110 protein-coding genes and 1 tRNA gene (1 of these 111 running past the window's edge) are annotated in these 115,343 nt (G+C 45.2%); 44 read left to right on the top strand and 67 right to left on the bottom strand.

Annotated features, from left to right (window positions below; translation table 11 throughout):
• Positions 1 to 567 precede the first annotated feature (567 nt).
• Entirely contained in the window at positions 568 to 1,149 is a 582-nt protein-coding gene (locus BUQ89_RS12380; protein ID WP_177183637.1) for a tetratricopeptide repeat protein, read from the top strand.
• Positions 1,150 to 1,263: 114 nt separating this feature from the next.
• Here BUQ89_RS12380 and tnpA read toward each other — a convergent pair whose 3' ends face one another.
• Positions 1,264 to 1,680, bottom strand: a complete 417-nt coding sequence (gene tnpA / locus BUQ89_RS12375; protein ID WP_074202473.1) for an IS200/IS605 family transposase — start codon at positions 1,678 to 1,680, stop codon at positions 1,264 to 1,266.
• A 30-nt stretch (positions 1,681 to 1,710) separates the two neighbouring features.
• Between tnpA and BUQ89_RS12370 the strand changes: the two genes are divergently transcribed.
• The gene (locus BUQ89_RS12370) at positions 1,711 to 2,943 is read left to right on the top strand and encodes an RNA-guided endonuclease InsQ/TnpB family protein (protein WP_074202620.1); all 1,233 of its coding nucleotides are present in this window, start codon (positions 1,711 to 1,713) and stop codon (positions 2,941 to 2,943) included.
• Positions 2,944 to 3,317: 374 nt separating this feature from the next.
• Here BUQ89_RS12370 and BUQ89_RS12365 read toward each other — a convergent pair whose 3' ends face one another.
• From BUQ89_RS12365 to BUQ89_RS12340, 6 genes are all read right to left on the bottom strand, one after another.
• Positions 3,318 to 4,244 (bottom strand): septal ring lytic transglycosylase RlpA family protein, encoded by a 927-nt coding sequence (locus BUQ89_RS12365; RefSeq protein WP_028461397.1) that lies wholly within the window; start codon positions 4,242 to 4,244, stop codon positions 3,318 to 3,320.
• Positions 4,241 to 5,341, bottom strand: a complete 1,101-nt coding sequence (rodA, locus tag BUQ89_RS12360; RefSeq protein WP_028461396.1) for a rod shape-determining protein RodA — start codon at positions 5,339 to 5,341, stop codon at positions 4,241 to 4,243. Before rodA ends, BUQ89_RS12365 begins: the two co-directional genes overlap by 4 nt.
• A gap of 34 nt (positions 5,342 to 5,375) precedes the next feature.
• Complete coding sequence (gene mrdA, locus BUQ89_RS12355) at positions 5,376 to 7,289, bottom strand: penicillin-binding protein 2 (RefSeq protein ID WP_028461395.1); 1,914 nt, start codon at positions 7,287 to 7,289, stop codon at positions 5,376 to 5,378.
• The gene (mreD, locus tag BUQ89_RS12350; RefSeq protein WP_245813016.1) at positions 7,286 to 7,855 is read right to left on the bottom strand and encodes a rod shape-determining protein MreD; all 570 of its coding nucleotides are present in this window, start codon (positions 7,853 to 7,855) and stop codon (positions 7,286 to 7,288) included. Before mreD ends, mrdA begins: the two co-directional genes overlap by 4 nt.
• Positions 7,821 to 8,711 carry a rod shape-determining protein MreC gene (gene mreC, locus BUQ89_RS12345; protein ID WP_036572950.1) on the bottom strand — a complete coding sequence of 297 codons (891 nt, stop codon included), beginning with the start codon at positions 8,709 to 8,711 and terminating at the stop codon, positions 7,821 to 7,823. The genes mreD and mreC overlap by 35 nt, the downstream gene beginning before the upstream one ends.
• A 79-nt stretch (positions 8,712 to 8,790) precedes the next feature.
• On the bottom strand, positions 8,791 to 9,849 hold the full coding sequence (locus tag BUQ89_RS12340; RefSeq protein WP_028461393.1) for a rod shape-determining protein: 1,059 nt from the start codon (positions 9,847 to 9,849) through the stop codon (positions 8,791 to 8,793).
• 137 nt (positions 9,850 to 9,986) lie between these two features.
• On the opposite strand from BUQ89_RS12340, the gene gatC reads away from it, so the two are divergent.
• Genes gatC through gatB form a run of 3 tightly spaced genes read left to right on the top strand, consistent with a single transcriptional unit; the run spans position 9,987 to position 13,258 of the window.
• Positions 9,987 to 10,274 carry an Asp-tRNA(Asn)/Glu-tRNA(Gln) amidotransferase subunit GatC gene (gatC, locus tag BUQ89_RS12335; RefSeq protein ID WP_028461392.1) on the top strand — a complete coding sequence of 96 codons (288 nt, stop codon included), beginning with the start codon at positions 9,987 to 9,989 and terminating at the stop codon, positions 10,272 to 10,274.
• A gap of 54 nt (positions 10,275 to 10,328) precedes the next feature.
• The gene (gene gatA, locus BUQ89_RS12330; RefSeq protein ID WP_028461391.1) at positions 10,329 to 11,777 is read left to right on the top strand and encodes an Asp-tRNA(Asn)/Glu-tRNA(Gln) amidotransferase subunit GatA; all 1,449 of its coding nucleotides are present in this window, start codon (positions 10,329 to 10,331) and stop codon (positions 11,775 to 11,777) included.
• A 41-nt stretch (positions 11,778 to 11,818) separates the two neighbouring features.
• Positions 11,819 to 13,258, top strand: coding sequence for an Asp-tRNA(Asn)/Glu-tRNA(Gln) amidotransferase subunit GatB (gene gatB / locus BUQ89_RS12325; RefSeq protein WP_028461390.1), 1,440 nt, complete (start codon positions 11,819 to 11,821; stop codon positions 13,256 to 13,258).
• A gap of 73 nt (positions 13,259 to 13,331) precedes the next feature.
• Here the strand turns inward: gatB and BUQ89_RS12320 are convergent, their stop codons facing one another.
• From BUQ89_RS12320 to BUQ89_RS12240, 17 genes are all read right to left on the bottom strand, one after another.
• Positions 13,332 to 13,610 (bottom strand): metal-sensitive transcriptional regulator, encoded by a 279-nt coding sequence (locus tag BUQ89_RS12320; RefSeq protein WP_028461389.1) that lies wholly within the window; start codon positions 13,608 to 13,610, stop codon positions 13,332 to 13,334.
• 13 nt (positions 13,611 to 13,623) lie between these two features.
• Positions 13,624 to 13,839, bottom strand: a complete 216-nt coding sequence (locus BUQ89_RS12315) for a heavy-metal-associated domain-containing protein (RefSeq protein WP_028461388.1) — start codon at positions 13,837 to 13,839, stop codon at positions 13,624 to 13,626.
• A 45-nt stretch (positions 13,840 to 13,884) separates the two neighbouring features.
• Positions 13,885 to 16,287: a heavy metal translocating P-type ATPase gene (locus BUQ89_RS12310; protein ID WP_028461387.1), complete on the bottom strand. Its 2,403-nt coding sequence runs from the start codon at positions 16,285 to 16,287 to the stop codon at positions 13,885 to 13,887.
• Positions 16,288 to 16,466: 179 nt separating this feature from the next.
• A complete protein-coding gene (locus BUQ89_RS12305; RefSeq protein ID WP_051537573.1) occupies positions 16,467 to 17,090 on the bottom strand; it encodes a hypothetical protein in 624 nt (207 codons plus the stop codon).
• Positions 17,091 to 17,576: 486 nt separating this feature from the next.
• On the bottom strand, positions 17,577 to 18,392 hold the full coding sequence (gene tatC / locus BUQ89_RS12300; protein WP_036572948.1) for a twin-arginine translocase subunit TatC: 816 nt from the start codon (positions 18,390 to 18,392) through the stop codon (positions 17,577 to 17,579).
• Between the two features lie 68 nt (positions 18,393 to 18,460).
• Positions 18,461 to 18,862 (bottom strand): Sec-independent protein translocase protein TatB, encoded by a 402-nt coding sequence (gene tatB, locus BUQ89_RS12295; RefSeq protein ID WP_051537572.1) that lies wholly within the window; start codon positions 18,860 to 18,862, stop codon positions 18,461 to 18,463.
• 84 nt (positions 18,863 to 18,946) lie between these two features.
• Complete coding sequence (gene tatA, locus BUQ89_RS12290) at positions 18,947 to 19,174, bottom strand: Sec-independent protein translocase subunit TatA (RefSeq protein WP_028461386.1); 228 nt, start codon at positions 19,172 to 19,174, stop codon at positions 18,947 to 18,949.
• A 30-nt stretch (positions 19,175 to 19,204) separates the two neighbouring features.
• On the bottom strand, positions 19,205 to 19,555 hold the full coding sequence (locus BUQ89_RS12285) for a histidine triad nucleotide-binding protein (protein WP_028461385.1): 351 nt from the start codon (positions 19,553 to 19,555) through the stop codon (positions 19,205 to 19,207).
• Positions 19,556 to 19,559: 4 nt separating this feature from the next.
• A complete protein-coding gene (locus BUQ89_RS12280; RefSeq protein ID WP_028461384.1) occupies positions 19,560 to 19,886 on the bottom strand; it encodes a phosphoribosyl-ATP diphosphatase in 327 nt (108 codons plus the stop codon).
• Positions 19,883 to 20,272 carry a phosphoribosyl-AMP cyclohydrolase gene (gene hisI, locus BUQ89_RS12275; protein ID WP_028461383.1) on the bottom strand — a complete coding sequence of 130 codons (390 nt, stop codon included), beginning with the start codon at positions 20,270 to 20,272 and terminating at the stop codon, positions 19,883 to 19,885. Before hisI ends, BUQ89_RS12280 begins: the two co-directional genes overlap by 4 nt.
• A 49-nt stretch (positions 20,273 to 20,321) precedes the next feature.
• On the bottom strand, positions 20,322 to 21,095 hold the full coding sequence (hisF, locus tag BUQ89_RS12270) for an imidazole glycerol phosphate synthase subunit HisF (RefSeq protein WP_028461382.1): 774 nt from the start codon (positions 21,093 to 21,095) through the stop codon (positions 20,322 to 20,324).
• 88 nt (positions 21,096 to 21,183) lie between these two features.
• The gene (gene hisA / locus BUQ89_RS12265) at positions 21,184 to 21,924 is read right to left on the bottom strand and encodes a 1-(5-phosphoribosyl)-5-[(5-phosphoribosylamino)methylideneamino]imidazole-4-carboxamide isomerase (RefSeq protein ID WP_028461381.1); all 741 of its coding nucleotides are present in this window, start codon (positions 21,922 to 21,924) and stop codon (positions 21,184 to 21,186) included.
• Between the two features lie 75 nt (positions 21,925 to 21,999).
• Positions 22,000 to 22,650, bottom strand: coding sequence for an imidazole glycerol phosphate synthase subunit HisH (hisH, locus tag BUQ89_RS12260; protein ID WP_028461380.1), 651 nt, complete (start codon positions 22,648 to 22,650; stop codon positions 22,000 to 22,002).
• Positions 22,651 to 22,675: 25 nt separating this feature from the next.
• A complete protein-coding gene (hisB, locus tag BUQ89_RS12255) occupies positions 22,676 to 23,263 on the bottom strand; it encodes an imidazoleglycerol-phosphate dehydratase HisB (RefSeq protein ID WP_028461379.1) in 588 nt (195 codons plus the stop codon).
• A 45-nt stretch (positions 23,264 to 23,308) separates the two neighbouring features.
• Positions 23,309 to 24,394, bottom strand: a complete 1,086-nt coding sequence (gene hisC / locus BUQ89_RS12250) for a histidinol-phosphate transaminase (RefSeq protein ID WP_245813015.1) — start codon at positions 24,392 to 24,394, stop codon at positions 23,309 to 23,311.
• Between the two features lie 263 nt (positions 24,395 to 24,657).
• On the bottom strand, positions 24,658 to 25,104 hold the full coding sequence (locus BUQ89_RS12245; RefSeq protein WP_028461377.1) for a universal stress protein: 447 nt from the start codon (positions 25,102 to 25,104) through the stop codon (positions 24,658 to 24,660).
• Between the two features lie 315 nt (positions 25,105 to 25,419).
• On the bottom strand, positions 25,420 to 26,607 hold the full coding sequence (locus BUQ89_RS12240; RefSeq protein WP_028461376.1) for a class I SAM-dependent methyltransferase: 1,188 nt from the start codon (positions 26,605 to 26,607) through the stop codon (positions 25,420 to 25,422).
• A gap of 154 nt (positions 26,608 to 26,761) precedes the next feature.
• Between BUQ89_RS12240 and BUQ89_RS12235 the strand changes: the two genes are divergently transcribed.
• Complete coding sequence (locus BUQ89_RS12235; protein WP_028461375.1) at positions 26,762 to 27,502, top strand: pteridine reductase; 741 nt, start codon at positions 26,762 to 26,764, stop codon at positions 27,500 to 27,502.
• A 34-nt stretch (positions 27,503 to 27,536) separates the two neighbouring features.
• Here BUQ89_RS12235 and BUQ89_RS12230 read toward each other — a convergent pair whose 3' ends face one another.
• On the bottom strand, positions 27,537 to 27,875 hold the full coding sequence (locus tag BUQ89_RS12230) for a YraN family protein (protein WP_028461374.1): 339 nt from the start codon (positions 27,873 to 27,875) through the stop codon (positions 27,537 to 27,539).
• Positions 27,876 to 27,888: 13 nt separating this feature from the next.
• On the bottom strand, positions 27,889 to 29,055 hold the full coding sequence (locus BUQ89_RS12225) for a penicillin-binding protein activator (protein WP_245813014.1): 1,167 nt from the start codon (positions 29,053 to 29,055) through the stop codon (positions 27,889 to 27,891).
• A 291-nt stretch (positions 29,056 to 29,346) separates the two neighbouring features.
• Between BUQ89_RS12225 and BUQ89_RS13615 the strand changes: the two genes are divergently transcribed.
• Positions 29,347 to 30,129, top strand: coding sequence for a hypothetical protein (locus BUQ89_RS13615; protein WP_143071233.1), 783 nt, complete (start codon positions 29,347 to 29,349; stop codon positions 30,127 to 30,129).
• A gap of 90 nt (positions 30,130 to 30,219) precedes the next feature.
• On the opposite strand, the gene rfbC is transcribed toward BUQ89_RS13615, so the two are convergent.
• Genes rfbC through rfbB form a run of 4 tightly spaced genes read right to left on the bottom strand, consistent with a single transcriptional unit; the run spans position 30,220 to position 33,627 of the window.
• A complete protein-coding gene (gene rfbC, locus BUQ89_RS12210; protein WP_028461371.1) occupies positions 30,220 to 30,768 on the bottom strand; it encodes a dTDP-4-dehydrorhamnose 3,5-epimerase in 549 nt (182 codons plus the stop codon).
• Positions 30,768 to 31,652 carry a glucose-1-phosphate thymidylyltransferase RfbA gene (rfbA, locus tag BUQ89_RS12205; RefSeq protein ID WP_218146742.1) on the bottom strand — a complete coding sequence of 295 codons (885 nt, stop codon included), beginning with the start codon at positions 31,650 to 31,652 and terminating at the stop codon, positions 30,768 to 30,770. Before rfbA ends, rfbC begins: the two co-directional genes overlap by 1 nt.
• Positions 31,649 to 32,563 carry a dTDP-4-dehydrorhamnose reductase gene (gene rfbD, locus BUQ89_RS12200; RefSeq protein ID WP_028461369.1) on the bottom strand — a complete coding sequence of 305 codons (915 nt, stop codon included), beginning with the start codon at positions 32,561 to 32,563 and terminating at the stop codon, positions 31,649 to 31,651. The genes rfbA and rfbD overlap by 4 nt, the downstream gene beginning before the upstream one ends.
• Entirely contained in the window at positions 32,560 to 33,627 is a 1,068-nt protein-coding gene (gene rfbB, locus BUQ89_RS12195; RefSeq protein WP_028461368.1) for a dTDP-glucose 4,6-dehydratase, read from the bottom strand. The genes rfbD and rfbB overlap by 4 nt, the downstream gene beginning before the upstream one ends.
• 358 nt (positions 33,628 to 33,985) lie before the next feature.
• Here rfbB and BUQ89_RS14420 point away from each other — a divergent pair, with 358 nt between their 5' ends.
• Complete coding sequence (locus BUQ89_RS14420; protein ID WP_256205433.1) at positions 33,986 to 34,120, top strand: hypothetical protein; 135 nt, start codon at positions 33,986 to 33,988, stop codon at positions 34,118 to 34,120.
• Positions 34,121 to 34,532: 412 nt separating this feature from the next.
• Positions 34,533 to 34,703, top strand: coding sequence for a glycosyltransferase family 2 protein (locus tag BUQ89_RS14675; protein WP_177183582.1), 171 nt, complete (start codon positions 34,533 to 34,535; stop codon positions 34,701 to 34,703).
• Between the two features lie 13 nt (positions 34,704 to 34,716).
• On the opposite strand, the gene BUQ89_RS12185 is transcribed toward BUQ89_RS14675, so the two are convergent.
• The 10 genes from BUQ89_RS12185 to BUQ89_RS12140 all read right to left on the bottom strand — a co-directional run bounded on the left by BUQ89_RS12185 (position 34,717) and on the right by BUQ89_RS12140 (position 51,070).
• On the bottom strand, positions 34,717 to 35,532 hold the full coding sequence (locus BUQ89_RS12185) for a hypothetical protein (RefSeq protein WP_028461367.1): 816 nt from the start codon (positions 35,530 to 35,532) through the stop codon (positions 34,717 to 34,719).
• 658 nt (positions 35,533 to 36,190) lie between these two features.
• A complete protein-coding gene (locus BUQ89_RS12180; RefSeq protein WP_028461366.1) occupies positions 36,191 to 37,813 on the bottom strand; it encodes a methyltransferase domain-containing protein in 1,623 nt (540 codons plus the stop codon).
• 83 nt (positions 37,814 to 37,896) lie between these two features.
• Positions 37,897 to 40,425: a glycosyltransferase family 2 protein gene (locus BUQ89_RS12175; RefSeq protein ID WP_218146741.1), complete on the bottom strand. Its 2,529-nt coding sequence runs from the start codon at positions 40,423 to 40,425 to the stop codon at positions 37,897 to 37,899.
• Positions 40,426 to 40,687: 262 nt separating this feature from the next.
• The gene (locus BUQ89_RS12170) at positions 40,688 to 43,048 is read right to left on the bottom strand and encodes a coiled-coil domain-containing protein (RefSeq protein WP_028461365.1); all 2,361 of its coding nucleotides are present in this window, start codon (positions 43,046 to 43,048) and stop codon (positions 40,688 to 40,690) included.
• A gap of 262 nt (positions 43,049 to 43,310) precedes the next feature.
• Positions 43,311 to 44,744 (bottom strand): mannose-1-phosphate guanylyltransferase/mannose-6-phosphate isomerase, encoded by a 1,434-nt coding sequence (locus BUQ89_RS12165; protein WP_028461364.1) that lies wholly within the window; start codon positions 44,742 to 44,744, stop codon positions 43,311 to 43,313.
• A 314-nt stretch (positions 44,745 to 45,058) separates the two neighbouring features.
• Entirely contained in the window at positions 45,059 to 46,126 is a 1,068-nt protein-coding gene (locus tag BUQ89_RS12160) for a tetratricopeptide repeat protein (RefSeq protein ID WP_028461363.1), read from the bottom strand.
• Positions 46,127 to 46,136: 10 nt separating this feature from the next.
• Entirely contained in the window at positions 46,137 to 47,366 is a 1,230-nt protein-coding gene (locus BUQ89_RS12155; protein WP_028461362.1) for a glycosyltransferase family 4 protein, read from the bottom strand.
• Positions 47,341 to 49,974: a glycosyltransferase family 2 protein gene (locus BUQ89_RS12150; protein ID WP_028461361.1), complete on the bottom strand. Its 2,634-nt coding sequence runs from the start codon at positions 49,972 to 49,974 to the stop codon at positions 47,341 to 47,343. Before BUQ89_RS12150 ends, BUQ89_RS12155 begins: the two co-directional genes overlap by 26 nt.
• Positions 49,975 to 50,024: 50 nt before the next feature.
• Positions 50,025 to 50,411 (bottom strand): calcium-binding protein, encoded by a 387-nt coding sequence (locus tag BUQ89_RS12145; RefSeq protein WP_036572943.1) that lies wholly within the window; start codon positions 50,409 to 50,411, stop codon positions 50,025 to 50,027.
• A 167-nt stretch (positions 50,412 to 50,578) separates the two neighbouring features.
• Complete coding sequence (locus BUQ89_RS12140) at positions 50,579 to 51,070, bottom strand: hypothetical protein (RefSeq protein ID WP_028461360.1); 492 nt, start codon at positions 51,068 to 51,070, stop codon at positions 50,579 to 50,581.
• A gap of 500 nt (positions 51,071 to 51,570) precedes the next feature.
• Between BUQ89_RS12140 and cysQ the strand changes: the two genes are divergently transcribed.
• The 4 genes from cysQ to pyrC all read left to right on the top strand — a co-directional run bounded on the left by cysQ (position 51,571) and on the right by pyrC (position 55,289).
• On the top strand, positions 51,571 to 52,356 hold the full coding sequence (gene cysQ / locus BUQ89_RS12135; RefSeq protein ID WP_028461359.1) for a 3'(2'),5'-bisphosphate nucleotidase CysQ: 786 nt from the start codon (positions 51,571 to 51,573) through the stop codon (positions 52,354 to 52,356).
• A gap of 49 nt (positions 52,357 to 52,405) precedes the next feature.
• Positions 52,406 to 53,002: an adenylyl-sulfate kinase gene (cysC, locus tag BUQ89_RS12130; protein WP_036572953.1), complete on the top strand. Its 597-nt coding sequence runs from the start codon at positions 52,406 to 52,408 to the stop codon at positions 53,000 to 53,002.
• Between the two features lie 290 nt (positions 53,003 to 53,292).
• The gene (rsmI, locus tag BUQ89_RS12125) at positions 53,293 to 54,147 is read left to right on the top strand and encodes a 16S rRNA (cytidine(1402)-2'-O)-methyltransferase (protein ID WP_028461357.1); all 855 of its coding nucleotides are present in this window, start codon (positions 53,293 to 53,295) and stop codon (positions 54,145 to 54,147) included.
• Between the two features lie 101 nt (positions 54,148 to 54,248).
• Complete coding sequence (gene pyrC / locus BUQ89_RS12120) at positions 54,249 to 55,289, top strand: dihydroorotase (RefSeq protein ID WP_028461356.1); 1,041 nt, start codon at positions 54,249 to 54,251, stop codon at positions 55,287 to 55,289.
• A gap of 260 nt (positions 55,290 to 55,549) precedes the next feature.
• Here the strand turns inward: pyrC and ispB are convergent, their stop codons facing one another.
• Positions 55,550 to 56,518 carry an octaprenyl diphosphate synthase gene (gene ispB, locus BUQ89_RS12115; protein WP_028461355.1) on the bottom strand — a complete coding sequence of 323 codons (969 nt, stop codon included), beginning with the start codon at positions 56,516 to 56,518 and terminating at the stop codon, positions 55,550 to 55,552.
• A gap of 147 nt (positions 56,519 to 56,665) precedes the next feature.
• Here ispB and rplU point away from each other — a divergent pair, with 147 nt between their 5' ends.
• The 5 genes from rplU (at position 56,666) to BUQ89_RS12090 (ending at position 60,292) form a co-directional block, all read left to right on the top strand.
• Positions 56,666 to 56,977 carry a 50S ribosomal protein L21 gene (rplU, locus tag BUQ89_RS12110; RefSeq protein ID WP_028461354.1) on the top strand — a complete coding sequence of 104 codons (312 nt, stop codon included), beginning with the start codon at positions 56,666 to 56,668 and terminating at the stop codon, positions 56,975 to 56,977.
• Between the two features lie 12 nt (positions 56,978 to 56,989).
• Positions 56,990 to 57,247: a 50S ribosomal protein L27 gene (gene rpmA, locus BUQ89_RS12105; protein ID WP_028461353.1), complete on the top strand. Its 258-nt coding sequence runs from the start codon at positions 56,990 to 56,992 to the stop codon at positions 57,245 to 57,247.
• Positions 57,248 to 57,359: 112 nt separating this feature from the next.
• A complete protein-coding gene (gene cgtA / locus BUQ89_RS12100; RefSeq protein WP_028461352.1) occupies positions 57,360 to 58,403 on the top strand; it encodes an Obg family GTPase CgtA in 1,044 nt (347 codons plus the stop codon).
• A 3-nt stretch (positions 58,404 to 58,406) separates the two neighbouring features.
• A complete protein-coding gene (proB, locus tag BUQ89_RS12095) occupies positions 58,407 to 59,525 on the top strand; it encodes a glutamate 5-kinase (RefSeq protein ID WP_028461351.1) in 1,119 nt (372 codons plus the stop codon).
• Between the two features lie 401 nt (positions 59,526 to 59,926).
• Positions 59,927 to 60,292, top strand: coding sequence for a hypothetical protein (locus BUQ89_RS12090; RefSeq protein ID WP_218612811.1), 366 nt, complete (start codon positions 59,927 to 59,929; stop codon positions 60,290 to 60,292).
• A 65-nt stretch (positions 60,293 to 60,357) separates the two neighbouring features.
• Here BUQ89_RS12090 and BUQ89_RS12085 read toward each other — a convergent pair whose 3' ends face one another.
• A complete protein-coding gene (locus BUQ89_RS12085; RefSeq protein WP_281250626.1) occupies positions 60,358 to 61,251 on the bottom strand; it encodes an IS3 family transposase in 894 nt (297 codons plus the stop codon).
• Between the two features lie 120 nt (positions 61,252 to 61,371).
• Between BUQ89_RS12085 and BUQ89_RS12080 the strand changes: the two genes are divergently transcribed.
• Entirely contained in the window at positions 61,372 to 62,445 is a 1,074-nt protein-coding gene (locus tag BUQ89_RS12080; protein ID WP_083399491.1) for an IS5 family transposase, read from the top strand.
• A gap of 68 nt (positions 62,446 to 62,513) precedes the next feature.
• Here the strand turns inward: BUQ89_RS12080 and BUQ89_RS12075 are convergent, their stop codons facing one another.
• Positions 62,514 to 62,768 (bottom strand): helix-turn-helix domain-containing protein, encoded by a 255-nt coding sequence (locus BUQ89_RS12075; protein ID WP_028460791.1) that lies wholly within the window; start codon positions 62,766 to 62,768, stop codon positions 62,514 to 62,516.
• A 155-nt stretch (positions 62,769 to 62,923) separates the two neighbouring features.
• Complete coding sequence (locus tag BUQ89_RS13755) at positions 62,924 to 63,115, bottom strand: hypothetical protein (protein ID WP_178377646.1); 192 nt, start codon at positions 63,113 to 63,115, stop codon at positions 62,924 to 62,926.
• A 196-nt stretch (positions 63,116 to 63,311) separates the two neighbouring features.
• Between BUQ89_RS13755 and tnpB the strand changes: the two genes are divergently transcribed.
• From tnpB to BUQ89_RS12050, 4 genes are all read left to right on the top strand, one after another.
• On the top strand, positions 63,312 to 64,445 hold the full coding sequence (gene tnpB, locus BUQ89_RS12070) for an IS200/IS605 family element RNA-guided endonuclease TnpB (protein WP_074202452.1): 1,134 nt from the start codon (positions 63,312 to 63,314) through the stop codon (positions 64,443 to 64,445).
• Positions 64,446 to 64,831: 386 nt separating this feature from the next.
• Positions 64,832 to 65,650 (top strand): alpha/beta hydrolase family protein, encoded by an 819-nt coding sequence (locus BUQ89_RS13315; protein WP_177183570.1) that lies wholly within the window; start codon positions 64,832 to 64,834, stop codon positions 65,648 to 65,650.
• Positions 65,651 to 65,717: 67 nt separating this feature from the next.
• Positions 65,718 to 66,254 carry a CapA family protein gene (locus tag BUQ89_RS12055; RefSeq protein ID WP_051537497.1) on the top strand — a complete coding sequence of 179 codons (537 nt, stop codon included), beginning with the start codon at positions 65,718 to 65,720 and terminating at the stop codon, positions 66,252 to 66,254.
• Positions 66,226 to 66,627: a hypothetical protein gene (locus tag BUQ89_RS12050; protein ID WP_028460795.1), complete on the top strand. Its 402-nt coding sequence runs from the start codon at positions 66,226 to 66,228 to the stop codon at positions 66,625 to 66,627. The genes BUQ89_RS12055 and BUQ89_RS12050 overlap by 29 nt, the downstream gene beginning before the upstream one ends.
• Positions 66,628 to 66,651: 24 nt before the next feature.
• Here the strand turns inward: BUQ89_RS12050 and BUQ89_RS12045 are convergent, their stop codons facing one another.
• The 9 genes from BUQ89_RS12045 to BUQ89_RS12005 all read right to left on the bottom strand — a co-directional run bounded on the left by BUQ89_RS12045 (position 66,652) and on the right by BUQ89_RS12005 (position 76,976).
• A complete protein-coding gene (locus BUQ89_RS12045) occupies positions 66,652 to 67,263 on the bottom strand; it encodes an exopolysaccharide biosynthesis protein (protein WP_028460796.1) in 612 nt (203 codons plus the stop codon).
• A 507-nt stretch (positions 67,264 to 67,770) separates the two neighbouring features.
• On the bottom strand, positions 67,771 to 68,994 hold the full coding sequence (locus tag BUQ89_RS12040) for an ABC transporter permease (RefSeq protein ID WP_028460797.1): 1,224 nt from the start codon (positions 68,992 to 68,994) through the stop codon (positions 67,771 to 67,773).
• A gap of 96 nt (positions 68,995 to 69,090) precedes the next feature.
• Positions 69,091 to 69,843, bottom strand: a complete 753-nt coding sequence (locus BUQ89_RS12035; protein WP_028460798.1) for an ABC transporter ATP-binding protein — start codon at positions 69,841 to 69,843, stop codon at positions 69,091 to 69,093.
• Positions 69,843 to 70,979 (bottom strand): efflux RND transporter periplasmic adaptor subunit, encoded by a 1,137-nt coding sequence (locus BUQ89_RS12030; RefSeq protein ID WP_028460799.1) that lies wholly within the window; start codon positions 70,977 to 70,979, stop codon positions 69,843 to 69,845. The genes BUQ89_RS12035 and BUQ89_RS12030 overlap by 1 nt, the downstream gene beginning before the upstream one ends.
• 108 nt (positions 70,980 to 71,087) lie before the next feature.
• Positions 71,088 to 72,593, bottom strand: a complete 1,506-nt coding sequence (locus BUQ89_RS12025; RefSeq protein ID WP_028460800.1) for a M48 family metalloprotease — start codon at positions 72,591 to 72,593, stop codon at positions 71,088 to 71,090.
• 87 nt (positions 72,594 to 72,680) lie between these two features.
• Entirely contained in the window at positions 72,681 to 74,291 is a 1,611-nt protein-coding gene (locus BUQ89_RS12020; protein ID WP_028460801.1) for an NAD+ synthase, read from the bottom strand.
• 36 nt (positions 74,292 to 74,327) lie between these two features.
• A complete protein-coding gene (locus BUQ89_RS12015; RefSeq protein WP_028460802.1) occupies positions 74,328 to 75,704 on the bottom strand; it encodes a phosphomannomutase/phosphoglucomutase in 1,377 nt (458 codons plus the stop codon).
• A gap of 122 nt (positions 75,705 to 75,826) precedes the next feature.
• On the bottom strand, positions 75,827 to 76,030 hold the full coding sequence (locus BUQ89_RS12010) for a zinc-finger domain-containing protein (RefSeq protein ID WP_074202617.1): 204 nt from the start codon (positions 76,028 to 76,030) through the stop codon (positions 75,827 to 75,829).
• Positions 76,031 to 76,055: 25 nt separating this feature from the next.
• On the bottom strand, positions 76,056 to 76,976 hold the full coding sequence (locus tag BUQ89_RS12005) for a branched-chain amino acid transaminase (RefSeq protein ID WP_028460803.1): 921 nt from the start codon (positions 76,974 to 76,976) through the stop codon (positions 76,056 to 76,058).
• Positions 76,977 to 77,354: 378 nt separating this feature from the next.
• On the opposite strand from BUQ89_RS12005, the gene BUQ89_RS12000 reads away from it, so the two are divergent.
• The 5 genes from BUQ89_RS12000 to BUQ89_RS11980 all read left to right on the top strand — a co-directional run bounded on the left by BUQ89_RS12000 (position 77,355) and on the right by BUQ89_RS11980 (position 81,126).
• Positions 77,355 to 78,590: a bifunctional alpha/beta hydrolase/OsmC family protein gene (locus tag BUQ89_RS12000; protein WP_028460804.1), complete on the top strand. Its 1,236-nt coding sequence runs from the start codon at positions 77,355 to 77,357 to the stop codon at positions 78,588 to 78,590.
• Positions 78,591 to 78,649: 59 nt separating this feature from the next.
• Positions 78,650 to 79,045, top strand: a complete 396-nt coding sequence (locus BUQ89_RS11995) for an RNA-binding S4 domain-containing protein (RefSeq protein ID WP_028460805.1) — start codon at positions 78,650 to 78,652, stop codon at positions 79,043 to 79,045.
• Between the two features lie 67 nt (positions 79,046 to 79,112).
• A complete protein-coding gene (locus BUQ89_RS11990; RefSeq protein ID WP_028460806.1) occupies positions 79,113 to 79,898 on the top strand; it encodes an aldolase in 786 nt (261 codons plus the stop codon).
• Between the two features lie 47 nt (positions 79,899 to 79,945).
• On the top strand, positions 79,946 to 80,935 hold the full coding sequence (locus BUQ89_RS11985) for an alpha/beta hydrolase (protein ID WP_051537498.1): 990 nt from the start codon (positions 79,946 to 79,948) through the stop codon (positions 80,933 to 80,935).
• Between the two features lie 114 nt (positions 80,936 to 81,049).
• A tRNA-Val gene (locus BUQ89_RS11980) sits at positions 81,050 to 81,126 on the top strand.
• Between the two features lie 354 nt (positions 81,127 to 81,480).
• Here BUQ89_RS11980 and spt read toward each other — a convergent pair.
• Genes spt through BUQ89_RS11960 form a run of 4 tightly spaced genes read right to left on the bottom strand, consistent with a single transcriptional unit; the run spans position 81,481 to position 85,694 of the window.
• Positions 81,481 to 82,668, bottom strand: coding sequence for a serine palmitoyltransferase (gene spt / locus BUQ89_RS11975; RefSeq protein WP_028460808.1), 1,188 nt, complete (start codon positions 82,666 to 82,668; stop codon positions 81,481 to 81,483).
• Entirely contained in the window at positions 82,668 to 82,922 is a 255-nt protein-coding gene (locus BUQ89_RS11970; protein WP_028460809.1) for an acyl carrier protein, read from the bottom strand. Before BUQ89_RS11970 ends, spt begins: the two co-directional genes overlap by 1 nt.
• Positions 82,923 to 82,952: 30 nt before the next feature.
• Complete coding sequence (locus tag BUQ89_RS11965; protein ID WP_028460810.1) at positions 82,953 to 83,864, bottom strand: NAD-dependent epimerase/dehydratase family protein; 912 nt, start codon at positions 83,862 to 83,864, stop codon at positions 82,953 to 82,955.
• Positions 83,865 to 83,870: 6 nt separating this feature from the next.
• Positions 83,871 to 85,694, bottom strand: a complete 1,824-nt coding sequence (locus tag BUQ89_RS11960) for a fatty acyl-AMP ligase (RefSeq protein ID WP_028460811.1) — start codon at positions 85,692 to 85,694, stop codon at positions 83,871 to 83,873.
• A gap of 500 nt (positions 85,695 to 86,194) precedes the next feature.
• Here BUQ89_RS11960 and mnmH point away from each other — a divergent pair, with 500 nt between their 5' ends.
• Complete coding sequence (mnmH, locus tag BUQ89_RS11955) at positions 86,195 to 87,310, top strand: tRNA 2-selenouridine(34) synthase MnmH (protein WP_051537499.1); 1,116 nt, start codon at positions 86,195 to 86,197, stop codon at positions 87,308 to 87,310.
• A 65-nt stretch (positions 87,311 to 87,375) separates the two neighbouring features.
• Here mnmH and selD read toward each other — a convergent pair whose 3' ends face one another.
• Positions 87,376 to 89,562: a selenide, water dikinase SelD gene (selD, locus tag BUQ89_RS11950; RefSeq protein ID WP_028460813.1), complete on the bottom strand. Its 2,187-nt coding sequence runs from the start codon at positions 89,560 to 89,562 to the stop codon at positions 87,376 to 87,378.
• Positions 89,563 to 89,748: 186 nt separating this feature from the next.
• Here selD and BUQ89_RS14020 point away from each other — a divergent pair, with 186 nt between their 5' ends.
• The 5 genes from BUQ89_RS14020 (at position 89,749) to BUQ89_RS11925 (ending at position 96,890) form a co-directional block, all read left to right on the top strand.
• Positions 89,749 to 90,369, top strand: coding sequence for a peptidoglycan-binding domain-containing protein (locus BUQ89_RS14020; protein WP_051537500.1), 621 nt, complete (start codon positions 89,749 to 89,751; stop codon positions 90,367 to 90,369).
• 896 nt (positions 90,370 to 91,265) lie between these two features.
• Entirely contained in the window at positions 91,266 to 92,375 is a 1,110-nt protein-coding gene (gene hpnH, locus BUQ89_RS11940; protein WP_028460814.1) for an adenosyl-hopene transferase HpnH, read from the top strand.
• 59 nt (positions 92,376 to 92,434) lie between these two features.
• Positions 92,435 to 93,556 (top strand): glycosyltransferase, encoded by a 1,122-nt coding sequence (locus tag BUQ89_RS11935; RefSeq protein WP_036572580.1) that lies wholly within the window; start codon positions 92,435 to 92,437, stop codon positions 93,554 to 93,556.
• Positions 93,534 to 94,169 (top strand): ABC transporter substrate-binding protein, encoded by a 636-nt coding sequence (locus tag BUQ89_RS11930; protein WP_074202616.1) that lies wholly within the window; start codon positions 93,534 to 93,536, stop codon positions 94,167 to 94,169. The genes BUQ89_RS11935 and BUQ89_RS11930 overlap by 23 nt, the downstream gene beginning before the upstream one ends.
• 66 nt (positions 94,170 to 94,235) lie before the next feature.
• Entirely contained in the window at positions 94,236 to 96,890 is a 2,655-nt protein-coding gene (locus BUQ89_RS11925; protein WP_028460816.1) for an MMPL family transporter, read from the top strand.
• Between the two features lie 42 nt (positions 96,891 to 96,932).
• On the opposite strand, the gene BUQ89_RS11920 is transcribed toward BUQ89_RS11925, so the two are convergent.
• The 4 genes from BUQ89_RS11920 to purM are packed head-to-tail and all read right to left on the bottom strand — an operon-like array spanning position 96,933 to position 100,657.
• On the bottom strand, positions 96,933 to 98,186 hold the full coding sequence (locus BUQ89_RS11920) for an RsmB/NOP family class I SAM-dependent RNA methyltransferase (RefSeq protein WP_028460817.1): 1,254 nt from the start codon (positions 98,184 to 98,186) through the stop codon (positions 96,933 to 96,935).
• Between the two features lie 40 nt (positions 98,187 to 98,226).
• Entirely contained in the window at positions 98,227 to 98,937 is a 711-nt protein-coding gene (locus tag BUQ89_RS11915) for a DUF3108 domain-containing protein (protein WP_028460818.1), read from the bottom strand.
• Positions 98,934 to 99,572: a phosphoribosylglycinamide formyltransferase gene (gene purN, locus BUQ89_RS11910; protein ID WP_028460819.1), complete on the bottom strand. Its 639-nt coding sequence runs from the start codon at positions 99,570 to 99,572 to the stop codon at positions 98,934 to 98,936. The genes BUQ89_RS11915 and purN overlap by 4 nt, the downstream gene beginning before the upstream one ends.
• A gap of 17 nt (positions 99,573 to 99,589) precedes the next feature.
• Entirely contained in the window at positions 99,590 to 100,657 is a 1,068-nt protein-coding gene (gene purM / locus BUQ89_RS11905) for a phosphoribosylformylglycinamidine cyclo-ligase (RefSeq protein WP_028460820.1), read from the bottom strand.
• A gap of 59 nt (positions 100,658 to 100,716) precedes the next feature.
• Here purM and BUQ89_RS11900 point away from each other — a divergent pair, with 59 nt between their 5' ends.
• The 3 genes from BUQ89_RS11900 to BUQ89_RS11890 are packed head-to-tail and all read left to right on the top strand — an operon-like array spanning position 100,717 to position 103,127.
• Complete coding sequence (locus BUQ89_RS11900; RefSeq protein ID WP_028460821.1) at positions 100,717 to 101,778, top strand: AI-2E family transporter; 1,062 nt, start codon at positions 100,717 to 100,719, stop codon at positions 101,776 to 101,778.
• Between the two features lie 3 nt (positions 101,779 to 101,781).
• Positions 101,782 to 102,468, top strand: coding sequence for a DnaA regulatory inactivator Hda (hda, locus tag BUQ89_RS11895; protein ID WP_028460822.1), 687 nt, complete (start codon positions 101,782 to 101,784; stop codon positions 102,466 to 102,468).
• Entirely contained in the window at positions 102,465 to 103,127 is a 663-nt protein-coding gene (locus BUQ89_RS11890) for a histidinol-phosphatase (protein ID WP_028460823.1), read from the top strand. Before hda ends, BUQ89_RS11890 begins: the two co-directional genes overlap by 4 nt.
• A gap of 190 nt (positions 103,128 to 103,317) precedes the next feature.
• On the opposite strand, the gene lysS is transcribed toward BUQ89_RS11890, so the two are convergent.
• Positions 103,318 to 104,826, bottom strand: coding sequence for a lysine--tRNA ligase (gene lysS / locus BUQ89_RS11885; RefSeq protein ID WP_028460824.1), 1,509 nt, complete (start codon positions 104,824 to 104,826; stop codon positions 103,318 to 103,320).
• A gap of 363 nt (positions 104,827 to 105,189) precedes the next feature.
• The gene (locus BUQ89_RS11880) at positions 105,190 to 106,413 is read right to left on the bottom strand and encodes a diguanylate cyclase (protein WP_036572583.1); all 1,224 of its coding nucleotides are present in this window, start codon (positions 106,411 to 106,413) and stop codon (positions 105,190 to 105,192) included.
• Positions 106,414 to 106,693: 280 nt separating this feature from the next.
• Here BUQ89_RS11880 and BUQ89_RS11875 point away from each other — a divergent pair, with 280 nt between their 5' ends.
• The 5 genes from BUQ89_RS11875 (at position 106,694) to metW (ending at position 111,035) form a co-directional block, all read left to right on the top strand.
• Entirely contained in the window at positions 106,694 to 107,107 is a 414-nt protein-coding gene (locus BUQ89_RS11875) for a PTS sugar transporter subunit IIA (RefSeq protein WP_028460825.1), read from the top strand.
• Complete coding sequence (locus BUQ89_RS11870) at positions 107,089 to 107,358, top strand: HPr family phosphocarrier protein (RefSeq protein ID WP_028460826.1); 270 nt, start codon at positions 107,089 to 107,091, stop codon at positions 107,356 to 107,358. Before BUQ89_RS11875 ends, BUQ89_RS11870 begins: the two co-directional genes overlap by 19 nt.
• Positions 107,355 to 109,085, top strand: a complete 1,731-nt coding sequence (gene ptsP, locus BUQ89_RS11865) for a phosphoenolpyruvate--protein phosphotransferase (protein WP_028460827.1) — start codon at positions 107,355 to 107,357, stop codon at positions 109,083 to 109,085. Before BUQ89_RS11870 ends, ptsP begins: the two co-directional genes overlap by 4 nt.
• Positions 109,086 to 109,274: 189 nt before the next feature.
• A complete protein-coding gene (gene metX / locus BUQ89_RS11860) occupies positions 109,275 to 110,402 on the top strand; it encodes a homoserine O-succinyltransferase MetX (RefSeq protein ID WP_028460828.1) in 1,128 nt (375 codons plus the stop codon).
• A 12-nt stretch (positions 110,403 to 110,414) separates the two neighbouring features.
• A complete protein-coding gene (gene metW / locus BUQ89_RS11855; protein ID WP_028460829.1) occupies positions 110,415 to 111,035 on the top strand; it encodes a methionine biosynthesis protein MetW in 621 nt (206 codons plus the stop codon).
• A gap of 14 nt (positions 111,036 to 111,049) precedes the next feature.
• Here the strand turns inward: metW and BUQ89_RS11850 are convergent, their stop codons facing one another.
• Positions 111,050 to 112,453, bottom strand: coding sequence for an AmpG family muropeptide MFS transporter (locus tag BUQ89_RS11850; RefSeq protein WP_028460830.1), 1,404 nt, complete (start codon positions 112,451 to 112,453; stop codon positions 111,050 to 111,052).
• Entirely contained in the window at positions 112,450 to 113,223 is a 774-nt protein-coding gene (locus BUQ89_RS11845) for an exodeoxyribonuclease III (RefSeq protein ID WP_028460831.1), read from the bottom strand. The genes BUQ89_RS11850 and BUQ89_RS11845 overlap by 4 nt, the downstream gene beginning before the upstream one ends.
• A 22-nt stretch (positions 113,224 to 113,245) precedes the next feature.
• Between BUQ89_RS11845 and pyrE the strand changes: the two genes are divergently transcribed.
• Positions 113,246 to 113,893 (top strand): orotate phosphoribosyltransferase, encoded by a 648-nt coding sequence (gene pyrE, locus BUQ89_RS11840; protein WP_143071207.1) that lies wholly within the window; start codon positions 113,246 to 113,248, stop codon positions 113,891 to 113,893.
• Here the strand turns inward: pyrE and BUQ89_RS14670 are convergent.
• Entirely contained in the window at positions 113,843 to 114,124 is a 282-nt protein-coding gene (locus tag BUQ89_RS14670; protein ID WP_177183569.1) for an IS3 family transposase, read from the bottom strand. The two genes, pyrE and BUQ89_RS14670, sit on opposite strands and share 51 nt — an antisense overlap.
• A 725-nt stretch (positions 114,125 to 114,849) precedes the next feature.
• Between BUQ89_RS14670 and BUQ89_RS11830 the strand changes: the two genes are divergently transcribed.
• A protein-coding gene (locus BUQ89_RS11830) for a transglycosylase SLT domain-containing protein (protein ID WP_028460834.1) crosses the window boundary here: on the top strand, positions 114,850 to 115,343 show its 5' portion. Its footprint extends 403 nt past the window's final position; the window shows 494 of its 897 coding nt (coding positions 1-494); it begins with the start codon at positions 114,850 to 114,852; its stop codon lies off the right edge, out of view.

Raw genomic sequence — 115,343 nt, 5'->3', positions numbered from 1 at the left:
GCAATGTTTTTTAGGTTAATTGTTGATGGTCAGATGAGTCTGGTTAATGCGAACATAGTATTAAGGTGGTGGCAATAGGCTTCATGAAACATGATTAATCAAATGATAGGCGTGCATTGCTCATTCTGCTTATTAGGTTTTACAATGGATGTTTTAGATAAAGATCCTGCTGTAAATAAATGATGTCAGGCTGATAATGCCTGACTTTACAAAAGCTATTCTGGTTATTCAAATATTGGCTATGATAATTAACGATTAATCTATTAATAGATTAGTTTTATGTTGCAGAAAATCGTCAATAGCAATAAATAATCTTGCAGACCGTAATGCTTGTTTATATTAGTGAGTTAAGTAATGCGTAGAGAATGTATTAAATGTGGGAGTGAAAGAGTACACAGATCTCGAGTACGTAAGGGAGAACGGACACTATCAAAAGTCTTTCTCAGACCACTGCATTGCCATGCGTGTAAGGCACGTTATTGGGTGCCATATAAAAAGGCATATTTTATAGTGGGTATGGTATTTTTTTGTGGTTTCCTTTTGGCATACTTTGCCTGGATGAATGTTTTGACACCTGACCAAAGCGTTGTGCGGTCACAACAACTTGAGGCGGGCGAAATCACATTAGATCAGATCACGGAATGGCAGGGTAGTCCTGAAACCGGTCCGATATCGAAGAATCCAACGCATATGACAGCCCCAGAGAAAACAGAAGTAATCGCCGAGGTCAGTACAGATCCTGCGCTTACAGAGTTACGGACGAATAACCGTTTCTTTATGGTGCAGCTGTATTATGAGAGGGCCCGAAAAGGGGATGCTGATGCGCAATATCAGCTGGGATTGTTGTATTTAACCGGAAATGGCGCTATTCAGGATTTCGAAGAAGCGGCCAGATGGTTTGAATTGGCGGCGGAAAAAAATCATGCGTTAGCCCAGTATGAGCTGGGAATGATCTACAAGGTTGGCTATGGTGTTGCTGCTGATCTGGAGAAAAGCTATATGTGGTTAAATTTGGCTGCGGCTGCAGGTATTGATGAAGCGGCATTGATGCGTAATAAGATTATGTTGTCGCTCAATTCTGAACAACTCACTCAGGCTCAGAGAGCCTCTCGCGAGCGATTAGGAAATATGAGCGTCGCTGATAGATAATGCTCATATGCAGCAAGTGACTTGCCCGGACTACTGGCTTGAATCAGTATTATCAAATAGCGCGTAAAACTTCGTCCTTCAGGGCGGAGATATAAGCGCACAAGCGAAGCCTGTTTAATGCGGTCTTTGCTGTTGTTCAATATATTGCTTAATAATCGAGAGTGGTGCTCCACCACAACTACCCGCAAAATAGCTTGGACTCCAAAGCATATTACCCCAAAGCTTATTTTTAATTTCGGGATAATTCTTTTTGCGAATAAGTCGGCTTGAAACGCCTTTCAAACTATTTACCAAGTTAGAAATAGCAATTTTTGGTGGATAGTTAACTAAAAGGTGAATATGATCATGCTCACCGTTAAATTCCACCAATTCTGCTTCAAAATCCAAACACACGTTTTTAAATATTTCTTCCAAATCAATTAATACCCTTCCGGAGAAAACATCTCTACGGTATTTTGTTACAAAGACCAAATGAACATGAAGATTAAAAACGCAATGTCTTCCTGTTCTTACATCGTTATTAACTTGCATAGACAAATTCCTTTTTGTATAATTATAACCATGAAGCAGATTATACGCAAAGCCTTTAAATCTCGACTCAATCCAAATTCTGACCAAGTACAGAAGATGGTTGAGTTTGCGGGTGCTAATCGGTTTGTTTGGAATAAAGCCTTAGCAATGAATCTGTTCAGATTAGAGCAGAAACAGCCATTGCTTTGGTACAACGAGTTGTCATTTTGGCTAAAGCTATGGAAATCCTCAGAAGATTATGGATTTCTAAAAACCGTTCATTCTCAACCATTGCAACAAGCCTTAAAAAACTTAGAAAAAGCGTTCAAAGACGGTTTTGATAAGAAACAGCCTTTAAAACGGATTCCAAAATTCAAGAAAAAAGGTTTGAGTGACAGCTTTCGTTATCCACAAGGATTTAAGCTGGAGCAAGAGTCTAGCAAAGTGTTCTTGCCTAAAATCGGTTGGGTGAAATATCGTAATTCACGCCAAGTCATTGGTGACGTTAAAAATATGACGATTTCCCGTAAAGGCGGTTATTGGTACGTGTCGATTCAGACTGAGTACGAGACCGAGCTAAAGCGTCATAGCTCAACCAGTATGATTGGTGTTGATATGGGCGTTACCCGCTTTGCAACCTTGTCAGACGGCTCATACGTAGAACCTTTAAACAGTTTCAGAAAGTTATCAAAGAAACTGGCTTTTGAACAGCGTAAGCTGTCTAAAAAAGTCGGTTTCTCTGCTAACTGGAAAAAGCAGAAACAAATCATTACCCGACTGCATGAGCGTATTGCCAATGCTCGTTTAGACTTCTTACACAAAACCTCAACCGAAATCAGCAAAAATCACGCAATGGTCGTAGTTGAGAATTTAAAGATAGAAAACATGTCTAAGAGTGCCAAGGGCAGTGTTGAAAAGCATGGTAAAAACGTCAAAGCGAAATCGGGTCTAAACAAATCCATTCTTGACCAAGGATGGGGAATGTTCGTTTCGTTCTTGGAGTATAAACAGGCTTGTTCAGGCGGGGATGTATTGAAGGTAAACCCTCAATACACCTCTCAAACCTGCCCTGGATGTCAACATGTTAGTCGTGACAATCGCAAAAGCCAAAGTGCTTTTGAATGTACAGAATGTGGATTTAAAGCCAATGCCGACTTGGTAGGTGCCTTGAATGTACTTGAGCGAGGACATCGCTTGTTAGCCTGTGGAGTTGAAACGTTAGTTTCGTCTAAGAAGCAGGAACCAGTAGGCAGTAGCAATACAAACCTACTCTTAACGGCTTAATAAGTCGCTAGGAATCCCCTTCGTTTAGGAAGGGGAGGATGTCAAATATGTGCCTGTCACTACGCTATGTATGAGAAGCAACGAATATATCCATATACCTCTTCATCAAAGTTTCCAGGAGATCTCGGCCTGCAAACCGAAAATAACTGATGCTGTGGGCATAGATCCCGAATTATTCCGCTTTGTTATTCTTTCAACAAGATCGCTGCATTCAACGCGTTCTGTAAGAACGAAGTCGAAACCCCAGGTTGCAATGGAGAATAACAAGGAAACAGCGTAGCGACGTAAAATAAAATTGAAAATAACGGGGCATGTTTTGATCGTTTGGCTAGCCGACCTGGAAATGATGTGAGTTTTGTTTGTGTTTAGGCACGCTAGTCAATGATCAGTATGGGTTTGATAGCCAGTTGTCGTGTGATTGAATCAGCAGCTTGTTGTGCCAGCATTTGATTAGAATAGGGACCAATCTTGACTTTAAACAGGCCATTTTTTCTAATGATGCCAAGCGTATTGGCCAGCCATGGGAGCTTTGTTTGTATTTGTGAAGAGAGGTCGTTTGCATTACTTGCAGAGCCAAATGCGCCCAACTGCAGATAAATCGGATTTGCATGAGGCATGGATGAAGGTGATGTATTTGATCGTAATCTGGTTCGTGAGGTTGAATAAGTTCCGGGAATAATACTTTCTACTTCTACCGGAGCACTGCCATAGGCCAGTACATCTAACTTGTAGGCAGCAGTATAAGAAAGATCAATCAGTCGATCGGAGAGAAAGGGGCCGCGATCATTAATGCGTACGATAATGGACTTTCCATTTTTTATGTTTGTCACATGAGCATAGCTGGGGATAGGTAAAGTAGGATGAGCAGCAGTCATCGCATACATATCGTAGACCTCACCTGACGCGGTTTGATTGCCATGATAACGACGGCCATACCATGAAGCCATTCCGCGCTCTTTGTAAGTGCTTAGTGTGGTCATGGGTTTATAATTATTCCCGAGCGCTGTATAAGGTTTCATATTGGCTTTGCGCAAGGGTTCGACCTTGGGAATGGCATTTGGAATTGCTTCCAAATTATGCGGGGGATGATCATCTGGGCCATCATCCAGATAATAGCCACCACCTTTCTTCTTGTTGAGAAAAATGGATGGCGAAGCGGTCGTGGAGAATTTTTTCTGTGACCCAGTATATTGAGAGGTGCTGCTGCATCCAATAAGCGTAATCAGAACCAGTGCACTGATGAATGATGTATAGAATGGAAGCATAACAGTCGAGAAATTGTGTAATTTTTTGGTTGTCATGTTTTCACCAGCTTGGGATGAGTTTTTATGCTCATCAAAATACCAAAACCCAATAGCATTGTCACTATCGATGTGCCACCATAACTGATTAATGGCAGGGGTACGCCTACTACTGGCAGAATACCGCTGACCATCCCCATATTTACAAAGATATAGGTAAAGAAAGTAAGTGTAATCGAGCCTGCAATCAGGCGTGTGAATTGGGTTGAGGCATTTGCGGTAATAACGAGACAGCGCCCGATAATAGCCAGATACAATAATAACAATAGCACATTTCCGACTAATCCGAATTCTTCAGAGAAGACTGCAAAAATAAAATCGGTACTTTGTTCAGGTAAGAAATCAAGCTGGGTCTGTGTGCCATTTTGCCAGCCTTTACCGACAATGCCGCCAGAACCGATGGCGATGGTCGATTGAATAGTGTGATAACCAGCACCCAGCGCGTCTTGTGATGGATCAAGTAGCGTTGTAATGCGTCGTCGTTGATAGTCATGCATGAATGACCAGAGTAATGGCATGCTACATAGGCCAGTAATCAATGATCCGAGAATAACACGCGAGGATAATCCGGCTAGAAATAATACGTAAAAGCCACTGACCGCAATCAATAGTGCGGTACCCAAGTCGGGTTGTCGCAGAATCAATGCGACAGGCAGCAATAATAATAATGTTGCGCCTACATAATCCCTGAAGCGTAAGGTTATTTCGTGTTTATCGAAATACCATGCCATCATAAGAGGGACAGCGATTTTCATTAATTCAGAGGGCTGAATACGTGTCACACCGATATCAAGCCAGCGTCGCGCACCATTGTTAATCTCACCAAATAATGCGACACCAATGAGTAAGACCATGCCCAGAAAATATATGGGTAATGCAAGGCGCATGATCTGTTGTAATGGAATATTAGCAATTAGCCACATAATAACGAGGGCTATCAGCATGTTGATGGCCTGATTGCACACCTTGCCCAGATTTGCACCGGTTGCACTATACAGTGTCGTTAAGCCTACGAACATTAACAGGAGGATGCCTGCGATAAGAAAACCATCAATATAACGGGTGAGATAATACCAGAATTGCTTAAACTCAATCATGGGGCTATGTTTTATCGTTTACGAATTGTTTGTGCTAAGGGTGTTCATGCAAGTGAGCCTTGATAGGCTTAACATTGCTTGCAACAGCGGACTCAGGTAATTTTCCTAATAAGAAATAATCCATAACCTGTCGTGCAATAGGGGCAGCGGTTGCGCCGCCATGTCCCCCATTTTCTACTAAAACGGACAGTACGATTCTGGGATTCTCTGCAGGTGCATAGGCAATAAACAGCGCATGGTCACGATGGCGTTCCTGTACCAGTTTTTCATTGTAGCGTTCTCCCTGTTTGGTGCCGATAACTTGTGAGGTGCCTGTTTTGCCTGCAAAAGAATAGCTGGCATTGGTGCCCACGCCAGCTGCAGTGCCTCCCGGACGAGTAACATCCACTAATGCATTGTGCACGAGGTCTATGTTTTCCGGTTTTAGATCAAGTGAATATAATAGTCGCTTGGGTATGGTTTCTGTGGCTCCGGTTTGGCTGTTTTGTATCTGCTTGACCATATGTGGAAGAAAAGCTTTCCCCTTGTTAGCGATAATCATGGTAGCGAAAGCAAGCTGTAGTGGTGTCGATAGATTATATCCCTGACCGATTCCGACAGAAATAGTATCGCCCGTATACCATTTTTTATTATGACGATTCATTTTCCATTCAGGTGAGGGAAGCAGCCCGGCAGCTTCACCCTGGATATCAATCCCAGTTTTTTTCCCCAGCCCAAATTGGCTAACAAAATTGTATATATTGTTTATTCCCAGATCATTGGCAAGACTGTAATAATATGTATCGCATGAAACAACCAATGACTTGCGGAGGTCAACCCGGCCATGTCCACCGACTTTCCAGTCACGATAGCGTCTATCTACGCCAGGGAGGGTAAAATAGCCGATATCATTGATCATGTATTCGGGCGTTCTTTTATTGAGCTCCAGCGCCGCTAGCGCCATGAAGGGTTTAAAGGTGGATCCGGGTGGATACACGCCCCGTAAGGCGCGATTATTCAGTGGTCGATCAATGGAATTATTAAGTAAGTCCCAGTTTTCCTGATCAATACCACCAATAAAGAGATTGGCATCAAAACCGGGCTTACTTACAAAAGCAAGAATTTCTCCGTTAGTCGGATCCATTGCGACCAAGGCACCACGCCGATTTCCGAAGGCCTTATCGGCTACTTCCTGCAACCCAATATCCAATGATAGTATGAGATTACTACCGGGTATCGGCGAAGTTCGTGATAACACGCGTACTGAACGACCTGCTGCATCGGTTTCAATCCCTTCAAAACCGGTAACGCCATGCAGTGCTTTTTCATAGCTCTGTTCAATCCCAATTTTCCCAATATGATGAGAACCACGGTAATTATCTAATTCCTTACTGGCCTCCAGCTTCTCCAGGTCTTTATCATTAATGCGGCTGATATAACCAACTACATGAGAAATAATGTCTTTGTGTGGATATTGGCGCAGTACGCGGGCTCTGATTTCAATGCCAGGAAAGCGATAGTGATTAGCAGCAAAACGAGCCACTTCTACATCTGTTAAACGATTACGAATAGGTAAGCTTTTAAATCGTTTACTTTCCCGCATTAATTTCTTGAATCGTTGGCGATCTTTGGGTGTGATGTCGACGACTGTAGCCAATTCATCCAATGTGGATTCTAGATTGGGAACCTTGCTTGGAATAATTTCCAGCGTATAGGCCGAATAATTTTGTGCTAATACTTCGCCGTTACGATCAAAAATTAAACCACGATTAGGAATGAGCGGAGAGATGGAAATGCGGTTAGCTTCTGCGAGTGTATGATAATGCTCTCGCTGTGCAACCTGTAAATAAAAGAATCGGGTAAAGAGTAATAAAAATAATAGCAATACAAAACTGGCAGCGATTGCAAGGCGTACGCGGAAATGATGTAGTTCGAGTGGGTGATTACGAATCTCTACCTTATGTTTCATAATGCATTAGGATCAGATTTTAGTCTCAGTGGCCTTGTTAATAAAAAAGAAATGGGTGCCCATAATAATGCTCCGGTACCGCTGGCCAAGAAAAAGTACCAGCCCGGGAAAAAGCTACCACTTAATAATCCGATTAGGAAAATGATCATCTGCATGACAAATAGTATGAATCCAACTTGAGGTGCCTGTTGTAGCAAATTGAAAATACGCAGGCGCCGATGGAAGACTGCGGCGAAATAAACGATGATGCAGTATGCGAGTGCATGTTGACCTAATAGAGTTGTATTGCCGACATCCATTAATAGACCGATACAAAATGCCTGACTCATACTCATGCGTTGTGGTTGATTAATACCCCAATAGAGTAAGGTGATTGCTACAAAATCAGGACGAAGTAGCAGTACAATATCTTGTAGAGGTAATAAATTGAGTATCAAAGCAGCAATCAGACTCAGGAAGACATATCCGCCTTTGGCAGGTAACAGGATTTCTTGTTCAAGATATTTCGGTGAATTTATCTTCTTCCTGCCATCAATTGTTCTTGGATCCGATTCTGGGTGTTTCAATTTGGTTCTCCGGCATAGGTGACAATAAGGATAGTATCAATACCTGTCGATTTCGATCGACACCCGCAACCGGTGAACAGACAATGCGTGCAAAGGCATAGGCAGGATCGCGTTCAATACTGGATACGATCGCTACAGGTAAGCCAGAGGGATAAACGCCACCAATTCCAGAAGTGACCAGTAAGTCATCTTGCTGAATATCAGTATTAATCGATAAGTAACGCAGCTCTAATTCATCATTTTTGCCTGCGCCAGAGATGACTGAACGCAAACCATTACGTATCGCCTGTACAGGGACAGAATGATCCTTGTCGGTAATCAATGTGACTTCAGATGTCCATAAATAAACTTGTGTAATTTGTCCGACGACGCCTCGATTATCGACAACGACCTGGCCGGGTTGAACATTGTGCTGACTACCCTTGTTAAGTGTAATTCTACGATTAAAAGGATCGCGTGGCGCATACAGGATTTCTGCCATAACGGCTTCGGTCTCGGTTTTTGTTTTAATCCGTTCGACTGCACCGAGCAGTTTGCGTAATTGCATATTTTCAGCTTCCAATGCTCTCAATTGGAGCAGTTGCTTCTGATCGGCCAGATAGCGTTGCCTGAGATAAATATTTTCATCAATTAAGTGAAAATTGGAAAGAAATTCACTTACCTGGTCATAAATCGTTATCGGTGTATGCGCTAATTTTTGTAATGGATAGATGATCACGGCGATAGTCTGACGTAGCTTAGGAAAATATTGAAAACGAATATCCTCAGCCATGAGTAAGAATGACAGTAATACAAAAAATAGTAGCCGCGCAAGTGGGCCTGGACCATGCCTGAAAAACGGTGGCGTTGTTTCCATTACATCCAGTATTTTAAAATTCCGGTTGGGTTGCGCATATGGTATGAGAAGACAAATAATTGTATATTTACGAGCTAACCTAGTCGTTGGCAAATATACCAATTGAACGATCCATGTTTTCTAGCGCAATACCCGCGCCGCGTGCCACGCATGAAAGTGGATCTTCTGCAATAATGACGGAAAGGCCGGTTTCTTCCATTAGGAGACGGTCAATGTCGCGTAACAGGGCGCCACCACCCGTCATGACCATGCCTGTTTCGGCGATGTCTGAGCCCAGCTCCGGCGGTGTGTGTTCCAGCGCGGATTTGACCGCACTCACAATGCTGTTCAGTGGTTCGGTTAGCGCTTCCAGGATTTCATTGCTGGAAATTGTGAAACTACGTGGAATGCCTTCGGCCAGGTTACGTCCCTTTACTTCAATTTCACGTACTTCGGATCCTGGAAAGGCAGAGCCAATCTCTTCCTTAATAAATTCAGCAGTGACTTCGCCAATCAGCATGCCATAGTTACGACGAATATAATTAATGATCGCTTCATCAAATTTGTCACCGCCGACCCGTACCGAATTTGAGTAAACAATGCCTCCCAGGGAAATGACCCCGACTTCTGTTGTGCCGCCACCAATATCCACAACCATCGAACCAGTGGGTGATTCAACTGGCAGATCAGCACCGAGCGCGGCAGCCATAGGCTCCTCAATCAGTTCCACTTTACGAGCACCAGCACCATAGGCGGCTTCACGGATAGCCCGGCGCTCTACTTGAGTGGAACCATAAGGCACACAAATGACAATCCGTGGATTGGCGGAAAACAGGCGTGGCGGATTTACTTTTCTAATGAACATCTTGAGCATCTGTTCAGTGACAGTGAAATCAGCAATAACCCCGTCCTTCATTGGGCGAATCGCGGTGATATTGCCAGGCGTTCGGCCCAGCATCTGTTTGGCAGCTAATCCAACCTGCTGAATCATTTTCTTTCCACTGGATCCATTTTCCTGGCGAATTGCTACCACTGAGGGTTCGTCGAGTACAACGCCCTGGCCACGGACATAAATTAATGTATTCGCTGTCCCTAGATCAATAGCCATGTCTGTTGAGAAATAACCCCCCAGAATATTACTGTTCATAAAGTTAAACATAGTGATGGTGGCAAGATTTGTTAGTAATCATCATGACGTGAACGCATAATTTAGTAAAAACACATCAAAAAATAATGCGCCAGTGAAACATGTCATGATACCCTAATACTTCTTTGAATATAAGGTTCTTGGCTGCGATGACTTTATCTATTAACGATGTAAAACGTATTGCTGATCTTGCTCATATTGAAGTTAATGAAGATGAGACAAAGGCTGCTTTGGTTCAGCTATCGAATATCTTTAATCTTATCGAAGAAATGCAGCTGGTCGATACGTCCACTGTTGAACCCATGTCACATGCACAAGACGTTGCACAGCGACTACGCGATGATGTGGTTACCGAATCAGACCAACATGAGCTATTTCAATCGATAGCGCCTCAAGTCGAAGCGGAACTTTATCTAGTGCCAAAAGTTATTGAATGATGCGCCCTCATTACCTCCTATTTATTATTTTACGCTTCTTGATTAACAAATATCATGTTTAATGCCAGTCTTAAGCAACTTTCCACGCAGCTTAAAGAAAAAAAAATATCGAGCGCTGAACTGACAGGGGAATTTCTCAAGCGTGTCAAAACGCTGAATCCTGAATACAATGCGTTCATTACGATAAACGAAGAAGTCAGTCTTGCCCAGGCGAGAATAGCTGACGGGATGATTGCATCGGGTCAGGCGAGTCCGTTAACCGGTATTCCTATTGCTCAGAAAGATATTTTTTGTGCCAAAGGATGGCTGACGACCTGCGGATCTAAAATGTTATCAAATTTTATCTCGCCCTATGATGCAGGTGTCATTGAGCGTTTTAATCAGATCGGGGCGGTTAATATCGGCAAGACCAATATGGATGAATTTGCCATGGGGTCGAGTAACGAGACTTCATTTTATGGACCAGTCAGAAATCCATGGGATGTTTTGGCGGTTCCCGGCGGAAGTTCAGGTGGCGCAGCCTGTGCGGTGGCTGCTCGTATGACGCCTGCCGCTACGGGAACGGATACAGGGGGATCGATTCGTCAGCCTGCAGCATTATGCGGTATTTCAGGAATCAAACCTACGTATGGATTGGTATCGCGCTACGGGATGATCGCATTTGCATCCAGCCTGGATCAAGGCGGGCCAATGGCTAAATCAGCAGAAGATCTGGCGATGTTGCTAAATGTCATGGTTGGTTTTGATGCGCGTGACTCAACCAGTTTGCAGCGCGAATCAGAAGATTATGCGCGTCATTTGGAAAAACCACTGGCAGGCTTGCGTATTGGTCTACCCAAAGAATATTTCGCAAAAGGAATGAGTCGCGATGTTGAGTGCGCGGTGGAAGAGGCCCTTGAAGAATATCGCAGACAGGGAGCAGAAACCGTTGAGATATCACTGCCCAATTCTCGTCTCGCTATTCCTGTTTATTATGTATTGGCGCCTGCCGAAGCATCGAGTAATCTATCCCGCTTTGATGGGGTACGTTACGGTTACAGGACTAAATCCTATCGCGATCTGGGTGATATGTACCGGAAAAGCCGTGCCGAAGGTTTTGGCACAGAGGTTAAGCGGCGGATTCTAGTTGGAACTTATGTTTTATCTCATGGCTACTATGATGCTTATTACATCAAAGCGCAGAAACTTCGTCGTCTGATTGCGCAGGACTTCAGTGAGGCATTTAAAGTATGTGACGTTATCATGGGGCCGACTTCACCCACGGTTGCTTTCGATCTAGGCGAGCGAAGCAGCGATCCGATACAAATGTATTTATCGGATATCTATACCAGTGGGGTGAATCTGGCCGGATTGCCGGGCATGTCTATCCCGGTCGGTTTTGGTAGCAAAAATAGACCCGTTGGTTTGCATATTATTGGCAATTATTTTAATGAAGCGCAAATGTTGAATGTGGCGCACCAATATCAGCAGACGACGGACTGGCATCTGCGCATGCCGGCTTAAGTTCTGAATCTCTTAATATAATCTTGTTCGGAAAATAAACCATGCAGTGGGAAATTGTCATTGGTCTTGAAGTGCATACGCAACTTTCGACACAATCAAAAATTTTTTCAAGTGCTTCGACGGCATATGGAGCGATCCCCAATAGCCAGGCTTGTGCGGTGGATTTGGCGTTGCCGGGTGTTCTGCCAGTACTGAATCGTGGCGCCGTCGAACGCGCAATTAAATTTGCGCTCGCGGTGGGGGCAAAGATTAATTCGCCTTCAATTTTTGCGCGCAAAAACTATTTTTATCCCGACTTACCTAAAGGCTATCAGATCAGTCAATTTGAGTTACCGATCGTCAGTGGTGGCCATGTCAAGATTCAAGTGGGTGAAACTGAGAGAGTAATACGCCTGACTCGGGCACATTTGGAAGAAGATGCCGGCAAGTCATTGCATGAAGATTTTCATGGCATGAGTGGAATTGATCTGAATCGGGCAGGTACGCCACTGTTAGAGATTGTTTCAGAACCCGATATCCGTGGCAGCGCGGAGGCTGTTGTCTATGCCAAAACATTGCACGCATTGGTACGCTGGATCGGGATTTGTGATGGCAATATGCAGGAAGGATCATTCCGATGCGATGCTAATGTATCAGTGCGCCCGCACGGTTCGGATAAACTGGGTACACGTTGTGAGATTAAGAATCTTAACTCATTCCGTTTTCTTGAGAAGGCGATTGATTATGAAGCCAGGCGACAAATCGAGATTCTGGAGGAAGGTGGAAGCATACGTCAGGAAACGCGACTCTATGATTCGCATAAAAACGAAACACGTACCATGCGCAGTAAAGAAGATGCTAATGATTATCGCTATTTTCCTGATCCAGATTTGCTGCCACTTGAAATATCCACAGCCTGGATTCGTGAAATAGAGGCAACGCTACCGGAATTACCAGAGGCTCGACGTAATCGCTATGTAACAGAATTTTGTCTTTCTATATATGATGCAACGCTACTGACTGCAACCCGAGAAATGGCGGACTTTTTTGAAAGTACGGTAAAACTGTTACCGGCACAAGCCAAACTCTGCGCTAACTGGATTATGGGCGAGATCAGTGCTCGGCAAAATCGGGATGGCGTTGAGATAACGGCTTGCCCGATTAATCCGACACAACTTGCCGCATTGCTGCTGCGTATCAGTGATGGCACCATTTCAGGAAAAGCGGCCAAAAGTGTATTTGATTGCATGTGGAATGGTGAGGAGGGGGGGCATGCCGACGCAATTATCGAAGCAAAAGGCTTGAAGCAGATTTTGGGTGACAGCGAGATTGAAGGGTGTGTGGATGCAGTTTTAATAGCTAATCTACAGCAAGTAATGGATTATCGTAGTGGGAAAGAGAAAGCCTTCAATTCGCTCGTTGGGCAAGTCATGAAGGCAACCAAAGGAAAAGCGAATCCTGCGCAAGTCAGCATGATTCTAAAAAAGAAATTGGCAGAATAAAAGGGAAATATCGAATATTTCAGCGATTGAATAATTAATTATAATATGCGTTGTATTGTGAGCAATATTATCGTTATCGAGCAAATTTTCTGATTATTGCCATCATTTCAGCGATTGCGGCGTCCCCATTGCCTGATTTAATTGCTGTTTGCATACAACCATGCGTATGATTCTCCAGTAACTGCATGGCAACAGCATCTAACGCAGATTGTAGTGCAGAAATCTGATTGAGCACATCGACACAATAACGATCTTCTGTAATCATTTTGGTGACGCCACGGACTTGCCCCTCGATACGGTTAAGACGTTTAATCAGTGTTTCTTTATTCGGTTGTGTAACGATATCAGGCATGCGATGTAACTCTTTATTCGTTGATGATTTCAAAACCGGTATCTTCAATAATTGCTTTAAGTTGATCTACGTCGACTATTGCTGGGTCATGTTGGATTGTGGCGAGTGCTTGATCCAGTGAAATTTCGACTTGATTTATACCTGACGTTCCGTCGAGTATAGTTTGTATGCTTTTGACACAGCCCATACAGGTCATGCCGCCTATTTTAATGAGGGTTGTTTGTATCATTGGGTATGATCCTTTAACTAGATAGATTTTAATTGAAAAAATATTTTAGCGATTTGCTTGCCATCGTTTTAATAATAGTGAATTACTGACGACGGATACTGAACTCATGGCCATGGCTGCACCTGCTATGACTGGATTGAGCAAACCCACGGCCGCCAATGGAATGCCCAGGGTGTTATAGACAAAGGCAAAGAATAAGTTCTGGCGGATTTTACTCAATGTGGCACGAGAGAGGGAAATAGCATCTGCCACGCTCATCAGGTCATTGCGTATCAGCGTGATGTCGGCCGCTTCAATGGCGACATCAGAACCGGCGCCAATGGCAAAACTGACATCAGCGGCAGCCAATGCAGGTGCATCGTTGATACCATCACCTACCATTCCGGTGAATTTACCGTTGGCCTTCATTCTCATGACCTCAGACGCTTTATCTTCAGGCAACACCTCTGCACGATAAGTGGTGATGCCTGTCCGTTTGGCAATGGCGTCCGCAGTCGCCGCATTATCGCCGGTCAGCATCACTACCTCAATGCCCATGGATTGCAATTTTTTTACAGCCTGTATGGATGTATCCCGTAAACGATCAGCTATTGCCAGATACCCCAGTATCTCAGATCTGCTATCAGAAATGATTGCCACGCCAATAACCGTTTTGCCTTCAGCCTGAAGGAGCGCGATTTGTTTATGGTCCATGTTGATATTCCGTTCTGACAGAAACCTGGGAGAGCCCAGCAAGTATTCGGAATCCTGCATACGCGCAGTAACACCCCTGCCTGCTATGGCAGAAAAATCGTGAATTGACTGTGGTGAGATCGTCATTTTGCGAGCGCTTTCAAGGACTGCTCTGGCCAGTGGATGTTCAGACCCTTGTTCCAGGTTGGCTGCAATTTGTAACAAATCGTGTGTAGTGACTGATTCGGCGGGAACGATATCGGTGACTTCCGGTTTACCCTCCGTGAGAGTGCCAGTCTTGTCGACAATGACAACTTGTATTTTTTCGGCGTGTTCCAGCGCAGCGGCATTTTTAACCAGCACACCTATTTGTGCGCCGCGCCCTGTTCCCACCATAATGGCTGTCGGCGTGGCTAATCCCAGCGCACAGGGGCAGGCAATGACGAGAACCGCGACCGCATTGATCAATGCCGGAACAAAATTACCGACCAGCCACCATGTCATGCCCAGGGTTAAAATGCTGATTGCGACCACTATGGGTACAAAAATGCCTGAGATAGAATCGGCCATACGCTGAATGGGTGCTTTGGAACCTTGTGCTTCTTCTACCAGATGAATAATAGCTGCCAGTTGAGTATCTGCACCTACGCTGGTTGCGCGGCATTTGAGCAGGCCTTGTTGATTGAGGGTAGCCGCGTAAACAGCTGCGCCCGCTTGCTTGCTGACGGGTAAGCTCTCACCTGTCAGCATGGATTCATTGACGCTGGACATGCCTTCGATAACAACGCCATCCACCGGTAGATTCTCACCCGGACGCACAATAAAGAGATCGTTTACTTGTAAGCTGCTGGCAGGTACCTCAAGTATCTCCCCATCTCGTTCTATTCTAGCGGTTTTAGGCTGTAGCCTGATCAATGCCTCAATTGCTTCGGATGTTTTACCTTTGGCGCGTGCCTCCATTAATTTTCCAAGCAGAACGAGCGTAATAATGGCGGCACTTGCTTCAAAATAAACATGCTGATTCAGTGCAAACAATGTGACCACTGCACTGAAGAAATAAGCCATGCTGGTGCCTAGCGCAACCAGTACATCCATATTAGCACCGCCACCACGCAGAGCATGCCATCCACCAATATAGAAGCGTCGGCCGATCCAGAATTGAACGGGTGTGGCCAATAGCCATTGCACCCACCGCGGCAGAACATCCATATCCATCCCGTTACCAGAGAACATTGCGCCCATTTGCAGGACTAATGGCAAAGTGAGGGCAGCAGAAATCCAGAACATGCGGCGTTCTGCATGATAGGCAGCCAGGCGCCGATTTTTTTCCTCAGAGCGGCTGGTCTCGCTGATTGGACTGGCATCATAGCCTGTTTGCATAACGGCATTGATTAAATGATCGACCGTAATCAACCCGGGTATAAAGTGGATCGTCGCAATCTCTGTTGCTACGTTGACGGTTGCAGTTTTGACGCCGGGTAATTGTTGCAGCACTTTTTCAATCTGCCCTCCACAAGCGGCGCAGGTCATTTTGCCAATTTGCAGTTGTATAGACTGAGGCGTAATGTGAAAGCCGGCTTTTTCGATTGCATTGACTAATTGATCGCTTTCGATTTGTGTATCGTCATAATGGACGCGTGCTCTTTCATTCGCGAAATTGACGGCAGCCTGAACACTGGGTAGTTTATTCAGATTCTTCTCAATGCGGATGGCGCAGGCAGCACAGGTCATGCCTTCAATGGGTAATTCAATTTGCTTGAGAACCTGGGAATTCATGGCTGCCTCCTTAATAAGCAATAGAGTTAATTTATACCCCCATAGGGTATATGTCAATCATCTTTTATGCGCTTTAAAGGCTTTTGTGAATCGATATAATGTGGCCGTCCGAATGGAGAAGTTGTAAGTTGATAATAAAATTGAGACAGATATCAATCTGGGGATATGGCACAAGATAATTAATAATCAGGTGCGAACATATTATCAATTCGCTTTACCCTGTCTCCCCTTCGAAAATCCGGGCTGTCTGGCAATGCAATGGTGGTTTGTGTACTATCCCGCATGATAACGTCGGCATCATAATAATTTGTAGTATGCGGATGTGAATCCGGTCTGCCGATTTTTCGGGCGATGGTGCCACCGATAACGCCTGCCGCGATGGCATTCAGACCTGTACCTTGCGTTATAAAATCAATGCTGCCACAGTGAGTAGTACATCCTGATGTTGGATAGTGCCGAGGAATGATGCCGGCATCGGTACTTTTGATACTGATGCTACTCCTGGCTTTGAATGCGGTACCAATCCGATGAATAGCCCGAACGGACATGTCTGGATCAGGCTTGGGCATGGGTATCGGTATGGCGATTGTATCGTATCTCTCGAGAATGGCGAGTGGCTGTGTATTGCTTTCAACTGTGGTATGTGTCATCTTGCTACTGAGTGATCTGGATTGAGCAAGCGCATGATTCGAAGATAAGCTCCAGATCAGAATGATCAATCCGGCGGTAATATAAATTTGATGCATGGTTGGCAGGAAAAATCTGCTTGCTGTAGAACTTGTTTGTTCACGGCTATTTGACATGGTTGATCGCCTTTTAATTAGATCTCAATATAATAATCGGCAGAAATTACATGTTCATAGAATGTTTCTTATGATGATGAGTTGAGATCCCTTTAGTCATATTAGTCGTGACAATCGCAAAATCCAAAGTGCAAGACCGCTGCATAACTGATTATCTCGGGTTGGGCAAGATTTTTAAGTGTTTGATTTATCAATGCTACAAGTAATCAGAACAGCTTAAAAACACAGTTATGCAGCAGTCTTAGTGCTTTTGAATGTACAGAATGTCGATTTAAAGCCAATGCCGACTTGGTAGGTGCCTTGAATGTACTTGAGCGAGGACATCGCTTGTTAGCCTGTGGAGTTGAAACGTTAGTTTCGTCTAAGAAGCAGGAACCAGTAGGCAGTAGCAATACAAACCTACTCTTAACGGCTTAATAAGTCGCTAGGAATCCCCTTCGTTTAGGAAGGGGAGGATGTCAAAGTGTTCTTTTTTTTACAGAAAGTTCATGAATCCATACTTTTTTCCTCTTTAGGATCAGTTTTCTCCGGTTTCCTATGCTGATTTTCTTGAGATTGTGCCACTTGATTGGATTGCGTTGTTTTTTTATGCTCTTTCATTAAAAAAACAGTGATAAAGATGCCCAGCTCATAAAGCAGGTAAAGGGGAACAGCCAGCATAAACTGCGAAATAACGTCAGGCGGTGTGAAAATTGCGCCAATGACAAATGCCCCGACCAGAACATAATGACGTATCTCTTTTAGCTTCTTGATTGTGATGATGCCGGTTCTAGCGAGTACCACGACAAATACCGGTACTTCAAAAGTAATGCCAAAAGCAAGAAACATAGATAAAACGAAATTGAGGTATTTATCGATATCCGTCATGACCGCAACCCCTTCTGGTGCAAAGTAGGTAATAAACTCGAATACCAGCGGCAGCGCAGCAAGATAAGCAAATGCCATTCCAAAAAAGAACAGCAGGCTACTCGCAACAACGAGGGGCAGGGCTAGCCGTTTTTCATGGGAATAAAGTCCGGGTGCAACAAAAGCCCAGACCTGATAGAGTGTATGGGGTAACGTAATCAGAAAAGCCACCATCATGGCTACTTTCATCGGTACAAAAAAGGGTGTGGCGACATCGGTCGCAATCATTTGTCCGCCCTGCGGCAGCTTCTCCAAAAGAGGCTGGGCGAGTAGGGTATATAGTTCTCGTGCATAGAAAGCACAAGGCAAGAACCCGATCATGAGCCCGCTGATTATACGTATTATTCTGGCGCGTAATTCCACCAGATGTGAAACAAAGGTGCCTTCAATGCTCATAAAGAGGAAGAAAATGGATTGTGTGTTTAACGGGCATCTGGATTGATTAGAAAAGGCCTATTTGAGGATTATTTGTTTTCCTTTTCAAGGGTATCATGTTTCTTTGATGCATCTGTTTCCAATGTCGGTTGCTGCTCAGTCATGCCAGCTTTCACATCGGTGGTAGGTGGCGATGCTGTAACCTGGGTTTCTTGATCAGCAGCTTCAACGGCTGATTTTAGTTGGTCCATTTCCTGTCGCATTGAATTTTCAAGTGTCTGTGCTGTTTCCTGCATGGATGCATGCAGGTTTTTTAATTCCTCCAGTTTTATCTCGCTTTGAATATCATTTCTTACGTTGCCAACGTAACGTCGGACACGCCCCAGTAAATGTCCAAGTGTACGAGCAACTTTAGGGAGTCGTTCTGGACCGATAACGATCAATGCAACAATTGAGATGATCAGTATTTCTGTAAAACTGATATCAAACATTGGATTGTAGTATAAATAGTATCACTATAACAGCTGGCCAGATTGTGATGTGCCTGATTGTGGGGAGGACTGTCACCGCGGGTATCAAACTTTGGTGTGTGTTTTTTCCTTAATTTCGCCTTCTATGGGCTGCCCGTTAATTTGTGAGGGCGGGGGCGATGTGTTCTCGGTTTCTGATTCTTTGATTCCTTCTTTGAAGCCTTTTACGGCACTGCCTAAATCACCTCCGAGGTTACGCAGTTTTTTGGTGCCGAATACGAGAATCACAATCGCCAGAACAACCAGCCAATGCCAAATACTGAATGTGCCCATCACTTACTCCTTAACATGAAACAGCTTAACCTAACCGTGATGAATCATTACAGGCAGGCGCTCCTTACCTCCGATAATATGAAAATGCAGATGGAAAACTTCCTGACCACCGACGCGTCCAGTATTAATGATGGTGCGGAAGCCATCTGTGCAGCCCTGCTTGCTTGCCAGTTGAGGTGTTAATAATAGCATCTTACCTAATAGGCGCTGATGAATATCATCGACCTCAGTTAATGCAGCAATATGCAATTTTGGTATCAATAAAATATGGACCGGTGCTGCTGGATGAATGTCATTGAAAGCAAGCACATCTTCATCCTCATATAGCTTTTTGGCCGGGATTTCACCCTGAATAATTTTGCAGAATATACAACTATCCATTAATTTATCCTATTTTCCGCGATGCTTTTTCATCGATTCCCGAAATACCTTCACGTTTTTGTAGCTCTTTCAGCACATCATCAGGACTTACTTCATGATGAGCAAGCAATACCAGGCAATGAAACCATAAGTCGGCTATTTCGCGTATGACGTGTTGAGCATCGCCATCCTTTGATGCCAGCAGGGTCTCTGCAGATTCTTCCGCTATTTTTCTGAGTATCTTATCTTGCCCCTCGTGCAATAGCTTCGCTACATACGAACTGGCAGGATCCGCCTGTTTTCGTGTCTCGATTGTTTCCGCCAAACGATGGAAAATAGTCGCATCTATCATTTGTTGTAGATGCTTTTGGGATCCTTGAGTACTGGCGCAATAATCATCCATTGATCATTCTCAAGTTTGTTAAAAAAACAACTGTATCTTCCCGTGTGACAGGCAATACCCCCGACTTGTTCCACCGTCAGTAATAATACATCCTCGTCACAATCCAGATAAATCTCTTTTATTTTCTGAACATGGCCCGATTCTTCTCCTTTGTGCCAGAGTTTTTTCCGAGTACGGGACCAATAGATTGCCTGGCCCATTTCGACAGTCAGTTTAATGGCTTCACGATTCATCCAGGCAAACATTAATATTTTGCCACTGCCCGCTTCTTGAGTGATTACGGGCACGAGTCCATCTTCAGACCAATTGATTTTGCTGAGCCAATGCGTAGACATAATTTAAGACTTGAGTAGGGTTGTTAAGATTGAATGTTTTGTTCTATTATCATTGTCGTACCTCAATATCATGCTGTGCCATGTATTGTTTTGCCTGCTGTACGGTATATTCTCCATAATGAAATATACTGGCTGCTAACACGGCATCTGCATGACCCTGCAGAATGCCATCGACCAAATGATCCAGATTGCCAACGCCGCCACTGGCAATAACGGGTATATCCACTGCATCGGAAATGGCCCGGGTGAGTGCCAGATCGAAGCCGTTACGAGTGCCGTCTCTATCCATGCTGGTCAGAAGCAGCTCGCCCGCCCCCAGTGTTTGCATTTTTTTCGCCCACTCAATGGCATCGATGCCGGTTGCTTTCCGTCCGCCATGTGTAAAAACTTCCCAGCGGGGTGGGTTATGTTGATGATGGACTTGTTTGGCATCTATAGCAACTACAATACATTGTGCACCATAATGATCTGCTGCATCCGCTACCAGTTGCGGATTGAGTACGGCAGCGGTATTGATGCCGACTTTGTCGGCTCCCGCGTTTAGTAACCGGCGGACATCGGCTACCTGACGGACACCACCTCCGACTGTTAATGGAATGAAAATCTGAGCGGCAACATCTTCAATAATATGTAGAATCAGATCCCGATCATCAGAGCTGGCAGTGATATCCAGAAAAGTCAGTTCATCGGCACCTTGTTCGTCATATCGGCGGGCTATTTCGACAGGATCACCGGTATCTCGAAGCTCAACAAAATTAACGCCTTTAACGACGCGTCCGTTGGTGACATCCAGGCATGGAATAATACGTTTAGCGAGGCCCATAAGATTAGAGTGTTGTTATTGTGATGTGATCTGATTGCATGAAGAGCACAGTGTCAATGTGAATAAAACGGATCTTTTATATCGCATACTATTGAGCCCGTTTGTCGGCTAATATCTGTGCTTCTTTGAAGTCCAGCGAGCCTTCATAAATAGCCCGCCCGGTTATCGCACCCATGATACCTTCTTGTTCGATTTCGCAGAGTGTGCTGACATCATCCAGATTGGTAATTCCACCGCTGGCGATAACAGGAATGGTGAGTTCTCTGGCCAATGCAACGGTTGCCTTGATATTCACGCCACTGAGCATACCATCTCGCCCGATATCAGTGTAGATAACAGCTTCAACACCATATCCTTCAAATTTCTTAGCCAGATCGATGACATCATGGCCTGTTACCTTGGACCAGCCATCGACCGCAACCTTGCCATCCTTTGCATCGAGTCCAACCATAATATGGCCGGGAAAGGCATTGCAGGCATCGTGGAGGAATCCGGGTATTTTTATTGCAGCAGTACCAATGATGACATAAGTAATGCCATTATCCAGATAACGCTCGATAGTTTCTAAATCACGGATACCACCGCCCAGTTGAATGGGAATTTTGTTATCGATGGTTTGAATAATTTTTAGAATAGATGACTTGTTTTGTGGTTTGCCGGCAAATGCACCGTTCAGATCAACCAAATGGAGTCGTCGTGCACCCTGGTTTAGCCAGTGTGCTGCCATTTTGTCAGGATCTTCAGAAAAGATCGTGGCATCATCCATGATGCCTTGCTTAAGCCGGACACAGTGTCCATCTTTGAGATCTATTGCGGGAATAATCAGCATAGCTTAATTAGAATCGGTGATTGATAATGGACAGATGATATAAATAAGGTCATTTTTGTTAATTTAAATAAACAGTTAGTTTTTGAAGTTGGGTGTCCATTGCGCAAAATTGCTTAATAATCTTAAACCGGATGCATGACTCTTTTCCGGATGAAACTGAACAGCAAAAATATTATCCTGTGCGACAGCACAAGTAAATGGGAAAGGATAATTACTACTTGCAGCGATCGATTTTAGATGACTTGTTTCAACGTGATAGCTGTGTACAAAATAAAATCGGGTATTATCGGCGATTCCTTCCCACAGGGGGTGCGCCATCGTTTGATGTACCTGGTTCCAGCCCATATGGGGTACCTTAAGCTTTTGACCATCGGTTGTTGTCATGGCTTCAATTGGGAAATGAACCACTTTGCCCGGTAAAATATTTAAACAGCTGACATGGCCTTCTTCACTTTCCTCAAAGAGCATTTGTAAGCCAATGCATATTCCGAGGAAGGGTTTGTTGGCAGCCGCTTCTAATACGACCTGGTGTAGCCCGCGTGCATCTAATTCACGCATGCAGTTTGGCATGGCACCCTGACCGGGTACAATGACGCGTTTCGCCTGGTGTACGATGGATGGGTCACTCGTAACTACAATGGAAGCGGTCGGGGCTGCATGCTCCAGGGCTTTCAATACTGAGCGTAAATTGCCCATTCCATAATCAACAATTGCAATATCAGTCATACGTAGAATATCAAAACAAGAATGCTTATAAAGATCCCTTGGTAGACGGTATGATGTCCGCTGCACCAGGATCAAGCTCTATTGCCATGCGGAGTGCCCGACCAAATGCCTTGAATACCGTTTCTGCCTGGTGATGCGCATTTTTACCGGTGAGGTTATCAATATGCAGGGTAACCCAAGCATGATTGACAAAACCCTGAAAGAATTCATTCACCAAATCTACATCAAATTCACCAATACGGGCACGCACAAAATCGATTTTAAGCTCGAGCCCAGGGCGTCCGGATAAATCAATGACGACTCTTGATAATGCCTCATCCAGTGGCACATAAGCATGGCCATAGCGGCGTAAACCTTTTTTATCACCTACTGCCTGTTTGAAGGCCTGTCCCAACGTAATGCCGATATCTTCGACCGTATGGTGTGCATCGATATGCAAATCCCCTTTGGCAGTAACTTCAATATCCAGCATGCCATGGCGTGCTATCTGATCGAGCATATGATCCAAAAAGGGAATGCCGGTTTCCAGTATGGCCTGGCCTGTTCCATCCAGGTTTAAATTGACACTGATTTGGGTTTCCAGTGTATGACGCGTAATGTGTGCCTGTCGCATAAAATTAATATCTTTGATTAAAAGAAGCGATTGATAAATAAATAGTTAAGCTGATCTGTCGATTATGGCGTGTAAAGCGGTACAAAATTGTGTATTTTCATCCGGTGTTCCGATTGTCACACGTAAGCAATCTTTTAATAAGGGGTGTGTTCCATTCAGGTTCTTGATTAATATTCCACGCTGTTTGAGTGCCTGAAAAACCTGATTGGCTTCGTTGATACGAAATAAAATAAAATTAGCATCCGAATGAAAAACCTGAATACCCGCCAATGCACTCAAGCGCCTGTTCATTTCTGCCCGTTCGGTTTTAATTGCCGTGGCTTGTTGCAATAGTATATCAGGGTGGCGCAATACCGCTTTTGCAATTAATTGGGTCATTATGCCCACATTATAGGGCAAACGCAGCTTTTCCATCTGTACCAGCCATTCAGACCGGCCAATTAATAGTCCGAGCCTTAAACCCGCCAGTCCCACTTTGGAAAGCGTACGCATTAATAATAAGTTTGGGTGTCGTGCGAGTTCTCCCATTAAGCTTTTGTCAGCAAAGACATGATAGGCCTCATCCACAACGACCAGACCGGGAGTCGCTTCAATAATACGAGAAATCATTTTGGCATCAAACAAGTTGCCTGTTGGATTATTGGGATAGGCGAGAAAAATGACTGCGGGTTGATGTTTTTCGATCGCTGCCAGCATGGCATCGAGGTTCAGTGAAAAATCACTGTTGAGCGGCACCCCGACATAATCAATGCGAGCAAAAGTAGCGATCATGCGAAACATAACAAATGCGGGCTCAACACTCATTAATACGGCACCCGGTCTGGCCATTGCCATGGCGATAATCTGAATGACCTCATCTGAACCATTGCCGAGTAATACTGCCATGTCAGGTGGAATAGCCAGTGCTTCCCGCAAAGTGGCAATCAGCGAAGCAGCGCTGGCATCGGGATAACGATTGACGGGCGCCTCGGCTGCCAATTGCGCAATCTCATCGCGCAGTACGGCGGGCAATGTGTACGGGTTTTCCATCGCATCCAGTTTTATCATGCCTGTTGCAGGTGAAACATGATAGGCCGAGAGTGCAAGAATTTCCGGACGAATAATCTGATCTGGGGTGTAAGAATTAGGCATATCGCCCATTTTAACTCAACACAGATTTAAAAATGAAACTTGCCGTACTTTATTTTTCAGAGATCTTTGCAAAATCCCTCGCCAGAAGTTTTCTGCTCTTGATTATAAAGAGTTAATTTTTCAACTATTGAGATTTTACAAGGCTCTCGCAGTGTATATAGTTAGCAGGATTCCTTCACCACCCCGGGAAGATAGGTACGATGGCATGGCGCGCGGACGGCAGGCTGTTCTTTAAAGGTGAATAACACAATGTGCCGAGAAATCTACCGAGCCTTGGGGACAACGATCACAGGGCATCTGGCGGCCTGTAGTATTTTTTGTACCGTACTGCCGATAAATAGGTTGCCCAGTGATCCTCGGCCATGGCCGGCTATCAAGATCGCATTAATATCGTTTTCATTCGCGAATTGACAGATCGCTGCTGCGGGATCGTCCGTGCCGGGAATGGCTTCGGTGTGGGTCTTCAGGTTATGAAAATGTTCCTGAGCAATCAGATCCAACTTGGCCTTGGTTTGTTTGAAAATATCTTCTCGGTATTTTGTCAGCGTATCGGGGTCTGGAAGTTGCTCCAATAATAGCGGAGGTGCATTCCAATCCTGCATAACATTCAATATGGTAATGTGGCTGTGCTCCATATTTGCCGCGTATGCAAAAGCAGCAAACGATACATCTGAGAAATCAGTAGTCACCAAAACATTTTTAAAGTACATAAAATCTCCCTTTAAATTCGATTGTCTACAATGATACGTCGCAGGTGATTGACTCGTTGCTATTTGTTGCTACCTTTTAATGTGCGCGGTCTCACTTTTTTTGTTGTTGTGAATATTCATATCGCAGTGTTTTAACTACTTGAGAATAACGATAATGTATTCTCTGGATATGGTCAATATGAATGCGTCGATTGTTTTCTTACAAAAGACCGCTGCATAACTATATTTTTGAGTTTTTCTGATTACTTGCAGTATTGATGAATCAAACACTTAAAAACCTTGCCCAGTCCGAGATAACCAGTTATGCAGCGGTCTTTACAATAAATGGCTTTTATCTCCACTGCGAAAACCGATTAATGATTGGTCAATATGCTTGCCCATGGCGATGACTTTGAATAATTCGCCCATTTCGGCAGGACTGACCAGTTTTTGCAATTGATTTGCCTGCGGCAGGTAGGCGTGAATATCTTCGGCTGAAGTCTGTGCCAGTATTTCTGTGATGCCACAATTGATCAGAAAGTGGGCCTGAGTCGTATATCCCAGGAATTCCAGCCCGGTATGGGGGATGGCTTCTACGACCGCGCTGAAATCGACGTGGCTGGTGATGTCCTGCAATCCCGGTAAGTAAAATGGATCATCGTGCGCATGATGACGATAATGGCACATGAGCGTTCCCTGATTGCGTTGAGGGTGATAATACTCGTTATTTCCGAAACCATAATCGATCAGAATGATGGCACCTTGCCGCAACATGTCTGCCAGGCTGTGGATGAAAGGTCTCACGGCCAGGTTGATTTCACTGGTGTAAGGCTGATTCTGGTTGCCATTCCGGTTAACTTGGAGAGTTAATTTGCTGGCGATCTCAAATAATGTGCCCTTTAGTAGCGGACGTTCCTGCCAGGTAAATGTTTCATTTTGACAAGCGACGCCGCGCTCGAACAGTTGATTATCCCGCCATGTGACCAGATGCACCGGCATGGCATCGAGTACCTCATTGGCCAGTATCAGGCCATCGAATGTGGAGGGTAGTTGTTCAAGCCAGTGTAGCCGCGAAACAAGATGAGGTGCCTGGTCGTTAAACAAAGCCCGTTGTCGCTGGCGTAATTCAGCGCTGACTTCAAGAATAAAATATTTTTCTGGCAAGCATCCCTGTTTTTCCAATTCAAGCAATAAATCCAGTGCCAGCTTGCCAGAACCGGCGCCAAATTCCAGAATAGCCGCTTGCTCGATCAGCCTCAGTATTTGCTGTGCCTGTTGTGCCAGAGCGCGGCCAAATAGAGAAGAAATCTCAGGCGCAGTGACAAAGTCACCCGCACTCCCGAACTTGGTTGTGCCGCCGCTGTAGTAACCCAGGCCGGGGGCATAGAGCGCGTGTTCCATATAATGTGCAAAGGAAATCCAATGATCTGCGGCGCGGATCTCGGCTTGAATGGCTTGTTGTGCTGCATGGCTGTGCTGGAGAGCAGCTTCATTGGGTGTCGGTAATGTCGTGCGTGAAGGCATCGGTGCTTGAGTATCTTTATGGTAAATTTCTGGGTTGAATGGAATAAGTCAGTTATCGCGTGTCTGGTGCATTCAGCCAATCCGGCTACATTGCAATGGGATGTGAATGGGATAGGCAGCGCAATAGTGTAACAATACTTTTAAGGAGGTGCCTGTGCAAGGAAAAGTAATACTGATTACGGGGGGAGCTAAACGAGTTGGTGCGGCTATTTGCAGAAAATTACATAGGTACGGCGCTAATCTCGTCATACATTATCGTGCCTCGCTGGCGGCCGCACAGGCTTTGCAGGCTGAGTTAAATCAAAAACGGCCTGATTCAGTGGTGTTAGTTCAAGCCGATTTACTGGATACCCGTCTGTTACCTGATTTAATCGATAAAGCTGCGGCGCGATTTGGCAGACTGGATGTACTGATCAATAATGCTTCCAGTTTTTTTCCGACACCGTTAGGTGAGTGTACGCTGGAAACGTGGGATGATCTGATCGGTAGTAACCTCCAAGCGCCGCTGTTCTTATCGCAGGCCGCGGCACCTTATCTGAGGCAACAGCGGGGTTGTATTGTCAATATTGTGGATATTCATGCGGATCGTCCCCTGAAAAATTATGTAATCTATAGCGCAGCCAAAGGTGGCCTGGCATCACTGACCCGATCGTTGGCGCTGGAGCTTGCACCTGAAGTACGGGTCAATGGCGTCTCTCCAGGTCCCATTTTATGGCCGGAGGATGGCGAACTGACCAATGAAGCCGCCCGTCAAGCTATCATTGAGGCAACGTTATTAAAACGCACCGGCGAACCGGAAGATATTGCCAGAACGGTACGCTTTCTTATTGCAGAAGCACCGTATATTACGGGCCAGATCATTGCCGTGGATGGCGGGCGCAGCATTAATCTGTAATCAGGAAGATGACTGAGATTGGTAGTGCATACGACTACTCACCAAAAGCATTCTGAATCCATTCGATTTTTTGACCATGGCTACCTGACAGGAGGACCACATCAAAGCGACAAGCGGGATTATTGTTTAATCCGGCAAGATAATGACGGGCTGTACGCAATAGCCGGGTTTGTTTGGATAAGGTAATACTGGCCGCTGCACCGCCGAAATAATCGCTTGACCGCATTCTGACTTCGACAAAGACCAGTATGGTCTTGTCGCGCATGATCAGATCAATTTCCCCAAATCGGCAACGATAGTTCTGTGTGAGTAGAATCAGGTTTTGACGTTGGAGAAAAGCGATTGCCAGTTGTTCTGCCTGATTACCGTTCATCGATGGACGCGTCTTATTGCGAGTTCAGGCGTAATACACGGCCATTATGAAACTTGGCTGGGATTGCTTCCCGTATGAATTGATTGGGTGGCGTAAAATGGATATATCCTGTTACGCCATCTAATGAAATTTCATCAACTGTATATGCTTGCAACATGCGTGCCATTAATCGAAAAGCATCGATACCTAATGCGTAAAGGCGCTCCATATCCATACTCCCGAGGTTATCTGCATGACGATAGGCCATGACGGCGGGATGATCCGGCTGTAATAACCAGGGCATGTCAACAAACCGGATATCATTGAGGTCATGGTTGTACAGAGAATTATCCTTGCCGGTATAGACTTGGGAAGTAGCGTAGACGGGCGTGCCGGGGTTGAGATAGGGTCGCAATATGCGGGATTTCTTAGCATCCAGAGTGAGGAAAATAACCGTATTTTTATCCGCCGTCTGCCTGCGAAACTGTTTCAACACGGAGGGCTCATTATAATAAGGGATGGATTCGGCAGTTGCATATGCATCCGACTGCAGCCATTTGTCTGCAAAAGCGGCTTGCAAGCGTAACGACAAAGGGCTGCCGTCATGAATAATAACTGCATGCGGCCTATTTTCAGCCTTGGCGAATTCTGCGCTCAGGCTGGCTTCATTTTCCATTTGCAAGCCAAACAGATAGAGGTTGGGCGGTGCTATGATATCGCCGTCAGCTGTATTTAATGTGAGTGTGGGGACTGCGATTACGCTGCTGGAAGCCAGGGCAGATACGCCGTCGCGGGTCAAGGGGCCCACCACCAGTATGGCACCGGCATCCAGTGCCTGATGGTAGGTGATGAGGATATCCAGTGGATCATCGGTTGTTGAATAAACCCGGATGGTGGTCGGCAGGGTCTGTTCGCGCGTTGCCGCCGCTGCGAAACCTTGTCGTACTACATCCGCAGCTTGTCCGAATGATGATGATTGTAACGGTAACAGCAGGGCAACATGCGGCACGAGCGATGGCGCCGACGCTGTCTCGTCATAATTGGAAATATGATCTTCCAAGTGGGTCGAAAAGGCGCGTGGACTGATGTGCAGTGCGATGATAGATATCAGACAGGCAGCAAAAAAACGTTGCATCGTGATGAATATGCGGATAAAAATCACATTATATGTGGTTGCGCCGTTGATAGGCAATTTAAACATTTGCTACAGTGGTGCGCTGTATTCAGAACTATTTGGCGTGTATCGCAAACAAAATGAGTGAATTTTACCGGCTATCGGATTGAGTTGGAAAAGCAGTAGTTCAGCCTGATCGCACACTAGAAGGCGAGTTATAGCCCATTATAGGAATTTAACGTATCATAAAAAGATAGAAATATTTAGAATGCGCTGGTGTTAATCAGCTTTATAAAGCATCGCTGTCCCGGTTATCTATCGCAATATTTGGATAGGCTGAATGATGGCGATTTTATTTTGACAGGGAGTATTGTAACGATGGGAAAAAGTATACTGGGAATGCTTTGGGATAAAATCAGTGGACGTAAATCTTCCTCAATTGCCACCGCTCGGGAAGCAACAGGAACAACAGGAAGAACAGGCACAGCAGGCACAACAGGAAGAACAGGAACAACAGGCACAACAGGAACAAAAGGCGCAACAGGAATACCCGAAGCTACAGCTACTTCCGTAACGACGACTGAAACGAAAGCGGCTCCGACACCGACACCCGCTCGTGAGGCCGTTGCAAATGTTCAGCCACTGCTGGAGCCCGCTGAATCGATCAATAGGGTAGATCAACTGCGCGCGGATATTGCTGCGAATGCAGCTTTTTTTCATGTGTTTGAAACCGGTGAGGCTGCAACGACCCCTGCAGGCATGATTTGTTCCAGCCACGCTGATGTAGCCAGTGAAACGGGCTATATTCGACTCGCCAATGGTAAGCCGGGTGCCGCCTCCAGAGGAGCTACCGATGGTTATAGTATTCGTCTTCCTGATATTATCGAAGCGGCGGCCAGTGGCAAGCATATTGCGGTGAGTATTATTGCGCGGGCTGCGGCGGGCAATGATACCTCACGATTTGCGCTGGCTTATTCAACCAATGAAGTGGGTAATTCCGGTTGGCGCTGGTTCAAGGCAGGTGTCGCCTGGTCTGTTCATACCATGGAATACGATGTGCCCATCATGAGAAAGGGAAATAGTGACTTTGTGGGTATCCTGGTTGAAGACGAGGCGCATCCTGCCACTGAGTTTTATTATCTGGCCATCACCATATCCTGAAAATGCGATCGATATAATGCCGCGATAACGGCGGCATTATTATTTTCTTTTTATAAAATAAGGTCACTCCAAAGCAGCCACTTCCTTTGCTCAATCAAACACGGTGGCCTGCGTCAGGGGTACCGATTGCTGGTCTTTTGCGGAGAGCAGTGGCGTATCGTTGAAATGCCATTGGATGGCGATACGGGGGTCGTTCCAGATAATGCTTCTTTCAGCCTGTGGCGCATAAAAATCGGTGGTTTTGTATAGAAACTCAGCAGTCTCGCTTAAGGTAATGAAGCCATGGGCAAAGCCTGGTGGAATCCATAACTGATATTTATTCTCTGCGGACAAAACTTCGCCGACCCATTGCCCAAAGTGGGGAGAAGACTGACGAATATCCACTGCGACATCGAACACCTCACCTTGCACCACGCGAACCAGTTTGCCCTGGGCGTGTGGCGGCAGCTGGTAATGCAGGCCGCGCAGCACCCCGCGCTGTGACTTGGAATGATTATCCTGGACAAAATCAGCTTGCAGGCCGGTAGCCTGTTCAAATACTTGTGTATTAAAGCTTTCGAAGAAAAAACCGCGGTCATCGCCAAATACCTTGGGTGTAAATAAGATAACTTCGGGAATAGCCAGTTTCTTTGCGTCCATCAAAACACCTGTTCCTTTAATAATCCCAATAAATAATGGCCATAGCCATTCCTGGCCAATGGTTGGGCTAATTGTTCCAGCTGTTGTGCATCAATCCAGCCATGGCGCCATGCAATCTCTTCCGGGCAAGCCACTTTGAGTCCTTGACGTTTCTCTAATATGGAAATAAACTGAGCGGCTTCAAGCAGGCTGTCATGTGTGCCGGTATCCAGCCAGGCGTAGCCACGGCCCATAATTTTTACGTTCAGCGCATTCTGGTTCATGTATAACCGGTTCAAATCGGTAATTTCCAATTCACCTCTGGCAGAAGGTTTCAGATCATGCGCGAGGCGTACAACCTGTTGATCATAAAAATACAAACCGGTAACCGCGTAGTTGCTTTTAGGGGCCATTGGTTTTTCTTCCAGACTCAATACCTTACCGGTGGCATCAAATTCAGCGACACCATAGCGATGCGGATCCTGCACATGGTAGGCAAATACGGTGGCGCCGTTCTGGTGCTGCATGGCGCTATCCAGCAGGTGATGAAGATCGTGGCCATGGAAGATGTTGTCACCCAGCACCAGTGCACACAGATCATCGCCAATAAAGTCCGCGCCGATGATAAAAGCCTGTGCCAGCCCGCCCGGCGTAGGCTGAACTGCATAACTCAGACGAATGCCCCACTGACTGCCATCACCCAGTTGTTGCTGGTAACGTGGCGTATCCTGCGGGGTGGAGATGATCAACGCATCGCGTATGCCGGCTAACAGTAGCGTGCTCAACGGATAATAGATCATGGGTTTGTCATAGACGGTCAGTAATTGTTTACTGACGGCTAATGTAGATGGGTGCAGCCGAGTACCGGAGCCGCCGGCCAGAATGATGCCTTTGCGTTGAATCATGGTTGTAAATTTTCCTGAATAAGTAATTCTGTGACTCTGCGTACGCCTGATTCCCAATCTGGCATGTGCAGTTTAAATAGCGTCTCGAGTTTGCGGCAATCGAGACGCGAGTTAGCGGGTCGTACGGCGGGTGTCGGCCACTCGGCCGTTGCCAGCGCAAGGATCTGTTGTGCTTTAACTGGCCAGCCACATGCCCGTGCATATTCGATAGCGTAGCTGGCATAGGCATGCCAGTGCGTATAGCCACTGGGTGCCAGATGAAAAAGGTGGGATTTTCGCTCCAGGTGGCTGGTTTTAATTTGCTGTAACGCATGCGCGGTAATATCGGCGATACAGTGCGCCGATGTCGGTGCGCCCCACTGGTCGGCGACGACCTTGAGCGTCTCGTGCCGGGTGGCCGCCCGCAGCATCGTTTTTAGAAAATTATGACCATGCACGCCAAACACCCATGAAGTACGAAATATCAAGGCATAGGTACCGCTGGCTATAATGGCTGCTTCGCCTGCCAGCTTGCTGCGCCCGTAGCTCGATTGCGGCGCAACTGTATCCTGTTCCTGCCAGGGTGTCGTGCCCTGACCGGAGAACACGTAGTCAGTGGAATAGTGTACCAGACAGGCATCCAGTTGCTTTGCTTCGCGTGCCAGTATTCCTACGGCATGCGCATTGATGGCATGGGCCAGCTCGGCTTCGCTTTCGGCCTTGTCCACAGCAGTATAAGCCGCCGCATTGACAATGATAGCGGGTGCCACGGTACGTACTGTTTTGATCAGGCTATCGATATGACTCAGGTCACCGCACAGACCATCTGATGTAGTGCTCCGATCTAAGGCGACAACATCACCGAGCATAGCCAGGGATCGTTGTAGTTCCCAGCCGACTTGCCCATTTTTACCGAGTAGTAAAATTTTCACGCGCGTACTTTTTCATATTGTTTGTGCACCCAGTCACGATAGTTTCCGTTTTGCACATTGCTGACCCATGCCTGGTTATCCAGGTACCACTGGACGGTTTTACGGATGCCCGTCTCGAAGGTTTCAGCGGGTTTCCAGCCAAGCTCGCGCTCGATCTTACGGGCATCAATAGCATAGCGCTGATCATGACCGGGGCGGTCTTTGACAAAGCGAATCTGCTGACTGTAACTGATGCCGTCAATGCGTGGCTGCAGCTCATCGAGTAATGCGCAGACGGTGTGCACAATATCAATATTGGGTTTTTCATTCCAGCCACCGATGTTGTAAATTTCGCCGGGTTGGCCTGCCTGGATTACAGATTGAATGGCGCAGCAATGGTCTTTGACGTATAGCCAGTCGCGCACTTGCCGGCCATCACCATAGATGGGCAGTGATTTGCCAGCAAGGGCATTGACAATCATCAGTGGGATGAGTTTTTCCGGGAACTGATAAGGACCATAGTTATTGGAGCAGTTGGTTGTCAGTACCGGTAGGCCATAGGTGTGATGGTAGGCGCGAACCAGATGGTCGCTGGCAGCCTTGCTGGCCGAATAAGGGCTATTGGGCTCGTAGCGATGCTGTTCGGTAAAGGCGGGATCATCAAGCTTGAGTGAACCGTATACCTCATCAGTTGAAACATGCAGAAAGCGGAAATTGCTTTGGGCTGCACCTTGCAAGCCATGCCAATAGGCGCGTGCAGATTCAAGCAGACGAAAGGTGCCGACAATATTGGTTTGGATAAAGTCTTCCGGGCTATGAATGGAACGATCCACATGGGATTCAGCAGCAAAATTGATGATTCCGCGTGGCTGATATTCGGTCAGCAGTCTTGTTGTTAGCGCCGTATCCCCGAGATCGCCGTGCACGAAGATGTGACGTGGATCGTCCTGCAGGCTGGCCAGATTGCGCAGATTACCTGCATAGGTCAACTTGTCGAGATTAACTACTGGCTCGTCTGTGGTATCGAACCAGTTCAATATAAAATTGGCGCCTATGAAACCGGCGCCGCCTGTAATCAAAATCATGGATTTTTCCTTCTTTAGTGCCTTTCAAATGAACGTGACTATCACGACTCTATCCAGGTTGAGTTAAATACCGCCAATATACTTGTGAAACGTACGCTACTTCTTATAAATTGGTTTGCAAGTAATATTTTACAGCTATAATCAATTTTTATGTAGCGTGTAGAGATTCAGGTTATGAAGGAGAAACAGGCATTAACCCTTATCCTCTTTAAAAAACGATGCAAAACCCCCGGCGCATTCTTTACAGACAGAGAAAGCGACAACTGTAGCAAAGTCAAAGTTATTATTGACAGAAAACATTAAAGGTAACTTTGATGATAAGTATGAGGTAGGTGGCATTTTTGGTTGAGCATGCAATATGGTTGAACCAGAAAGACCTCGGGAAGTAGAAATTCTTGCGGATGCTGGTGCACTGGTTGGATGGGTGCGATTGCGAAAAACAGAAACGGTTTGTGTGGTCAAAAAAATAAATTGTACGGGTGAGTCTCTTTGAGATCTTTGTAAAACCCTAATGGTTGAAAAATTAACCCCTTATAATCAATAGCCGAGAACTTCTGGCGAGGATTTTTACAAAAGCTTCCCCTTATTTATCGAAAAGCTGAGTAAGGTTGCTCAGGCACATGCCCTGCTGGTGCGTGGTTTTAGCGAAAAAAATAGCCCATTCGAACCACTACCTTTGAGCGTATGAAAAAGACCGCTGCATAACTGGTTATCTTGGGCTGGGCAAGGTTTTTAAGTGCTTGATTTATCAATGCTGTAAGTAATCAGAAAAGCTCAAAAATACAGTTATGCAGCGGTCTTTGAAATCCACAGGTCTCGATCGTTATTCCGATCCATAATAAATTTCCGGTTGCTTATCACTGTTTGCTATCATTATTGTTGGCAGTCGACCAGGCATCCACGGAGTGATTCTGGTTGATGATAGATCTACGGATGCAAGCACCCGTTTTTCTGAGCTCATTACGAGCACGCAGTACATTCGCAACGATGAAGCGTTTGGCTTTATCCGTGCCTGCAATCGCGGCGGCCGTTTAGCCCGTGATGAATATATTGTTATGCTGAAATTAGTAGGCTAGTTCGATATAATAATTACAAACTTCCCGGCCTTGCCTCCAAAATCAATCGGTACGCATACTCCGAACAGACTTCAGGCCGAATTGGTTCATCTTGAGTGAGTTCCCAGTTATCATATCCGAACTCTGAAAGTGTTTTTCCATACCTTTGTTCGAGCATAAGGCAGTCCTCACTGGTGAAGAAAGATCTCCATCCGCCCGCCTGTCCTGTCCGCAGGGTTCTTTGCAGATCCTTGCCCACGGATCTCGATACCGGAAGTTCGTATCCTAAGTATCCGGCGAGATCCTTGTTGTCCCCGGAGATAAAGTTTTCGTATCGCAGCACGAAGACGTCTTTGGGTAGTTGGTGCAGAAAATGGACATATCCAGCAAGATCTCGCAAAAGCCAGGCATCGTAGCCGATGCGGCTTCTCAGGAAAGAGGCTAGTTCGCCAAAACTTATGTTTTGTGGGTCTTCCTCTTTACGCTTTAGAAGCGCAATCCATTCCTGCGCGATTCCCGTTTCGAAATTCTTGGATTGAGCCCACGCGAAAGATACATAAAGAAGCCTGCTGAGAAGCTCATCCCTGAAGTCCCTAATGATGACAATTTTCTTGTCGAAGGTCATTGGAAGTTCATTGTGTAGGATCGCATTGCGAAGACGCGGTTTCTTTTCCCAGTGATCTGCTATAAGCTTCACTACTGCGCTTTTGTCGCCTGCATCTTTAGCGGGTATAAAAAAATCAATCCTTCTAGGTTCAAGATGATAGTCCGATATGCCTGCGCCACTGGCAATCGTCTTCGAGATGACGGTAGTCCCTGTTTTGGCGCGGCCTACAACTATTATTTTCATTCTAGGCCCCGAAGCAATTGAGAGATTCGGCTAGGAGCAGTGCAAAGTGTGAGGGATTCCTTGGCCAGTGAGAAGCTCCAGTTGTATGTAGGGTCGTGCCTGAGGCTCTCAGCCCAAACCTGTTTCATCATTGCATTATCCTTAATATAGTTAATGAAAATTATTATAATTATTTTCGTATAGAATACAAAGTGAGACTTTTGCAAAATCCCAATCGTTGAAAATCCATAGCGAGGGCTTTTGCAAAAGTCTCGAGATATTTGCCCAGAGAGCGATACACCTGATTTGCACAGCGGCTAGGCAAATGAGCCTCAAGCAGCGCTCATACTTCGCCTGATATATCAAAGACCGCTGCATAACTGGTTATCTCGGGCTGGGAAATATTTTTAAGTGTTTCATTTATCAATACTTCAGGTAATCAGAAAAGCTCAAGAACACAGTTATGCAGCGGTCTTTATCATGCTTGCGATGTCAATGTGTCATATGAGATCCTTTCGTTTTGCAGGCATCTCATATTTTTCATTTCGTGGCTACACTATTTATTAAAAGAGACCACTTCAGACAATCGAGGCGGCTCTCGGTGTATTCAAGACACATGGAAAAGGTGGTTTATTTTATCTACACCTTTATTCCTTTTTTTCTGCCACTTAAACCTGTTTCATTTTCTTCTAAGATGGAAGTATTTACGATTATAGAAGGAACCCTTTTGAAATACAGAATCAAATTCCCCAACAATCTCAAATAATCCGCTAATTTGTATTAGAAACATCTCTCGATTTGGAAAAGCACAAGGAACAGAATCAACCCCTCTGGATTTCTTAATTACTTCGGGCTTTTCCATACTGTTTGCAATTTCAACTTCCAAAACTAATATTCCATTTTGTGCTAAAGCATTATTCGCTGCTTTCAAGAAATCGATTTGTTGTTCACGGAAATAATGATAAGTTGATGAACAATGAATAATTTCGAACGAATTAATGCTGTCCAATAAGAATTCAATAGCATCCATATTGGAAAAAATAATATTACGATGTTGTAAAATGGAGTTATTTACATGACTAGCTATTTCGAGCCAATGTCGCGACATATCCACACCATTAACCGAACAAGTTGTTTTTTTTGCAGCACGAAAACAAAAAAAACCTGCGTTACAACCAATATCAGCGAACCGATCTTCTGTATGAATTATGTCATCTAAGTGTGAGGCGGCATACTTCAGTGACGTATTACTATCGCTGGTTATATATGGCTCTTGATCATATATACCTAGTGATTCAAGATTCTGATAAGTAATTTTCGGAACAGTTATCTTTTGGCACTTTTCACGGAAAGATTGCTTGATATGCTTAAGAATATCTATATAACAGTGACCATCGGTGACATCAAATCCACCAGCAGAGTATGTTTCTGATAAATTTTTTGACGCATGTATTGCAAACGTTCGTTCTGCTGGTATACGCAAATCAGAAAATATTCTTTCATAGTTCTTAAAAACATAACCATCTAATAGTACTAAATGAATATTGGAGGAATCCCGTAGCTTTTGCGTTAATTCGGCACTCAAGTGTTGAACAAATAACTCGTGGTTGTAGCTCGCACTATCAATATACTTTGTAATGTTAAAATGCTCTGGAAGATCCCTGATCTTAGGTTCCCAAAAATCCATTCGGTTATCGAGATTAGGTGCAATTTTTAAATCAAAAATATTGTCAGCATGAATTGAAATAATCCCATTTTCAAGACTTGATAAATGTTTGCAAAGAGTAGTCTTTCCGCTGTTAGAAGCCCCATAGATAGCTGTAAAATTAGGGATGCTTACTCGTTTACTATCCGATATTCTCGATGGCATTTCCAAAGTTTTTTGCTTTAGCCAACTAGATGTAACATTCTGAGTACCCCGCACATAATCCCAGTTAATCTTAGCATCATGACCCTCTCGTAATTTCGTGCTATGTGTAGAGGATGAGTCCTTGGCAATAACATTTAGTACTTTTGCTGATTTAGGAATTAATGCCAACGGAATTAAAATAATGAATCCACATAAAGGTGACGCATTTTTTAAAAATTTTGAAACATCATTGCGGGTTACACGTTTCAATTCCCAAATAGCTAGTTCATTATTATCAAGCACAACTGTCAGATTAAATACTGGCTCCAATTTATCATTAACAGCCCATCCAGAAAGTTGAAGAAAGCCTAACACTATTTCAATACTATCAACATAACCTCTTGGTTTCGTTTTCTTATCCCAGAGATCTGATTTTGCTTCCTCGTTTACCATAATCTTTCCTATTGTAAAGCAACGTAACTCTCTATTATTCCAGTAATTAATTGGATAATCCAGAATCTTTTAACAATTATAAATTAATCTCCAATTGAGAAGTCTTCTCTTGCTAAGGTTAAATTAGGGCTGTAGCAGGGGTCAGCCAGTAACATTGCCCCCCATCGGGTTTTAATATATTCGATCTCTTTATTGAATCGTGCCACCTTTTCGGGGGTGTCTTCTTCACCCCGCGATTTTGATTCAAAATGATACAGCTCTGCATAGGGTGTCCAGAGATTGCGGTATCCTGCCTCGCGTACTTTAAGGCAAAAGTCGACATCGTTGAAGGCCACGCGCAGGTGCGTTTCTTCCAGGCCGCCGACCTGTTCATAGACTATTTTACGTACGATGAGGCAGGCTGCTGTTACCGCTGATAGATTCTGGACAACTCTCAGGCGATTAAAATACCCGGCGGCGGCCCGGGGAAAATATTTATGTGAATGGCCGGCAACACCACCAAGCCCAGTGATCACGCCTGCGTGTTGAATCGTTTCATCGTCATAGTATAGTTTGGCCCCCACACAACCGATTTCCGGACGCAAGGCATGACTGGCCATCTCACTCAACCATTCCGGGTTGATCACTTCAACATCGTTGTTGATCAGGCCAATCAGCTCACCTTTAGCCTGCTGTGCGCCATAGTTGTTAATGGCTGAATAATTAAAGGGTTGATGATAAGCCAGTATGCTAACCCGGGCATCGCTGTTTTGAATGGATTGAAAGAAATCCAGTGTGGCGGGTTCAATACTTTCGTTATCCAGAATGATAATTTGGTAATTTTGATAGGTTGTCTTATCGAGAATGCTGCGTACGCACGGCTCCAGCAATTCCAGTTTATCCCGAGTCGGAATTAGCAGGCTGATCAGGGGTTCTGGTTGTGGAAGGGGGTAGCGTACACGATAGGTGTTAGACGCTATTCCCGCTTCGATTTGAATATCATTCCGACTCTGCATATCAAAGAAATGCCGCAGTGCTTTAATCCCTGCAGTGGCGGTATAGTTTTTTTCAGTGGCATGCAGTGCGGTAGAGCCTTCGGCTATTCGCCAATGATAAAGTACTTTGGGAATGTGTATGATTTCGTTAGGTTTAACATGGAGGAGGCAACGTAACAATAGATCCTGATCCTGGCTGCCTTCCACACCGACACGAAATCCGTCGATGCGCTGAAGCAATGGATGACGATAGACACTCAGATGTGAGACGTAGTTTTGTGAGAAAAACAGGTCTGGGTTCCAACCCGGCTTAAAATGGGGTTCCTGACGATTGCCCTGTTCGTCGATTTTGTCTTCGTCGCTGTAGAGTATCTGCGCAGCGGGATGTTGATTAATTGCCTGAGCCATAAAATGTAACGCATGTGGTGCCAGTTCGTCATCATGATCTAGCAAGGCGACATATTCACCGGTTGCCAGTGTTAATGCACTGTTACTGGCAGCGGCAATATGTCCATTTTCTGCGCGGAAGATGACTTTGATGCGTGAGTCTTGTTGACTATATGCTTCCAGCAAAATTCTGATATGAGGCTGAGGCGAAGCATCATCCGCGATGCACAACTCCCAATCCGGGTAACTTTGGGCCAGCACCGATTCAATCGCCTGGCGCAGAAAAGATGCGGTCGTATTGTAGACTGGCATGACGATAGAAATCGTTGGCCGATACTTAAAAGATTGCTGTGCCGTTAAGACAGCAGCGAGATCAGAGCATTCCGGTGTTTCATATTTGGCGATCCAGTCTGTATAACTGACTACTGCATAATTTTTATTGGCTTCATGGTCAAGAAATTGATTGTAGTCTTGATAAAGCAGCGCATCTGTTGTGACTTCAATCACTTTGGCTTTTTCTGCCAGTACTCTCCAAATGCGGGTAATGACATAATCCTTGTACTGCACATGATGCTGTTGAATATGCGACAGCATATGTTTATGCGCCAATGTTGGCGAGATGGGCACAAGATCGAGATGTATCACAGAGAACTGGCCGGTCCTTTCAAGGGGGTCGAAGCGAACCTGCCTGGGAGAAAATTGCAGATAATATAAACGCCTGGCCAGCTGACCATGATGGAATGGCAGCATGACTGAAAATGCTTCATGATAACCATCACCATAATCAAAATACAATTTCGCAATATTATTATGAGTGTGTTGCGAATGTAGGCACAATTCGATCATGTACCAGCCCGGACGCAGCTTTTGGCAAATATCTGGCCATAGGAACCAGGGATCGTTGCCTTCAGAATGCCAACTATGATCATTACTCTCATCAGGTCGTAAACTACTCACAGGCTCAAGAGTGGGGTGCTTGCCTGTTTGCTCATCGAATGCTTCAGATTCATCCATGCTGGTTTCTTGTTCAACAAAGTCGGCCAGCGATCCTGCAACACAGCGTAGCTCTGTCAATAGTCCTGCTGGACTGAGTTGCTGATGCAGTTGCGAAAGCAAATCCGCTAGATCGGCTGGATCGACTTCACGCCCGACTATAGATCGATAAGCTGACCGAATAAAAGACATTTGATGATAAGTACGCAGCGCTTCTAGCGTAGTGAAACTTTGTTCTTGAGCTGGATGAGAATACATAAGAAATATCGACTAATTAGAAACCAGGGGTTATTGTAATGGATGCCCGCCAGCCTCAACAGGGTCGAGGTGGCAAAATGATGGCATCGTACTTAAAAAGAAAAGAACAGCTCGCATGAAAGAGATCTGTTGTCGTTATAGATGCATTGGTCTGTGCTGATAGGGATCATCGCTTGCAGTATAGCGCTGATTTTTTTAGTGGGCGAAGCAGCAGTGCGGTTATTCCGGCAGTGATAAATCTGTTTCATGGTGGTAGGCAACATTATTTCCGAGCTCGGCGTGTATTTGAAGTTCGCATGGATTTCACCGCTTTTGCTTTTGATGCCGGCTTATCTGATGATTGTTTGATGGCCTGGAGTGATGATGCTGGAAATGCTTCTGGATTCTCTGATGCTGCTGGCATTAACGGGGTTGGTGCAGCGGTGGGTGTACCTGCACGCAGTTTAACGATGCGTTGTATCTCGTGCGCCAGATTAAGCCAGTCTTCCCAGGGTCGATTCAGTTGTATATCTGTGCTACGTAAAGTTTGCAGAATGGCAGGTAAACGGTCGATCAAAGCCAGAAGAAAGCGCTGGTCTTGTTTCGTCAGGCGCCACCAGATCGCCATATCCATGGCATCGGGCTGGGCAAAGCGCAGTTCCAGTTTGGTACCAACGTCGTCATAGGATTCGATAAACCAGGCTTCGAACGGTGCCTGACCCGCTTCTTCAGGAAATTCGAGTCTGGGGTGAGTGCCAAACGGCTTGGAATGAATAGCGGCACAGGCCAGACGAAATTCAAACCGAGCCCAGCGCTGATCACCGAAAGAAAGCTGATCGAAATGTAACCACAGGTGTTCGTAGTCAGCATGAATGCGCTCTTGTTTGAACCGAATCTGATCGTAGCGTACTACCGGTGGAAGCTTCTGGAGCAGCTGGTCGAATTTTTCCAGGCCTGCGCGGAGTGCTTTTGGCTGGATAACTGCGTGTTCTCTGAGAATAGCCGGTGCGGTGAGTGTCTTGATGAGCAGCTTGCTGAGTGCCTGGAGTAGAGCCCAATCACGGGTGTTGACATTAAGCAGGATATCGAAGCATTGCTGGAGAGCAGTCTTTGTCCCGGCGGGTATGAGTGTCAATTCGGTAAGCCCATTTTGCAAATGGGTGCCGAGCGCGTCAATAAAAGGTGAACCGGCTTCCGGCGAATGCGTAAAAGTAAAGCCTGCGATGCCTTGTGTCAGCGGTGTTTTGAATTCGAATACAGGCGGGTGATAGCCTGGGATATTGAAATGAGTCAGACGCCATGTGACCGGATCATCCTGGTTAGCCGAAACGGGCAGGATCTCAATGGTTTCATAGTCAAGACAGGCAGGGTAGCGTTGCAGCAGGCGTTGCCACCGCGTTTCTGCCATCTGTAGCTGGTCGCGCGCGGCCTGATGCTGTTGAAAATAATGTTCGCTTTCCAGATGGGCTTGGTGGATTTCGAGTAATAGTTGGTCATTGTTTTCAGTCTGGAACTGATTCAATTGATCGATTCTGGCTTGGCACGCCGTGAGTATGGAAGCCTGTTCCTCTCGGGACTGGATGAGAGCGGTAATTTCTTGTGTCAGTGTGGCCTTATCACTTTCCAGGGTCGCATTGAGCTGGGCCAAGGCATGGATCTGTTCTTGTCCCGATTGGTATTGCAGAGAGATTGTATCCAGCTCTTCCCGAATTTGATGAAACCGTGTCAGCAGCAATTCCTGTTCATACAAAGCTGTGTTAAGTCGGGCCTGATCATCGGTGTGTTGCTGTGCGTTGCAAGCAATCGCATCGTCATGCTGTGTTGGGAGCATAGCCGGTTTTTCATATGCGGCTTGTGCTGGTTGCGATTCGGTGGATCGGCCTCGCAGCAGATGATAGTCAGCCATTATTTGTTCGGAGGTGGAGATATCCGTATCGACAACGGGAGCGGTTTCACCAAGTGGGCGCATCGCGCTGGCAATCTCGTGCTGTAACCGGATGATCTGTGGGTAATCCTGACATAGCTGCTGTGCCAGGTAGCGGGTCAGAGAATCCTGCTCGGGCACGCTATTACCGGTATAGGCAGGGATGGTGAGCGGAAGCTTCCACTGTTTGGCGCAGTATTCAACCAGCTGCTTTGGATAATGAAGACACTGGCTGGAATCAACGAGCAGGCTGCGCCGCGGATTGCGCTGATAAAAGTGTAATAATGCTTGATGTTGTACTTGCCAGGCATGCATCACCTTCTCGACAGAAATGGCATTGGTTTCGTTTACCATGAAATTGGCCAGCATCTGCTGTGGAGAAAGACAAACCAGAATAAAGCGCAGGCGGGATTCAAAGTGGCACCAGAAATCGAGCAATTGGATGCTGCGTGAATCGGCCCAACCCCATACGCTTGATTTGTTGTTAGCAAGAAACAGATCGCGCGCATGGCGTTCCCAAGGTTGGCCGGGCTGGGAGATCGCCTGGATATCATGAGATGCCTTTGTAGTCACATTGGCGACTTGCTCGTGCCAGCATATGATATCGATGGAATGATCATCTTTACTTGGCTTGGGTTGTTTCATGCCTGCTTGCTGTAGAATATCAGCAATGGCTTGCAGGCCGGGCTGAACTGACCCGGTAATGCAGATACTTTTCATATTGATTTCAGTATTTTTTTAGATGCTCATTATACGGAGATGGCTGGTTGGGTTTCCCCAAATGTTTTTCTGATTCCGGAGGCTGATTGTCCGCCAGCAGGCTACGATTATTGTTTTTCAAATGTCGGATGCGATTGAAATGACTAAAAGCAGCTCCTGGCGTTCAGTGAGGCGGATCCACACTATTTCGATTTCCTGTTTTATCGAAAATAATGGCAGAATACCACACTTAATCATGCCGTTTCAATGAAGCTATCGCTGTCTATCGACCGTAACAATCGTCGAATCGCACGATATCATCTTCCCCAAGGTAAGCACCTGATTGTACTTCAATAATATGAAGGTCCATTTTTCCTGGATTTTCCAGACGGTGCGTGTGACCCAGTGGAATATAGGTCGATTGATTTTCTGCAATCAAGGTTTCTTTGCCATCGATCGTCACTTTGGCAGTACCACTGACAACAATCCAATGTTCAGCCCGATGATGGTGCATTTGCAATGACAGTTTTTCCCCAGGCTTAACCATGATGCGCTTGACCTGGAAGCGCTTTCCCTGATCAATCCCTTCATACCACCCCCAGGGGCGATAGATGCGCAGATGCTCGAGATGTTCTTTCCGGTTATTGGCTTCAAAGTGCTGAATGGCCCCTTTGATTTGCTGAGCCTTGCTTTTGTGCATCACCAGTACGGCATCGGCCGTTTCGACGACAACGATTCCTTCCAACCCGATGACGGAGACCAGGCGACTTTCGGCACGGATATAACTGTTTTTAGTGTCGGCAATATAAGTATCACCCTTGGCGATGTTGCCATTTTCATCTTTTGTGGAGACTTGCCAAAGTGAATCCCAGGAGCCGACATCACTCCAGCCAAATTGTGCGGGCACGACTGCGGCGCGGTCAGTGACCTGCATCACAGCATAGTCAATCGAATCGGATGGGCAGTCAGTAAATGTGTCTTTGCAAGGGCGAATGAAACCCAGATCAGTTATTTTTTCCTGCCAGGCTTTCTGTGCCGCTGCAAAAATATCCGGTCGATGGCGTTGTAGTTCCTGCAGGTAATGTTTAGCGGTAAAGACGAACATGCCACTGTTCCAAGTATAGCCACCTTCTTTAAGGTATGCCTGAGCCGTTTCCTGATCCGGTTTTTCGAAAAAAGATTGAACGCGACTGGGAATAAGCGCAGTAGGCGTGGCAAACGAAATGGCTTCTCCTGCTTTGATATAACCATAACCGGTTTCTGGCGTATGGGGAACCACGCCAAAGGTTACGAGATACCCGTCCTGAGCAGTCAATGCCGCAGTTTCTACTGCCTCTGCGAAGCTGGCTTGATCGTCAATGACATGGTCAGCTGGTAGGACAAGCATCATGGCATTTTCATTAGTGTCGGCCAGGTGAAACGCAGCCAGCGCAATAGCCGGTGCGGTATTACGGCCAACCGGTTCAAGATAAATCGCTGCTGGTGAAATGGCGATACCTTCACATTGCTCCCGGATTAGAAAGCGATGTTCCGAGTTGCACACCAGGATTGGTGCCTGTGAGTTAGATAATGCGTTCGCACGAGCCAGCGTGGCCTGTAGCAAGGTTTCTTTGCCTATGAGTGATAACAGTTGTTTGGGATAAACGGTACGGGAAAGCGGCCATAATCGCGTGCCGCTGCCGCCGGATAAAATAACCGGGTGAATATGTAATGACATGGCTTTGTTCGTGTACGCTCTCTTGATGTCAAGTACCTATCTGATGGTGTGCTCAAATGATATGAATAAAGTCATCCAATGAATTTCAGCTGAATGCAATTTAAGCTGCTCACCAATCTTGTGGCTGGTGATACGATAGGCGGAATGGCCAGGCTGCATGATATATAGCGCTATTTGAAAAGGATTATACACTCGGGATGTTCCTTTGGTCTACCCGTAGATAGGGATGTTGAAGCATCGCCTCGTGTGATCAATTTTCGAAGCAGGTGAATCCGGGTGGAGTCTGGTGTTCGGTCGGGTTCGATATGGTTTGGTCATGGGATTGTTTTCATCTTCGTATTCTTACGTGTTCTTGGCTTTGTTGTTGTTTTTCTGGTGATGACGGGTGATTTCCCCGCCGTCTTCTTAGGGACAGCTGGTTTTTTTATGGCCCTTTTCTGTTTGATTGCTGCCAGATTAGCCAGCGTATCCTGGTTGCCTGGTTGAAGCTGAATAGCCCGTTTCAGTTCCTTGCGGGCACCGCTTAGGTCTCCCTGAATGCGCAGCAGGTTGCCGAGGTTGTTGTGAGCCGCAGCGGAATCAGGTTGCAAAGTAATGGCCTGGCGGTAAGCGGTAATGGCTTCTTCAGGCCGGCCAAGGCGTTTGTAGGCAACGCCGAGATTAATATAAGCGGGAACAAACTTAGTGTCTACTTTCAAAGCCCGCTTATGGAAGCTAACGGCTTTCTCGATTTCGCCCCGATCCTGGAAGATCATGCCCAGGTCGTTATAGTAGTTTGCCCGATCCGGAGCTAGAATGGTTGCCTGTTGAATCAGCGGCAATGCGCCATCCAAATCCTTTTGAGCGCGCAACGTCAGTCCGAGGCCGTGAAGTGCTTCCGGGGAATCTGCATTAATTTGCAGTGCCGCGTGATAGATTTTGACAGCCTCATCGAACTGGCCCATACGATAGAACTGACTGGCACGCAGCAGGAGCTGTTCGATAGTACGGGGATTCTCAATAATACTTTCCAGCTGCTGAATACGCTTGGTCAGCTCGGTAGAAGGAAATAAGCCATTGGCTTGCCGGAAACTTTGCAGGGCCTCTATTAGTCGCCCGAGTTGTTGCTGTGCCAGACCAATCTGGGCGAGTGCGGCTGCTTTTGACAGGGTATTTTCCTTAGTCTTGCTGCTGGTGATTGCTTTCCACACGCCATGGAGAATTTTAAGGGCTTCTTCAGGCTGGCCAGTACGGTTATGGATCATGGCGATACCCATGGCAGCGGCGGCATTACCCGGTTGGAGTTGCATGGTTTCGTGATAGAGTGCTGCCGCGTTGGTATAATCCCGGTTTTCAAGCAGAGCACCGGCTTCTTTGAGCATGGAGGCGAGTCTTTTAGTCATGGATTTCTCTTTACCATTCGAATTGTTTTAGAAACTGTCTGAATGCAGGGTAACTGACCGTATTAAAGTCATAACGGGTAACGATTGTTTGTCGCGCTGCGTGGCGTATATGCTGATACTGTTCCGGGTCAGCCAGTATGCTGATAGCGCGGCTGGCCAGGGTAGACGGCTCTCCGAAGGGTGTTAGCAGACCATTCTCACCATCCATAATCACTTCCTGTACCGGTGGAGTAGCGGACGCGAGCACCAGACAGCCAGCAGACATAGCTTCCAGCATAGACCAGGAAAGGATGAAAGGATAGGTCATGTAAGTATGCAGGCGGGATACCTGCAATACCTTGAGGTAGTCATGGTAGGGGAGGCGCCCACTGAAATGAATGCGCGTCTGATCGACCTGGTCCGCGATTTCGTCGAGATAGCGCTGACGGTAGGTTTGGCCGGGCGCTGGCTGCTTGCCGTAACTGACCTGATCGCTGCCTACGATGATGACCTGACAATGCGGTCGTGCCTTAAGTATACGGGGCAATGCCCGCATGAAAACATGGAATCCGCGATAAGGTTCAAGGCCCCGGCTGACAAAGGTGAGTATTTCTTCTCCCGTCTGATGGATAGAGCCATCTGGTAGTGTAATTGTGGCCTTTGTGTCGGGTGCAACGGTGTTGGTATCAATGCCATCATGAATGATGTTGAGACGCATCTGATGATGTGCCGGAAAGCAACTGTGTTGCCAGGCCGTTGGGCAATAGCCGGCATCGCAGGATTCCAGGGCCAGTAGCTGGGTGGCATTGAGACTGTGGATACGAAAAATATCATCAAAATTCATCGGAAATTCGGGATCAAAGCCGACATCGGCCCCTCTGGTTCGATAGTAATACTCGAATAGTCCGATGACCGGGGTGCCGGGAAAAATATCCTTCAGATAAAAAGCATCACCCCAGCCCGGGTGTGCAATGATTAGATCCGGTTCGAGCCCCTGGCGTTTATGGGTGAGCAGTGTTTGCACCACTTGCTGTCCGCGTCTGACGGCTGATTCAAAACTGCGCGCATAAACGTGCGTATCATGACTGGCCGTGGTGGGTGACGGATAGGCAATGACCGGGATATCAGTTAAGGGAATGGTGTCTTTCATCCATTTTTCGTCACCAATACCGGATACCCGTATGCCCGGCTCACGCGCCAGTGCTGCGGCAAAATGGCGGAATTGTCCGGGAAAGTTAGGATGAACGAAAAGTATTTCCAAGCGCGTTCTCAATTTTATGATGTAGCCATGCCACCTGCGGCATTTGCTTGACGATTTGCCATCCTGCCGGGAGGAGCGTGTCTGATTGCGATTGGATACGTGGTGCCCAAAGAATATTTAACGTATGTGTCTGAGGTTTGCAGTCTACTCGCAATGACCTTTGATTGAGGCAAAGTGCGATGCACACATCGGCCACGCGGGTTGGACCGTCGGGCGCATCCAATGGGTCTTGCCAGACGACGGCCCCCTCAGATTTCAGCGACTGCTGCAATATATTGAGGTTGGTTTTGTGCTGATTGGGCGCCTTGGGCGGGATTAACAGTGCTATTCGCAGTGGTGGCTTGTGAGGATTAAAGAGAGGGCCCAGTGGTGATGCAGCGGTTGTCCGTGTAATGGGATTGGGGAGCGTGGGCGCAAGCTGCTTGATGATGGCCGTGTTGGCAGCAAAATAGCCATCAAAGTGCGGCCACCAGGGCATTCTGGCCCATAGTTTGGCCTGATCTCCAATCCAGGCGAGTATCAACAGGTCCGCCCGGCGGAATGTAGTCATCCCGATATCGTATTCAGGATGACCGACAATCAGACAATGGATATTGCGTAAGTGATACCAGCCGCGGCTGGGTGGGAGGAAGACGATACGGACTGTGGGATAGCAGCGCAGTATTTGTCTGGCGAGTTTGCTGGCACGAGCTCGCAGGGGAGTGGCCTCATGGCTTGTGATGACATCATCAATGATCAAACCGATGGTGAGCTGGTCGACTGTCAGGGGGTGGCTGGGGTCGATAAGACAGGCCCAATAATTACGTTTTAGCCATAATCCGGCATGCGTCTGCAAAACATCCGCATTGTTGACCAGACGATCAAAAATATCAGTCGCGCGTCCAGAGAGACGCGTATGGCCATGGCGGTGCAGTGCACTCAGATCATTCCGACAAATAATTTTCTTATTAAGCCGATGGCTGAATCGCAGGCAGAATTCAATATCCTCAAAGCCATAAAAATAGCTGGAATCAAATTGTCCTGCCTGGTAAAAATCATTTTTATGACACAACATGACGGCTGCAGTAACAGCTGGAACCACTTGAGGCGCGTATTCAGCCTCGCCTTGGTCTGGCGTAACCTCATAAGGCCAGTAAGCTGTTCCGGACAGTTTAAATCGTACGCCCAGATGCTGTACGGATGCCTGGCCTGGTAACTGCCCATTATCGGTTGATTTGAGCAATTTCAGGCCCAGCATACCAATTTCCGGATCGCTTTCCAATGTCTTGAGCATCGCGGGGAGCGCGTCTTGCAGCCAGACAATATCATTATTCATGAATAACAGAAACTGGCCACGTGCCTCTGATGCCGCGCGATTGCATGAAGCAGAGAAAGAATCGTTGTATGAGAGTGGGATGAGATGTATCGGCAACCGGGATTGCCAATATTTCAGCAGCTTCATGCTGCCGTCTGCAGAGGCGTGATCCACAATAATGAATTCAATCTCAGCCAGACTGTTATGTTTTTCCCAGCTCTCAAGCAAAGCACTCAGTGGTGCCTCACCATCGCGATTCAGAATAATGACCGAGACCTTAGGTGCGTGTGGTCGCGCGATTATTGTTGTCGCCCTGGGTTGTTTCGGCAGCGGGATGATTTCTTCCAGAGATAGATAAGCTCTGGGTATTTGTACGTGTTGCCTGCTGCCATGAAGCAGGTGATCTGATTCAGCGAATTCGACACTGATTTGGTGAGTCTCCCCGTTAAACAGGATTTCTGGTGGCGTTATATGAAAGCCGACGATGCCGAGCTGCTCCTCCGGTAATTTTAAATATTTTGCCACGTCAGGTCGGCGGCTATTGGGGCGAAAACGCTGCGCCAATTGACCGTCAATTTTTAAAATCAGCTCAACCGGATTCGCTGGCTGATGCATATCGAAAGCCCAGCCGTGAATGGCATGTTCTTCAAATTTCTCCAGAAATCCGATGAGTTTCTTGGGAGGCTGGCAGGGTGAACCATTTAATTCAATTTCGCCACAGTGAATGCGGAGTGGGATGGGTAGGTCTGCTCGGGAGATGCGGAAGGTTGCCAGATAATTATCAGGGCGTCCTGTTTCAGTCGGTACCGGAATGAGTGAAATCTGCTTAATGAATTGTCCTTGTTCATTACTCAGTGTCAGCTGCGGTAAAGGATGTGGTCGCTGACTGAAAGCGACCCAGCCCTGATAGGATTGTGCGGTGGCGGTAACCTGGCCATGACAATCACCATGACGAAAATCGAGTCGATTTTCCAGCAACCATGGCTGTTGTGGCACACTTGGCTTAGTGACCATTGTTTTTTGCTTGGGTTTGCAAAGTCGGATGATGAATTCATGTTGTGCACCGTCAAATACCCGGGCTGGCAAGGGGACAAGAAAGCCTCTGGCGGTATCGCTGAGCTGACCGAACGCTTTCTGGTAAATTTCCGGAATGGGGGATTCACAATCTATTTCGGTGAGTATGCTGCCATCTATAAAGATCGCTACCCGAATGTGTTTCTCGCCTGGAATGAAAGCACACCCTCGGAGCAGTTCATGATGAACCAGAATTGGCGAGAGATAAGGCGTTAAGGCTTGTTTTTGAATGCTTGTCATAAAAAAAGCCCGCGATTTTCCAGCGGGCTTTCTAAAGCGAATTAACTAGATTACAACGTAAACTTCACCATATCCGCAGTAATATCATCGGCTGTTACACCAACCAGCGTAATGGAAGCGTCATCTGAGAATTCGAAGGTAACATTGCCGTTCGATTCAACGACATTAGTAACATGTGGCAAGAGATCGTCTAAGGAATGCAGATCATCAAACTGGAAGGCCAGTTTATCGCTTTGATCAATCTGAACAGTGTAATGACCCAGTGCATTGAATCCGATAATGTCATCACCATCGCCACCGACCAGCGTATCATTGCCGCCACCACCAACCAGCGTATCATTACCGCTACCGCCAATGATATGTTGATCCCGGTTGTCACCATGCAGGTTGGCACCCGTATCGTCCACTACTTGAACGGTACCCTTACCTACCAGCATCGCACTTTCAATATTTTTGAGTTCCAGCGTTTTACCTGCTTCAATTTGATTCAGGAGTAATGCAAAAATCTCGTGATTGTCTACACCGCTGGCATCGAAAAGAATATTGCCGTTTTCGGAGGTGGAAACGTTAGTATCAAAATCTGTACTTGCGTTGGAAGTGCTGTTCAGGGACTCTCCATCGCTATCAGAAAACTCAACAACGCGAATAATGTGGTGTCAACGCCTTTGGCAGCAAATGCTTCGGTCAGGTTATTGATCGCCTTTTCCAGGCTACCACGCAGAGCAATAACGGCAGGATCGGTATCAGCACCTGGCAGCGACTGTTCAATTTGCTCGTTAATATAAGTCTTTACTTCTGCGGCTGTTGCAAGTTTGTTTAGACCTTCAAAGGCGATGCTGACACCGGCGGGTAACTTGACCGCCAGTTGCATCACGCCATCTTTAATTTCTGCGGCAACAGCTACAAGGCCTGAAACAACAGCACCTTGCGTCTCACCTTTGCTGCCTGTGCCGATAATTAACTTAGAACCACCACCTAAGTCTGTTAATTTTGCACTGCTCTCAACGGTGTCATGTAAAAATCGATCTAATAATGCTTTTGTTCCAGCGGTGAGTTCTTGACCGGAGCCACCCCCAAGTAATGATTCTGCTGCCATAAGTAAGAGTCCCTTTTTTTATTTCTGCGATCTAAAGCGGCGATTCTACGGCACCATTGGGAATAATACAAGTGGAATTAACGATGAAATTAACCCCGATTTAAATGCTTCGAATAATCTAAAATGTGCTGTGGTTCCTGATCGGAGTGGAAATACTGGATTCAGCATATCGATCTTTAATTTTCCCAATGGCTACAGGCCTGTAAACAGGTGGTTTTAAGAAGGAGAGGATTATGAGTACTTCGTGCGGAGAAAGCGGGTTATATATGTTCTGCCTGGCCTTGTGTGAATAATTGAGTAGCCGGTCATGGTTACCATTGTCATTGCTATGGCAGTATGAGCTTGTCTCTTTTACGGGATTGCGTCAAATACAGGCGCTGTAATAAAAACGGGTAAAATAATAGTTATAACAATACAGTCAATCAGACTGGATGAGGGGTATCCTCATTTCCATTTTCATGATGACGAAATTATAGAAGGAGGCAGAGAGAGTGCACGCCATGAAACCAGCGGTCGATATCGAATCTATTGTTTCTATTGCGATAAGCGCGGGTAAAATCATTCTTGATATCTACCAGCAGGATAGTTTTGAAAAACACATAAAATTAGACAATAGTCCGCTGACAGCAGCGGATATAGCTTCACATCATTTGATCACGCAGCAGCTGCAGAAACTGACTCCGACGATTCCTGTTTTATCGGAAGAGTCGCTGACGATTGCCTGGGATGTGCGCCGGCAATGGTGTCGTTACTGGTTGATTGATCCATTGGACGGAACGAAGGAATTCATGAAGCGCAATGGTGAATTTACGGTCAATATTGCGTTGATTGATAATCATGAACCCGTTTTGGGTGTGGTTCACGCGCCGGTTCTTGATGTGACCTGGATGGGTGAACAAGGGCAGCCTGCCAGAAAGCAACAAGCTGGTGAGCAGTATGAAATAGGAGTAAAGCAACATAAGGCGGGTGAACCCTGGATAGTGACTGGGAGTCGGACGCATGCGGGTGATAGCTTGCAGGCTTTTCTGGCAGATCTTGGAGAATATGAGCTGATTTCGATAGGCAGTTCCATTAAGCTTTGTCTGGTAGCGGAAGGTAAGGCAGATCTTTATCCGAGACTAGGTCCGACATCCGAATGGGATACCGCAGCAGCGCATGCTGTGGTGAATGCGGCAGGTGGCGAAGTTATTATTGTCGAAAATGGTCAGCCACTGTTATATAACACTAAAGATTCACTGATTAATCCGCATTTCCTGGTGCAGTCTGTTTCGAGCGGTCGTGCTTAAGTATGAATTCTTCTCAATTAAAATCAGTATAGCAATGGACATCTATAAAATGAAAAGTAGTGACACCGTCTGGCACCATGCCAGCGTTACCCGGGAGCGAAGGGAGTTGCAAAATCAGCATAAAAGTGTTGTGCTGTGGTTTACCGGTTTATCCGGATCAGGCAAGTCTACGCTGTCCCACGCTGTGGAAGAGGCATTGCATCAACGGGGATGCCGTACTTTTGTACTCGATGGAGATAATGTGCGTCATGGTCTGTGTAGCGATCTGGGCTTTCAGTCGACGGATCGTCAGGAGAATATCCGTCGCGTGGGTGAGGCGGCTAAATTATTTGTAGAAGCGGGTGTGATTACACTGACTGCTTTTATTTCTCCTTTTATTGCGGATAGAAGCCGGGTACGGAGCATGTTTCCTCATGGGCATTTTCTGGAAATATTCTGTCATTGCTCACTCGAAGTGTGTGAACAGCGTGATGTCAAAGGACTTTATCAGCGTGCGCGCGCAGGTGAAATCAAGCAGTTTACGGGTATCAGTTCTCCCTATGAGCCCCCGGAGAAGCCAGAGCTGGTCGTGGAAACGGATAAAGTACCCATCGATGAAGCGGTGGAACGCGTCACCACATTACTTGAAAGCCGCGGCATTGTATAAGTGGACGCATTGATTTTGATTTATATAAGGAGACTTTTGCAAAACCCCAATGATTAAAAAATTAACCTTTTATAATCAATAGCAGAAAACTTCTGGCGAGGGCTTTTGCAAAAGTCTCATAAGATTTTAGTTTGGCAGGGCAGATAGCATTTTGCTTCTGATCCTGGGTTTCGGATCATTTGTTATTCTGTTGAGTCAGTCGTCTCGAAAATGCCTGTCAATTTATTCGATGCGGCGGTGAGCGCTTGATCGAAACCGGCCGGCTGCGGAGAACGGGTACCTTCATGAATATGTTAACAAAGAGCGCGTTATACATAGTCGCTACGCCAATAGGCAATTTAAACGATATCAGTTTGCGTGCACTGGATGTGCTGGCGAATGTGGATGTGGTGGCAGCTGAGCACGTTCATACTTCGGGTCATTTGTTGGCCCATCATTCAATAACCACTCGCAGAATTACCTTGCACCAGCATAATGAAACGGTAATGGCAGAAAAAATTGCAACATTACTGGCGGCTGGGAAAACAGTGGCGCTGATTTCGGATGCGGGAACGCCGGGCGTTTCCGATCCGGGTGCGAAACTGGTTGATCTGATACGCCAGCAAGGTTATCCCGTGATTCCGATTCCAGGTGCGAATGCGGCATTATGTGCTTTGTCAGCATCAGGGATTGTCAATCCTCAATTTCTATTTTATGGTTTCTTACCAACTAAGACAGGTGCACGCAGAAACATATTAGCGACACTGAAGTGTTATACCTGTACGCTGATATTTTATGAAGCCCCGCACCGTATCCTTGATTGTATGGCCGATTTGATACTGGTTTTTGGTGCAGATCGCAAAATCACCATTGCAAGAGAGCTGACCAAACTATTTGAGACGATTCATGTGAGTACTTTAGGTGATGCATTGGCCTGGCTGAAAACGGATGCTAATCAGCAAAAAGGGGAGTTTGTTTTATTGCTATCCGGTGCTGCCGTTCAGGACAAATCGATGGTCAGCGAGCAGGCCCAACAGATACTGAAACGGCTGTTGGCTGATCTGCCATTGAAACAGGCCGTTCAGCTGGCTGCGGATATTACTGGTGAGAACAGGAAGGTGCTATACAAACTGGCGTTGTCGCAGCAAGAATCTGGCGTGGTATAACTGTCGGATGGGTAACCAAGCGCGGCGCTACTGACTGAATTATCATTGAATCTGGAGTGTGATAGGATGCTGTTTATCGCATTGATAACCTCTTATTTATTTTGAATACTTTAATTCTTACACGCCCGGATGATTGGCATTTGCATGTGCGGGATAATGAGCAGCTGCACGCAGTCGTACCTGATTCTGCCCGCCAGTTTGCACGTGCCATTATTATGCCTAACCTGAAGCCACCCATTGTGACGACTGAAATGGCGCGGGCATATCGTGCACGGATACTGGCCGCACTACCCGTTGCAATGCGGGCACGGTTTGAACCCTTAATGACACTGTATTTGACTGATAACACACCTCCCTCGGAAATTATTCGAGCTAAAGAGAGTGGTATTGTTCATGGAGTAAAATATTATCCGGCAGGTGCGACGACCCATTCTGATGCCGGTGTTACTGATATTGAAAAATGTTATCTCGTGCTGGAAGCCATGGAACGAGTGGGTTTGCCGTTACTGGTGCATGGCGAAGTTGTGGATTCGGAAGTGGATGTATTCGATAGGGAAAGTATTTTTATCGATCGTATTTTGTTTCCACTCACGCGGCATTTCCCGCAATTAAGAATCGTATTGGAGCATATCACGACGTGTCATGCGGTTGCGTTTGTCAAAGAAGCCAGCCGTTATATTGCCGCCAGCATAACTGCCCATCATTTGCTGCTTAACCGTAATGCACTATTCTATGGTGGCATTCATCCGCACCATTTTTGCTTGCCCGTATTGAAGCGTGAAACACACCGGCTGGGTTTGGTTGAGGCCGCGATCAGCGGTAATCCAAAATTTTTTCTGGGTACGGATAGTGCGCCACATGCCCAGTCCGATAAGGAGGCGGCCTGTGGCTGCGCCGGCATTTATACGGCCCATGCAGCTATTGAATTCTACGCAGAAGCTTTTGAACGAGCGAATGCCCTGGAAAAACTGGAAGCATTTGCCAGCTTCCATGGCGCGGATTTCTACCAACTACCACGTAATCAGGATACGATCACGCTTAAAAAGGAAAGCTGGATCATGCCTGCACAGCTTGAATTTGCAGGAAGAAATCTGATTCCGTTGCGGGCAGGAGAAAGCCTGGCCTGGAAAATGGTTGAATGAGGTATTTGCTGTTCCAGTGTCGTTAGGCCGCATTCGACCGATATCTGGCCATTGTTGAGGAATCGTCTATTGTTGGCCAGCTGGACGGCTTTGAAGCGTCGAGTCCTGTGTTCCGATGTAATACCCTCCAGGCTGAGCTGTACTCCGAACACCATGGAATACACCTTCTTAGGCATACGATGAAGCGACATGAACTGCGTAATTCCATATCGCCATCAGGTTTTATCCGGGTGATCGATACTGACTATCTGAAGTCGGTATTAATGATTACGGGTTATTGCAAAGGTGGCCAATTGGAGTAAAGATGTTTTGTAGTCAGAATCTGGTAATGACGCAATGGCGGCGGATGCGGTGTCAGCTTCAGCCTGGGCACATTGTCTAGCATAGTCAAGTGCATTCGTTTGTTGAATGACTTGCAGCACCGACTGGAGCTCATCTTGCCCACCTTCTTCAATTGCCTTGCGTATGATGCTGATCTGTGCCGGTGTCCCGGCTCTCATGGCATAAATGAGGGGCAGTGTCGGCTTTCCTTCAGCTAAATCATCCCCCAGATTTTTGCCGGTTTCCTGATAATCGCCGGAATAGTCCAGCATGTCGTCAATTAATTGAAATGCGGTGCCCAAATGCATGCCGTAGATCGCGAGGGCTCTTTCTTCTTCTTCTGCCGCATTGCCAAGAATGGCTCCCAGCCGACTGGCGGCTTCAAACAATTTGGCGGTTTTGAAGCGAATGACGCGGAGATAATTATCTTCTTCAACATCCGGGTCACGACAATTGAGCATTTGTAGGACCTCACCTTCGGCAATCGTGTTGGTCGCATCGGCCAGTACCTGCATGACCCGCATGTTGTCGACTTCCACCATCATCTGAAATGCACGGGAATAGAGGAAATCACCAACTAATACACTGGCTGCATTGCCAAACAACGCGTTGGCTGTTTCCTTGTTACGCCGGAGTTCGGATTCATCGACGACATCGTCATGCAAGAGCGTTGCTGTATGAATAAATTCTATGACGGCGGCGAGATTGTAGTGATATTTTCCAGTATAGCCAAAGGCGCCGGCAGATAGAATGACAAGTGCGGGTCGCAGACGTTTCCCCCCACTATTGATAATATATTCACTGACCTGGCGAATGAGTGCGACATGAGAGTGCAGTTTTTCCCGAATGACACTGTCCACCACATTCATGTCTGGTGCGATAAAGCTTCTGATAGATTCGATTGACACAATTTTACCTTGAAGAAAACGCTATGTTAGGAATGTCAGCGCCAAAGTGTCAAGTATGAAGCGATAATCAATTTAATTTTCTCCGCACAAAAGATATCTGATTATGTATAATTCCCTGTTCTGTAAAAGAGATGTATGGAGTCAAATATGTATGCGGTAATAAAGACCGGTGGTAAGCAATATCGCATTGAAGTTGGCGAGAAACTGAAGATAGAGCAGCTTAAGGCTGAAGACGGCAGTGAACTCGTGATTGATCAGGTGCTGATGATTGCTGATGGTGAAAAGGTTTCAATGGGTGCGCCGCTTGTCGACGGCGCTACAGTTCGTGCAACGGTGCTGGGGCAGGGACGACATGACAAGATTCGTATTTTTAAAATGCGTCGTCGTAAACATTACCAGAAGCACCAGGGGCATCGACAGAATTACACCGAAATTCAGATTACCGGTATTTCGGCATAAGGAGTAATTGAAATGGCACATAAAAAAGCAGGCGGCAGTTCAAGAAACGGCCGTGATTCGCATTCCAAACGGTTAGGTGTAAAACGTTTTGGTGGCGAGCTGGTTTCAGCCGGCAGCATCATTATTCGCCAGCGTGGTACACAGGTTCATCCTGGCACGAATGTGGGAATGGGTAAAGATCATACTTTGTTCGCCAAAGTTACAGGAAAAGTAGATTTCTGTGTCAAGGGCGAACACAAACGCAAGATGGCAAATATCATTCCTGTATGAAGGTATAAGGGTATTTTTAAAATTCCGGAAAATTCGGTTTTTGCAAAAAGCCCCGTCGGCTGCGATGGGGTTTTTTTGTTTGTGGTATCGAGTTTTAACAGAAGACAAACCGATGAAGTTTATTGATGAAGCGACTATTCAGGTATTCGCGGGTAAAGGCGGTGATGGTGCGGCCAGTTTTCGTCGCGAAAAATTTGTTCCGAGAGGTGGGCCGGACGGGGGTGATGGTGGACGCGGCGGCAGTATTTATGCGATAGCGGATCGTAATATTAATACACTGATTGATTATCGCTTTGCGCGTATATATCGAACAAAGAACGGTCAGAATGGGCGTGGCTCGGATTGTTATGGTAAAGGCTCCGATGATATTGTTTTGCGCATGCCTGTGGGTACGTTAATCACCAATATTCATACGGGTGAGATTGTGGCCGACTTGATTCATCATCAGCAAAAAGCTTTATTGGCTCAGGGCGGTACAGGCGGGCTGGGTAATCTGCACTTTAAATCCAGCACCAATCGCGCTCCCCGCCAATTTACTCACGGTGAGCCGGGGCAGGAATCTGAATTAAAGCTGGAATTAAAAGTATTGGCGGATGTCGGTTTACTGGGTATGCCTAATGCCGGTAAATCAACTCTTATTCGTGCAGTCTCTGCAGCACGTCCAAAGGTGGCAGACTATCCATTCACCACATTACATCCCCATCTGGGTGTAGTGCGGGTAGATCAGAATCGCAGTTTCGTCATTGCTGACATACCGGGTTTGATCGAAGGGGCAGCTGAAGGCATCGGGTTGGGTCATCGCTTTCTGAAACATTTAACGCGTACCCGGTTACTCCTTCATGTCATTGACATGATGCCATTGGATGAAAAGGCAGATCCTGTACACGATGTCCAGGCACTGGTAAAAGAGCTGCAAAAATATGACACATCACTCTATCAGAAGCCTCGTTGGCTTGTGTTGAATAAGGTTGATCTGTTGCCCGAGGATGAGCGTGCAGCGATTTGTAATCAGCTCATTCACAATCTTGGATGGGAAGGTCGATATTTTGCGCTTTCTGCATTAAGCGGTGCTGGTTGTAAGGTATTAACTTACGCTATTATGGAATATCTGGAACAAAATGTGATCGAAGCAAATAATGAGTCTAATGATAGATAATTTATGCAATCCATATTAAAACAAGCACAGCGCATTGTAATTAAGATTGGCAGCAGTCTGGTGACTAACCAGGGCAAGGGGTTGGATCATGTAGCGCTGGCCTGCTGGGTAGCGCAGATTGCGCATTTGAAGGAAATGGGCAAAGAGGTGGTTCTGGTTTCCTCTGGCGCTATCGCAGAAGGCATGCAGCGATTGAACTGGGAAAAACGACCGACTGCCTTATATGAATTACAGGCAGCCGCTGCGGTTGGGCAGATGGGCCTGGCACAGGCTTATGCATCTAGTTTTTGTCAGCATAAACTCCAGACGGCCCAAGTATTACTGACTCACGAAGACCTGTCTAATCGTACCCGCTATCTCAACGCACGTTCCACACTCACAACCTTACTCAAGCTGAATATTATTCCGATCATTAATGAAAATGATACGGTCGCGATTGAAGCAATTCGCTTTGGTGATAACGATACGCTGGCTGCGCTGGTCACCAATCTGATTGAAGCGGATGCATTGGTGATTCTGACTGATCAGTTGGGTTTATTCACCAGTGATCCGCGTAAGAATCGAGATGCAAAACTGTTAAGTGAAGTGAGCGCAGGCGACCCTGCAATTGAAGAAATGGCGGGTGGTATCGGAAGCAGTATCGGGCGAGGAGGGATGCAGACGAAAGTCATGGCGGCAAAACGAGCCGCCCGCAGTGGTGCGGACACGATTATCGCTTCGGGGCATGAAGATAATGTGCTGGTTCGTCTGGCTGAAGGCGAACCGATTGGTACCCGATTATTGGCAAAAATACCTGTATTGGCAGCACGTAAGCAGTGGCTGGCAGATTATTTACAGGTGCGCGGTGAAGTGACACTGGACAAAGGGGCTGTCAAGGCGCTTAGCAAACATGGTAAAAGCTTATTGCCCATTGGCGTCACAAAGATCAGTGGGGATTTTGAGCGAGGAGAGGCAGTGGCCTGTCTTGATCCGACTGGTAAGGAAATTGCACGCGGGCTGATTAATTACAATGCGATAGAAACTCAAAAGATTCTGAGACGACCCAGTAGTGAAATTGCAGCAATTCTGGGCTATGAGGATGAATCGGAGTTAATTCATCGCAATAATCTGGTATTGCTCTGAAATACGGGTGGGCGATTTTTTCTGACCCGACCCGATGACCATTTTCCGGTGCTAGCATTCTGATCTTGGCCATTCGTTCTTCGGCCTGAGTCATACTTTTCTCCTGTTTCAAGGTAGAGAAAATTAGTTGATGATCGACTGGACAATCGCGATCACAGGTGCTGTTACGACTGATTCGCCAACTCAGCTGGATACGCCTGATCTACGCTGCCGCGCATTGCTCAAGGCGATGAATTGGGGGAAATAGACATATCAAAAAAATAGATTCCCCACTAAAACGTACTGTATTGAAAATGAAACGGGCTGTAAAGAACATGTAGGCTGGCCGGAAGTAGCCGCAGAGTGCACCCGGTTTTCTCAAGTATGTGTGTGGCTGTGAAAACAAAGTTTCCAGTATGCCTGTGCAGCAATCTTTCCGTCACCTGCAAGCGGCATTCGGTAATTTTTTTGCCAAACGAACTAAATGCCCGTCATTCAAGCGCAAGCATGGCAAGCAATCGGCTGAATACACGTCCAGCGCTTTCAAGTGGGACGGTAAATCTCTGAAGTTGGCAAAGATGGAAGATCCACTGAATATCAGATGGTCTCGCATCCTTCCTAGGGCAGTAAAACTAACCACTGAAACGGCCTCTAAAGACTCAGCGGGTCGATACCACGTTTCCATGCTTTGCGACGATTCCGTTGTGTTAAAGCCAAAGGTTAGCGCTAAAGTCGGTATTGACTTAGGATTAACGCACTTCGCTATTCTTTCTACAGGTGAGAAGTGAAGTGGCCTCCTTTAACTAGACAACCTGAAGATAAATTAAGCTCTAACATGGCTGGTTAATCAAGCTCAGGCAGCTTGAGGAATTGCATACTTCTGATAGTAAACTTCATCTGGTGTTAGATTATCAAGACTTTGATGAAAACGTTCTTGATTGTACCAGTTGAACCAAACATTTAAACTTTTTCTTACCTCCTTTAGGTTATTGAATTCCTGGGTATATAAATGTTCGTATTTGACTGTACGCCATAGTCGTTCAACAAAAATATTGTCATAGTAGCAGCCCTTGCCATCCATGCTGATCTGTATACCATTGGTTTTTAGTATTGATGTAAATGCCTCGCTGGTAAACTGCACACCCTGATCACTATTCATGATTTTCGGACAGCCATGATCCTGGATGGCAGCTTCCAAAGCCTGGACACAGAAATCAGCGTCCAGTGTGTTGGATAAGCGCCAGCTCAGTACTTTACGCGAATGCCAGTCCATAATAGCAACAAGATAGCCAAAACCTTTTTCCATCGGTACGTAAGTGATATCAGTCGCCCAAACTTGGTTGGGGCGACTAATGGCCTTATCTTTGAGCAGATAAGGATATTTCTTGTGCTGCTTGGCCGGAATACTAGTTTTGGGCTTTGGTGCTGTGCTAATAATGCCCAGCATCTTCATCATTGAAGTGGCTTTCTTGCGGCCTATCATCATCCTCTGGCGCCTGAACCACGTGGCATAACTACGTGAACCATACTGTGGTGTTTTCAAATACTGCTCATCCATTTGACGCAACAAGATTAACTCACTCCCATCTGTGGGTTGTGGCTGATAATAATACGACGAGCGTGCAACACCCAGTAAATGGCATTGACGCGATTGACTTAGTTTCTCGTGGTGCTCGATCATTGTTTTGCGCTCAGCAACACTTAATGATCGAGCTTTCTGGCTAAAAAATCGCGTTCCACCGTCAATTGCCCAATCACGCGATGTAAATCGTCGGCACTATGACCATTCTAAGACCTTTGCACAACTCCCCCGTCAGCGCGATAACCGACTAAAATAGTGACAAGCAGAAGACATTTGGAGCAAGAGATGCAGATAAGTTTTGGAACACTGGAATTGGCACAGCGATTGAGACGAGACAGTGTGCTAATGAAGATTGATGTCCTGATTGACTGGCAGGAGTTACGTTCGAAGCTTACAGGTTTATACAAGCGCGAGTTATCGCATGGTGGAGGACGGGAACCATTTGATAGGTTAATGATGTTCAAGGCGATCCTGCTGGGACAGTGGCATAGTTTGTCGGATGCTGCGTTGGAGCAAGCACTGTATGTTCGGATTGATTTTCTACAATTTTGTGGTTTGTCCTTGTCGGATGCGATACCGGACGAAACCACCCTGTGTCGGTTTCGCAACCGATTGGTGTCCGGCGATCGGTTAGACGATCTGCTAGCCTCGATCAATGAACAGCTTCAATCACACGGATTGATGATCAAAGGCGCAATGGGAGCGGTAATTGATGCCACGCTGATTGAGTCAGCGGCACGCCCCAAAAAGGTTATCCTGCTTGAGGTGGATGCCGAAGGTAAGGCTGTTCAATTTGAGGATGGCAGCCAACCGGGAATCACTTTTATTGAAGAACAAAGCGCGGATCCGGATGCGACCTGGCTAAAAAAAGGCAAGAAGTCGCAATTTGGCTATCGCAGTTACCTGGTAGTGGATTCGCAAGACGGCTATGTGCGCGGAGTTCACACTGCCCCTGCCAACCAGAGCGAAATGATACATTTCGAAGCAGCTATCGAGGGTGCGCACATCGAGGCAAATCGGGTATATGCCGACAAAGGATCAGCCAGCAACGCCAATCGGCAGTTTCTAAAAAATCACAAAATCAAGAGCGCAATCATGCATCGTGCGTACAAGAACAAACCACTCTCGGCACGCCAGAAGCTGGCGAATAAATTGATCAGCAAAAAACGCTATATTGTTGAACAGTGTTTCGGCACGGCCAAACGTCTATTCGGGATGGGACGCGCCAGTTACTTCGGCACGGCGAAAGTCAACGCCCAAGTTATGCTGAAAAGCATCTGCATGAATTTAAAAAAAGCTGCCAACAAAATTTTCGTGGACAAGCCACCAAGGGGAGTAGTCCGTCTAAATGCCACATAAAGGGAGAAAACTTCCTTTAAAAGGAAGAAAAGCTTCACTTTCTGCCAAAATAACACGCATAACAAATGTCATTTGGACATTTCTCCCATTATCACAGCAAATTTACGCGGTTGTGCAGAGGTCTTATTCTTATTATTGGCGTCACTATTCTTGCCAAACAAATCACTGGCTTTTTCAATCAAATGACGTTTCCAGCTATTAATCTGCGTAGGATGGATATGATAACGAGCGGCTAGTTGTGGTACCGTTTCTTCTCCACGTATTGCTGCCAAGGCTATTTTGGCTTTGAATTCTGTTGAATATTGCATACGTTTCTTGCTCATGATTATGTCTCTCTATTTATTTCATATCAGAGCTTAACAATTTGTCCAGTTTTGCGGTACCACTTCAAAGATTGCGCTTCCTAACACACTACGAAAGAATGAAACCAAGCTTGCTAAGCTGCAAGGCAAGCGATCTAAAAAGCGCAAAGAGTCGGTCAACAGACGAAAGGCCAGACTACATGCAAGCATTGCTGATGCTCGTAAAGACTTTCTACATAAATTCTCAACGCGGCAGCGAACGAAAACCAAGTATCAATCCATGATCGAGACATCAACGCAGCGCGTAATGTTTTGGCCGTTGGACTGGCGGTGTCAGTCCTTGGAGAATCTGTAAGTCCTGTTTGCATTTAAGTGCATCCGGGTTGGATTCGTTGAATTGGGAATCCTCTTCGTTTACGGAGGGGGGCAGTTAATTCATCAATAAACTGATATTTATCATCTCAACTTCCGGAAAACCCCGGTCTTAAGGCCGGGGATGGATAGGGAGTCAGCTTCGCTGATACTAAAGCCTGTTTTCTCACCTATTTCTGTTACAGTGTATTAATGGAAATTAAGCGCGCATACAAATTCAGGTTTTACCCAACTTTTGAGCAAGAAACTATTCTGGCTCAAACATTCGGGTGTGCTCGGTTTGTCTATAATCGCATGTTGCGCGTTCGTTCTGATGCTTGGTATACCGAGAAAAAAAGAATCGGGTATCATGCTACCTCCTCTTTGTTGACCGAGTTAAAAAAAGAGCCTGAATTTGAATGGCTGAACAAAGTTTCCAGTGTTCCTGTGCAGCAATCTCTCCGCCACCTGCAAACGGCATTTGGTAATTTCTTTGCCAAACGAGCCAAATACCCGTCATTCAAAAGCAAGCATGAGAAGCAATCGGCTGAATACACGTCCAGCGCCTTCAAGTGGGACGGTAAGTCTCTGAAACTGGCGAAGATGAAAGATCCACTGAATATCAGATGGTCGCGCACCCTTCCTAAGGCAACAAAACTAACGATTGCAACAGTCTCTAAAGACTCAGCGGGTCGATACCATGTTTCTATGCTTTGCGACGACTCTGTTGCGCGAAAGCCAAGGGTTAGCGGCAAAGTCGGCATTGACTTAGGATTAACGCACTTCGCTATTCTTTCTACGGGCGAGAAGATTGCGTCTCCTAACACGCTACGAAAGAATGAAACCAGGCTTGCTAAGCTGCAACGCAAGCTATCTAAAAAGCGCAAAGGGTCGGCCAATAGACAAAAAGCCAGACTGAAAGTAGCGCGACTACATGCAGGAATTGCTGATGCTCGTAAAGACTTTCTACATAAACTCTCAACACGGCTAGTGAACGAAAACCAAGTGATAGCTGTAGAGTCTTTAGCTGTTAGCAATATGAAGAAAAATCGTTGCCTCGCAAAATCAATTTCCGATGCAGGATGGGGTGAATTTGTGCGGCAATTAGAATACAAGTCGCTGTGGTACGGGCGAGAGCTTGTAGGTATTGACCGATGGTATCCAAGCAGCAAACGCTGCTCGGGATGTGGGCATACCGTAAACAAGATGCCTTTGAATGTGCGTGAATGGACTTGTCCGGAATGCGGATCAATCCATGATCGAGACATCAACGCAGCGCGTAATGTTTTGGCCGCTGGACTGGCGGTGTCAGCCCTTGGAGAATCTATAAGTCCTGTTTGCATTTAGGTGCGTCCGGGTTGGATTCGTTGAATTGGAAATCCCCTTCGTTTACGGAGGGGAGCAGTCAAGCCCCATTAATTGGAACTTAGCTTCCCGCCACTTGCCACAAAAAGAGGGAAAAGAAAAGCGATTGGTCTGGTGGTTGTTATTTTTGTGTTTTCACTGGATGCTGATTGATAGGAGAAGCTGGCATGGTTCATCTACTGAAATCAGACTCATTATTCACGCCTGTTCAGCACTGTAGATCTTTTTCTAAACAGACAGTGCATGAGGGAAACCGGTTACAGCGAATTCAGCAGATAACGACTTCTCGACTAGCATGTGTGACGGGAGCTTTAAAGTCGATGCGAAGGCAGGGAAACAGGTGCTCGCTGGTTTTATTATGGCTGTTAATGTTATGTTTTACTGGTTCCGGGTGGACAATGGGATTGGCGCTGGAAAAAACAGTATGTGGTATCAGGGAACCTGTTATTTTCTGGTTCTGGAGCAGCCTGGCGGGTGCGCCGAGACCGGCGCGCATAGCGAATCTTTCTAACGCTGAGTCTATTTCCGTTTCAACTACGGATGGTCGAATGCTGCAAGGGTATCGGCTGAGAGCTACGTCGTCCGAACGTGATCCGGGCACCGGTGCGAAAGGTTATTTGTTGGTGGCACAAGGCAATGCGATGCTGGCTGATCAGGTACTGAGCAGTTTTACAGAATTTTCTCAAGCCGGTATTGATGTTTATATTTTTGATTATCGCGGTTATGGCAGATCAGAGGGAAAACCCAGATTTAAAGCCATTGTGAATGACTACCAGGCGGTTATAGCCTACCTGGATTCAAAACACTATTCAACCCGTCTTTTTTATGGGATGTCTTTTGGCGGCATTGTATTGTTGAATGCATTAAATGGCACGACAGAGGATAGCGCGATAGTGATCGATTCGACACCCAGTCGATTATCAGATTACGGTTGCCCGCAAACGTACGATCCGGTTGAAAATTTACCGGAAGATGCCTCAAATCTATTATTGATCACTGGCCTGATAGACGCTGTTGTTAAACCGGTGCGGTCAGAGGAATTGGTTGAGTTAGCTAGGGCTCGAGGAGCAGCTGTTATGATCGATCCTGAAATGGCGCATCCGTTTATGGATCAGAACAGGTCAGTACATACCCGGCGCATCAGGGCCGTCAAGTCATTTCTATTAAAAGAGGCCATGGCTGATTAATTCGCCCTCGGTAGTTGAATAGCCTGTCGTGGTCGACATCAAGGGAAATGCCAGGATGGATAGGGATATGATGAACCACCGTCAATTTCTGACTATGGGCCTCAGTGGATTGACTGGCACAATGCCTGGTCTCTGGTTATATGATACCTGGGCCCGCAAACGTGGTGCTAACTTACAACATACGGATACGATGAATCAGATCCAACCCCATTCTGATAAAGAGCCAGATAATCTGGTTTTGTTTTTGTGCGGTGATGTGATGACAGGCCGTGGTATCGATCAGATTTTGGCTCACCCCAATAAGCCAGTATTACATGAATCCTATATGATCAGCACCCTGAGTTACGTTGCATTGGCGGAAAGTGTGAGTGGTTCTATCCCGAGGTCAGTGGACCTCGCTTATATCTGGGGAGATGCCATCGCTGAGTTTGACCGAGTCAGGCCTGATTTGAAAATCATCAATCTGGAAACTGCTGTCACGCAAAGTGATGATTACTGGCTGGATAAAGGGATACATTATCGCATGTATCCTTGTAATTTACCGTGTATTGCAGCTGCTGGCACTGGCTTGTTTTATGCTGATTCGCAGCAACCATGGCTATGATGGCAACATGTTGATGTACCTTGAAGGTGATTCGATTGTACACTGGCTACACGCCAGCAAGTATCCGCCCAGTCTGGCCTATATCCTGTTGGAGCTGGGTTTGATGGCAATCATACTGGCCGCACTGATACGGTTGGAATCAGTCGTCAATGTATGCCGGAACGGGCCTGTTCTCGTTTATGGACAAACCGCGCTTTTTTTCTATCTGGCTCATTTTGGCGTGCTGACTGTGCTGAGTCTGGTTCTGAATCCTGACGGTCTGGGACAGACATATCTGACGACTTTGCTTGTGCTGATTATTTTTTATCCTGTCTGTCGTATTTATCCTACACTTAAATGGCATTATTCGCGAAGTATGCTGCGTTTTATGTGAAATGACGTTATTGACGAAATAGCGCTAATAGAATGATGGAACAGATATGCCCATCCATAAAAAAACCAGAATGATCATGGTGATCCCCACACCAATCGTACCGATGATCATGCCAACTAACATAGTAAGCCCATCCTTATTGAGTAGTCCGAGCGACATAATGAGTATTCCCCAGCCTGGTAGAAAATTGGTCAAAGGAAATGGGACGGCAATCGAGACCGCAAATACAAAGGAAAAAATACCGATAACTCTTTCCCACATATGTGCACCGATATAAGTGAGTCGTGGTTGCATGCGGGCTTCAATTTTACGTAGCCATGGATTTGCCTTGACGACCAGCTTCTCAAGATTGGTGTGCTTGATTTGTTTTCTTTCTATCCAGGCGGGTAACCATGGCGAACCCATACCAAAGATCATTTGTACCGAGAAAATGAAGAGTGGTATGGAAAAAAAGGTAGTATAGCCTGGCGGAACAGGTATCGGGAGACAGAGTGGTAAAGCGGCGATCGCCATTAAAATACCAAATCCACGTTCATGCAGTGCATTCTTGATTTCACCTACTGTCATACTTTCTTGTGTGTTGACTGCGACGACTATTTCGAGCAAGTCAGAAGTGGTATGCTCATTATTCTTCATTTGTTACTTCCTTATTTCCGTATCAATATCATTTATCAATTGGTATCCTCTTCTTCATGAATGAAGAGGTTCCTACTGCGTTCAGGCTGAGATAGCCTGAGTCGCCTCAGAGGATTTTGGTTGCTGACGGCATGACTGCGCCGTTCACTTCATAAGCTCGCTGGATGTGTCCTGCCCTTAATAATTAGGCGCTATTCATTCTAGTTCTGGATGACGGGTTTTTTCGCGCATTTTGGTAGAAAGCGATTAAATTACGTAACAACTCAAAATAATCAGACACGATTTGTCATATTCTTTTGAGATCAGCGTTCTATTCTTTATAAGAAGCTCGTTATCGCATGTTATTTCCATTATTCAATGAGTCAGTTTGTGTATAAAGTGAGTTATATCTTTTCAGGGTATCAGGCGATGCTGCACTATGATGAAATCGAATCCGATCCGATAACAGCGTGAGGCTCTGTCTGACAGATGGAGACGATATTTTCTATTCAATTAAGGTTATTGGAATTATTCATACCGGAGCGCTTCGACGGGTTTAAGTGCGGCTGCTTTTTTGGCCGGATAAAAACCGAAGAATACGCCTACTATTGAAGCAAAAGCAAATGCCAGACTCACCATGCCGAACGTGACGACGATCAGCATATCGGCTACCTGGCTGACAATCCAGGCACCCCCAATACCGAGTAGGATGCCAATCAGCCCCCCCATGCTGCAAATCATGAGTGCTTCCAGTAGAAATTGAGTCAGGATATCGCGGCGGTTAGCGCCAATGGCCATACGGATGCCAATCTCGCGGGTACGCTCGGTTACCGATACCAGCATGATGTTCATGATGCCAATGCCACCGACCAGCAGCGAGATTGAAGCGATGGCTCCCAAGACGAGTGACATGATCCTGGCCGCACCCGTCGCGACTTCTGCAATCGCGGTTAGATTGCGTACTGTGAAATCATTTTCCATACCCGATGCAATACGATGCCGTTGACGAAGCAGCTGCGTAATTTCGGATTCAGCTTCGTCCATCACCGCTGCGGATTCTCCTTGTACCAGCATGTACCGTATGGATCCTGGAAACTGATTTCCGGTAATTTGCCGTTCACTGGTTGTCAGGGGTATAAATACGTTATCATCCTGATCGCGGCCGCTTAGGCTCTGTCCTTTGGCAGCGAGTACACCGATAACCAAAAAAGGGCGATTCGTGATGCGTATGGTTTTACCGATCGGATCTGTTTCGCCAAATAGTTTTTTTGCAGTGATTTCACCCAGAATGGCTACGCGGGCAGCAGCCCGTAAATCTGATTCTGAGAAAATAGTGCCTATTTCTATTTCCCAGTTCCCCACCTTAAAATAATCAGGCGTTGTTCCTGTAATAAGCGTGCTCCAGTTATTAGCGCCGAAATTGAGTTGGGCTGTGCCTGTTATGACCGGTCCTGTTGCTTCAATTGTAGGTAAATCTGCAATGGCTTGTGAGTCACTCATGGTCAGAGTTTTGACGCTACCGCTACCAAAACTTAAGCCACCTGAGGAAGTGGCACCTGGTAATACGATAAATAAATTACTTCCCATTGAAGCAATCGATTGGTTGATTTTGGATTGTGCACCCTGGCCAATGGACAGCATTAACACTACGGCCGCTACTCCAATGATCATACCGAGCATGGTTAATCCGGTGCGCATGCGGTTAAGGCGTAGCGCGCGTAGCGCTTCACCGATAATGGCAAGTAGGTTCATCGTATGTGTCGAGTAGTGATCGGATTAGTCAAAATAGGATTTGTGGAATGGCGTATCGGGATGGTTGCTTGTGATCGTTTCTGAGTGACATATCGGTTAGTCTGCGGGTAATCCGGGACGTTGATTATGGTCATAAATGACATGCCCATCCTTTAAACGGATTAGTCGATTGGCATAGGTTGCAATATCATCCTCATGTGTAACGAGTACGATTGTCATTCCCTGTTCACGGTTCAGTTGTTCAAATAACGTCATGATTTCGCGACTGGTCTGAGAGTCCAGATTGCCAGTCGGTTCATCCGCAAGAATTAATTGCGGCTGGTTGATCAGGGCGCGGCTAATTGCAACGCGCTGTTGCTGTCCACCGGAAAGTTGATTGGGATGGTGCTGGGCAAACTTTCCTAAACCCGTGCGGTGCAATAAATCCAGTGCCCGTTGACGGCTGATTGTCCGATTAATGCCCGCATAGAGCAAGGGGATTGCGACATTATCTAAGGCCGTCATACGTTTTAATAAATTAAATCCCTGAAACACGAAACCGATATTGCGATTGCGTATGCGTGCCAGTTCATCATTGGGAAGTGCGGCAATGTTACGCCCTGACAGCCAATAATCTCCACTGGTTGGCGTATCAAGACAGCCGAGTATATTCATTAAGGTTGATTTTCCGGAGCCGGAATGCCCCATGATGGCAACGAATTCTCCCGCCTTGATGTCGATATTGATATCAAATAATACCTGATTGCAGATAGTAGGCCCATGGGTATGATTGCCTAGCGTATAGCTTTTATTGAGCTGTGCTACTTTGATGAGTATTTCTGGGACGGTATCTGGGTGAACGGGTAGCATTAGAACATTCCAAATCTGAATTTACTTTCTGATCCTTTCTTGGCGAGAATCTCACGTATAATAACGCGGTCATCCGCCTGAATTGCTCCCCCGATAATTTCTGTAAAACTGCTATCTGTTATCCCTGTTGTAACCTTGACTGGAACAGGTTTGTCATTCTCCAAGCGATAAAGTACGGGTTTATCCGAATGTTCCATTGTATCGCCATTATCCTGTTCTTTAGGTTTGTAACGTAAGGCGGCATTCGGTACGCGCAGCACCCGATTTCTTTGATGGACGATAAATTGAATATTAGCCGTCATGCCGGGGAGTAATACGCCATCATCATTGCTGACCATCGCGACTACATTATAGGTTACGACATTTTCCTGGATGCTGGGGTTAAGGCGTACCTGCTTGACCAAGCCGGTAAATTGACGTTCTGGAAAGGCATCGACCGTAAAGTTGATGAGTTGGTCAATATGTAACTGACCGATATCCGCTTCAGCAACACTGATATTAATTTGCATTTGCCGTAAATCCTTGGCAATTTGGAATAATATAGGCGTCTGGAAATTAGCTGCAACCGTTTGTCCGATATCCACATCGCGTGCAATGACTACACCGGAAATGGGCGATTTGATAATGCTGTAATTGAGATTTGCGCGATCGCGTGCAACCTGTGCTTTGTTGGCTGCGATTTGTGCACGCGCTATATCCAGTTCCTGCTCAATGACATCCAGTGCATCAATGGAGATGAACCCCTTTTCCATAAGTATGCGATTACGCTTCAGTTTGCTTTGAGCCAGCTTTAATGTTGCCTGGGCGCTCAGAAGATTGGCCTCTGATTGATATAATTGTGCCCGAAGTAATGCCGGGTCGAGTTCCGCTAATACCTGGCCTGTTTTAACTTCATCATTGAAATCGACATATAATTTGGATACTGTTCCTGAGACTTGTGTGCCAACATTAACCAAGACTACCGGCGTCAAAGTGCCGTTAGCCGCAATTGTTTGTACAATATCACCTCGATCAATTTTGCCGGTTTTATATTGGTTTTGATCGGATCCTGTCTTGTCATAGCGATACCAGAAAACAGCGACAGCGGTTGATAGAATTAGAATGATGAAGAATCGTTTGCTGCTGAATATGGGCATTATGGGTGTCTAGTATGTACCGTATTAGGCTGAACAGTAATGAAAGTTTAATGTCAGCCGAGTGGAGGTAGTTTATGAATGATTATACAAAGAGTGGGCATTGAGCGATTATTCCTTTTCATCAGCAACTTTCGCCTGCAATTGTTTGAGGCGTGCTTCCACACTGGATAACTGATAAAAATTACGATTATTATGTTGTAATGCAATTTGTAATTGTTCAATAGCGTCAGTCAGCTGTCCTTGCCGAGCGTATACTTCTGCCTGTGCACGATGTTTTAGCATATCGTTTCCCAGTACAGCATAGCTTTGTGCTTGTAATCTGTAAAGGTGGATATCATCATGCGCAAATTGTAATTGTTTATTGATAAATTCAAGGGCTGTTTCGGTTTGCTGATTTTGAAGCAAGGCAGCAGCGTAGCCATGAATTAATGCACGATGTTGTGGATAGATATTGAGGGCGGTGCGATAAATATTGAGCGCTTCAGCAATATGGCCGGTTGCCAGTTTGACGCTGGCGGCCAATGTTTCAATCATGGCCCCGGCGAGTATATTTTTATGTTCTACCCGGATGGTCTTGCCAAGTGAATGATTTTTAAGTGTTGTGTTTACCGTGTTTGTCTGGAGAAGCTGATACAGTTGCTCTAATTCCCGGTTTGCCTGGCTTGTTTTCTTGTCGCGTAATAAGGCAACGATAAGGCCATAGCGCTCCACGGCTTCATTGGTATAACGTTTATCATGCAGGTGTGTTTTGAAGCGCAGAACCGCATCTTTGGGATTTCCTTGGAATGCGCGGAGTTTGGCGCGTATCAATTGAAAATCCGTACTATCAGGAACCTGACGATAAGTTAGTTCCCGGGTGCGATTTTGAATGTCTGCGATACGTTCGAAAGTCAGTGGGTGTGTGCGCAGGTAAGAGGGCGCCCCATTTTCATGAAAGCGTCCGGCTTTCTGTAATCGTTCAAAGAAGGCCGGCATTCCCTGCGGGTCAAATCCGGCATCCACTAGTATGTTGAGACCGATGCGATCTGCCTCTTTTTCGTGCTTGCGGGTAAAGTCTAGCTGTGACTGGATAGCGCTGGCTTGAGTGGTGGCCAGAACGGCATGTCCTGCTTGCGGATTTGAACGTGCTGCAATGATTGCAACAGCGAGTGCCGCGAGCGAAGTGAGCATGCTGTATTTTTGCCCAGAGATCATGCGTGCCAGGTGTTTTTGGGTAACGTGTGCAATTTCATGCGCCATGACACCTGCCAGTTCAGATTCGCTTTGTGCTGCAATAATCAGACCACTATTAAAGCCCATAAATCCGCCGGGTAAGGCGAATGCATTAATGGAAGGGTCTTGTAGCGCAAAAAATTCAAATGATTGATCGGGGTGAGCTGCACCCGAACCGGCTATCAGTTTATGGCCCAGGTTATTGAGATAGCTGGTTATTTCCGGGTCATCCAGATAACTGGGGTCAGTACGGATCTGGCGCATAATCTGCAGCCCGATCTGTCGCTCCTGCCGCGGTGAAATAGTCGCCTGTGATACATCACCCAGATCGGGTAACTCATGCGCAAAAATATTTGCTGGCAAGAGAAGCGGTAGCGCGATGATCAGATAGTATAATCTCATGACCATATGATAACGGTTTACAAGCCAAGTTCCAGTACATCGTGATTAAACAGGTATCTTGCTGCAGCAGTTCTTATTTGCCGTCGGTTAACCGATATATCGCGATGTGATGGGATATTGCCATGATTTACCAAAGTCACAGTGAGTAATGCGAATACCCAGCGGAGCCTGGCGACGTTTATATTCGTTCGCATGGATTAGATGAATGATATGCCGCACATCAGCTTCAGCATAGCCCATGGCTATAATTTCGCTCGCAGATAAATTTCTCTCGACATAGGCTTCGATAATGACGTCTAATACCTCATAGGGAGGTAAGCTGTCCTGATCGGTTTGATTGGGGCGCAGTTCAGCTGAGGGTGCGCGCTGAATAATCCGTTCTGGAATGACCGCTTTCGGTTGATTGCGGTACTGACACAGCTGATAAACCATTGTTTTGCTGATATCTTTTAACACCGCGAAGCCGCCTGCCATATCGCCATACAGTGTGCAGTAGCCGGTTGCCATTTCAGATTTGTTGCCAGTGGTGAGTACAAGAGAACCGGATTGATTTGAAAGTGCCATGAGTAGCGTGCCACGTATGCGTGCTTGTAGATTTTCCTGAGTAGTGTTGGTATTCATAGTGGTTGGCTGTATCTGGAATTTGGCCGAAAACGTATCCAGAAATAGATGAAATAGCGATTGAATATCGCATACATGATGCCGCACACCCAGTAGATCAGCGATCTTGTGCGCATCCTGTACGCTGATATCCGCCGTATATTGGGAAGGCATCATGACAGTCTGTACTTTATCCGCACCCAGTGCATCCACCGCAATGGCGAGTGTCAGTGCCGAGTCAATTCCACCTGAAAGCCCCACCAATACACCCGGGAATCTGTTTTTAACAATATAGTCCTTAACGCCAAGACATAGGGCCTGGTAAGTGCTGGCTATTGATGATTGTGCGGGCGCAAGCTTTTCCGTTGTGAATTGCCTGTTCTGAATATCGATCAGGCCAAGGGTTTCCACGAATTCACCCAGTTGATGTGTCAGTTCTCCTTTTTTATTCATCGCAAAAGAAGCGCCGTCGAAAACCAGCTCATCCTGCCCGCCGACCAAATTAGTGTGAATGACGGCGATCGTATTCTCATGAATATATTGACGTGTTACCTGATAGCGTGAGACTTGTTTGTCGATATGGTAGGATGACGCGCTGAGAACCAGTAATATATCGATGTCATGGTGCTTGGGATTGGTTTGGGTATTACCTTGCCAGAAATCAGCGCATATGTTGATACCAAACCGGATGCCTGCTAATTCAAATGTGTCAGAACAGCTTCCTGTATCAAAATAGTACTGCTCGTTAAAAAAAGGAGAGTGACTGAGCTTATTTTTATAGTGAGCTGCAATCACCTCACCATTACGTATTACCGAAGCTGCATTGAAAAGTTTATCTGCCTGATAACTTGGATGACCCAGTACGAGTGTAATATCCTGTATTTCATTCACCAATTTTGCCAGCGTATCCTCGCAGGCGCTGCAAAATGATTCGCGTAGTAGTAAATCTAGTGGTGGAAATCCGGATAATGCAAGTTCTGGCGTAATAATAAGATCTGCGCCCGCCTGTTTTGCTTGATGGACAGCCTCCAGGATTTTGGTTGAATTGCCGGCAAGATCACCAACTGTACAATTGATCTGAGCAATAGCAACTTTCATGATTTTGAGATAGAGTGAGTTGCTACGATTATCAGATTAAAATGGGAGTACGGCATCGGGCTTGGCCTGTAGAATATTCTGTCGGAAATCCTCTTGAATACGCTTTAGCGCGGCTTCATTATCGGCTTCAAAGCGCAATACAACGACCGGTGTCGTATTGGATGAGCGTGCCAGACCAAATCCATCATTGTATTCAACGCGTAGGCCATCAATGGTGATAATCTGTTCCGGCTGATTAAATTTTGCTGATGCTTGCAATTTTTCAATGAGTGCATAGTTCTCACCTTCTGCAAGTTTGATTTGTAATTCCGGTGTATTGAGCGCGTCAGGCAGACTATTCAGGGCGCTGCTGATATCTGTTTGATGGCTGAGCAATTCAAGCAGACGTGCTCCTGCGTATAGGCCATCATCAAACCCATACCAGCGTTCCTTAAAAAAGATGTGGCCACTCATTTCGCCGGCTAGCAATGCGCCGGTCTCCTTTAGCTTTCCTTTTATGAAGGAATGGCCCGTTTTCCACATGATGGGTTTGCCTCCATGTTGCTCAATCCATGGTGCCAGATTGCGTGTGCACTTCACATCAAAAATAACTTGGCTGCCTGCATTCCTGGATAATACATCGGCAGCAAATAACATTAACTGGCGATCAGGATAGATAATGTTGCCTTCCTTCGTCACAACCCCCAAACGGTCACCATCGCCATCAAAGGCGAGTCCGATTTCCGCATCGGTGGTCTTGAGTGTATGGATAATGTCGCTCAGATTATCCGGTACAGAAGGATCTGGATGATGATTGGGGAAGGTGCCGTCTACTTCGCAGAAAAGCTCGATGACTTCACATCCTAGACTGCGATAAAGAGCGGGGGCATAAGCACCTGCCACGCCATTACCACAATCGACAGCAATCTTGATTGGACGCGCTAATTTAATATCGCCACTGATGCGCTGGAGATAAGTATTTGCAATGCTGTACTGACTGTAATTGCCTGCTCCATAGACCAGATCGTCATTTTCCAGTCTCAAACGCAATGCCTGGATTGCATCGGCAGCCAACGTTTCCCCATTCAGGACTATTTTCAGTCCATTATATTCAGGCGGATTGTGACTGCCTGTAAGCATCACACCCGAATAATCACATAACTCCAGTGCAGCGAAATAAAGCATTGGCGTGGCAACCATGCCGACATCTACCACATTAACGCCGCTCTTCTGTATGCCTCGAGCCAGTGCGTGTATGAGTTCAGGTCCTGATAATCGGCCATCGCGTCCTATTGCAATGGCTGTAAGATTACGAGCACGTGCTGTTGAACCAATGGCATGACCGATTGCTTCGACGGTGTGACTGGTTAATGTATGGTTAACGATGCCACGAATATCGTAGGCTTTAAAAATCTCACGCGGAATATCATGCATGGCATATCTCATTAGATAATTGGAATGGGTTAACTGAACTAAAGCAGGCTGTGGTTTGTGAAATTATTATTTATTAATTTCATTTTCCAGTGAAATATAGGCCCGTCAAGAGATGAAAGTGCTTAATGATGCCCAGCGATAGCGCCACCCTTAAGTAGATAGCGTGTACCACAGTAAGGGCACAACGCTTCTCCGGTATTCTCGATAGGGAGAAAGACGCGTGGATGCGTATTCCATAATTGCATTGAGGGTGTTGGGCAATGCAAGGGTAAATCATCCGTTGTGATTTCAATTTGCCGCGCCTTATTATTCGTTGTTGAGTTCATAATAGTGTGTTCCAGTTAAGCTTAATCAAACAAAAGAAAGCCAATCCATATGATTCTGAGCCTTGCCTTTGACACAGTCAAAGAACATGGTTTGTAAGCGGGCCGTGATTGGACCTCGTTTGCCGCTGCCAATAGTGCGGTTGTCAAGTTCGCGAATAGGTGTAATTTCAGCGGCTGTGCCCGTAAAGAAAGCCTCATCGGCACAATAAATTTCATCCCGCGTGATTCGTTTTTCAATGAGCGGAATACCTATTTCCGCAGCCAGCTCTATGACGGATGCCCGTGTAATGCCTTCCAGGCAGGAGGTCAAATCGGGTGTGTAAAGTTTATTCTGTTTGATAATGAAAATATTTTCTCCCGATCCTTCTGCCACGTAGCCATCCACATCCAGTAGTAGTGCTTCATCATAGCCATTGTTTGCAACCTCTTGATGAGCGAGTATGGAATTTGCATAAGTGGAAACTGATTTAGCCCGGCACATATTCGTGTTGACATGGTGACGAGAAAATGAGGCGGTTTTAACACGAATACCTTCTTCTAGGCTATTAGTGCCCAGATAGGTTCCCCATGGCCAAGCGGCGATGGCAACGTGTACCGATAATGTCTTAGCAGAAAGTCCCATTGCTTCTGAGCCATAGAAGACGATCGGACGAATATAACCTGATTCCAGATTATTTTGTTTTACAACATCACATTGGGCCTGTATCAAAGTGGCCTTGTCAAAGGGTATTTTCATCATGAAAATATGTGCTGAATTAAACAAACGGTCGGTGTGTTCTTGTAGCCGGAAAATTGCTGGTCCTTGGGCAGTTTGGTAGGCGCGCAAGCCTTCAAATACACCTACGCCATAGTGCAGGGTGTGTGTAAGAACGTGTACATTGGCATCCCGCCAGGGAACCATTTTTCCATCGTACCAGATTACACCATCGCGGTTAGCCATTGACATTCAGAGACTCCTGAAAAAATTACTAAAACGCGTATTCTAACGTATTTCTAACGTATTTTTTATGCGGTGTTAAAAACTTAGAGACGTAAACTGCTCGGATAGCAGCAATCAGCAATCCATTAAAAGCTCCAACATACCTTACTTGGTCTGGAAAGAGCGCGGGCGATGCTGCGTAATAATTGTTATTACGTCATAATTTAAGCGAACGGTTACGTTTGTGGAAGCGAAAATAATCGATACTTAGATGCTTATATTGCTTTTAAAATATGAAGATGGATGAGCCTGCCGGGTAGGGTAAGGAGAGTCAGTCCGGCATCGAATCTGGTATCACCTTGATTAGTTTGTTAATCAGTCGGTATTCGTGAAAAAGGAAAAATCATGTCAGGAACTAAAGTTACTTTTAGGAATGCTCAAGGCGAATCATTATCCGGATTGCTTGAAGTGCCAACCGGTGTAGTGAAATCTTATGCATTATTTGCGCACTGCTTTACCTGTTCTAAAAATAATACGGCTGCGTCTCGTATTACGCGTGCACTGGCTTTAAAAGGAATAGCCGTGCTGCGTTTTGATTTTACGGGTCTGGGAAACAGTGAAGGGGATTTTTCCAATACCAATTTTTCATCCAATCTCCAGGATTTGATCTCCGCTGCAAAATTTCTGGCGGAGCAGTATGCAGCGCCTGCCATTTTAATTGGGCATAGTCTTGGTGGTGCTGCTGTGCTGGCAGTGGCTCAGCACGTATCAACAATTAATGCGGTTATAACTATTGGCGCACCTGCGACTGCTGCGCACATTAAACATTTTTTTGTCGATTCACATGATGAAATATTGCATAACCATACTGCCAAAGTTGAATTAGGCGGGCGCAGCTTCACTATCAGACGACAGCTAATAGATGATCTTGAGAACTATAATTCGCTGGACCATATCAAAACATTAAGAAAGGCATTGTTAATTTTTCATTCACCACGAGACGAAACAGTATCAATTAGTGAAGCTGCTCGTATTTTTGTTGCTGCAAAACATCCAAAAAGTTTTGTGTCGCTGGATCAAGCTGATCATTTGTTGTCACAACCCGAGGATGCCCAATATGTGGCTGATGTATTGGCGGCCTGGGCCAGTCGTTATCTGGCTATCAACACAATGCATGATCAACCCATGGAACGTGCTGCGCCGCTGGTTAAACCAGGACATGTCATCGTGCGTGAGTATGATAAGGTATTTACCCGTAAAATCTTCACCGAGCATCATCAATTTATTAGTGATGAGCCAGTTTCAATGGGTGGGGCCGATCTCGGTGTAAATCCTTATGAACTGCTACTTGCGGCGCTAGGCAGCTGCACTTCCATGACATTGCGGATGTATGCGAATCATAAAAAAATAGATTTACAAGCTATAGAAGTTGAGTTAATGCATCATCGCATTCATGCCGACGATTGTGAATCTTGCGAAAAGCAGGGCGGATGCATCGATAAGATTACCCGTATAATTAGACTGACGGGTAGTTTAGATGATAAACAGCGTGTCCGTTTACTTGAGATTGCTGATAAATGTCCGGTACATAAAACACTGGACAATCAGCTGCATATTGTAACGCAGGCGGATTATCTGTAAAAATGACTGACCAGCAGCATGTCAGAAAATTATTTGATTGAACTGTGATTGGTTATGAGATGAATACACACGATAGTACAGAGAAGTTTCGTATTGATAAGTGGCTTTTTGCCGCTCGTTTTTTTAAAACCCGTTCTTTGGCGGCAGATGCAATTGGACGAGGCAGGGTTTATTTGAACGAAGTACGCATTAAACCTGCTAAGTTAGTTGCAGTTGGAGACATGCTGAATATCCGTATTGGACATGATCACTACGAGATCGAAATATTGGCATTATCCAATAAACGCGGTTCAGCGTCTCTGGCGCAGCAGCTATATTGCGAGACGGAAGCAAGCCGTCAGCGGCGAGAAATCATGGCAGCTCAATTCAAAATGCAACCCGAATCGTTTTATTCTAAAGGCCGACCGACTAAGCGTGACAGACGAGAGATTGAATATTTCAAGACTAAAACATGATGGTGTTTTGTTCCATTGACTGATTCTAATCAATGCTGCTTCAGATGTGAAATAAAGTGAGATGAATATGAATAACAGTACTTTTGATCTGAATAAAGAAGCGCTTATCCAGCGTTCTCTTGATCAGATGGCAACCCATATGAAAAACACCCACTATACTTTAGCCCAGAAACTGGCGCTGACTTGCCGTATCTTATTTGATAATGGCCACGATTCCGGGCTCGCTGGGCAAATTACCGCTCGTGCTGAAGAACCCGGAACGTTCATGACTCAACAGCTCGGCATGGGATTTGATGAAATCAAAGCCAGCAATCTCTTGCTTGTCAACGAAGATCTGGAAGTGCTGCAGGGTGAGGGGATGGCTAATCCGGCTAATCGTTTTCACTCGTGGCTCTATCGGGCGAGACCGGATGTGCAGTGCATCATTCATACGCATGCAGTACATACAGCCGCGTTGAGTATGCTTGAAGTCCCGTTAGAGATTTCGCATATGGATAATTGTGTATTGTACGACGACATCGCGTTCTTGCCTAAGTGGCCGGGTGTGCCTGTTGGTAACGAAGAGGGTGAAATCATTTCTGCTGCGATTGGTAAGAAACGCGCCTTATTGCTGGCACATCACGGACTGCTGGTTGCCTGTGCCAGTATTGAGGAGGCCTGCTTATTATCGATTGCATTTGAGCGGGCAGCCCGAATGCATCTACTTGCAGCTGCCGTTGGTAAAATCAAACCAATTGACCCCGATCTGGGACGTGAAGCACACGATTGGATTCTTCAAGATCGGCGGAATACGGTTGGTTTTGCTTATTATGCCCGCCGCAGCTTGAGAACGAATGTGGACTGTTTGAAATAGATGCTTTGTGTTTTTTGGTTTTCTCTCATTTTTTGGTGATGAAAAATATGAAAACCTGGATATCCACGCATAATAAACGATTGCGTTGTGCCTGCATGAGCATAATTTATTTATTTCTAGCAGGTTTTGTTGTGCTTAATATGCTGGCTTATAAACATGCTTATGACATGCTGTTTTTCTCTGATCAGGGTGAGCCGACTCTGGGGCCAGAGAAGCTGTCTCTAGTTCAGAAAATGAGTGCACTATTCATGGGAGTTAATATCCCACGGCCTACCGCATCTTTTTCACCTACGGTAATCAACGACAGTTGTAAACAGGTGGCGATTCCAAATGGCGAAGCATCTTATTTAGGCGCCTGGCATTGTCAGCCGGATCAAAGTGATCGATTGGTGATCCTTTTTCATGGTTATGTCATGGATAAATCATCCTTGATAGAAGAAGCAAAAGTATTTCTACAGGCGGAATATTCAGTTCTTCTCGTTGATTTTAGAGGATCATGGGAATCGTCGGAGTCTTACACAACGATCGGCTACCGAGAAGCGGATGATGTGGCATCTGCTGTTAGTTATGCTGAGCAATATTATCGGCCTGATAAAATGATACTTTATGGCCGGTCAATGGGAGCGACAGCCATATTTCGAGCGATATACAGTTTCGATATTAAGGTTGATGCAATTATTGTTGAAGCTATTTTTGATAATCTGTTGAATACGATTAAAAATAGATTCACTATTATGGGTGTGCCCGCTTTTCCAGGCGCGCATTTGCTCGTATTCTGGGGAGGGCTGCTGGCTGGATTTGATGGGTTTAGCCATAACCCGGCTCATTATGCAGTAGCTGTTAATTGCCCCATTTTATTTTTTCATGGGGAACAGGATACGCGGGTAAAGCTGTTTGAAGCCCGCCAAGTCTATGATCTGGTTCCAAGTGCAAAGATTTTTAGTAGCTTCCCGGATACCGGGCATGAATCTCATCTGGCGCATTCTCCCGAGAAGTGGAAGAATGAAGTTATGAATTTTTTGAATAGCCATCTTTAATCAATCGCATCGTTAAATAGTTGAATCTGTTTCCTGAAACTTGTGCTCTCGATTCTATCGAACATCATTATCATTTGTGTCTGCTGGCTGTTTCAGATAGAATCCGGTTTTCCTAGGCGCGTAGCTCAGCTGGTTAGAGCACCACCTTGACATGGTGGGGGTCGTTGGTTCGAGTCCAATCGCGCCTACCAAATTTCTCAGGAAATTTGGAGTGTCTTTTAGATCGGCCTTGTTTTAAATAAGGATCTGATTCTGTCGATAAAAAAATACGTGTGTAATCTGTATAAATAGGAGCCTTGTCTGAAGCCTGGCATCTGTTTTTGGTACAAGAAACGGGTTCTACGCCTGCGAGTGAAAGCGATGCCTTTAGATGGCACCATCTTCTAAATAAAGACAATAACGCTGTTTGAGCGACTTATCGTCTAGACGTTGTTTAATCTACTAGAGGTCGGTTTGCTGATAGATACCCCCTTGGCAGGAGGAGGAATGATAGTCAGCAGACGTTATACAGAGCCTGGCAATGCAGGTCTATTGATGTATGTTATTTATTGAAAAATATTGGGGTATAATTTAGTAAAAGTACGGCCCACATAATCTATTTGTTTGTCAGTGTGTGCAGCATTCACACTGCATCGCACTAATGATTTACCTTCCGGTGCGGCAGGGGGTAATATCAGGTTAACGTAGATGTCGTGTTCCAGCAGGCCTTGCCAGAGTGTGAGTGCCTGCTCAGGATTGTCGAGGATAACAGCAATGACCGGCCCTGGCTCAGGACCAAGAGTATACCCAGCCCGAGTGAGTTGTGAATAGAGCTGTAATGAGTTCTGCCACAATTTTTCACGTAGGTTGTTTCCTTTCTGCAATAATCTCAATGCAGCTCGTGTCGATGCAATTGTAGCTGGCGAAGGGGAGGCTGTGAAGATATAGGGATGGCTAACATAACGTAACTGATCTAATTGTGGGTGATTGCTGACGCAGTATCCTCCGATACTAGACAGGCTTTTACTGAATGTGCCGGTAATGAAATCAACCTCTTTTACTAGCCCGGTTTTTTCTGCAAGACCCTGCCCTGTCTCGCCTAAAACACCCAGAGAGTGGGCTTCGTCAAGCAGTAATGTACAATTGTAGGCATTTTTTAATCTGACAATATCGACTAAAGGCGCTTGATCCCCCAACATGCTATAAATGCCTTCGGCAATAATCAACGTAGTATGCGTTCGTTCTCCCAGACGACGCAAACGTTTTTCCATGTCAGCCATATCATTGTGTTTAAACCGAATAATATCAGCGCCGCTTAAGATGCACCCATCATAGATACTGGCATGAGAATCACCATCAATCAATACCACGTCGCCAGGACCGACTATTCCAGAAATAGTGCCAAGATTTGCTTGATAACCTGTAGTAAAAACAATACTGGATCGACATTGATAAAAATCAGCAAATTCCTGTTCTAATGCACGGTGACCGTTGTAGTTCCCATTTGCCATGCGAGATCCGGTTGTGCCGGTCCCTTCACTGTCAATCGCCGCATGTGCTGCCTGTATACATTCAGGCGCAAAAGTCAGGCCGAGATAATTATTAGTGCCTAGAAGAAGTACCCGACGATCACCTATTCTTGCTTCTGTTGATGAATAAATTTCCTCTATAGGGATACCGAAAGCACCGAGGCCTGCTGGTAGAAGGGCTTTTCTAGCAGCAGCTGCTGCATCAAGTTTTTCGAGGAGATTCATTATGCCGTAGATTTGATTTTATATATAAGGTCTGCAAGATCACGAACAGTGTGAACGTCAGCAAGTACGTTTAGTGGTACAGAAATATCAAAATGATCTTCTATTTCCATGATTAAGTTTAAGAGTTTTATAGAATCAATGGCTAATTGATTAATGAGATTGGTTTCTGGCGTAATAATCGTATCAGAGGTCGTTAGATTTTTAAGCCGCTGGCAAAGCTGCAGCATGATCTCGTCGTAATTGGATTCTGCCATAGGTCAATGATTAATAGGTTATTTTAAGAGTCAGATTATTTGAGATAATGAGTCATGTAGGCGAACGCAAGGTCGCCAACCGGGCAGTGCCTGAGTCAGAGGCGTGATATCACATACCCAGTCTTTATGTTGTAATTCCTTTACCTTTCCTGGCGTTAACATAGGTGCATAATGGAAAAGCCGAGCGAGCCATAAATTTGAAACGGCAATTAATTTAATGAATGATATTGGTAAAGTGATGCAATGGACCGGTCGTCCCCATATTTCTTGCGCGATCGAAGTTAATATCTGGTAACTATATCCACCCGCTGTGCCATCATCAAGTTCAAAAACCCCTTTTACGGGTATTTTTGTAGCAAGCCAATGTTGAATTGCGGTAGCGAAATCGTCTACATGCAAAAGGCCAAAGCGATTAGTTGGCTTGCCAATCACAGGTAATATCCCGCGCCGCATCGCCTGAAAAAGTGGTTTAAGCTCTTTATCTCCAGGACCATAAACAGCAGTAGGGCGGAAAACCGCCCAGGCCATATCGCTGGGGCAATTCATAATAATCTGCTCGGCCATATACTTGCTTTTTGCATACCATGAAAGTTCCGGCTGTCTGGCTGCAAGAGATGAAACGAGCAGAAATCGCGGATTTAATTTCTGCTCCGTAATGGCGTGCAGGAGATGAGCTGTGCCCTGTGTATTGGTATGAACAAATTCATCAAAAACGCTTCCCCGTACTAATCCGGCACAGTGTATGACAGCATCAGCATTTCTCACCAGCTCTCGTAATGCTATGAAATTATCTAAATCTCCATGGATCCATTGTATTGAATCGCTATTTTCGCGAGGTAACCGAGTGAGTGCCCGGACTGTCCAATTGTCTTCAATAAGCTTATGTAAAATTACCTTACCAATGAAACCAGTAGCGCCCGTTATTGCTACTAATTTTGGCATATTTGATTATCTATCTCCAGATTCAACCAGGGACAATTGATCAATTAAATTTGTTCGCTGAATAAATCCCTGCCGCGCAGCAAAACGTGATAATTTCCCAGAAGAAGTGCGCGGTAGAGTGTGTGGCGGTACTAATTCAACCAAACAACTTACCCCGAATGCCATATATACGAGCTGTTGTAAACGGCTAGTGAGTGATTGTCGCTCTGTTACAGATGTTAATCGACATTCAATGACCAGCACAACTGTGGTTGTGTTATCAACACCATTTACGCCGAAGGCAGAAGCTTCGCGCGATCTTACTTCTGGTTGTTGTTCGGCTAATTCTTCAATATCCTGAGCACGAATATTGCGGCCATTTACAATAATGACATCCGTTCGACGCCCTGTTATATACAAGTCGCCATCAAATAGAAAGCCAATATCACCCGTATCCAGCCAGTTTCCAGGTTTGAGTGTTCGATGTGTTTCTTCAGGGTTGTTAAAATAACCGGTCATAACACTATCTCCGTGAACCAATACACTGCCAACCATCATGTCAGATAATTCTTGACCATCTTCATCGACAATTTTAACGGTGTGTCCAGGGAGTGGGCGACCGCAGTTCACAAATTCGTTATATTTCCTACCTTCAGCCTGCAGTCTGACTGCCATTTTCTTGTCTGTCAGTGTTTTGCTGTCTATTCGTATACTTTGTAAGCCGGTATTGATTTTGGAGAAAGTGACTGCAAGCGTTGATTCTGCAAGTCCGTAGCATGGCAGAAAGGCATGCTCATCAAAACCCGCCGATGAAAATTTATCGGAAAATTTTCTCAAAATATCGTGGCGGATCATTTCTGCGCCAACACCTGCTGCGCGCCAACTGCTGAGATCGAGCTCCTTTAGATCAGATTCGCGTACACGTAGTGTGCACAGTTTTAGACCAAAAGGCTGACTGAATGCGATGGTGCAGCGGTTACGACTGATTAATCTTAGCCATTGTAATGGACGAATCGCAAAATCACGTGTTGCCAGATAATCCACCGAGATTTGTGTCACCATCGGTGCAAGAACTAAACCAACTAGTCCCATATCATGATAAAAGGGCAACCATGATGCGCTACGATCGCCTGGTTGTATTTCCAGGCCACTTCGAACGATGCCTTGAAGATTGCACATCAAAGCACGCTCTGTGATGACTACTCCACGCGGTGTTCGAGTACTGCCCGATGTAAATTGTAAATAGGCTGTTTCATCTGGGTGATTCGACTGTAATTCTATCTCTGCGATCGGGAAATTTTCAAGTTTTCCAGGCGTACCAACCCATTGTAAACCGGTGATTCCTGCTGCTGCCTCTTCAAGGAAATTAATATAATCGACATTAGCGAGCGCAATGCTGGCCTGGCTGCCTTCAAGCATTCCTCGAAGCTGTTGAACATAAATTGCGTGACTGCCAAGATTGACTGGAACTGGCATCGCAAATGGGACTAGACCTGCATAGCGACATGCAAAAAATAACTCGACGAATTCGGGTGATGTATCTGCAATGATGGCAACTCGATCTCCCCGGGTTAAGCCCATACCGGATAAGCGTTGCGCCAATATGCGAGCGTTTTGTCTCAATGCATAATAGGCGAGAACCGAGCGTAAATTGCCTCTAGCATCATAAAAATTAAACCCCGTCTTTCCCTTTGCAGCATATTCCAAAGCGTCAGTTAGGGTATCAAAGTTTGCTAACCGCTGAGCTAATACATGGTATGTGGGCGTCGGTGTTATTTGCGATTCGCTTGAAGGTTGAAAATCAAACGCTTGCGTTAGCGGAGCGTTCAACTTGGTTATTGTCGAACTCAAGATCTTCCCCTCGAAGTAATGTTGCTTGTCATCTTGCTTTCTAAAAAAGCAAGGAATTCTGGTTGAGCGTGCCAATTCTGATTATTAATCCTTCTTAACTCATTTTTTGCTGGCTGGAAAATTTTCATTCAAACGCTGACCGCTGACGTTGCTTAATAAATATAAGTGTGTCATATTTGACTACTCCGCAGCTTATATAAGGTATATTTTCGTGTCAAGGCAATATTAAGCAAATGTTGTATCAAAACAACAGTCATGTCATGCCTATCTCGAATGTCTTTTAAATTTCGCCCGATAACAAGTTTGCCAGTATAGCTATCCCCGATTCCATTAAGAAACCAAGTGTTTTGCCCGGTTATTCCGAGGAACACAAAACAGTCGATAAAATGGGGTGTAATGAATATTAATTATTTATCTTTATGATGTAAAAGAAAAATGCTTATAAATGACATCTTGTAATGCAATAATTGGGTATATGGAAATTTTAGGTTTTGATTGTAATGGGTTTTATAGTGATTCCAGATTATTTGGTGACAGCTGAAAATTTTCGTAATTTGTTTTTGTGTCACACCGCGTTTATAGATGTGCGGGCAGAGGACGAGTTTGCCAAAGGCAGTTTTCCGTACGCCACAAATATCCCCATCCTTAATAATAGAGAACGTCATTTGGTTGGAACTTGCTATAAACAGCGGGGACAGCTGGCGGCGGTTAAATTAGGCCATGAATTGGTTTGTGGCAGGCTTAAAGCCGAACGTATTCGTAGTTGGTGTGAATTGGCTGCAGTGAATGCTGACATTCATTTGTACTGTTGGCGGGGAGGAATGCGATCAAATCTAGCTCGTCAATGGATGAGCGAGGCAGGTGTGGAAGTTCCGTTGATAGCAGGTGGGTATAAGGCATTGAGACGATCGCTGATTGGTGTGCTCGATGAAGTAGCGAGCAATGTCTCAATAATAAGAATAGGTGGTAAAACAGGGGTAGCTAAAACTCGGCTGATTAATCAGCTTGCCAATAGTGTTGATCTGGAGAAACACGCCAATCATCGTGGTTCTAGTTTTGGACGTATGATTGATCATCAGCCGACACAATCTAGCTTTGAGCATGCTTTGGCGATCGATTTGCTCCATACGATATTGGCAACGCCTCGTAAACAGGTCCTTTTTGTTGAAGATGAGAGTCAAAATATTGGTGCTGTAGGCATTCCTATGGCATTTTTTGATGCCATGAGACGTTCTCCTCTGGCACTAGTGGATATGTCTCTGGAATTCCGTGTGCAGCGGGTTTTGCAAGAATATGTGATTAACATGCTTGACAGCTTTGAGATGGCTTGTTCTGAACATGGTTTTGTGCGCTTTAGTAATTATCTCAGTGAGAGCTTGTTACGTATGCAAAAACGCCTGGGGCTAGAACGCTATAATTATGTTGCCACCTTGTTAGAGCATGCTATACGAACCCAATTGAGTTCGGGGAGTATTCTGGGTCATGAAGCCTGGATAACGGTGTTGCTCAATGAATACTATGACCCTATGTACGAATATCAAATTCATAAGAATAAGGAGTGGATTGTGTTTAGAGGCAATTATACGGAAGTACTCGACTGGGCCCGGCAAAAATGAAGGTTTGGGGTAGCAAGAAAATGTAATCAAAGGTGCGACTGGAAATACTTCAGGGATCAAGTCATTTATCCGTTGAGTGTGATTAAAGCATTTGAACCCTGTTCATCTATTGTCCCGATTTTGGCTGCGGTGTACCCGGCAATAGTGAGCGCATGAAGGCATTCATCCGCCGATTGAGCGGGTATGCCGACTAATAATCCGCCCGCGGTTTGCGGGTCGAACAGTAAAGGGTAGCTGGGGTGACGACCAATATAATGTTGACAGCCGCTAGATTGTTTATTGGCTGGATAAAGTGTGCTTTGAATACCTTGTGAACTACAGTATTGCGCGCCTTGCATGACTGGAATGGCATCCAGCGCTATGGTTGCATTACATTGAGATGCTGTGAGCATTTCTTGTAAATGCCCTAGCAAACCAAAACCGGTTACATCAGTGCAGCTGCGAGCTCCATATAGGCGTAAGATGGGTACGGCAGCGCGATTGCTTTGTAGCATGAATGTCAGCGCGTCATCAAGCCAACGTCCTTGGCAGCGAGCAGTCATATTTGCTGCTAATAACACACCACTACCTAGTGGCTTGGTAATAATCAGATTGTCGCCAGGAACGAGTCCTGTTTTAGTCAAAGCCTGGCCTGGTGTGAGTGTGCCATTGACAGTCAGGCCAAATGCCACTTCAGGTCCTTCGCCGCTGTGGCCGCCTATTAAAGTAGTGTTCTCTCCATTTAGGGTTGTTAGCGCCCCCTGCATTAAATGCAGCAGGGTTTCCTGCATAATTGGCCTGTCATTATAAGGGATAATGGCGGTAACTAATGCTGAATGCGGTTTGCCGCCCATCGCGTATATGTCCCCCAGGCTATGAATTGCAGCAATGCGACCAAATAAGTAAGCGTCATCAATAAAACTTCTAAAAAAATCAACGGATTGTATCCATTGCATCGCTGGCGGCGGATTGATGATGACCGCATCATCCCTCTGTCCACTGATGATATCCGGATTAGATGGAACGGTAAGCTGCGTTAACACATTTTGAAGAATATCGCGGCTCACCTTAGCCCCGCAGCCGCCACAGCGCATTGCTGTTTGGGCGCTACCATTGAAATCGTTTTTAACGGGCATGGGGGTAGGGTTAAAGCGCGCCATAAATGTCTGATCAATATGGTTTTTCCAGCGCCAAGCCCATTTTCCGCTCGCAAACAGAGGACCATGTGAAGCGATTGCATAACGATTGCCCGTCGTTAATAAACTCAGAAAGCGATGTTGTGGTTTAAAAGGCCGCAATGGCCGTCGCTGAAATGTCGCAATCAGGTTGTGAGCTAAAATAGGTCCCTGACGCACAGCATATACGCCTGCTTTGGGTAATGGAGTTGGCATAAATGCAGCGCTGTCACCAACGGCGAATATGTCTGGATGAGAGATGCTGCAAAGATACCTGTCAACTTGTATAAATCCCTTGCTATCGCATTTTAACCCACTTTTTGTGAGCCATGTTTGTGCTTCAGCATTGATTGCCCATGCAACAAAATCAGCATCGAGTGAAGTATGGTCATCCAGCAACAAGTGATTGGCAGTGGATGCGATTACCTTTTTTCCGGTAATAATGTTGATGTTCAATGTGCGGAAATGGTTGGTAAAAAATTTCTGTGCGCACTTATTATGTGATTGGAGTAAGTGTTTATCAGCACACACGAGGGTAAAGCGAGCATGGATAGGGGTCGTGTTACAGAGTTTATAATGCATGGCCAGTAATACTTCCACTCCAGCAGCGCCACCGCCCACCATGACGATATTATACTGCCGATTTGATGAGTAGGCTGATTGTATCCATTGATGCCAGCCATTGAGAAATTGCTTGACGGGTTTGACTGCATAACCATGCGCCAGCGTACCTCTAATGGTATTAAGTGCTGGTTGAGAGCCGATATTAATTGATAATAAATCGTAACGCAAAGAAGGATATTGGTGGCAGATTATACTTTTAGTCATGGGATCTAACCGTTTGACTGTACCACGAATAAACTGTACACCGGCCCATTGGCAGAGTTTGCGTAGATCTATATGGCAATCATCAAATAAGTAATGACCCGCAATTAAGCCTGGCAACATGCCTGAATAAGGGGTGTGAGTATCGTCGCTAATGAGCGTGATTCTGATTCCTGGCGGAGGAACCATACCCAATCGTTTGATAACAATAATATGGCTGTGGCCAGCACCAATCAAGCGTAAGTCCTTTTTATAAGGCGGACGACCATTCATTAATTTATATTTATTATGTTATTGTTAAAGGGGTAGTACAGTGATAATTTCTCTTATTATAAGTTAGTCTTTATTGTTAATTAAATAAAACTTTACAAGGGTTTCGATTTATCATTGGGTAATGTGCAGTCTGTTTTTAGATTTTAATGATCAATATCTTTGCTTGCATTCTTATGGAGGGTATCTATGAAACAAAATAAAATGAGTATCTTAATTACCGGTTCCACTTTTTTGTTAGCAGTAGGACTGTTATCAGGATGTGGCGATAAACCGGAAGAGGAAATTGCGGGGAATAAGAAGGTGGTGACTGAATTCGTTGAAAAGGGGGCAACAGCCATGGAACCTGTTGCTGGTATGGACGATATGGAACATATTGGAAGTATTGAGGATGATGGGTCAGTTATTACCGATATGTATGATATCGTTTCGGAGAAAACGGATGATATGCTTGATTTTCCTCCCGAGATTACTAGCCAATCTATTGATGCAATGATCGAGAATGCGGATAAAAGTATAGACTTTGGTGAAGGCTTGGAGGAAAAGGCGGAAATTGCAACATCGCCCGCGATGGATGTGATGCAAACTCAGCCATTAATGAATGATGGGGCTGAAGTTGTTGCTGCCACGCCTGAAATTATTCGTAATGTTCAGCAAGCGCTTGCTGATACTGGTTTTAATCCAGGACCGGCTGATGGTTTGAATGGTCCTAGAACACTGGCCGCAATAGTTAGCTTTCAAAAACAAAATAATCTTGTAGTTGGCCAGTTAACCAAGGAAACGTTGCGTGCATTGGGTGTGAATTTCTAGTGTGCTGTTCAGAGAATCTTGTTTGATATACTCAGAGGGTGCGCATGTGCCCTCTTTTAATCATTATTCTGCTTTAGCATGAAATAAAACGGTGATGCACGTCTGAATGGTGCCAGAGGTGTTTTCAAGCTAGAATAGGATGTATGCAGATTTAAATTTCTCTATAAGAACCACAAGGTAATTAGAGTTTGTTTAATCTTTTAATTTCGTGAGACCTTTGCAAAACCCCAATAGTTGAAAAATTAACCATTTATAATCAATAGTCTAAAACTTCTGGCGCGGGCTTTTGCAAAAATCTCTTCGTGTGTGCTGTAGATCGGAAAAAATCTAGAGTATGTGCGGGACGGTCTTAAATTCTATCCAGATATAAATTGAGTAGATTAATTTGTCATTTTTGTGGGATGAAAGAGTGGTCGCAGCGTACGATTTCTCCAGATTGATTATTCAGTGCGATTGCTGGATTTAAAAGTATTTGCTATAGAATTGGCCATGTTCTATAGTAAAAGCCTTCGATAGATAAAATGTTTGTGATCAGGGAATAGAGGTTGGAAGCATTGATGGTCGGCCATTATGGTCTGCTTCGCTCATTGATTTATGCCCCGCAGCGATGTCTTTCTATTCAATAAAATCTGTTTGTGTTAAATGAAGCTTGATATCCTGGTTAAGTTGGGTGATTGATCTCATGAGTCACCGGAACAATATTTTCATCCGATAGAAAAGAATAATTGAGAAGTATGGGGCAGTGGTTATATATTGGATTTGAAGTTTGAATAGCGTATGTTGGAATGGTGCGGTCGGATGTTGTTGGTATTTAAAATTGGGAAATAGTCGAGCGATCAATCATGATGTATGATCACTAACTGGTTTTTTTTGAAGCACTTTTGGAGGTTTTGCTCATGGGAGTTCCTTTACGTCAGCAAATAGCTGTGGGCAGCTATTTGATTAAACAAAAATTGAAAGGAGTTAAGAAGTATCCTTTGGTGTTGATGTTAGAACCTTTGTTTCGCTGTAACTTGGCGTGTGCGGGCTGTGGCAAAATTGCACATTCGGAGGAAAATCTCGATCGACGCCTTTCTTATGAAGAATGCATGCAGGCTGTTGACGAATGTGGCGCGCCAATGGTATCGATTCCGGGAGGAGAGCCGCTGATACATAAGGAGATGCCACAAATTGTTGCTGGCATTGTTGCACGTAAAAAATATGTTTATTTATGCACCAATGCGCTTTTATTGAAAAAGAAGATTAACGATTATACGCCATCACCTTATTTGACGATATCTGTTCATCTTGATGGCTTGAAAGAGCGACATGACGCTTCGGTTTGTCAGGATGGTGTTTTTGATCGGGCAGTTGAAGCGATAAAATTAGCCTTGAATAAAGGTTTTAGAGTCACAGTGAACTGTACTTTATTTCAGGGTGAAACGCCAGATGATGTGGCTGAGTTTCTGGATTATGCTATGGAGTTGGGCGTTGAGGGTGCAACTGTTGCACCTGGTTTTAGTTATGAGCACGCGCCTCAGCAGGATGTTTTTATTAAAAGCCAGGATACCAAGAATCTGTTCCGCGGTATTTTTAAAATTGGCAAAAAACGAAAGTGGAGATTAAATCATTCTGCACTGTATCTTGATTTTCTGGCAGGTAACCAAGATTATAAATGTACCCCATGGGGGAATCCAACCCGTAATATATTTGGCTGGCAAAAGCCTTGTTATCTATTATCAGATGAAGGTTATGTCAATAGCTTTCAAGAGCTTTTGGATGATACGCCCTGGGAAAAGTATGGCACTGCTAATAATCCGAAATGTGCGCAATGTATGGCTCACTGTGGCTATGAAGCAACTGCGGTCGAAGATACGCTACAACATCCATGGAAAGCACTGGTTGCCTCTATTAGAGGTCCAAGAACGACAGGCAAGATGGTGGCTGAACCCATTCCGAGATGGGCAGTGGGAAAAAAGAGTGGTGCAAAGAAGCTATCTGATATTCCTGTTACAGAAATTAAATAGGAACAATTGGATAAATTATTAATAGCGGCTATATGGCACTATAGTGAAAAGAAAGAACGATGGAGTCTGTAATCTACCTGTTTGCTTTCGGTGTCTTATGCTGGTGTGGCTTGGTAGTGGCTCCATGGCGTCCTTGGAGTACCCGGGAGAATTTAGAAGCAGGGGTGCTTATAAATCAAACTTTGGATGATATTACCGTGTTGATTCCGGCACGCAATGAAGGCTCCTTTATTAAGCATACACTCAATAGTCTTAATACTCAGGGCATAGGTCTGCGTATTATCGTGATTGATGATCAGTCTGTTGACGATACCGCTGAACAGGCAAATTTTTGTGGTGCAGAGGTGATCTCGGGAGTGACGCCGCCTGTTGGCTGGAGTGGTAAACTATGGGCCCTGGAGCAGGGATTACAGCGGGTTCGTACAACCTATACGCTATTACTGGATGCGGATATCGAGTTGGCACCAGGAATAGTGTTAGCATTACGTGAAAAGGCCGTGAGAGAAAGGTTGGCATTAGTGTCCTTGATGGCTGAGCCACCAATGGAAAATTTTGTCGAGCGGTTGTTGATGCCTGCTTTTATATTTTTCTTTAAATTATTATATCCTTTTGCGCTATCAAATAAACGGCAGTCTCGTGTTGCGGCGGCGGCGGGTGGCTGTATTCTGGTTGAAACGCATGCATTGCGAACGGTGGGTGCTTTTGTCAGCCTTCATGATGCACTGATCGATGATTGTACTTTGGCAGTAAGAATCAAGAGTGCAGGACTGTGTACCTGGATTGGATTAAGCCATTCAGCCCGCAGTCACCGTGGTTACCAAGCGTTAAAACCGATATGGGAGATGGTGGCACGTACCGCTTATACTCAGTTAAACTACTCATGGATGTTGCTGGTTATTTGTACGCTGATCATGATATGTATGTTTTGGATCGCGCCTTTAGCGCTGTTATTATTCTTTGATCCGATGATGTTTGCCCTCAGTATTATTGTTTGGCTTGCTATGTTTTTTACTTATACTCCTGTACTTAAATATTATCATCGTTCGCTACTGTGGGTTTTTACATTACCCATTATTGGTACTTTATACTTGGCGATGACATGGACTTCAGCATTACGTTATTGGCGTGGCGAACGTGCCTGTTGGAAGGATCGTCGATATGAAAGCAAAACGAATCATTAAGTCTGTCAGCTATGTTCTGATTATAGCGATTCTGCTACTGGCTGCGCCTTTCTCAATTGCAGTGAGTGCAGAATCTAAGGATCCGGAGCAGACCGTACGTACTCTGCAGGAATCGCTGCTTCAGGTTATGCGTGAAGGCGATAATTTAAGCTTCCAGGAACGCTTTGATTTTTTGGATTCCGTAATTAACCAATCTCATGATATTGATTTTATTATACATTCTGTGTTAGGCCATTCTTATTGGTCTGAACTGGATGCGCTGCAGAAAAACACAATTACGGATGTTTTTAGGCAGTTGAGTATCGCAACCTACGCAGGGCGATTCAATCGTTATGGTGGAGAGCAGTTTAAAATCGTTGAACATCGTCCCTTGCCACGTGATCATATGCTGGTGCGTAGCTGGTTTATTACGGCTGACAATAGAACCATTAATTTTGACTATATACTGGCAGAGAAAGGAGGGTATTGGCGTATTGTCAATATTATTGTTGATGGCGTCAGTGATCTTGCATTAAAGCGGGTTGAATATCGTGCAATCCTGCAACGGGATGGCTTTTCCGAGCTTGTTGAGATGCTCAAGGAAAAGATTGTACTTGCTAAAAAGAATCAGTGAGACGATTGTTTCATTTAAATGCCAATCAGCTGATTATTCTACTTTTTCCTTAAGGACTTTGTAATCGTGGAAGTTTCACACAGTCGTAGCTACCATATTTTTGCACGCTGGACTGCTTTCTCCTACCGGCATGCGGCCTGGGTTATATTGATCGCACTATTCGTGGCTGCACTGAGTATTCTCTACACATCACGTAATTTGGGAATACATACCGACACCACTGATATGCTTTCAGAGGATTTGCCGTTTCGTGCGAATCACGAGCGCTATAAGGCGGCATTTCCCCAGTATAAAGATACGATACTGTTGGCGCTGAATAGCCCCACTCCTGAACAGGCTCATGCTACCGCCAAACGTTTAACAGAGCACTTGCAAGCAGATAGCAATCATATTCAAGATGTTTATTATTTTAGTGGTGATGCTTTTTTGGAGCGAAATGGCCTGCTTTATAAGGATATCTCAGAACTGGAACGGATTACCGACCGTCTGGCAGCTGCGCAGCCCCTAGTGGCTCGTATTGCGGATGATCCTACGCTTCAAACATTTACTTCTGTATTGACCGAAGCGATCAATGAGCTTCGTTCGGGTCGCAGGCTAGAATTGGAATCAGTCCTGAATGGAATGCACACCACACTAGATGCGCAACTGGCCGGTAAACCACGGGCATTATCGTGGCAGGTGTTATTTAGTGATGAAGTGCAGCAAACGACCTATCAAGAGTTGGTGATGGTGCAACCCAAGCTTGACTATACTCAATTATTTGCGGCTGAGGAACCAATTGCTGCCATCCGCGCCGCTGCACACGATCTGGGGTTGGGTGGCGATCCAGCTGAGCAATTACGCATTACTGGCAACGTGGCGTTATCCTATGATGAGCTTAATAGTGCGATGCGTGGTGCGCTGGATGCCGGGTTGTTAGCGGTAGTCATGGTCGCCGTGGTCTTATTTGTGGCGTTGAGGAGCGCGGGGGCGGTGCTGATCGTATTACTGAGTCTCATGTTGGGATTAGTGCTGACAGCGGCTTTTGCGACAGTTGCAGTTGGGCATTTGAACCTGATCTCTATCGCTTTTGCTGTACTATACATAGGCCTTGGTGTAGATTATGCTATTCATTTCTTGTTGCGATATCAAGAGATTAGAAAAAATAATCAATCGATTATGGATGCTTTGTATGCCGCTAGCGGCGATGTAGGGCATGCGTTAATGGTATGCGCTATTACTACTGCGATTGGCTTTTATGCATTTATACCCACTACTTATCGTGGTGTTGCCGAATTAGGTTTAATCTCTGGCACCGGAATGCTCATCAGTCTAATGGTTACGCTCACCATTGTACCTGCTTTGCAACGTTACTTGCCTATACGGCCGGAAAAAATATTTTTTTCAGTGCGTTTTTTGAGCCGCTCATTGAGGTTACCGTCACTGCCGCACAAGCTGGTATTTATTGTTACAGTATTTGCTCTGCTTGTATCTGTCATCGTATTGCCTCAGATCAGATTTGACTATAACTTACTGAATTTGAATGATCCTGCTGCGGAATCAGTACAAACTTTTCAAGAGTTGCTTGCGGAGGTAGAGGATTCGCCTTGGCATATTATTTTGTTGGCGGAAGATCGCCGGGTAATGAAAGACATTGTGCAGCGTCTTTCCTATCTTCCCGAGGTAGATAAGGTTGTTACTATTTTTGATCTGGTACCGACAAAGCAAGAAGATAAATTGATGCTCATTAATGAGATGGCGCTTACACTGGGACCAATTACATTTCCTGCGTCAATAAAAAAGGATGGGCAGTCGCTCTTACAACAACGTGAGACGCTAGAAGCTTTACGAACAACATTGGACCAGTTCATTGCTGAGCAACCTGATCATTCTACTTCTAAACCTGCGCGCGCATTGAGTGCATCTTTAACTGCGTTATTGGCACGTTTAAATGTAGCCGCTAGTGAGAAGGGCGAGCAGGAATCATTACTTCGCGCTATAAGCAGCGATCTGCTAAGTCTGTTGCCTGCCTCACTTGAACGTTTGCAGGCTGCATTTGAAGCTCAACCTTTTACACAACAAGAATTGCCTGCTTCGTTGAAGAGACATTGGCAGAGCCAGACGGGTACCTATCGCATGGCGGTCTATCCGGTAGAGGATATCAATGATAATGATGCATTGCGTCGTTTTGTACGAGCGGTACAGCAGGTTGCTCCGCAGGCTACGGGGGCGCCGGTAATTAGTTTGGAAGCGGGTGAAGCGGTGGTGGACGCGTTTATATATGCTTTTTCATTAACGTTTCTGGGCGTTGTATTGGCGCTTCTGATATTACTCAGGAATATGACCAATACCTTGCTGGTATTAGTTCCACTTTTGCTTGCAGCTTTGTTTACGAGCGCCGCCACTATTCTTCTGGATGTTCCGTTCAATTTTGCTAATATCATTGCCCTACCATTGTTACTCGGTATTGGTATTGACAGTAGCATTCACATGGTACATAGAAGCCGTCATGCATTAGTGGCTAATGAAAATCTGATGAACACGAGCACTGTCCGTGCGATCTTTTATAGTACACTGACAACCTTGGCTGGCTTCGGGAGCTTAATATTTTCTCCACATCAGGGGACCGCAAGTATGGGATTGTTATTAGTTGCAGGCATCATATTAACGCTGATTTGTGTTCTGATTATTTTGCCAGCACTGTTGCAATCATTAGACCAGAGAACGGCCGCCCATAATTAGGATAATCGCCATGATGCTAGTTATTCCAGGTAAGGGAAGGCTTTATGTAAATGTCATGGCAGCAGCAAAAAAGCCATCTGTATGGTGTAAAGCGGGCGATAACTGTAGTAATTCTCCGGTATCAAGCGGGATATTCTGTTGTGATAATAAGTCGGTACAGTTCAGTAGAGTAAATTTAGGATATTGAATCAAAAAGGATTCAATAATTTCCTGATTTTCTTCTGGCAGAAAACTGCAGGTTGCGTAAACCAGTCTACCGCCAGGTTTGAGCAGGTTGCCTGCGGCGGCTAGAATGGCCATTTGCTTTTTCTTGATTTCCTCGATGCTTTTGGGTGATTGACGCCATTTTAAATCTGGGTTGCGACGTAATGTTCCCAGGCCGCTACAGGGGGCATCTACCAGTACTCGATCTATTTTTCCCGCAAGGCGCTTTACCTTGATATCATTTTCATGAGAAATCAGCTGGGGATGTAAATTAGATAGAGTAGAACGTTTAAGTCTCGGTTTTAGATTGTGTAATCTTTTTTCAGAAACATCAAAAGCATAGACGCGTCCTTTTGAATTCATCAGCATGCCTAGCAACAATGCCTTTCCACCAGAGCCCGCACAGAAGTCAACAACCATTTCACCTCGCTTCGGTGCCAGTAAATATCCGAGCAATTGGCTGCCTTCGTCTTGTACTTCTATTTTGCCGGACTGGAATAACGGATGTCGGTTAATAGCAGGTCTGCCAACGATACGTATACCACTAGGGGAATAGGGCGTAATTTGCGCTTGGATACCCTCCTGAGTTAATGCTTCAAGCACCTCATTGCGTTTTGTAAGCAATGTGTTTACCCGCAAATCCAGCGGCGCCGGTTGCTGTAATGAATGTCCTAAATCCAGAATATCGGTATCGGGCATAAAATGGGTTAATTTTTCCATTAGCCATTCTGGGAATTCTGCCTGAATAGCGAGTGATTGTGATTCTAGTGTAATTGCTTTGATTTCTGCCAGCCATTTTTCTTCAGTTCTGCTGATACATGCGGTTAATTCTCGTAAATTTATTCCCTGGAATTTGATTAAATAAGCCAAGAGCAGCGAACGAGGTGTCGCGAGGTTGACAATTTGTTCAAGAAAAAACCGGTGTCTTAGTATACCGAATACAGCTTCAGCAACAAAAGCCCGATCATTACTGCCAAGTGTAGGATTTTCGCGGAAAAAACGGCGTAATATCGCGTCGGCAGGGTATTCTAAAGGGAGGACGGCACGTATAGCAGTAGCTGCTATATCCAGATGAGCAGGAACGAAGCGCATTTATTTTAAGGTGCCTTGTTGAATGGTTGGTTTAAAGCGATTAATAATCGCATGGATAACTAATTTTGGTCACTATCTGTTCGAATTCGAATCCATTCTTTTCAGTCGCAATAATACGCACGGGTAACATGTGATAATCAGTTGCCAGCCAGATCTTGCGGTCTAGTTGATTATCCTTTTCTAGTTGTTTTGTCAGTACGATTGTCTCAAGCTCACCCAGTGGTGTTTTCAGTATTTCTTTGTCTACAGTATAGCGAGCTGATGTCAGGCTCCGTCCGTCAGTTTCATGCGTATCAATATAATTTTTGGTGAGTGGAGAGAACATAAAATTATAGGATAGGCTTAACCGATCTTGTGTTCCGCTCGGTAAAGGCGCTTGATCTTCTTTACCCTTACGCTGCAACGTTAATAAACTATTTGTCCAATCAAAAATGGCAATGCTCGGTAGCTTTTCATTTCGTTGATCGGAGAATCGATGGGGTTGCAAGCCCATCTTGGTGATAACGCCTTTACTATCGCGTACGATACTACCGGGCTTGATTAATTTAAGTATTCCGCTGGGGCGTGCTTCACTGCTGATGCGATAATTATATGTACCGCTTTCTTGCTCGATTTCTAGCGTTTCATTTAATTCGCCGTGGCCGATGTCAGTTTTGATCAAGTAGCTGATTTCTACACGAGAAGGTAAGTCTACAGCAATGGCAGGAAAACAAAATCCCCACAATAAAATAACAGATGATAGAAATTTCATTCTTGCAATCCTGGTGAATATAAAACAGTTTGGTTAAAACTGGTTTCATCTACTTCAACATAATTATAAGAGAGTTTAAGTCGATCTTCCATAAACCAACGTACGGCCTGAGGATAAATCCGGTGTTCTTGTTGTAATACTCTTGTCGCCAGCGTTTTCTCGGAATCATTGGGCAATACAGGAACGGCGGCCTGGATAATAATGGGACCATGATCCAGTTGTGAGGTAACAAAATGTACGGTACACCCATGAATCTTTATTCCCTCCTGTAATGCGCGTGTATGGGTATCCAGACCGGGAAAAGCCGGTAATAGTGAAGGATGAATATTCATTATCCGACCTTGATAGTGTTGTACAAAGCGACTACTCAGGATACGCATAAAGCCAGCCAGAACTATCAGTTTGGGTTGGTATGAATCAATAATTTCTACTAGTGCTGTTTCAAATGCATCACGATCAGAGTAAGCGCGATGATCTACTATAGCAGTTTTAACACCTTGTTTTTCAGCAATTTCTAGTCCTGTTGCATGTGGATTGTTACTAATAACGGCGATCGAATCAACATGAAGTTTTGCCTTCAGCAATGCCTGCATATTGCTACCGCGGCCAGAGATGAGAATGACTAGAGATTTCATGACGCAGTTAATGACAATTACACGATAACAGCGGGAGCTGTATTTGTATTGTGTACCTTGATCCTGCCAATTTGCCAGGGTGTTTCGCCTAAGGCTTGCAATATTTCTATGGTGTCGTGCGCGTGATTCGGTGCAACAACCAGCACCATACCGATACCACAATTAAAAACGCGATACATTTCATCGTCGGCTACGTTACCTTGTTGTTGTAACCAATGAAACAAGGGTGGTTTATCCCACGAATTTTCTTGTAAGATGGCTTGCATACCGGCAGGTAGAATACGTGGTAAATTTTCGGTGATGCCCCCCCCCGTGATATGTGCCATGCCTTTGATGGGCAGTTGCTTCATCAATTCGAGGAGTGATTTTACGTAAATACGTGTGGGTGCCATGAGCGCATCGCCGAGCGTTCCTTTTTCGAAGCTAGTAGACAAATTGATATTCTTGTCGTTGATAATTTTGCGAATCAATGAGTATCCATTGGAATGTGCGCCACTGGAAGCCAATCCGATGATGATGTCATTTTCCTGTATAGTAGATCCATTAATGATGCGATTCTTTTCTACAATACCGACAGCAAAACCAGCGAGATCATATTCACCCTGTGGATACATATCGGGCATTTCTGCTGTTTCTCCGCCGATCAATGCACATCCGGCTTGTTCGCAGCCTGTGGCAATACCACGAATTACAGCAGTTGCCGTCTCCAGGTTTAATTTGCCGCAGGCAAAATAGTCCAGAAAGAATAAAGGTTCTGCACCTTGTACCAGGATATCATTAACGCTCATAGCGACTAAATCAATACCGATGCTATCATGTCTGTTTAACTGAAATGCGAGCTTTAATTTAGTGCCGACGCCATCGGTACCCGACACTAATACGGGATTATGAAACCGTTTGGAAATCTCAAACAGTGCACCGAAGCCTCCGATACCTGTAAGTACTTCCGGACGCAGTGTGCGTTTGGCATAGGGTTTAATATTTTTAACTAGACGATCGCCTGCATCGATATCTACCCCGGCATCGCGGTAAGATAGCTGGGCGGATTGTATTGAATCGGGATTCTCGGGATTGGATGAGGTCAAGTTGAGTTCTCGCGCTGTTACGGATAAAGTGCCATTTTAAAGAGACGATTCTACCGTAAATGAGCAAGAAATACTCTGTAGATCTATATTATCTATGGTGGTTGATAATTGGTTGCGTTGGAATAACGCTGATTTATCTGCTAAGTCCGATACTCACACCATTTTTACTGGCAGCAGTTATTGCTTATATTTGCAATCCACTCGTCACTCACATGGCGGTGAGAAAGATACCGCGTACAATGGGTACGATATTGGTTATGTTGCTGCTATTGAGTCTGTCTGCAGCACTGGTTCTGATTATGGTGCCCTTGTTTGAGAAGGAGGCTTCTCGGCTAGTTATAAAAATTCCGGCTTACCTTGAGATGTTGGGAGGAGGGGTGATTCCATGGCTGGAATCCCACCTTGGTGTTAATTTGAATCCTGATATCGATATGCTTAAGCATGCTATGACAGAGCATTGGCAGAGTGCAGGTGGGGTTGCCGCAAAAATATTGCCCTCGTTAACCAGTGGCGGTATAGCAGTGGTAGAATTCTTAATGAATTTGTTGTTGGTGCCGGTAGTGCTATTTTATATGTTGCGTGACTGGGAGCTATTGATTCAGCAAATTGATGGAATGATTCCACGTTATTGGTATAAGCAAGTTAGCCAACTAACCCGTGAGACCGATCGTATATTGGCGCAATTTCTGCGTGGACAGCTATCTGTGATATTGTTAATGAGTATTTGTTACATAACAGGTCTGTGGTTGGCAGGATTGGAATTCGCATTGCCTATTGGGTTGCTGGCAGGTATTCTGGTATTTGTTCCTTATCTGGGAATGATTGTAGGTCTGATGCTTGCGACGTTTGCTGCGATGATGCAGTTTCATGAGTGGGGTTGCGTGATACCGGTATGGGTCGTATTTGCTATTGGCCAGTTACTGGAAGGCATGGTAATAACACCCTGGCTGGTGGGCGATCGTGTTGGCTTGCACCCGGTCGTTGTTATTTTTTCGCTACTTGCATTTGGTCAATTGTTCGGTTTCTTTGGTATATTGCTGGCGCTTCCGGTCAGTGCTGTTTTGTTGGTATGGTTGCGTCATATACGTCAGCAATATCTAGAAAGTAATCTTTATAATTAATCAATGAAGCAACTATTACTAGACATCGCATTAACATCATCACCGACACTGACAAATTTCCTGCCTGGGCGTAATGCCGAGTTATTACACATGCTCGAATGTATTATAGCGGGAAAGGAGCGGGAACGTTTCGTTTATTTGTGGGGCGGATTAGGGTGTGGAAAAAGCCATTTACTACGAGCGGTCACTGAAACATGCATACAAAATCATTTAAAGGCGGTTTATTTTGCATGTGATAGTAGCTGTGAATTCATTGTTGACAGCGACATCGATTGTATCGTCGTGGATGATGTCGATCGCCTGAATACTTCCGTATCTGCCCAGATAAGATTATTCAATCTGTACAACCAAATATATAGTGAAGGCGATGCATTTCTGCTGGTGAGTGGGCCTGTCGCGCCTGCACAGTTGAGAATGCGCCAGGATTTAGTAACGCGTCTGGGTTGGGGTTTAGTATATCAGGTTCATGAATTAACCGATGAGGAGAAAATGCAAGCCATGAAAAGCTATGCTGCCAATTGCGGATTTAATTTGCCGCAGGAAGTTTGTGATTATCTGTTACGACACGGACGTCGTGACCTACCTTCATTGATGACGACACTCGACGCATTAGATCATTACTCGCTCGCTAATCAGCGTCCGATTACAATTCCCTTGTTACGTGAATTATTGCAGCAGGCCACGCCATGAATTTGGCATTATTTGATCTCGATAATACGCTGCTTGCTGGCGACAGTGATTTTCAGTGGGCGCAATTTTTAATTGAACGAGGTGCACTTGATCGCGAACTCCATGAATCCCGTAATCTAGAGTTTTACGAACAATATAAAGCGGGGATGTTAGATATACATGAATTTTTAGATTTCCAGTTAAAACCGTTGGCACGCCATTCTCGTAGCCAGCTGGATGTTTGGCACAGTGAATTTATGACAAAAAAGATTCTACCGTTAATCACAATAAATGCACGTAAGCTGATAGAGAAACATAGGCTTGACGGGGATCTTTGTATCATCATTACAGCAACGAATAGCTTTGTGACAGCACCAATTGCGCAGGCACTGGGTATTAATAATTTGATCGCGACTGAACCAGAACAGAAAAATGGCGAGTTCACAGGAAAGGTTTCTGGGATACCCTGTTTCAGAGAAGGAAAAATAACTCGTTTGGAAAACTGGCTAGATGAGCACAATCTGACTTGGCTGTCCTTTTTGCAAAGCTGGTTTTATAGTGACTCCTTAAATGATTTGCCCTTACTTCGTAAAGTCACCCATCCGGTAGCAGTTGATCCTGATGCTACCCTTAAAAATCATGCAGAGCAGAATAACTGGCCTGTAATTAGCCTACGATAAGATAAGGCTAAATTCAGGTCTAGGTTGAATTGTGGGAATAATGGCGATATCTTTTTGAGTAAAGCATATCGCCAGTACCCAGCCAAATTTCAATAATGTCGGTTCGTTTCTTAGCCGGGCAGAGGTGGAAATGGCTGGAAACGATCAGCTTGAATGGACTCTGATATCAAGGTAAAACGGCATGAATAGATTAATCTGTGCGTCGTAACTGTGGAAATAAAATAACATCGCGAATGCTCGGGCTGTCAGTAAATAACATAACCAGGCGATCGATTCCAATTCCTTCGCCCGCAGTCGGAGGTAAGCCATATTCCAGCGCGCGAATGTAATCTGCATCATAGTGCATTGCCTCCATATCGCCTGCATCCTTAGCCTTAACCTGCTCTTGAAAGCGCGCCGCTTGATCTTCCGGATCATTCAATTCAGAGAAGCCGTTAGCAATTTCTCGTCCGGCGATATAGAGTTCGAAGCGATCAGTTATTTCAGGGCTGGTATCATTGCGTCGCGCAAGTGGTGAAACTTCCGCTGGATAATCAATAATAAAAGTGGGTTCGAAGAGTAAATGCTCGGTCGTTTCATCAAATAGAGAAAGTTGCAGTCCACCGATGCCGTCATGTGGGTTGTATTGGATGCCGAGTGCTTGTAGTTCGCTAATAAGGAAATTACGGTCACTGAGCTGTATCTCGGTATATTTTGAATGGTATTTCTGAATGGCTTGAGTGATCGTCAGTCGTGTAAAGGGCTGTGTCAGATCAATTTCTCGTTCTTGATAAATTAGTTTGCCGCTACCCAAGACTTGAAGGGCAATCTCACGGAGCATTCTTTCAGTATATTCCATCAGGTAATTGTAATCCTGATAGGCTTCATAGAATTCCAGCATAGTAAATTCTGGATTATGGCGGGTGGAAATTCCCTCGTTTCTGAAATTTCGGTTAATTTCAAAAACTTTTTCCATACCACCTACAACGAGTCTTTTTAAATAAAGCTCCGGAGCAATACGCAGATATAACGCCATATCCAATGCGTTATGATGTGTTGTGAAAGGCCGCGCCGTTGCTCCTCCAGGAATCAGATGCATCATGGGAGTTTCAACTTCTAAATAGCCGTGCTTAACAAAGAAATTGCGAATGGTCTGAATGATCTTTGAACGGATGGCGAATACGTTTCGCGTATCCTGGTTGGCAATCAGATCGAGGTAGCGTTGGCGATATTTTTGTTCTTGATCCGTCAGACCATGAAACTTCTCAGGAAGTGGGCGTAAGGATTTTGTCAACAATTGACAATGAGTAACGCGAATCGAAAGTTCGTTCGTTTTAGTTTTGAATAATACGCCCTGGGCGCCGAGTATATCGCCGAGATCATAATGTTTGAACGCTTCATGAGTAGCCTGACCAGTATGGTTGTTAGAGATATATAATTGAATGCGCCCGCTCATGTCCTGTATGGTGGCAAAGCTGGCTTTACCCATTACGCGTTTCAACATCATGCGTCCTGCTACACTAACGGTTATTTGATCTTTTTCCAGTATTTCGTTGGAAAGTGCGGCATATTGTTGATGCAAATCTGATGCCAGATAGTTACGGCGGAAGGTGTTGGGAAAGGCGTTGCCTGTTTTACGCAGTTCCGCTAATTTGATGCGACGTTCAGCAATAATCTGATTTTCGTCTTGGGGTATGGTCGGTTGATTTTCCTGAGTCATTTTAGAGTGTGCTATGCAAAAGTCTTGAATTGTAGCAACTTTGTGATGATGTGCTATACCAATTAGGCAACAGAGATATTCTTAGATTAACTAAATCATATCAGGATGTGACAGAAACCGGTATCTGATGTTCGATACGGCGTGCTCGGCAGGATAGGACTATCAGTACGATATGGCGGATGATTACCGCTAATCAGATTGTGGCGATATGTTGCTGCATGGGATGATAGTCAATGGGTTGCAAGAACATGTCGTGAGACTTTTGCGAAAGCCCTCGTCAGAAGTTTTTTACTATTGATTATAAGGGGTTAATTTTTCAATTATTGGGGTTATGCAAAGGCCTCGTCGTATGTCAATGAGCATTTATTTATTTTTGCTGTCCATGGCTATTTCGACACAATTTCTACCGTTATTTTTGGCCATGTAGAGTGCTTCGTCAGCCTTGCGAAGCAAGATGTTTTTATCTAATGTATCCAACTCAGTGCTGACTGAGATGCCGAGACTGATTGTGACTGGAATAAACTCATTTTCAGCATAGACTTCTTTGCAGGCAATAGCCGTTCGAAAACGCTCGGCGGCTTTTAATGCACCATCTTTATTGCAGGGTGAAAGAATAGCCAGAAATTCTTCACCTCCAAAGCGCCCTAAATGTTCATGAGAACGAGCTGAACCAAGTAGTCGATCAGCAATTTCACATAGCACAACATCACCGGTGAGATGACCGTAACTATCATTGACTTCTTTAAAATGATCAATATCAATCATGATAACGGCAATGCTAAACCCTCCCCGTTTTGCACGTGCAATCTGCTTGTGGAAGATATCGAAAATAGCCGTTCGATTTAATAGCCCGGTTAAAGCATCATGGGTGACGCGTTGCTCTAGTTCTTTTTTATGCTCGATGAGCTGTTTGTTGATTTTAGCTTTTTTATAAAGTTTACTTTTTTCGACGATAACGGCTAGCTGGCTGGCAATCTGGAGAAATAACTCCTGGTGGAGATTTTTATAAGTATTGCTCTTTCGACTTGAAAGGAAGATAAAGCCGATGGGTTTGCCAGTGGCAATCAGCGGGCAAGCTAAACTGGAACGAATCTCCTCTTCAAAGAGAACTCTAGCTGAGTCTGATTCTGGATGACTTTCTAGATATGATTCCAGATCATTGATTATGAATGATTTTTCTGTGTCAATAATTTCTTTCAGATTGTTGTCTGACATGGGTATGGTATAACCTGTGCATAGCTTTAGCGTTTGGTAATCGGCACGCACCCAGTGTAATTTCAATGTGTTGCCTTCATTTTCGAGTAAAGCCAGACTCATGCGATCATAGGGAATGAATTTGTTGAAGGATTCATAGATATGATTTAATACATCACTGATACATAGATTAAGATTGCTTTCTAGCGTAATCTTGGAAAGTAATTGATTTTTATGGTATTGCTGTTGTAGGTGAGTGGAAAGTTTGCGCAGCGACTTCCCTAGATGACTAATCTCATCGTTACCGGTAACAGGAATATCTTGTGTAAATTCGCCTCGACACATGGCTTCTGCTGCTTTGCGATAGGCGATAATCCGACGCTCTTTACTCATATTTTATGATATACCATGATAAAAATCAGCTTTAAACTGAATATCTTGTTCTACCCTCTTAGTCATATTCTTCTACTAAATAGACTGATCAGTGATTTATTAATTCAAAATGTCTTATTAAATAAATGAAATGTATTGTCCTTATTAGAGGGTAATCTTATCAAAGGGCTATGGTTTAAATAAAATATACACGCAGTACGGATACATGGAATACGGCAGATCAGCTGTATTGCGGCTACAATGCTAAAATTTCTCTTTTAATCTTGCAGTGTCAGAAAATATGATTGGGATTCTAATTATTTCTCATGAGAACCTGGGTGATAGTTTCATTCGTTGTGCAAGCCATGTGATGGGGGGGGTGCCGCAACAAATAATGCATTTGAATGTTTCTATTCAGGATAATCCAGATATGTTGGTTTCTAAAGCACAGGAGTTGGTGAATCAATTGAATTGTGGTAATGGCGTGCTGGTATTAAATGATATCTGTGGTGCGACGCCTTGTAATGTTGCCAGCCGATTAATTAAGCCCGGTGTGGTGGAGTGCCTTGCTGGAATTAATTTGCCGATGTTGGTACGAGCGTTAACTTATCGTAATGAGCTACTTTCTACCGTGGTGGAAAAGGCGCTGAACGGCGGTAAGGAGGGGGTTATGCACATTCATTTGGAATCATTACAATGCAATATAAAGAAGTAGAAATTATAAATCGGCTTGGATTGCATGCACGCGCCTCAGCAAAATTTACAAAGTTGGCAAATCAATTTCAGAGCGAAGTATGGCTGATGCGTAATAATCGAAGAGTCAATGCAAAAAGCATTATGGGTGTGATGACACTGGCTGCAAGAAAAAATACTATGGTAGGAATTGAAACTATCGGTGTGGATGAGATTGAAGCTATGACTGCCTTGGTGGCGCTGGTTGAAGATTATTTTGGAGAGGGTGAATGAGTTTTATACTGCATGGTGTCGGTGTCTCTGAAGGAATTGCAATCGGACACGCACATCTTGCTTCATCTGCTGCACTGGAAGTGGCGCATTATCTGATACCCAAAAATCAAACGAATAAAGAGATATCTCGGCTTGATAGCGCTTTTGCTACGGTTCGCGAGGAACTTGAAGCGCTGCAGGCTTCTGTTACCAATAGCGGCCCCTCGCTGGCAGAATTTAGCGCATTTCTTGATCTTCATCACATGATTTTGGATGATCCAACGCTCTCGGAAGCTGCACGTGACTGTATTAGGCAGACATATTGTAATGCGGAATGGGCTGTTACTCAGCAAATGGATGTATTGCTGGCGCAGTTTGAGAAAATTGAAGATGCTTATTTGCGTGAGCGTAAAGCGGATGTAGTCCAAGTGGTGGAACGGGTACTTAAGGCTTTACTGGGACATCCAGGCTATATTCCTCCTCCAGTGCGGCATAGTGGTGACAATATTCTGATTGCCCATGATTTAAGCCCTGCCGATGTCATGCAATATAAACAGCACAAATTTATTGCGTTTCTTACCGACCTGGGCAGCTCGACTTCTCATACGGCTATTGTTGCGCGTGGCCTTAGTATTCCTTCAATCGTGGCATTGCATCATGCGCGTCAATTAATTCTTGATAATGATTATTTAATTGTTGATGGCAGCCAGGGTGTGATCATTGTTAATCCGGACAAATATGTACTCGCTGAGTATCGGTTACGGCAGAGTCAGCTGGAACTCGAGAAGCTCAAGTTAAGGCGTATCAGAAGTGTTGCAGCAATCACATTAGATGGCACACCCGTTGAATTATGTGCCAATATTGAATTACCGGAAGATGTTGAGCAGGTCAAGGAAAATGGTGCAGCGGGTATTGGCTTGTTCCGTAGCGAATTTCTGTTTTTAAATCGTAATGACTTACCAGATGAAGAAGAGCAGTTCGAAGTTTATCGTACTGTGGCGACTAAAATGCGTGGCCTTCCTGTGACCATCCGTACTTTTGATTTGGGCGCAGATAAAAACCTTAAAAATGCGCCGCAGGTCGCAGCCAATCCAGCACTCGGTCTGCGTGCGATTCGTCTATGTCTGGCAGAGCCGCAAATGTTTCATACTCAATTGCGTGCCATAATACGTGCTTCGCATTATGGTCGGATACGTATTTTAATACCGATGTTATCCAGTATTTCAGAAATCAATCAGACAATGAATCTGATTGAATATGCAAAACAAAGTTTGCGGGAAGAAAAACTTCCTTTTGATGAAAAAATTCAAGTGGGCGGTATGATTGAAATTCCCGCAGCCGCGCTGTGTGTCGACATATTCATGCAAAGGCTGGATTTTTTATCTATTGGCACAAATGATCTGATTCAATATACGCTTGCGATTGATCGCGTTGATGATTCGGTTGCACATCTCTATGACCCACTTCATCCGGCAGTGCTGTGGCTTGTCTCACGCGTTATTCAAACTGCAAATCGTGCCAAGGTGCCTGTCGCGATTTGTGGTGAAATGGCTGGAGACATTAGGTTTACACGTTTGTTGCTTGGCCTGGGGTTACAGCAATTCTCCATGTATCCAGCACAATTGCTCATCGTAAAGAGCCAGATATTAAAAAGTCATTTGCCGAGTATTATCGTATTGGCTCAACGGATAGTAAAAGCGGAGAATCCGGAGAAAATTCATGGCTTGTTAGCAAAGTTGAATAGCTAGTCTGGATTTGTTTTTTGGCGATATAATGATCAATTAGTTTTTTGATCTAGGAAATGGTGCTTTTTTTTATTTAACATGCAATATGAATATCTCACGTTTGAGCTTAACTATGAATTGAAATTTGCTGCTTATGCTTCAGTTTCATAAATTAGCTGGTTTTTTCAGGATTTCTTTATATTTTTTACATTAATGCAAGATTCAAATTCGGTCGGTATTGTTACTCCCCAGTATGTACATATAGATAAACCGTTATGCCTGAAAAGCGGTACGGTACTGAATAGTTATAATCTGGTGTATGAGACTTATGGCAAGCTTAACTCGGCCAGGTCAAATGCTGTCTTGATTTGTCATGCACTCTCAGGTAACCACCATGTAGCAGGGGTTTATGCTGACAAGCCTAAAAGTACAGGTTGGTGGGATAATATGATTGGTCCTAATAAAGCAATTGATACGAATCGATTCTTTGTTATCGGAGTCAATAATCTGGGGGGGTGCCATGGTTCTACTGGCCCTGCGAGTATTGATGCGAGAACGGGTAAGCCCTATGGTGCTAATTTTCCCATAGTCACAGTAGAGGACTGGGTGGAAACTCAGGAACAGTTAGCCAATCATCTTGGTATCGATGAGTTTGCTGTGGTAGCTGGTGGTAGTTTAGGAGGGATGCAAGCATTGCAATGGACGCTTGATTTTCCGGAAAGAGTTCGACATGCATTAGTGATTGCCGCTGCTTCTAAATTAACCGCGCAAAATATTGCATTTAATGATGTTGCTCGTCAGGCGATTATCACTGACCAGGATTTTTATGGTGGTGATTATTACTCATATAATACTTTGCCACGGCGAGGTTTGCGACTTGCCCGCATGCTGGGGCATATTACTTATCTCTCAGATGATTCAATGGCTGCAAAGTTTGGACGGGAATTGCGTAGCGGTACTTTTTCTTTTGGTTTCGATGTGGAATTTGAAATTGAATCTTACCTGCGCTATCAAGGAGATAAATTTGCCGATCAATTTGATGCGAATAGTTACTTGCTGATGACCAAAGCGTTGGATTATTTTGACCCGGCGAATACGTATGATGGTGACTTGAGTGCGGCATTCCGTGCTGCAAAGGCTAACTTCCTGGTATTGTCATTTACTTCAGACTGGCGTTTTTCATCTGAACGCTCACGCGCGATTGTGAAGGCATTATTGGATAACGAAATCAATGTTAGTTATGCTGAAATTACTTCCAGCCATGGTCATGATTCTTTTCTGATGGAAAATCATTATTATCATCAGCTCGTACGAGCTTATATGGATAATATTCTCATTTGAGTGAGCAGATGAATGGAAATTGATATGATGAATCCAGCGATACCACCTATTGTATCTCGTCCTGATTTCGCGGCTATTGCGGAATGGGTGAGGCCAGGCGCAAAGGTGCTTGATCTGGGTTGTGGTGATGGATCATTGCTGCGTTACTTACAAGAGACTCGCGATATTTTCGGTTACGGGGTGGAAATTGACGATGATAACGTGCTTGGTTGTTTTAATAATAAGGTTAATGTGATTCAGAATGATTTGGAATCAGGGCTATCTAGCTTTGAATCAGAATCGTTTGATTATGTAATTTTATCGCAAACATTGCAGGCAATGAGGCATACCGAAAATCTGATTCAAGAAATGCTGCGAGTCGGGAAAGAAGGAATTGTATCATTTCCCAATTTTGGTTATTGGAGGAACCGCGTGCAGGTTATCTTTGGTCATATGCCTGTTTCGGAAACATTACCTTATCACTGGTTCGATACACCTAACATTCATTTATGTACCCTTGGCGATTTTGAGGAACTATGTCGTCTACGGGGTGCACATATCCTGGAACGCAGGGTGATGAATGCGAATCGCCAAATTACGTTATGGCCGAATTTAATGGGAATGCTGGCATTTTATCGGTTTGAACGAGATTAATGATGGTAGATGTTTTATAAATCATGCTTGGCATTGGGTAAAGGTGCTTTTATTGACTGAAACTTTGCCTGCCCTGCAAGCCACACCAGTACTAAAACAGGTAAGCCGAGTAATGCGGTACCAATGAAAAAATTAATATAGCCATAGGCATCTACGAATTGCCCACTAAAACCCGCGATAAATTTTGGTAATAAGAGCATAATCGAGCTAAAGAGAGCATACTGTGTTGCTGAATAGGCTGAATTTGTCAGGCTGGATAAATAGGCGATGAATGCACAAGAAGCAATACCGGCCGATAGATTATCAGCCGAAATAGTGAATATTAATCCACCGACATCATGACCGCGTTCGGCTAGCCAGACAAATAACAAATTTGTCGCGGCTGATAATACCGCGCCTAGAAACAGCGTTCGCATGATGCCGATTTTTGCAACCAGCACGCCGCCAATTGCAGCACCTACAATGGTCATAACCACACCATAAACCTTTGAAACCGTGGCGATTTCATCTTTAGTATAGCCCATGTCTACATAAAAGGGATTACTCATCACGCCCATTACGACATCCGAGATACGATAAACAGCAATCAATGCCAGAATCAGTAGTGCCTGTTGGCCATGACGGATAATAAAGTCACGAAAAGGCGCTATAAGTGCGTCGTACAGCCAGATTAGAATACGCGTACACGGAGTATTGAGGTTCCAATTGGCGATCGCCTGCTGAGGATACCTTTCATTTTCAGTGACAGCCTTATCGATAGAAATTCTGGGTTCGCGAATAATGAGTGTGGTGATCATACCGACAGCCATGCAGGCAGCCATGATGAGATAGGCAAGTTGCCAAGGGGCATAATGATAGGTGGTTTCCGATGGGTCTACTGCTGCTGCAATCCAGAGTACACCTGCCGATGCCAGGATCATAGCGACTCGATAGCCGGCCTGATAAGTGGCTGCCATGGCTCCTTGCAGCTCTGCTGCGACAGCTTCGATGCGATAGGCATCCAGCGCGATATCTTGCGTTGCTGAAGCAAAAGCCACTGCCAGTGCAAAAAATACTATCTGCGTCAGATTAGCAAGTGGGTCTGTGCAGGCCATGCCAACCAGTGCAAGCATGATGAGGAATTGTGAGAACAATAACCAGGCCCGCCGCCGACCCAGTAGACGTGTTAATACGGGTAGTGACAGGCGATCCACTAACGGAGCCCATAGCCATTTGAAGCCATAAGCCAAACCGATCCAGCTGAGGTGACCGATAGTGGTGCGATCTATTCCTGCCTCACGTAGCCAGAATGATAACGTACCCAATATCAGTAATAACGGTAATCCGGCAGAAAACCCCAGCGACAGCATGCCGAGCACTCGTGGATGAGTATAAATACGTAAAGCATACAGCCAGCCCGATGGTACAACGGAATTCATAAATGATAGTTGTAATCAATAATCAATGGCGAATGATCGGAGAAACGTTCGGCTTTGTATATCGAAACATCTGTTGCCTGGCTAGCAATCGCAGGCGTGGCAATCTGATAATCAATGCGCCAGCCTACATTATTAGCCCATGCCTGCCCTCGATTAGACCACCACGTATACTGATCTGGTTCTGGATTAATTCGGCGAAATACATCCACAAAACCAATGTCATCTAGAACGGCAGTTAACCAAGCTCGCTCCTCTGGTAAAAAACCGGATTTTTTTCGATTGGCACGCCAATTTTTTAGATCGATTTCCTTATGAGCGATATTCCAATCACCGCACAGGATAACATCTCTACCACTGTCGATCAGTGTTTTTAATACAGGAATAAATTTTTCCAGGAAGAAAAATTTAGAAGCTTGCCGGTGATCGCCACTGGACCCGGAAGGTAAGTAGATTGAGATGATGGTCAAATGACCAAAATCAGCACGTAGATAGCGACCCTCATGGTCAATTTCTTTAATGCCGATTCCTTCAGTGATCGTGTCAGGTTTGTATCGACTATAAATGGCGACACCACTGTACCCCTTTTTCTCGGCGCAATGGAAATAACCATGGTAGCCATTCGGTGAAAGTATGTCATCTGTAAGATCAGGGAGTTGGGCTTTTAATTCCTGTACACAAACGATATCCGCGCGCTGTGCTGCCAGCCACTGAAAGAAGCCTTTTTTGGTTGCAGCACGTACGCCATTGAGATTAAGCGTTATAATTTGCATGTTTTTTTTATTGATTAAAGTTATGTCTGATTTTCGGCAAGCATTTATCGAGTTTGCGATTAAACGAGGTGTTCTCTGTTTCGGTGAGTTTAAAACCAAAGCAGGGCGTATTTCACCCTATTTTTTTAATGCGGGCCTGTTTAACGACGGGAATTCATTGCGTGCGTTAGGCCAATTCTACGCGAAAGCTATTCTTGCCGCGCAGCTTCCGTTTGATACGCTGTTCGGACCGGCTTATAAAGGAATTCCTTTGGTCAGTGCGATCGCGATTGCTTTAGCTGGCGATGAGCACAACTATCCGTTTTGTTTTAACCGTAAAGAAATGAAAGATCATGGTGAGCAAGGGGTGCTTGTGGGTGCGCCGCTGACTGGACGGGTATTGATAGTGGATGATGTTATTTCGGCAGGTACTTCAGTACGCGAATCGGTCGATCTGATTCAAAGATCGGGGGCAGCCGCTTGTGGTGTTGTAATCGCGCTTGATCGAATGGAGCGTGGGAGTGGTCGGCTGTCTGCAGTACAAGAAGTTAAAAGAAATTATCAAATACCCGTTGTCAGTATCATTGATCTTGATGATCTGGTCGCTTACCTTCAGACAAATCATGAGTTGGCACATAATTTATATGCGGTAGAGCATTATCGTGCGCAATATGGGATTGATTCTATATAAAATATCATGGTATTTGCTGTAAAATATGGTGTTCATCAGGTTAGATTGCCAGTAGTATTGCTGTGTAAGTTCTGCTGGCGGCAAATAATCTGCTCCTTTCTGTTTTCGCTGCCGGTTATAGTAGGAGTAGGCTGCTATATACTCGATGATTTCCTGGGTGACCTGTTGTCGTGTTATGGATTTCCGATGATTCACCCGTTCGTTTTTGAATATCTCCCGGAAATTTTCCATGGGGGTGCTATTCCAGCAATCATTCTTGCGATTCATGGAAAGGGCCATTTTGAGTTATTTTAATGGTTTCTGGTATTATTTCATTGTGCAGTACTGACTTCCACGACTCGGGTGCAGGATCAGTCTTGCAAATGGGTGTCTATCTGTTGCTGTCTGAAATGATGCCTGTATGACCCGCTTTCTGGTCATTTTCTCACTCTTGACATAGTAAGTTCGTTGCTCTTCTAATTACGATAATATGACTAGTCTTTATTCTCTGTAGAAAATAAAGGAAGACCTCAATTACTTCCAGTAATGAAGTATTACATGATAATACTTTATTTTAGTTTGATATTTATAGTTAACTGATTCATATACAAAAAGATTTTGTGTTTGCTGGTTTATGCAATACACTTATACTTTGCAAGGAAAAGCTAAGCCGAATATTTTTTACTGAGTCCTGATTGAGCTCAGATATCGTATTGAATGATGACTGGGCGTGAGAGATTGGTGAGCCGGTTCGCATCTCGAGTGTCGCTGCTACTAGCTTCGTTAATTGCTGTAGGGCTAGTATGCAGAAGTATGGAAAATGGCCCTTGGCAGGCTGGAAATCATTTTCATGATTAACTCATGGAAGTGCCTGCTAATAAGAGACGATTGGTTCGGATAATAATAGAGATGGCTCATGCTATTAACGGTATACCCCGTTATGCTGGGAAGATTAATTAAAAGTAATACATATTCATATGGATTATTTCAAATTTCTAATGTTTTTATGTGGTTTTATCTGGTGGAACGATGTTGTTGGGGAAACCACTAGATCGAGCAGAATGATATCAGAATCATCCAGTATATCTGAGTATTCTGAAACATTATTTTCATTGGCAGTTAAATATGAACACGGCGAGGGAGTGCCTCAGGATAAGCTAAAAGCGATTGAATTGTATTGCGAGGCAGCGCAGCTGGGTTATGCTGATGCGCTATATGCGCTTGGATGGGTTTATGCGAATGGCCGCGGCGTTTCCAGAAATAATAATGTAGCGGCACAATTGTTTACAATGGCGGCAGCGCAAGGGCACACGCATGCTCAGCAAATGATGCATTATATTTCGTTGTCTTCTGAATCGATCTTGCCGCCTTGCCTGGAAACTGCTTCGATTGAGACAGAGAAAAAAGGTGAAAGAGTGTATTCAAATGGTCCAATTTATAAACTGGTACATAAATTGGCGCCATATTACGA

The organism is Nitrosomonas cryotolerans ATCC 49181, from assembly GCF_900143275.1.
In the GTDB taxonomy this organism is placed as follows: Bacteria; Pseudomonadota; Gammaproteobacteria; order Burkholderiales; family Nitrosomonadaceae; genus Nitrosomonas; species Nitrosomonas cryotolerans.
Note: the sequence above shows the minus strand (reverse complement) of the source record. Positions and strands in the feature narration are given on the sequence as shown.

Excerpts from the sequence above, each read along its gene's own strand:
- tnpA (WP_074202473.1), bottom strand. The coding sequence starts at position 1,680 with ATGCAAGTTAATAACGATGTAAGAACAGGAAGACATTGCGTTTTTAAT.
- BUQ89_RS12370 (WP_074202620.1), top strand. The coding sequence starts at position 1,711 with ATGAAGCAGATTATACGCAAAGCCTTTAAATCTCGACTCAATCCAAAT.
- BUQ89_RS12365 (WP_028461397.1), bottom strand. The coding sequence starts at position 4,244 with ATGACAACCAAAAAATTACACAATTTCTCGACTGTTATGCTTCCATTC.
- rodA (WP_028461396.1), bottom strand. The coding sequence starts at position 5,341 with ATGATTGAGTTTAAGCAATTCTGGTATTATCTCACCCGTTATATTGAT.
- mrdA (WP_028461395.1), bottom strand. The coding sequence starts at position 7,289 with ATGAAACATAAGGTAGAGATTCGTAATCACCCACTCGAACTACATCAT.
- mreC (WP_036572950.1), bottom strand. The coding sequence starts at position 8,711 with ATGGAAACAACGCCACCGTTTTTCAGGCATGGTCCAGGCCCACTTGCG.
- BUQ89_RS12340 (WP_028461393.1), bottom strand. The coding sequence starts at position 9,849 with ATGTTTAACTTTATGAACAGTAATATTCTGGGGGGTTATTTCTCAACA.
- gatC (WP_028461392.1), top strand. The coding sequence starts at position 9,987 with ATGACTTTATCTATTAACGATGTAAAACGTATTGCTGATCTTGCTCAT.
- gatA (WP_028461391.1), top strand. The coding sequence starts at position 10,329 with ATGTTTAATGCCAGTCTTAAGCAACTTTCCACGCAGCTTAAAGAAAAA.
- gatB (WP_028461390.1), top strand. The coding sequence starts at position 11,819 with ATGCAGTGGGAAATTGTCATTGGTCTTGAAGTGCATACGCAACTTTCG.
- BUQ89_RS12320 (WP_028461389.1), bottom strand. The coding sequence starts at position 13,610 with ATGCCTGATATCGTTACACAACCGAATAAAGAAACACTGATTAAACGT.
- BUQ89_RS12315 (WP_028461388.1), bottom strand. The coding sequence starts at position 13,839 with ATGATACAAACAACCCTCATTAAAATAGGCGGCATGACCTGTATGGGC.
- BUQ89_RS12310 (WP_028461387.1), bottom strand. The coding sequence starts at position 16,287 with ATGAATTCCCAGGTTCTCAAGCAAATTGAATTACCCATTGAAGGCATG.
- BUQ89_RS12305 (WP_051537573.1), bottom strand. The coding sequence starts at position 17,090 with ATGTCAAATAGCCGTGAACAAACAAGTTCTACAGCAAGCAGATTTTTC.
- tatC (WP_036572948.1), bottom strand. The coding sequence starts at position 18,392 with ATGAGCATTGAAGGCACCTTTGTTTCACATCTGGTGGAATTACGCGCC.
- tatB (WP_051537572.1), bottom strand. The coding sequence starts at position 18,862 with ATGTTTGATATCAGTTTTACAGAAATACTGATCATCTCAATTGTTGCA.
- tatA (WP_028461386.1), bottom strand. The coding sequence starts at position 19,174 with ATGGGCACATTCAGTATTTGGCATTGGCTGGTTGTTCTGGCGATTGTG.
- BUQ89_RS12285 (WP_028461385.1), bottom strand. The coding sequence starts at position 19,555 with ATGGATAGTTGTATATTCTGCAAAATTATTCAGGGTGAAATCCCGGCC.
- BUQ89_RS12280 (WP_028461384.1), bottom strand. The coding sequence starts at position 19,886 with ATGATAGATGCGACTATTTTCCATCGTTTGGCGGAAACAATCGAGACA.
- hisI (WP_028461383.1), bottom strand. The coding sequence starts at position 20,272 with ATGTCTACGCATTGGCTCAGCAAAATCAATTGGTCTGAAGATGGACTC.
- hisF (WP_028461382.1), bottom strand. The coding sequence starts at position 21,095 with ATGGGCCTCGCTAAACGTATTATTCCATGCCTGGATGTCACCAACGGA.
- hisA (WP_028461381.1), bottom strand. The coding sequence starts at position 21,924 with ATGCTGATTATTCCCGCAATAGATCTCAAAGATGGACACTGTGTCCGG.
- hisH (WP_028461380.1), bottom strand. The coding sequence starts at position 22,650 with ATGACTGATATTGCAATTGTTGATTATGGAATGGGCAATTTACGCTCA.
- hisB (WP_028461379.1), bottom strand. The coding sequence starts at position 23,263 with ATGCGACAGGCACACATTACGCGTCATACACTGGAAACCCAAATCAGT.
- hisC (WP_245813015.1), bottom strand. The coding sequence starts at position 24,394 with ATGCCTAATTCTTACACCCCAGATCAGATTATTCGTCCGGAAATTCTT.
- BUQ89_RS12245 (WP_028461377.1), bottom strand. The coding sequence starts at position 25,104 with ATGTACTTTAAAAATGTTTTGGTGACTACTGATTTCTCAGATGTATCG.
- BUQ89_RS12240 (WP_028461376.1), bottom strand. The coding sequence starts at position 26,607 with ATGCCTTCACGCACGACATTACCGACACCCAATGAAGCTGCTCTCCAG.
- BUQ89_RS12230 (WP_028461374.1), bottom strand. The coding sequence starts at position 27,875 with ATGAACGGTAATCAGGCAGAACAACTGGCAATCGCTTTTCTCCAACGT.
- BUQ89_RS12225 (WP_245813014.1), bottom strand. The coding sequence starts at position 29,055 with ATGTTTAAATTGCCTATCAACGGCGCAACCACATATAATGTGATTTTT.
- BUQ89_RS13615 (WP_143071233.1), top strand. The coding sequence starts at position 29,347 with ATGGGAAAAAGTATACTGGGAATGCTTTGGGATAAAATCAGTGGACGT.
- rfbC (WP_028461371.1), bottom strand. The coding sequence starts at position 30,768 with ATGGACGCAAAGAAACTGGCTATTCCCGAAGTTATCTTATTTACACCC.
- rfbA (WP_218146742.1), bottom strand. The coding sequence starts at position 31,652 with ATGATTCAACGCAAAGGCATCATTCTGGCCGGCGGCTCCGGTACTCGG.
- rfbB (WP_028461368.1), bottom strand. The coding sequence starts at position 33,627 with ATGATTTTGATTACAGGCGGCGCCGGTTTCATAGGCGCCAATTTTATA.
- BUQ89_RS14420 (WP_256205433.1), top strand. The coding sequence starts at position 33,986 with ATGGTTGAACCAGAAAGACCTCGGGAAGTAGAAATTCTTGCGGATGCT.
- BUQ89_RS12185 (WP_028461367.1), bottom strand. The coding sequence starts at position 35,532 with ATGAAAATAATAGTTGTAGGCCGCGCCAAAACAGGGACTACCGTCATC.
- BUQ89_RS12180 (WP_028461366.1), bottom strand. The coding sequence starts at position 37,813 with ATGGTAAACGAGGAAGCAAAATCAGATCTCTGGGATAAGAAAACGAAA.
- BUQ89_RS12175 (WP_218146741.1), bottom strand. The coding sequence starts at position 40,425 with ATGTATTCTCATCCAGCTCAAGAACAAAGTTTCACTACGCTAGAAGCG.
- BUQ89_RS12170 (WP_028461365.1), bottom strand. The coding sequence starts at position 43,048 with ATGAAAAGTATCTGCATTACCGGGTCAGTTCAGCCCGGCCTGCAAGCC.
- BUQ89_RS12165 (WP_028461364.1), bottom strand. The coding sequence starts at position 44,744 with ATGTCATTACATATTCACCCGGTTATTTTATCCGGCGGCAGCGGCACG.
- BUQ89_RS12160 (WP_028461363.1), bottom strand. The coding sequence starts at position 46,126 with ATGACTAAAAGACTCGCCTCCATGCTCAAAGAAGCCGGTGCTCTGCTT.
- BUQ89_RS12150 (WP_028461361.1), bottom strand. The coding sequence starts at position 49,974 with ATGACAAGCATTCAAAAACAAGCCTTAACGCCTTATCTCTCGCCAATT.
- BUQ89_RS12145 (WP_036572943.1), bottom strand. The coding sequence starts at position 50,411 with ATGCTGGTAGGTAAGGGTACCGTTCAAGTAGTGGACGATACGGGTGCC.
- BUQ89_RS12140 (WP_028461360.1), bottom strand. The coding sequence starts at position 51,070 with ATGGCAGCAGAATCATTACTTGGGGGTGGCTCCGGTCAAGAACTCACC.
- cysQ (WP_028461359.1), top strand. The coding sequence starts at position 51,571 with ATGAAACCAGCGGTCGATATCGAATCTATTGTTTCTATTGCGATAAGC.
- cysC (WP_036572953.1), top strand. The coding sequence starts at position 52,406 with ATGAAAAGTAGTGACACCGTCTGGCACCATGCCAGCGTTACCCGGGAG.
- rsmI (WP_028461357.1), top strand. The coding sequence starts at position 53,293 with ATGTTAACAAAGAGCGCGTTATACATAGTCGCTACGCCAATAGGCAAT.
- rplU (WP_028461354.1), top strand. The coding sequence starts at position 56,666 with ATGTATGCGGTAATAAAGACCGGTGGTAAGCAATATCGCATTGAAGTT.
- rpmA (WP_028461353.1), top strand. The coding sequence starts at position 56,990 with ATGGCACATAAAAAAGCAGGCGGCAGTTCAAGAAACGGCCGTGATTCG.
- cgtA (WP_028461352.1), top strand. The coding sequence starts at position 57,360 with ATGAAGTTTATTGATGAAGCGACTATTCAGGTATTCGCGGGTAAAGGC.
- proB (WP_028461351.1), top strand. The coding sequence starts at position 58,407 with ATGCAATCCATATTAAAACAAGCACAGCGCATTGTAATTAAGATTGGC.
- BUQ89_RS12080 (WP_083399491.1), top strand. The coding sequence starts at position 61,372 with ATGCAGATAAGTTTTGGAACACTGGAATTGGCACAGCGATTGAGACGA.
- BUQ89_RS12075 (WP_028460791.1), bottom strand. The coding sequence starts at position 62,768 with ATGAGCAAGAAACGTATGCAATATTCAACAGAATTCAAAGCCAAAATA.
- BUQ89_RS13755 (WP_178377646.1), bottom strand. The coding sequence starts at position 63,115 with ATGCAAACAGGACTTACAGATTCTCCAAGGACTGACACCGCCAGTCCA.
- tnpB (WP_074202452.1), top strand. The coding sequence starts at position 63,312 with ATGGAAATTAAGCGCGCATACAAATTCAGGTTTTACCCAACTTTTGAG.
- BUQ89_RS13315 (WP_177183570.1), top strand. The coding sequence starts at position 64,832 with ATGTTATGTTTTACTGGTTCCGGGTGGACAATGGGATTGGCGCTGGAA.
- BUQ89_RS12055 (WP_051537497.1), top strand. The coding sequence starts at position 65,718 with ATGATGAACCACCGTCAATTTCTGACTATGGGCCTCAGTGGATTGACT.
- BUQ89_RS12050 (WP_028460795.1), top strand. The coding sequence starts at position 66,226 with ATGCTGATTCGCAGCAACCATGGCTATGATGGCAACATGTTGATGTAC.
- BUQ89_RS12045 (WP_028460796.1), bottom strand. The coding sequence starts at position 67,263 with ATGAAGAATAATGAGCATACCACTTCTGACTTGCTCGAAATAGTCGTC.
- BUQ89_RS12040 (WP_028460797.1), bottom strand. The coding sequence starts at position 68,994 with ATGAACCTACTTGCCATTATCGGTGAAGCGCTACGCGCGCTACGCCTT.
- BUQ89_RS12035 (WP_028460798.1), bottom strand. The coding sequence starts at position 69,843 with ATGCTACCCGTTCACCCAGATACCGTCCCAGAAATACTCATCAAAGTA.
- BUQ89_RS12030 (WP_028460799.1), bottom strand. The coding sequence starts at position 70,979 with ATGCCCATATTCAGCAGCAAACGATTCTTCATCATTCTAATTCTATCA.
- BUQ89_RS12025 (WP_028460800.1), bottom strand. The coding sequence starts at position 72,593 with ATGAGATTATACTATCTGATCATCGCGCTACCGCTTCTCTTGCCAGCA.
- BUQ89_RS12020 (WP_028460801.1), bottom strand. The coding sequence starts at position 74,291 with ATGAAAGTTGCTATTGCTCAGATCAATTGTACAGTTGGTGATCTTGCC.
- BUQ89_RS12015 (WP_028460802.1), bottom strand. The coding sequence starts at position 75,704 with ATGCATGATATTCCGCGTGAGATTTTTAAAGCCTACGATATTCGTGGC.
- BUQ89_RS12010 (WP_074202617.1), bottom strand. The coding sequence starts at position 76,030 with ATGAACTCAACAACGAATAATAAGGCGCGGCAAATTGAAATCACAACG.
- BUQ89_RS12005 (WP_028460803.1), bottom strand. The coding sequence starts at position 76,976 with ATGTCAATGGCTAACCGCGATGGTGTAATCTGGTACGATGGAAAAATG.
- BUQ89_RS12000 (WP_028460804.1), top strand. The coding sequence starts at position 77,355 with ATGTCAGGAACTAAAGTTACTTTTAGGAATGCTCAAGGCGAATCATTA.
- BUQ89_RS11995 (WP_028460805.1), top strand. The coding sequence starts at position 78,650 with ATGAATACACACGATAGTACAGAGAAGTTTCGTATTGATAAGTGGCTT.
- BUQ89_RS11990 (WP_028460806.1), top strand. The coding sequence starts at position 79,113 with ATGAATAACAGTACTTTTGATCTGAATAAAGAAGCGCTTATCCAGCGT.
- BUQ89_RS11985 (WP_051537498.1), top strand. The coding sequence starts at position 79,946 with ATGAAAACCTGGATATCCACGCATAATAAACGATTGCGTTGTGCCTGC.
- spt (WP_028460808.1), bottom strand. The coding sequence starts at position 82,668 with ATGAATCTCCTCGAAAAACTTGATGCAGCAGCTGCTGCTAGAAAAGCC.
- BUQ89_RS11970 (WP_028460809.1), bottom strand. The coding sequence starts at position 82,922 with ATGGCAGAATCCAATTACGACGAGATCATGCTGCAGCTTTGCCAGCGG.
- BUQ89_RS11965 (WP_028460810.1), bottom strand. The coding sequence starts at position 83,864 with ATGCCAAAATTAGTAGCAATAACGGGCGCTACTGGTTTCATTGGTAAG.
- mnmH (WP_051537499.1), top strand. The coding sequence starts at position 86,195 with ATGGGTTTTATAGTGATTCCAGATTATTTGGTGACAGCTGAAAATTTT.
- selD (WP_028460813.1), bottom strand. The coding sequence starts at position 89,562 with ATGAATGGTCGTCCGCCTTATAAAAAGGACTTACGCTTGATTGGTGCT.
- BUQ89_RS14020 (WP_051537500.1), top strand. The coding sequence starts at position 89,749 with ATGAAACAAAATAAAATGAGTATCTTAATTACCGGTTCCACTTTTTTG.
- hpnH (WP_028460814.1), top strand. The coding sequence starts at position 91,266 with ATGGGAGTTCCTTTACGTCAGCAAATAGCTGTGGGCAGCTATTTGATT.
- BUQ89_RS11935 (WP_036572580.1), top strand. The coding sequence starts at position 92,435 with ATGGAGTCTGTAATCTACCTGTTTGCTTTCGGTGTCTTATGCTGGTGT.
- BUQ89_RS11930 (WP_074202616.1), top strand. The coding sequence starts at position 93,534 with ATGAAAGCAAAACGAATCATTAAGTCTGTCAGCTATGTTCTGATTATA.
- BUQ89_RS11920 (WP_028460817.1), bottom strand. The coding sequence starts at position 98,186 with ATGCGCTTCGTTCCTGCTCATCTGGATATAGCAGCTACTGCTATACGT.
- BUQ89_RS11915 (WP_028460818.1), bottom strand. The coding sequence starts at position 98,937 with ATGAAATTTCTATCATCTGTTATTTTATTGTGGGGATTTTGTTTTCCT.
- purN (WP_028460819.1), bottom strand. The coding sequence starts at position 99,572 with ATGAAATCTCTAGTCATTCTCATCTCTGGCCGCGGTAGCAATATGCAG.
- BUQ89_RS11900 (WP_028460821.1), top strand. The coding sequence starts at position 100,717 with ATGAGCAAGAAATACTCTGTAGATCTATATTATCTATGGTGGTTGATA.
- hda (WP_028460822.1), top strand. The coding sequence starts at position 101,782 with ATGAAGCAACTATTACTAGACATCGCATTAACATCATCACCGACACTG.
- BUQ89_RS11890 (WP_028460823.1), top strand. The coding sequence starts at position 102,465 with ATGAATTTGGCATTATTTGATCTCGATAATACGCTGCTTGCTGGCGAC.
- lysS (WP_028460824.1), bottom strand. The coding sequence starts at position 104,826 with ATGACTCAGGAAAATCAACCGACCATACCCCAAGACGAAAATCAGATT.
- BUQ89_RS11880 (WP_036572583.1), bottom strand. The coding sequence starts at position 106,413 with ATGAGTAAAGAGCGTCGGATTATCGCCTATCGCAAAGCAGCAGAAGCC.
- BUQ89_RS11875 (WP_028460825.1), top strand. The coding sequence starts at position 106,694 with ATGATTGGGATTCTAATTATTTCTCATGAGAACCTGGGTGATAGTTTC.
- BUQ89_RS11870 (WP_028460826.1), top strand. The coding sequence starts at position 107,089 with ATGCAATATAAAGAAGTAGAAATTATAAATCGGCTTGGATTGCATGCA.
- ptsP (WP_028460827.1), top strand. The coding sequence starts at position 107,355 with ATGAGTTTTATACTGCATGGTGTCGGTGTCTCTGAAGGAATTGCAATC.
- metX (WP_028460828.1), top strand. The coding sequence starts at position 109,275 with ATGCAAGATTCAAATTCGGTCGGTATTGTTACTCCCCAGTATGTACAT.
- metW (WP_028460829.1), top strand. The coding sequence starts at position 110,415 with ATGGAAATTGATATGATGAATCCAGCGATACCACCTATTGTATCTCGT.
- BUQ89_RS11850 (WP_028460830.1), bottom strand. The coding sequence starts at position 112,453 with ATGAATTCCGTTGTACCATCGGGCTGGCTGTATGCTTTACGTATTTAT.
- BUQ89_RS11845 (WP_028460831.1), bottom strand. The coding sequence starts at position 113,223 with ATGCAAATTATAACGCTTAATCTCAATGGCGTACGTGCTGCAACCAAA.
- pyrE (WP_143071207.1), top strand. The coding sequence starts at position 113,246 with ATGTCTGATTTTCGGCAAGCATTTATCGAGTTTGCGATTAAACGAGGT.
- BUQ89_RS14670 (WP_177183569.1), bottom strand. The coding sequence starts at position 114,124 with ATGGAAAATTTCCGGGAGATATTCAAAAACGAACGGGTGAATCATCGG.